Annotated in this window: 75 protein-coding genes (1 of these 75 running past the window's edge); 32 read left to right on the forward strand and 43 right to left on the reverse strand. The window is 72.1% G+C overall.

Annotated features, from left to right (window positions below; translation table 11 throughout):
• Positions 1-323, forward strand: partial view of an MFS transporter gene (locus ABZ459_RS40020; protein ID WP_357982271.1) — the 3' end only. It extends 1003 nt beyond the left edge of the window; the window shows 323 of its 1326 coding nt (coding positions 1004-1326); its start codon lies off the left edge, out of view; it ends in the stop codon at positions 321-323.
• A gap of 41 nt (positions 324-364) precedes the next feature.
• Here the strand turns inward: ABZ459_RS40020 and ABZ459_RS40025 are convergent, their stop codons facing one another.
• The 10 genes from ABZ459_RS40025 to ABZ459_RS40070 are packed head-to-tail and all read right to left on the reverse strand — an operon-like array spanning position 365 to position 11582.
• Positions 365-1519: an aminotransferase class I/II-fold pyridoxal phosphate-dependent enzyme gene (locus tag ABZ459_RS40025; RefSeq protein WP_357982274.1), complete on the reverse strand. Its 1155-nt coding sequence runs from the start codon at positions 1517-1519 to the stop codon at positions 365-367.
• Positions 1506-2261 (reverse strand): class I SAM-dependent methyltransferase, encoded by a 756-nt coding sequence (locus tag ABZ459_RS40030; protein ID WP_357982276.1) that lies wholly within the window; start codon positions 2259-2261, stop codon positions 1506-1508. The genes ABZ459_RS40025 and ABZ459_RS40030 overlap by 14 nt, the downstream gene beginning before the upstream one ends.
• A gap of 11 nt (positions 2262-2272) precedes the next feature.
• Positions 2273-3544, reverse strand: coding sequence for a class I SAM-dependent methyltransferase (locus ABZ459_RS40035; RefSeq protein WP_357982279.1), 1272 nt, complete (start codon positions 3542-3544; stop codon positions 2273-2275).
• Between the two features lie 18 nt (positions 3545-3562).
• Positions 3563-4546, reverse strand: a complete 984-nt coding sequence (gene rfbB / locus ABZ459_RS40040) for a dTDP-glucose 4,6-dehydratase (RefSeq protein WP_352327799.1) — start codon at positions 4544-4546, stop codon at positions 3563-3565.
• Positions 4547-4576: 30 nt separating this feature from the next.
• Positions 4577-5932: a nucleotide disphospho-sugar-binding domain-containing protein gene (locus tag ABZ459_RS40045; protein ID WP_357982282.1), complete on the reverse strand. Its 1356-nt coding sequence runs from the start codon at positions 5930-5932 to the stop codon at positions 4577-4579.
• Positions 5933-5937: 5 nt separating this feature from the next.
• Positions 5938-7290: a condensation domain-containing protein gene (locus tag ABZ459_RS40050; protein WP_357982285.1), complete on the reverse strand. Its 1353-nt coding sequence runs from the start codon at positions 7288-7290 to the stop codon at positions 5938-5940.
• Complete coding sequence (gene hppD, locus ABZ459_RS40055; protein WP_357982288.1) at positions 7287-8372, reverse strand: 4-hydroxyphenylpyruvate dioxygenase; 1086 nt, start codon at positions 8370-8372, stop codon at positions 7287-7289. Before hppD ends, ABZ459_RS40050 begins: the two co-directional genes overlap by 4 nt.
• A 3-nt stretch (positions 8373-8375) precedes the next feature.
• Positions 8376-8588 (reverse strand): MbtH family protein, encoded by a 213-nt coding sequence (locus ABZ459_RS40060; RefSeq protein ID WP_357982291.1) that lies wholly within the window; start codon positions 8586-8588, stop codon positions 8376-8378.
• Between the two features lie 10 nt (positions 8589-8598).
• Complete coding sequence (locus ABZ459_RS40065; RefSeq protein ID WP_357982294.1) at positions 8599-10353, reverse strand: non-ribosomal peptide synthetase; 1755 nt, start codon at positions 10351-10353, stop codon at positions 8599-8601.
• Positions 10354-10364: 11 nt separating this feature from the next.
• On the reverse strand, positions 10365-11582 hold the full coding sequence (locus ABZ459_RS40070; protein ID WP_357982296.1) for an NAD(P)/FAD-dependent oxidoreductase: 1218 nt from the start codon (positions 11580-11582) through the stop codon (positions 10365-10367).
• Positions 11583-11730: 148 nt separating this feature from the next.
• On the opposite strand from ABZ459_RS40070, the gene ABZ459_RS40075 reads away from it, so the two are divergent.
• The 4 genes from ABZ459_RS40075 (at position 11731) to ABZ459_RS40090 (ending at position 15592) form a co-directional block, all read left to right on the forward strand.
• The gene (locus ABZ459_RS40075) at positions 11731-13044 is read left to right on the forward strand and encodes an extracellular solute-binding protein (RefSeq protein WP_357982299.1); all 1314 of its coding nucleotides are present in this window, start codon (positions 11731-11733) and stop codon (positions 13042-13044) included.
• Between the two features lie 141 nt (positions 13045-13185).
• Positions 13186-14652 (forward strand): multicopper oxidase domain-containing protein, encoded by a 1467-nt coding sequence (locus tag ABZ459_RS40080; RefSeq protein WP_357982302.1) that lies wholly within the window; start codon positions 13186-13188, stop codon positions 14650-14652.
• Positions 14653-14670: 18 nt separating this feature from the next.
• Positions 14671-15078: a DoxX family protein gene (locus ABZ459_RS40085; RefSeq protein ID WP_357982305.1), complete on the forward strand. Its 408-nt coding sequence runs from the start codon at positions 14671-14673 to the stop codon at positions 15076-15078.
• Positions 15079-15139: 61 nt separating this feature from the next.
• Positions 15140-15592, forward strand: coding sequence for a DUF1579 family protein (locus ABZ459_RS40090; protein ID WP_352359900.1), 453 nt, complete (start codon positions 15140-15142; stop codon positions 15590-15592).
• Between the two features lie 45 nt (positions 15593-15637).
• Here ABZ459_RS40090 and ABZ459_RS40095 read toward each other — a convergent pair whose 3' ends face one another.
• The gene (locus ABZ459_RS40095; protein ID WP_357982307.1) at positions 15638-16621 is read right to left on the reverse strand and encodes a helix-turn-helix domain-containing protein; all 984 of its coding nucleotides are present in this window, start codon (positions 16619-16621) and stop codon (positions 15638-15640) included.
• A gap of 104 nt (positions 16622-16725) precedes the next feature.
• Here ABZ459_RS40095 and ABZ459_RS40100 point away from each other — a divergent pair, with 104 nt between their 5' ends.
• On the forward strand, positions 16726-17283 hold the full coding sequence (locus ABZ459_RS40100; RefSeq protein WP_357982310.1) for an MFS transporter: 558 nt from the start codon (positions 16726-16728) through the stop codon (positions 17281-17283).
• Entirely contained in the window at positions 17280-18032 is a 753-nt protein-coding gene (locus tag ABZ459_RS40105) for a methyltransferase domain-containing protein (RefSeq protein ID WP_357982313.1), read from the forward strand. Before ABZ459_RS40100 ends, ABZ459_RS40105 begins: the two co-directional genes overlap by 4 nt.
• 14 nt (positions 18033-18046) lie before the next feature.
• Here ABZ459_RS40105 and ABZ459_RS40110 read toward each other — a convergent pair whose 3' ends face one another.
• Complete coding sequence (locus ABZ459_RS40110) at positions 18047-18754, reverse strand: helix-turn-helix domain-containing protein (RefSeq protein WP_357982315.1); 708 nt, start codon at positions 18752-18754, stop codon at positions 18047-18049.
• A gap of 100 nt (positions 18755-18854) precedes the next feature.
• On the opposite strand from ABZ459_RS40110, the gene ABZ459_RS40115 reads away from it, so the two are divergent.
• Together ABZ459_RS40115 and ABZ459_RS40120 are read left to right on the forward strand one after the other, a co-directional pair.
• Entirely contained in the window at positions 18855-19793 is a 939-nt protein-coding gene (locus ABZ459_RS40115; RefSeq protein WP_357982317.1) for an NADP-dependent oxidoreductase, read from the forward strand.
• 99 nt (positions 19794-19892) lie between these two features.
• Positions 19893-20264 carry a DoxX family protein gene (locus ABZ459_RS40120; RefSeq protein ID WP_357982320.1) on the forward strand — a complete coding sequence of 124 codons (372 nt, stop codon included), beginning with the start codon at positions 19893-19895 and terminating at the stop codon, positions 20262-20264.
• Positions 20265-20270: 6 nt separating this feature from the next.
• Here the strand turns inward: ABZ459_RS40120 and ABZ459_RS40125 are convergent, their stop codons facing one another.
• Positions 20271-21554 (reverse strand): acyltransferase, encoded by a 1284-nt coding sequence (locus ABZ459_RS40125; protein ID WP_357982323.1) that lies wholly within the window; start codon positions 21552-21554, stop codon positions 20271-20273.
• A gap of 239 nt (positions 21555-21793) precedes the next feature.
• On the opposite strand from ABZ459_RS40125, the gene ABZ459_RS40130 reads away from it, so the two are divergent.
• Positions 21794-22579 (forward strand): tryptophan 2,3-dioxygenase family protein, encoded by a 786-nt coding sequence (locus ABZ459_RS40130; RefSeq protein WP_357982326.1) that lies wholly within the window; start codon positions 21794-21796, stop codon positions 22577-22579.
• Complete coding sequence (locus tag ABZ459_RS40135) at positions 22576-23835, forward strand: kynureninase (RefSeq protein WP_357982329.1); 1260 nt, start codon at positions 22576-22578, stop codon at positions 23833-23835. Before ABZ459_RS40130 ends, ABZ459_RS40135 begins: the two co-directional genes overlap by 4 nt.
• Positions 23836-24008: 173 nt before the next feature.
• Here ABZ459_RS40135 and ABZ459_RS40140 read toward each other — a convergent pair whose 3' ends face one another.
• The 3 genes from ABZ459_RS40140 to ABZ459_RS40150 are packed head-to-tail and all read right to left on the reverse strand — an operon-like array spanning position 24009 to position 27066.
• Positions 24009-25628: a CoA-transferase gene (locus ABZ459_RS40140; protein ID WP_357982332.1), complete on the reverse strand. Its 1620-nt coding sequence runs from the start codon at positions 25626-25628 to the stop codon at positions 24009-24011.
• Entirely contained in the window at positions 25625-26389 is a 765-nt protein-coding gene (locus ABZ459_RS40145; RefSeq protein ID WP_357982335.1) for an enoyl-CoA hydratase/isomerase family protein, read from the reverse strand. The genes ABZ459_RS40140 and ABZ459_RS40145 overlap by 4 nt, the downstream gene beginning before the upstream one ends.
• Positions 26389-27066, reverse strand: coding sequence for an FkbM family methyltransferase (locus tag ABZ459_RS40150; protein WP_357982338.1), 678 nt, complete (start codon positions 27064-27066; stop codon positions 26389-26391). Before ABZ459_RS40150 ends, ABZ459_RS40145 begins: the two co-directional genes overlap by 1 nt.
• A gap of 234 nt (positions 27067-27300) precedes the next feature.
• Here ABZ459_RS40150 and ABZ459_RS40155 point away from each other — a divergent pair, with 234 nt between their 5' ends.
• Positions 27301-28170 carry an arylamine N-acetyltransferase gene (locus ABZ459_RS40155; protein ID WP_357982341.1) on the forward strand — a complete coding sequence of 290 codons (870 nt, stop codon included), beginning with the start codon at positions 27301-27303 and terminating at the stop codon, positions 28168-28170.
• Positions 28171-28179: 9 nt separating this feature from the next.
• On the opposite strand, the gene ABZ459_RS40160 is transcribed toward ABZ459_RS40155, so the two are convergent.
• Positions 28180-28578, reverse strand: coding sequence for a VOC family protein (locus ABZ459_RS40160; protein WP_357982344.1), 399 nt, complete (start codon positions 28576-28578; stop codon positions 28180-28182).
• 95 nt (positions 28579-28673) lie between these two features.
• Between ABZ459_RS40160 and ABZ459_RS40165 the strand changes: the two genes are divergently transcribed.
• Positions 28674-29702, forward strand: coding sequence for a YafY family protein (locus ABZ459_RS40165; RefSeq protein ID WP_357982347.1), 1029 nt, complete (start codon positions 28674-28676; stop codon positions 29700-29702).
• 10 nt (positions 29703-29712) lie between these two features.
• Here the strand turns inward: ABZ459_RS40165 and ABZ459_RS40170 are convergent, their stop codons facing one another.
• The 6 genes from ABZ459_RS40170 to ABZ459_RS40195 form a co-directional block, all read right to left on the reverse strand.
• Positions 29713-30378 carry a nitroreductase gene (locus ABZ459_RS40170; RefSeq protein ID WP_357982350.1) on the reverse strand — a complete coding sequence of 222 codons (666 nt, stop codon included), beginning with the start codon at positions 30376-30378 and terminating at the stop codon, positions 29713-29715.
• An 18-nt stretch (positions 30379-30396) separates the two neighbouring features.
• Positions 30397-31572: a serine hydrolase domain-containing protein gene (locus tag ABZ459_RS40175; RefSeq protein ID WP_357982353.1), complete on the reverse strand. Its 1176-nt coding sequence runs from the start codon at positions 31570-31572 to the stop codon at positions 30397-30399.
• 14 nt (positions 31573-31586) lie between these two features.
• Positions 31587-31799 carry a hypothetical protein gene (locus ABZ459_RS40180; protein WP_357982356.1) on the reverse strand — a complete coding sequence of 71 codons (213 nt, stop codon included), beginning with the start codon at positions 31797-31799 and terminating at the stop codon, positions 31587-31589.
• Between the two features lie 151 nt (positions 31800-31950).
• Positions 31951-33222 (reverse strand): extracellular solute-binding protein, encoded by a 1272-nt coding sequence (locus ABZ459_RS40185; RefSeq protein WP_357982359.1) that lies wholly within the window; start codon positions 33220-33222, stop codon positions 31951-31953.
• Positions 33223-33244: 22 nt separating this feature from the next.
• The gene (locus ABZ459_RS40190) at positions 33245-35107 is read right to left on the reverse strand and encodes an ABC transporter permease subunit (RefSeq protein WP_357982362.1); all 1863 of its coding nucleotides are present in this window, start codon (positions 35105-35107) and stop codon (positions 33245-33247) included.
• Between the two features lie 8 nt (positions 35108-35115).
• Positions 35116-36726 (reverse strand): beta-N-acetylhexosaminidase, encoded by a 1611-nt coding sequence (locus ABZ459_RS40195; protein ID WP_357982365.1) that lies wholly within the window; start codon positions 36724-36726, stop codon positions 35116-35118.
• Between the two features lie 252 nt (positions 36727-36978).
• Here ABZ459_RS40195 and ABZ459_RS40200 point away from each other — a divergent pair, with 252 nt between their 5' ends.
• The gene (locus tag ABZ459_RS40200; RefSeq protein WP_357982368.1) at positions 36979-38133 is read left to right on the forward strand and encodes an ROK family transcriptional regulator; all 1155 of its coding nucleotides are present in this window, start codon (positions 36979-36981) and stop codon (positions 38131-38133) included.
• 93 nt (positions 38134-38226) lie between these two features.
• Positions 38227-39102: an alpha/beta hydrolase gene (locus ABZ459_RS40205; RefSeq protein ID WP_357982371.1), complete on the forward strand. Its 876-nt coding sequence runs from the start codon at positions 38227-38229 to the stop codon at positions 39100-39102.
• Between the two features lie 24 nt (positions 39103-39126).
• On the opposite strand, the gene hemC is transcribed toward ABZ459_RS40205, so the two are convergent.
• Positions 39127-40062 carry a hydroxymethylbilane synthase gene (gene hemC, locus ABZ459_RS40210; RefSeq protein ID WP_357982374.1) on the reverse strand — a complete coding sequence of 312 codons (936 nt, stop codon included), beginning with the start codon at positions 40060-40062 and terminating at the stop codon, positions 39127-39129.
• 131 nt (positions 40063-40193) lie between these two features.
• Here hemC and ABZ459_RS40215 point away from each other — a divergent pair, with 131 nt between their 5' ends.
• From ABZ459_RS40215 to ABZ459_RS40225, 3 genes are all read left to right on the forward strand, one after another.
• The gene (locus ABZ459_RS40215) at positions 40194-41426 is read left to right on the forward strand and encodes a hypothetical protein (RefSeq protein WP_357982377.1); all 1233 of its coding nucleotides are present in this window, start codon (positions 40194-40196) and stop codon (positions 41424-41426) included.
• 134 nt (positions 41427-41560) lie between these two features.
• Positions 41561-42004 (forward strand): hypothetical protein, encoded by a 444-nt coding sequence (locus tag ABZ459_RS40220; protein ID WP_357982380.1) that lies wholly within the window; start codon positions 41561-41563, stop codon positions 42002-42004.
• Positions 42001-44046, forward strand: a complete 2046-nt coding sequence (locus ABZ459_RS40225; protein WP_357982383.1) for a M48 family metalloprotease — start codon at positions 42001-42003, stop codon at positions 44044-44046. Before ABZ459_RS40220 ends, ABZ459_RS40225 begins: the two co-directional genes overlap by 4 nt.
• Before the next feature lie 19 nt (positions 44047-44065).
• Here the strand turns inward: ABZ459_RS40225 and ABZ459_RS40230 are convergent, their stop codons facing one another.
• Positions 44066-44608: an SMI1/KNR4 family protein gene (locus tag ABZ459_RS40230; RefSeq protein ID WP_357982386.1), complete on the reverse strand. Its 543-nt coding sequence runs from the start codon at positions 44606-44608 to the stop codon at positions 44066-44068.
• Between the two features lie 64 nt (positions 44609-44672).
• Between ABZ459_RS40230 and catA the strand changes: the two genes are divergently transcribed.
• The 5 genes from catA to ABZ459_RS40255 all read left to right on the forward strand — a co-directional run bounded on the left by catA (position 44673) and on the right by ABZ459_RS40255 (position 50193).
• Positions 44673-45341, forward strand: a complete 669-nt coding sequence (gene catA, locus ABZ459_RS40235) for a type A chloramphenicol O-acetyltransferase (RefSeq protein WP_357982389.1) — start codon at positions 44673-44675, stop codon at positions 45339-45341.
• 122 nt (positions 45342-45463) lie between these two features.
• A complete protein-coding gene (locus tag ABZ459_RS40240; RefSeq protein ID WP_357982392.1) occupies positions 45464-46915 on the forward strand; it encodes an NAD(P)/FAD-dependent oxidoreductase in 1452 nt (483 codons plus the stop codon).
• Entirely contained in the window at positions 46908-48092 is a 1185-nt protein-coding gene (locus tag ABZ459_RS40245) for a saccharopine dehydrogenase NADP-binding domain-containing protein (protein WP_357982395.1), read from the forward strand. Before ABZ459_RS40240 ends, ABZ459_RS40245 begins: the two co-directional genes overlap by 8 nt.
• Complete coding sequence (locus tag ABZ459_RS40250) at positions 48089-49267, forward strand: serine hydrolase domain-containing protein (RefSeq protein ID WP_357982398.1); 1179 nt, start codon at positions 48089-48091, stop codon at positions 49265-49267. The genes ABZ459_RS40245 and ABZ459_RS40250 overlap by 4 nt, the downstream gene beginning before the upstream one ends.
• A gap of 26 nt (positions 49268-49293) precedes the next feature.
• Positions 49294-50193 carry a PaaX family transcriptional regulator C-terminal domain-containing protein gene (locus ABZ459_RS40255; RefSeq protein WP_357982401.1) on the forward strand — a complete coding sequence of 300 codons (900 nt, stop codon included), beginning with the start codon at positions 49294-49296 and terminating at the stop codon, positions 50191-50193.
• Positions 50194-50216: 23 nt separating this feature from the next.
• Here the strand turns inward: ABZ459_RS40255 and ABZ459_RS40260 are convergent, their stop codons facing one another.
• A complete protein-coding gene (locus ABZ459_RS40260) occupies positions 50217-51389 on the reverse strand; it encodes a saccharopine dehydrogenase NADP-binding domain-containing protein (protein ID WP_357982404.1) in 1173 nt (390 codons plus the stop codon).
• Positions 51390-51442: 53 nt separating this feature from the next.
• On the opposite strand from ABZ459_RS40260, the gene ABZ459_RS40265 reads away from it, so the two are divergent.
• Complete coding sequence (locus ABZ459_RS40265; protein ID WP_357982407.1) at positions 51443-51880, forward strand: hypothetical protein; 438 nt, start codon at positions 51443-51445, stop codon at positions 51878-51880.
• Positions 51881-52055: 175 nt separating this feature from the next.
• Here ABZ459_RS40265 and ABZ459_RS40270 read toward each other — a convergent pair whose 3' ends face one another.
• On the reverse strand, positions 52056-53663 hold the full coding sequence (locus tag ABZ459_RS40270; RefSeq protein ID WP_357982410.1) for a helix-turn-helix domain-containing protein: 1608 nt from the start codon (positions 53661-53663) through the stop codon (positions 52056-52058).
• A gap of 215 nt (positions 53664-53878) precedes the next feature.
• Between ABZ459_RS40270 and ABZ459_RS40275 the strand changes: the two genes are divergently transcribed.
• The 5 genes from ABZ459_RS40275 (at position 53879) to ABZ459_RS40295 (ending at position 58075) form a co-directional block, all read left to right on the forward strand.
• Positions 53879-54988 carry a serine hydrolase domain-containing protein gene (locus tag ABZ459_RS40275; protein WP_357982413.1) on the forward strand — a complete coding sequence of 370 codons (1110 nt, stop codon included), beginning with the start codon at positions 53879-53881 and terminating at the stop codon, positions 54986-54988.
• Between the two features lie 126 nt (positions 54989-55114).
• Entirely contained in the window at positions 55115-55669 is a 555-nt protein-coding gene (locus ABZ459_RS40280; RefSeq protein WP_357982416.1) for a hypothetical protein, read from the forward strand.
• A gap of 128 nt (positions 55670-55797) precedes the next feature.
• Complete coding sequence (locus ABZ459_RS40285) at positions 55798-56487, forward strand: DUF4097 family beta strand repeat-containing protein (RefSeq protein ID WP_357982419.1); 690 nt, start codon at positions 55798-55800, stop codon at positions 56485-56487.
• 392 nt (positions 56488-56879) lie between these two features.
• Complete coding sequence (locus ABZ459_RS40290) at positions 56880-57701, forward strand: hypothetical protein (protein ID WP_357982422.1); 822 nt, start codon at positions 56880-56882, stop codon at positions 57699-57701.
• Positions 57698-58075, forward strand: a complete 378-nt coding sequence (locus ABZ459_RS40295; protein WP_357982425.1) for a GntR family transcriptional regulator — start codon at positions 57698-57700, stop codon at positions 58073-58075. The genes ABZ459_RS40290 and ABZ459_RS40295 overlap by 4 nt, the downstream gene beginning before the upstream one ends.
• A gap of 37 nt (positions 58076-58112) precedes the next feature.
• On the opposite strand, the gene ABZ459_RS40300 is transcribed toward ABZ459_RS40295, so the two are convergent.
• From ABZ459_RS40300 to sbnB, 16 genes are all read right to left on the reverse strand, one after another.
• Positions 58113-58724 (reverse strand): hypothetical protein, encoded by a 612-nt coding sequence (locus ABZ459_RS40300; RefSeq protein WP_357982428.1) that lies wholly within the window; start codon positions 58722-58724, stop codon positions 58113-58115.
• An 88-nt stretch (positions 58725-58812) separates the two neighbouring features.
• Entirely contained in the window at positions 58813-60141 is a 1329-nt protein-coding gene (locus tag ABZ459_RS40305) for a hypothetical protein (protein WP_357982431.1), read from the reverse strand.
• A 3-nt stretch (positions 60142-60144) separates the two neighbouring features.
• Positions 60145-61515: a hypothetical protein gene (locus ABZ459_RS40310; RefSeq protein WP_357982434.1), complete on the reverse strand. Its 1371-nt coding sequence runs from the start codon at positions 61513-61515 to the stop codon at positions 60145-60147.
• Entirely contained in the window at positions 61515-62756 is a 1242-nt protein-coding gene (locus tag ABZ459_RS40315; protein ID WP_357982437.1) for an MFS transporter, read from the reverse strand. The genes ABZ459_RS40310 and ABZ459_RS40315 overlap by 1 nt, the downstream gene beginning before the upstream one ends.
• On the reverse strand, positions 62749-64131 hold the full coding sequence (locus ABZ459_RS40320) for a hypothetical protein (RefSeq protein ID WP_357982440.1): 1383 nt from the start codon (positions 64129-64131) through the stop codon (positions 62749-62751). The genes ABZ459_RS40315 and ABZ459_RS40320 overlap by 8 nt, the downstream gene beginning before the upstream one ends.
• A complete protein-coding gene (locus ABZ459_RS40325; protein WP_357982443.1) occupies positions 64131-69047 on the reverse strand; it encodes an amino acid adenylation domain-containing protein in 4917 nt (1638 codons plus the stop codon). The genes ABZ459_RS40320 and ABZ459_RS40325 overlap by 1 nt, the downstream gene beginning before the upstream one ends.
• A complete protein-coding gene (locus ABZ459_RS40330; RefSeq protein ID WP_357982446.1) occupies positions 69044-74086 on the reverse strand; it encodes an SDR family NAD(P)-dependent oxidoreductase in 5043 nt (1680 codons plus the stop codon). Before ABZ459_RS40330 ends, ABZ459_RS40325 begins: the two co-directional genes overlap by 4 nt.
• Positions 74087-74103: 17 nt before the next feature.
• Positions 74104-74916, reverse strand: a complete 813-nt coding sequence (locus ABZ459_RS40335) for an alpha/beta fold hydrolase (protein WP_357982449.1) — start codon at positions 74914-74916, stop codon at positions 74104-74106.
• Positions 74913-77837, reverse strand: a complete 2925-nt coding sequence (locus tag ABZ459_RS40340; protein WP_357982452.1) for an AMP-binding protein — start codon at positions 77835-77837, stop codon at positions 74913-74915. Before ABZ459_RS40340 ends, ABZ459_RS40335 begins: the two co-directional genes overlap by 4 nt.
• Positions 77830-78843 carry a TauD/TfdA family dioxygenase gene (locus ABZ459_RS40345; protein ID WP_357982455.1) on the reverse strand — a complete coding sequence of 338 codons (1014 nt, stop codon included), beginning with the start codon at positions 78841-78843 and terminating at the stop codon, positions 77830-77832. Before ABZ459_RS40345 ends, ABZ459_RS40340 begins: the two co-directional genes overlap by 8 nt.
• Positions 78844-78893: 50 nt before the next feature.
• On the reverse strand, positions 78894-79151 hold the full coding sequence (locus ABZ459_RS40350; protein ID WP_357982459.1) for a phosphopantetheine-binding protein: 258 nt from the start codon (positions 79149-79151) through the stop codon (positions 78894-78896).
• A gap of 12 nt (positions 79152-79163) precedes the next feature.
• On the reverse strand, positions 79164-80027 hold the full coding sequence (locus ABZ459_RS40355) for a 3-hydroxyacyl-CoA dehydrogenase family protein (RefSeq protein WP_357982462.1): 864 nt from the start codon (positions 80025-80027) through the stop codon (positions 79164-79166).
• On the reverse strand, positions 80024-81226 hold the full coding sequence (locus tag ABZ459_RS40360; RefSeq protein ID WP_357982465.1) for a hypothetical protein: 1203 nt from the start codon (positions 81224-81226) through the stop codon (positions 80024-80026). The genes ABZ459_RS40355 and ABZ459_RS40360 overlap by 4 nt, the downstream gene beginning before the upstream one ends.
• Positions 81223-82383, reverse strand: coding sequence for an acyl-CoA dehydrogenase family protein (locus tag ABZ459_RS40365; protein ID WP_357982468.1), 1161 nt, complete (start codon positions 82381-82383; stop codon positions 81223-81225). Before ABZ459_RS40365 ends, ABZ459_RS40360 begins: the two co-directional genes overlap by 4 nt.
• 32 nt (positions 82384-82415) lie before the next feature.
• Complete coding sequence (locus tag ABZ459_RS40370) at positions 82416-83387, reverse strand: 3-oxoacyl-[acyl-carrier-protein] synthase III C-terminal domain-containing protein (protein WP_357982472.1); 972 nt, start codon at positions 83385-83387, stop codon at positions 82416-82418.
• A 63-nt stretch (positions 83388-83450) separates the two neighbouring features.
• Positions 83451-84425, reverse strand: a complete 975-nt coding sequence (gene sbnB / locus ABZ459_RS40375) for a 2,3-diaminopropionate biosynthesis protein SbnB (RefSeq protein WP_357982475.1) — start codon at positions 84423-84425, stop codon at positions 83451-83453.
• Between the two features lie 699 nt (positions 84426-85124).
• On the opposite strand from sbnB, the gene sbnA reads away from it, so the two are divergent.
• The 3 genes from sbnA (at position 85125) to ABZ459_RS40390 (ending at position 88300) form a co-directional block, all read left to right on the forward strand.
• Positions 85125-86081: a 2,3-diaminopropionate biosynthesis protein SbnA gene (sbnA, locus tag ABZ459_RS40380; RefSeq protein ID WP_357982478.1), complete on the forward strand. Its 957-nt coding sequence runs from the start codon at positions 85125-85127 to the stop codon at positions 86079-86081.
• A 102-nt stretch (positions 86082-86183) separates the two neighbouring features.
• On the forward strand, positions 86184-87029 hold the full coding sequence (locus tag ABZ459_RS40385; RefSeq protein WP_357982481.1) for a formyltransferase family protein: 846 nt from the start codon (positions 86184-86186) through the stop codon (positions 87027-87029).
• Entirely contained in the window at positions 87026-88300 is a 1275-nt protein-coding gene (locus ABZ459_RS40390; protein ID WP_357982484.1) for a Zn-dependent hydrolase, read from the forward strand. Before ABZ459_RS40385 ends, ABZ459_RS40390 begins: the two co-directional genes overlap by 4 nt.
• Positions 88301-88406 lie beyond the last annotated feature (106 nt).

Genomic DNA, 88406 nt, shown 5'->3' on the forward strand with positions numbered 1-88406 from the left:
CGCTCGGGCCGGGGATGATGCTGGTGGCGGCGGCCGTCGGGCTGGGCGAGATCGGCGTCATCACCACGGCGGGCCCGCTGCTGGCCCAGCAGGTGCCGGCCCGCTACCGGGGCTCCAGCTTCGGCGTCCAGACGCTCTGCGGCGCGATCGGCATCTTCGTCATCTCCGGCGTCGGCGGCTGGCTCTACGACCTGTGGCGGCCCGCGGCCCCCTTCGCGCTGGCGGGCGCGTGCGGCCTGCTGGTCGCCCTGTTCGGCCTGGCCGTACGCCGCCGGGTGACCCCCGTCCCCGAGGCCGTCCAGGGGACGGTGCCCGCGGCCTGACAGACGAAGGCGCCCCTTCAGGCAGGCGCCCTCGTCGCAGGTCAGGCGACCAGCCGGCGGTCGGCCGCCCGCACGGTCTCCCGCACGACGCGGCAGATGCCGGCGATGTGCCCGGCGTCCACCGTGGGCCCGGTCGGCAGGGACAGGACGCGGGCGGCCAGGCCCTCGGCCCGGGGCAGGGGCAGCGGGAAGTGCCTGCCCGGGTCCGACCGGTACGGCTCGACCTGGTGGCAGATCGGGGAGAAGTAGCGGCGCGCGTGCACGTTCTCCACCAGCAGCGCCGCCAGCACGGCGTCCCTCGACACGCCGGCGACGGCCTCGTCCACCTCGATGACCAGGTATTGGAAGTTGGCCCGTTCGCCGGGCGCCTGGCCGCGCACCACGACGCCCGGCAGCCCGGCCAGCAGTTCCTCGTAGACCCGCTGGTTGCGCCGGTTGGCCTCGACGATGGTGTCGATGGCCTCCAGCGAGGTCAGCCCCATGGCCGCGTGGAACTCGCTCATCCGGGCCACCGTGCCGGCCCCGGAGATCTGCCCGGCCGCGTCGATGCCCTGGTTGCGCAGCTCCCTGACCCGCGCGGCAAGGTCGTCGTCGTCGGTGACGATCGCGCCGCCCTCGACGCTGTTGACGAACTTGGTGGCGTGGAAGCTGAAGATCTCGGCGTCCCCGGACGTCCCGATCGGCCTGCCCCGGTAGGTGCAGCCGAGCGCGTGCGCCGCGTCGAACAGCAGGACGAGCCCGTGCTCGCGGGCCAGGCGCTCCAGCGCGTCCACGTCGCACGGGTAGCCGAAGACGTGCACGCCGAGGATGCCGCGGGTGCGCGGGCCGATCAGGCGCTCGACGTGGTCGGGGTCGGCGTTGCCGGTGATCTCGTCGGAGTCGCAGAAGACCGGGACGATGCCGATCCACTCCAGCGCGTGGGCGGTGGCCACCCACGTGAAGGAGGGGACGATCACCTCGTCGCCCGGCCGCAGCCCGGCGGCCCTGGCCGCGATCTGGATGCCGGTGGTGGCGTTGCAGGTCGCCACGGCGTGCCGGGCGCCGGTCAGGTCGGCCAGGCGCGCCTCGAACTCGCGCACCAGCGGGCCGTTGTTGGTCAGCCAGAGCCGGTCGAGCACGCCGCCGAGCCGTTCCAGCAGGCGCGCCCGCTCCCCCGCGTTCGGCCGGCCGACGACGAGGGGCTCACCGAAGGCCATCGCCGGCCCCCTCCTCGCGCACGCCGACGAACAGCCCGGGGCTGTTGGGCCGGCCGTCGGCCAGCTTGAACGCGGGCCGGAACTCGGCCCGGCAGCCCGCCTTGGCGAACGCCTCCAGGTACTGGTCGCAGGTGAACAGGCTGGAGTACAGGACCTCGGCGAACTCCTTGAAGCCCGAGGCGTCGGCGACCCTGAACCGCACCTCCAGCCGGCTCTTGCCGCCCTCCCTGCGCGAGTGCGTCATGCGAGAGATGACGAGCCCGTCCTCCACCAGCGTGTGGCCGCCGACGTGCCCGTCGAGGAAGTTCTCCGGGAAGTACCAGGGCTCGACGACGAGGACGCCGCCGGGCGCCAGGTGGGCCGCCATCCGGCCGACGGCCTCCACCAGCTCGTCGTAGGAGCCCAGCTCGCCGACGGCGTTGCCCATGCAGGTCACGGCGTCGAAGGTGCGTCCGAGGTCGAAGGTGCGCATGTCGCCGGGGTGCAGCGGCACGCCGGGCAGCCGCCGTCCGGCGACCTCCCGCATGTCGGGCGACAGCTCGACCCCTTCGACGTGGTCGAAGAGCTTGGCGAAGGTCTCCAGGTGCGCGCCGGTGCCGCAGGCGACGTCGAGCAGCGAGGCCGCGTGCGGCGACCGTTCCCTGATGATCCTGTCGAGCTCCTGGGCCTCGCCCTCGAAGCTCTTGCCGCGGCTGCGGAAGACGCGGTCGTAGTACTCGGCGTGGTCGGATCCGTATTCCATGCAGATCTCCTTCAGGCCACCGCCGGGACGGGCTCGGCCGTCACGACCCTCGGCTGCGGGATGGGGATGATGAACTTGCCGCCGCGGCGCAGGAAGTCCCGCTCCTTGGAGATGATCTCGTCGGCGTAGTTCCAGGCGAGCAGCAGGTAGTAGTCGGGCTGCTGGTCGCGGGCCTGCTCGGGCGAGCGGCACGGGATGCGGGTGCCGGGCAGCAGCCTGCCGTGCTTGAGGCTGGTGGTGTCGCTGCAGAAGCGCACCTCGGCGGGGCCGAGCTCGCAGAACTGCAGCAGGGTGGTGCCCTTGGAGGGCGCGCCGTACCCGGCGACGGTCAGGCCGCGGCCGGCCAGGTCGCGCACGAGGTCGCCGATCTCCTTGATCACCTGGTGGGCGCGCTCGGCGAAGGCCAGGTAGGCGTCGTCGGAGTCGAGGCCGCTCTGCCGCTCCAGCGACAGCAGCCGGTCGACGGAGGGGCGGGTGGGGTGGGCCGAGCCCTCCCTGGCGGCGAAGACGACGATCGAGCCGCCGTGCACGGCCGCCCGCTCGACGTCCACGATGCGCAGGCCGTGCCGCCGGAACAGGTGGCCGAGGGTGGTGACCGAGTAGTACGACAGGTGCTCGTGGTAGATCGTGTCGAACTGGTTCTCCTCCAGCAGGTCCAGCAGGTACGGGACCTCGATCGCGACCAGCCCGTCGGGGGCCAGCACGGCGGTGGCGCCGTCCAGCACGTTGTGCACGTCGTCGATGTGGGCGAAGCACTGGCGGCCGAGCACCAGCTTGGCCTCGCCCTGCTCGGCGTGGATGCGGCGGCCCTGGTCGGCGCCGAAGAACTCGGGCAGCGTGCGCACGCCGCGGGCGTTGGCGATCTCGGCCAGGTTCTCGGCCGGGTCCACGCCGACGACGCGCTGCCCCTGCTCCTGGAAGAGCGCGAGCTGCAGGCCGATGTTGCTGCCCAGCTCGACGACCAGCTCGCCCGGCGCGAGCCCGGCCCGGCGGGTGCACCAGCCGGCGATGCGCCGCATGTGGCCGGTCATCTGGTCGGACTCGGAGGTGACGTACACATAGTGCCGGAACAGCACGTCGGGCCTGATCACGTGCCGGATGGCCATCAGCCGGCAGTTGCGGCACACGATGACGTCCACGGGGTAGGCGGGCTCCTCGGCCGGAAGGTCGGCGGGGTCGAGGAAGCCGTTGGCCAGCGGCACGGACCCGAAGGAGGTGACCTCCAGCCAGTCGTCGCGCCCGCAGACCCGGCACGTGTCAAGACGTCGGACAATGTCCTGCATGGCTTCTCCTCATGATCTTCAGTGGGCGGCCACGGCGAGCTCGCGGTGCTTGAGCGGTTCCCACCAGGACCGGTTGTCCCGGTACCACGCGACGGTCGCGGCCAGCCCGGTCTCGAAGTCGACCGACGGCGCGTAGCCCAGCTCCCGCTCGATCTTGGAGATGTCGAGGGAGTAGCGCAGGTCGTGCCCCGGCCGGTCGGGGACGTGCTCGACCATGTCCCAGCCCGCGCCGCACGCCTCCAGCAGGCGGGCGGTCAGCTCCAGGTTGCTCAGCTCGCTGCCGCCGCCGATGTGGTAGACCTCGCCGGCCCGGCCGCGGTCGAGGACCATGCGGATGGCCCGGCAGTGGTCGGAGACGTGCAGCCAGTCGCGCCGGTTGCCGCCGTCGCCGTACAGGGGCACCCGGCGGCCTTCGAGCAGGTTGGTGACGAACAGCGGGATGACCTTCTCGGGGAACTGGTAGTGGCCGTAGTTGTTGGTGCAGCGGGTGATCACGACGTCCAGCCCGAGCGTGCGGTGGAAGGCCAGCGCGAGCAGGTCGGAGCCGGCCTTGGAGGCCGCGTACGGCACGTTCGGCGCGAGCGGCGTCTCCTCGGTCCACGAGCCTTCGGCGATGGAGCCGTACACCTCGTCGGTGGAGACGTGCACGAAGCGGCCGACGCCGTGCCGCAGGGCCGCCTCCAGCAGGGTCTGGGTGCCCAGCACGTTGGAGCGCACGAAGCCGGTCGCGCTGACGATCGATCGGTCGACGTGCGTCTCGGCGGCGAAGTGCACGATCGCGTCCTGCCCGGCCACCACCTCGTCGGCCACGAGCGGGTCGGCGGTGTCGCCCTGCACGAAGCGCAGCCCCGGGTGGCCGGCCACCGGGTCGAGGTTCTCCAGGTTGCCGGAATAGGTGAGCTTGTCCAGGACGGTGACCCGCGTGCCCGGCGAGTCGCGCAACGTGGCTCTGACGAACTCCGAGCCGATGAAACCGGCGCCGCCGGTGACCAGGATCCGCAACTGTCCGCCTCCTGTCTGAGGGGTCGACGGCTACCGGGCGGCGGCGGTCAGCCGCTCCAGCTCCGCGACGATGTCGGTCGGGCTCGGCGTGGCCAGCCAGTCCTCGTGGATGGCGGCCGCGCCCTTGGTGAACGAGGGGTCCTTCAGCACGCGCAGCAGCTCGTCGCGGATCTCGGCCGCGGACTGCGTCTGGTGGTTGATCCGCACGCCGGCGCCGCGCGTGGTGACGTACCGGGAGGTTCGGGTCGAGGTGAGCTGCTTCTGGCACTGGAGCTGCCAGTCGATGCCGTTCTCGACGGGGGTGCCGACGAGCCGGTTGTGCTCGTCGGTGTCGCAGACGACCTGCGGGACGTTCATGGCCGAGGCGGCCGCGAAGGTGCCGATCGAGCCGTGGTGAATGATCGCCGAGCAGGTCGGCAGGAGCTGGTCGAGCGGCACGTAGTCGAACACGCGCACGTTGGCGGGCAGCGGGCGGTCCAGGTCGAGCAGCTGGTTGGCGTCCAGGGTGGCGACGACCTCGGCGTCCAGGCCGTCCACGGCCTCCATCAGCTTGGCGGTGCGGCCCCAGTCGCCCTTGAAGAACGTGCGCATCGACACGCCCAGCGAGATCGCCACCCGCGGCCGGTCCGGCGGTCGCCGCAGCCACTCGGGGACGACGCTCGCCCCGGTGTAGGGGACGTACCGGACGGGCAGGCGGCGCACGCCCGGGGCGGGCAGGCTCATCCCGGGCGGGAACGGGTCCACCGTCCAGTCGCCGAGCAGCAGGTTGTCGTCGACGGTCACGCCGTACCTGTCGGCCAGCGGGCCGATCACCCCGGTCATGGGGTTCCGCTCGCCGCTGCCGGCGAACTTCTCCGTGGCCCAGGCGGTGTAGTCGGGGGCCAGCAGCGTACGGGCGTGGGCGGCGCCGCAGACCCGGGCCGCCACCGCGCCGCACGGGAACCACGGGTCCCACAGGACGAGGTCGGGCCGCCATTCGCGGGCGAACTCGACGACGGCCTGCACGTCCTGGCGGGGCTCCGGCGGATGGTAGTTGCGCATGGTCAGCAGCGCGAAGTGGTAGAAGACATCCCAGGGCGGGCGTTCCGCCTCGGTGATGCCGAGCGCGGCGACCAGGCGCTCCGACTCCTCGATCGTCGGGATCAGGCCGGCGAACCCGGGGTAGCCGCGGTCGTGCACCGACAGCGGCTCCGGCGCGCCGCAGGAGACCGCGGTCAGCCCGGCCGCGTTCACCGACCGGTGGAAGTCGGGCACCGAGACCCCGGTGTCGACGCCCGGCGGGGCCGCCACCACCACCTGGTGCCCGGCCGCCTGCAACGCCCACGCGTAGGGCACGATCGGCAGGAAGTGCGCCGTCGCGGGGAAGACGGTGAACATCACGCGCATGGCGATCACTCCAGAGGCGAGTCGGGGGCGGCCAGGCCGGCGCGCAGGATCTCGCCGAAGTCGGCCACCATCGTCGCGATCGTGCTCTCGGTGAACAGGTTGCTGTTGTAGGCGAAGTTGCCGAAGATCTCGCCGGAGGGCGCGATGTCGAAGGTGAGCAGCGCGCCGTCGGGGATGTCGGTGCCGTTGGGCTGGTCCAGCAGGCGTTCGCGGACCTCGGCGATCTCCAGGTCGCCGACGCGCTCGCCGTCCATCCCGGTGGCGAACTGCCAGACCTGCAGCGCGCACAGCGCCTTGCTCTCCAGCGCGGCGTCGGCCATCAGCTCGGGCGCCTCGGCGACGATCTGCAGGAACGGGATCTCGTTGGCGTAGGAGTCCATGCAGGTCCGGCGGGAGCGCTCGACGACCTGCCGGAAGGTGGCGCAGCCGTCCAGGCCGGTGCGCAGCGGCAGGAAGTTGAAGAACGGCCCCACGGTCTCCTGGAACTCCGGCTGCCCGCGTCCGGAGCTGATCACCGGGACGACCAGGTCGGTGGCCCCGGTGATCCGGCTGAGCAGCACGTTGTAGGCCGCCAGCAGCACCATGAACGGCGAGCTGCGCATCGTCCTGGCGTAGCTGATCACCCGGGTGGAGACGTCCTTGGGCAGGGAGAACCGGTGGACCGGGCAGACCTTGGCCAGCCCGGCCGACCTGGCGTGGTCGGTGGGGACGGCCAGCATGCGCGCCCCGCGCAGCCGCTCGCCCCAGAAGTCGCGGGCGGCCTGGGTCTCGGCGCTGCCGGCCTGCTCCTGCTGCTGTCCGGCGTACTCGTGGTAGGGCCGGGGCTCCGGCAGCGGCGGCACGGCGTGGCCGCGGCGCTCGGCGTAGCGGGTGACGATGTCGCGGATGAGCAGCTGCATGGACCAGCCGTCGCCCGCGGTGTGGTGCACGATCAGCGCGAGCACGGCGTCCTCGTCGTCGAACCGGCCGAGTATGCCGCGCAGGTGCGGCAGCTCCTGAAGGCTGTAGGAGCCGGCCTCGACCTCGGTGAGCAGCTCCTCGGCCCGCAGCGTGCGCTCCTCGGGGGCGGCGGCCGGCAGGTCGACCACGAGCAGCCGGGCCGGCGCGGACGGCTGCCGCACCTGGTACGCCTCCCCCTCCCCCCGGGTGATCGTCATGTTGAGCGCGTCGTGCCGGTCGGCGACGTCGTCCATGGCGAGCTGGAGGGTGTCGACGTCGATGCGGCCGCGCAGGCGCCAGCCGACCACGATGTTGTAGCGGGCGCTGAAGGGCCCCTGGGCGTCGCCCTGGTCGAACAGGCGCAGGAAGTGCTGGGTGTAGGACAGGGGGTACCGGATCGCCGGCGGGGAAATGGTCATGCTGCCGCCTCCGTGCGGGCATCGCGTCGGCCGCTGCGCTGGAGCTCCACGGCCCGGTACAGGGCGCTGATGTTGCCGCTGCCGAAGCTGCGGGCGCCCAGTCGCTCGATGAGTTCGAAGAAGAAGGTGTCGCGGGGGTGGGTGGAGCGGGCGAAGATCTGGTAGAGCTGCCCGTCGTGGTCCTCGTCGACGAGGATGTCGAGCCGGGCCAGGTCCTCCAGCCGGTACTTCACCGGCCGGACCCGTTCGGCGAGCAGGCTGTAGTAGACGTCGGGGGCGGTCAGGAACTCCACCCCGCGGGCCGCGGTGCCCTCCACCGCGGCCACGATGTCGGCGGCGGCCAGCGCCAGGTGCTGCACGCCCGCGCCGCCGTGGTCGCGCAGGAACTCGTCGATGTGGCCGGGCGTCCTGGTCACGTCCGGCTCGATCAGCGTGAACGTCACCTCGCCGCCGCGGCTGCGGACGACCTTGGTGGTCATGGCCTGTGAGCCGACGGCGATGCGCTCGGCGAAGGTGAGGTCGAAGCCGAGCACCCGCCGGTACCACTCGACGGTGGCGTCGAGCTCCCCGGCCGGGACGCACACGGCCAGGTGGTCCACCTCCTGCAGCCCGAGTGCTGAGCCGGCCGGCCGCGGCCCGGTGTCGCGGAAGCCGGGCAGCGCGCGTTCCTCCGCCCCGGCCGGGCGCTGCACGAACGTGTGCAGCACGTCGCCGAAGCCGTGGATGGCGGCCGTGACGAAGCCGTCGCGCCCGGCGGGGGCCGAGACCGGACGGGCGCCGCGCCGCACCGCCTCGTGGTAGGCGGCCGCGGCGTCGGGCACGCCCAGCGCGATGTCGGACACGCCGTCGCCGTGCCGGTCGAGGTAGCCGGCGCCGGGGTGGTCGGCGGCCAGCGGCTGGGTGAGCACGAACCTGATCCGGTTCGCGCCCAGGGCGGCCGCGCGGGCCCGGCCGTCCTGGGCCGTGGCGTAGGCCGCCAGGCCCAGGGAGCCGGTCAGCCGGGCGGTCTCGCTCTCCAGGTCGCCGACGTAGAAGCCGATGTGGTCCAGGCGCAGGTCGTCGAAGATCGTCGTGGTGGCCATGGTCTATCCGGCGTCCGTCCGGACGGCGAGCCCGCGCGGGCGCAGGTCCGTCCAGTGGGCGGTGACGTACTCGGTGCAGGCGTCGCGGACGGCGGGGCCGAAGGCGACCTCCCACCCCGCGGGCACGTCGGCGAAGGCGGGCCACAGGCAGTGCCGGCCCTCGTGGTTCACCAGCACGCGGAAGGCCGCGTCCCGGTCCTCGAATGGGTTGCTCATCTCGTCCCTCTCACTGGGTGCGTGCGCCGGCCTCTAGCCACTCGTCCAGGCCGGCCACGGTCGCCGCGTCGAACAGGTCGCCGATGGACAGGTTCACGCCCAGCGCCGCGCGGATCCGGCTGACCAGCCGCATCGCCAGCAGCGACTGGACGTCCAGGTCGAAGATGCTGTCGTCCACGCCGACCCGTTCTACGCCGAACACCTCGGCGAACACGGTGCACAGGACCTCCTGGCGGGGGTTCTGCGGCGCGCGGTAGGCCGAGCCGGGCTCGGTGTCGGGGTCGGGCAGGGCCGCGCGGTCCACCTTGCCGTTGGCGGTCAGGGGCAGCGCGTCCAGCACGACGAACGCCGTGGGCACCATGTAGTCCGGCAGCGACGTGCGCACGTGGGCGCGCAGCGCGGCGGGGTCGGGGGCCGCGGCGGCCGGCACGACGTAGGCGACCAGGCGTTTGTCGCCCTGCCGGGACTGCCCGGCCACGACGGCGACGTGCGCCAGCCCGGGATAGGCGGCCAGCACGGCCTCCACCTCGGCCAGCTCCACCCGGAAGCCCAGGATCTTGACCTGGTCGCCGGCCCGCCCGATGAACTCGATCTGCCCGTCGTCGTTGCGCCGGACCAGGTCGCCGGTGCGGTACATGCGCTCGCCCGGCCCGCCGAACGGGTCGGCGACGAAGCGCTCGGCGGTCAGGTCGGGGCGGCCGTAGTAGCCCCGGGCCACTCCCCTGCCCGCGATGTACAGCTCGCCCTCCAGGTCGCCGGGGACCGGGCTGAGGCGGTCGTCGAGCACGTAGAGCCGCACGTCCCGCATCGGCCCGCCGACCGGCACGCTCGTGCCCAGCTCGGTCCCGGCGGTCAGGGGCGCGTGGGTGGAGAACAGGGTCACCTCGGTCGCGCCGTACATGGCCCGCACGGTCGTCCCCGGGCAGGCGGCCAGCACCTGGCGGACGGCGGCCGGGACGATCACGTCGCCGCCGGTGAGCACCTCGCGCACCCCGGCCAGGCAGTCCGCCCCCTCCTCGGCCACGACGCGGAACAGCCCGGCGGTCAGGTGCAGCCCGGTGATCCGCTCCTCGCGGATCAGCCGGCGCAGGGTGTCGAGGTCCGGCTCGCCGGGCGGCGCCACGACGATCGTGCCGCCGTGCAGCAGCGGCACCCACAGCTCGTACGTCGAGACGTTGAACGCGTACGGCGCGACCATCAGGACGCGCTCGTGGGCGCCGGTGTCCCAGCAGGGGTCGAGGGCCAGGCCGAGCACGTCCCAGTGGGTGACCGCGACGCCCTTGGGGTGCCCGGTCGAGCCCGAGGTGTAGATGACGTAGGCCAGGTCGTCCGGGGCGGTGGCGACGCCGGGGTCCGTGGCCGGCTGCGCGGCGGTGGCGGGGTCGTCGTCGGCCAGCAGGGTCGCGGGGGCAGCCGGGAGGCCCGCGGCGGCCTTGGCGCGGTCGGCGACCAGGACGGGCGTCCCGGACGAGTCGACGATCCACTGCCGGCGGTCGGCCGGGTAGGCGCTGTGGACGGGCAGGTAGCAGCCGCCCGTCTTGAGGATCGCGAGGAGCGTGACGACCAGCTCGGCCGAGCGCTCCATCAGCACCGCGACCGGCGTCTCGGGGCCGGCGCCGAGCCCGCGCAGGCGGTGGGCGAGGCGGTTGGCCCGCTCGTCGAGCTCCCGGTAGGTCAGCCGCACCGGGCCCGCCGACACCGCGACCGCGTCGGGCGTGCGCCTGGCCTGCTCGGCGACGTGTCCGTGCACAGTTGTAGGCGACATCAGCGCGTTCCTCAGTCGTCGTGGAAGATGGCGTGGATGCCGGAGACGCCCGAGAGCATCGTGGCGAAGTCGATCTTGCGGGGGCGGAGCTTGCTGGGGTCGAGGGTCTTCTGCGCCCGGTCCCAGTACTCCTCCTTGTGCTTGGTGCGGTCGTAGAAGAAGCGCACGAAGTCCAGCAGGGAGTCCAGGAACTCGCGGTAGTCCTTCTCGTAGCGGGCCAGCACGGCCTCCTCCGAGGCCGGGTCGTTAAGGATCTCGTCCACCGCGCCGGCCAGCCCGTGGGCGCCGCGCAGCGCCAGGCCGACGCCGGTGGACAGCAGCGGGTCGATGAAGGCCGCCGCGTCGCCCACCAGAGCCCAGCCGGGGCCGTGGAAGCGGGTGCAGGTGTAGGACCAGTCGCGGATGCTGCGGAAGCCGCTGACCCGGGTGGCGCCCTCGGTCAGGGCCCGCACCTCCTCGGCGGCGGCCAGCTCCGAGGCGTACAGGTCCTCCAGGCTCTTGCCGGACTTCTTGTACTCGTCGATGGGGGTGACGTAGCCGACGCTCACCGTGCCGTCGTGCAGGGGGATGAACCAGAACCAGCCCGCCGGGCGATTCTCGGTGACGGTGTCGCCGAAGCGCGTGCCGCCGTAGCGCTTGCAGCCCTGCCAGTACGACCAGACCGCGATGTTGCGCAGGTCGTCGTGGTACTCGATGAGGTCGAAGCGGCGGGCCAGCAGGTGCTGCTGCCCGGTGGCGTCGATCAGCAGGCGGCAGCGGGCGGTGCGCTGCTCGGCGTCACCCTTCACCGTGTACGTCACGCCGGTGACGCGGTCGCCGTCGAACACCAGGTCCTTGACCGTGGCCTCCTCGAACACCGTCGCGCCCAGCTCCCTGGCCCTGGCCAGCAGGAGGGAGTCGAAGTCGGCGCGGCGCACCTGGTAGGCGTACTCGTAGTTGGACGCCTCGGCGAAGCGGAAGTCCCAGGTGCCCTGGTTCCTGCCCCACAACAGGGTGCCGCCGTACTTCTTGACGAACCCCATCTGGTCGAGCCTGTCCTTCAGGCCCAGCTCCTCCAACGTGGGCATGGACCCCGTGATCAGCGACTCGCCGATGTGGTAACGCGGGAACTTCTCCCGCTCCAGCACCAGAACCCGGTGCCCGCGCTGGGCCAGCAGTCCCGCCGTACCCGAGCCGCCAGGGCCTCCGCCGATCACGACAACGTCGAACTCGTCATGAGTATTGATCACCGTGCTCCTCCGTTTCGCCGCTCTGCGACTCGCAGTCAGGGTCACATTCACGTCGCGGGGCCCACATCCTTTGAATTGCTGTCTGAGCTGACGAAACACCGCATTTCACAAGATGTACGGCGGGGTGGCCGCGTTCATCATGAGGCGAATGAGAACGGTCATCAGCGTCTGGATCGCCGAGCATCCCCTGCCGGACTACCTGGGCCCGATCAGGAGGATGGCCGCCGACTTCGAGGCGGCGCACCCGGACCTCCGGATCGAGATCACCGGGCACGGCTTCCGCGAGCTGCCCGCCGAGGTGGCCCGTGCGGCCGGCCGGGGCGAGCCGCCGGACCTGGCGGAGTACTACGCCACGGCCACCAGGCTCGCGCTGGACACCCGGTCGCGCTCCGGCGCGCCGCTGTTCACGCCGATCGAGCGCGCCGTCGGGGGGCGCGCGGAGATCCTCGGCGAGCCGGTCGTGCTCGCCGACCTCGAACCGGCCGTACGCGGCCACTACACCTACCGCGGCGAGCTCGTCGCCGCGCCCGCGACGGCGACCACGGCGGTGCTGCTCACCAACGCCACCCTGCTCCGCGCGGCCGGGATCGACGCGCCGCCGCGGACCTGGGAGGAGCTGGAGAACGCCTGCGCCGCCGTACGGGCGCTGCCCGGCGGCCCGCCGCACGGCGTCTCCTGGGCCAACCACGGCTGGCTGTTCCAGCAGGCCCTGGCCGGGCAGGGCGGCCTGCTGGCCGACCACGACAACGGCCGCGCCGGCCGCGCCGGACGGGTGGACCTGGCCTCCAAGGAGCTGCTGGCCTACGCCGCCTGGTGGCGGCGCCTGCACGCCGAGGGCCACTACCTGCGCGCGGGCGAGCCCGGTGACTGGGGCCCGGCGCTGGGGGCGTTCCTGGGTCAGCGGGTGGCGTTCACGATCGCGTCCTCGGTGGTGACCGGCATGATCGCCGAGCGCGGGCGGGAGTCCGGGTTCGAGGTGACGGCGAGCCCGCTGCCGCACAACGAGAGCCTGCCGCGCGCCGGGCACCTGGTCTCCGGCCAGGCGCTCTGGCTGACCGACGGGCTGCCGCCGGAGCGGCGGGACGGCGCGCTGGCGTTCGTCCAGCACCTGCTGAGCGCGGGCAACGCGGCGCGGTGGCACCGGGAGGCCGGTTTCCTGCCGGTCACCCGGGGCGCGGCCGGCCTCCTGGAGGAGGAGGGCTGGTTCGAGCGGCACCCGGTGCACCGGGCCGCGACCGCCCAGCTCCGCGCGGCCGACGGCTCCCCCGCCGCGCTGGGCGCGGTGCTCGGGGACTTCGCCGGGATCCAGGACGTGATGACGGAGGCCATGGCCCGGGTGCTGGACGGCGCCGACCCCGACGACTGCTTCGCCGAGGCGTCGGAGCGGGCTCAGCGCCTGCTCGACGCCTACAACGCCGACTGCCTGGACGGGCGCACCCCGCGGCGCCTGTCCGTGGGCTGAACCACCGCCGCCTTCCGGGCGGCGGCACCGCTCCCACGGCATCCGCCCGTGAAGTGAGCACTTCAGAAGAAGACCGTGCCGGCTGGCGATGCCACGCTCGGACATGGCGATGGGAGTTCCCGTATGTTAAGCCGACGGCGCTTGATCGTTCTCGGTGGCCTGGCAGGAGGCGCCGCGCTGACCCCGGTGTCCCGCGGGCTGTTCGGCGAGCCGGAACAGCAGGCGCAGCAGCAGCACATGATGCGCATGCACGACCACGGGGGCCGGGTCCCCGCGGTCCGCACCGGCGCCACCGCGGCGCCCTTCAGCGTCGCGATGCCGGTGCCCCCGGTGCTGGCCCCCGTGGCCACCCTGCCGGGCATCGACTTCTACCGGCTGTCCATCCAGCAGGCGGCCACCGAGATCCTGCCGGGCGTGAGCACGCCCGTGCTGACGTACGGCGGCCAGTTCACCGCCCCCACCATCCGCGCCCGGCAGGGCCGCAGGGCGCTGGTCACCTTCGACAACAGGCTCGGCCACGAGGCGAACGTGCACCTGCACGGCGGCCGCGTGCCGGCGGCCAGCGACGGGTACCCGATGGACCTGATCGCCGACGGCAAGTCGAAGACCTACGACTACCCGAACGCCCAGGCCGGCGCCACGCTGTGGTACCACGACCACACCCACCACATGGAGGCCGAGCACGTCTACCGCGGCATGCACGGCTTCTACCTGGTCGAGGGCGCCGACGAGCAGCAGCTCGGCCTGCCGTCCGGGGCCTACGACGTGCCCATCCTGCTGCGCGACGCGCTCTTCGACGACCAGGGCGGGCTGGTCTTCGACCCGGCCGACCCCTACAACCGGCCGACGCTGATCGCCAACGGCAAGGCCCAGCCGTACTTCAGGGTCGCGGCCCGCAAGTACCGGCTGCGCCTGCTCAACGGCTCCACGCACCGGATCTTCGAGCTGTCGCTGAGCAACGGCGCCCAGATGACGCAGATCGCCACCGACTGCGGGCTGCTGGCGGCGCCGGTGCCGACGTCCAAGCTGGTGCTCTCCTCGGGCGAGCGGGCCGAGGTCGTGATCGACTTCGGCGCGTTCCCGCTGGGCACGCAGGTGACGCTGGAGGACGTGAGCGGGTCCGTGCTCCGCTTCGACGTCGTACGGCGGGCCATCGACCGCAGCCGCGTGCCCAGCCAGTTGCGCGCGATGGTCCCGCTGGCCGCGGCCACGCAGACCCGGCAGCTCACCCTCAGCCTGGACCCGGTCAACATCCAGGCGCTGATCAACAATCAGGCGTTCGACGCCAATCGGGTGGACATGCAGGTCAAGCGGGGAACCAGCGAGGTCTGGGAGGTCACCAACTCCGACACCAACGTCGGGGGCTCGGGCTTCGGCGTCCCGCACAACTTCCACACCCACCTCGCCCAGTTCCGGATCCTGGACCGCGACGGCACGCCGCCGCAGCCGGGCGAGGCGGGGTGGAAGGACACGGTGCTCATCCAGCCGGGCGAGACCGTGCGCTTCCAGGCCAGCTTCGGCGACTACCTGGGGCGATACGTCTACCACTGTCACATGTTGGAGCACTCGGCCATCGGGATGATGGGCCAGATGGAGATCGTCAACTAGTTCCTCAAGGAGGACTGCATGAGCACCACGAACAGCACGACCGCCGTCGGCCGGTCCACCGGCCGCGGCGTCAACATCGCCCTCTGGGTCGCCCAGGTCCTTCTGGCGTTCCAGGTCGGCTTGGGCGGCGTGCTCAAGCTCGCCGGCGACCCGACCATGGTCGCCATGTTCGAGGACATCGGCGCCGGCCAGTGGTTCCGCTACGCGGTCGGCGTCCTGGAGATCGCCGGCGCGATCGGGCTGCTGATCCCGCGCCTGAGCGGCGTGGCCGCGCTGGCGCTGATCGGCCTGATGATCGGCGCGGCCGGCACCAACGCGATCGTGCTGGGCGGCGTCCCCGTGATCGAGGCCGTCCTGCTGGTCGTCCTGGCACTGGTCGTCTGGGGCCGCTGGTCCCGGGTCAAGGCGTTCTTCGGCGCCAAGTGAGCTCACCCCCGCCCGGTACGCGATCGGCGTACCGGGCATCGACCTGTCCCGTGGAGGGAACATGACAGAGACAGCCAACCCGCAGAACCAGCTCCCCACCCCCGATCCCTCGCTGCAGACCCTGCAACCGCTGGTCGGCACGTGGGAGATGACGGGCAAGGACTTCGGCACCGGCGAGGCGACCGGCGGCCGGCTCGTCTTCGAGTGGATGGACGGCGGCTTCTTCCTCGTCCAGCGCGTCGAGATGAGCCACGGCGGCGGCACGATGACCGGCGTGGAGTACATCGGCCACGACCCCGAGAGCGGCGCGCTGCGCTCCCACTACTTCGACAGCACCGGCAACAACTTCGTCTACGTGTGGAAGCTCGACGGGCGCGACCTCAACATCTGGTTCGGCGCGGAGGGCTCGCCGGCCGGGTTCAGCGGCGCCTTCAGCGAGGACGGCCGGACCATCAGCGGCCGGTGGGAGTGGCCGGGCGGCGGCTACGAGGCCACCATGACCCGGGCCGGCTGACCGTACCGATCCCGTGACGGCCGGGGCCGGTCCTCGCCGGCTCGGCTACCTCGCCGGCCTGCTCCGCTCCGCCTCGGGTCGCCTGCCGAAGGCCAGGCGGTAGTCGCGGGGCGGCAGGCCGACGTGGCGGGTGAAGTGGTGGCGCAGGGTCAGCGGGGTGCTGAACCCGCAGCGGCGGGCGATGACGGCGACGGGCAGCTCGCTGACCTCCAGCAGGTGCTGGGCGGCCAGGACGCGCTGGGTCAGCAGCCACTGCAGGGGTGTGTCGCCGGTGGTCTGGACGAAGCGGCGGGCGAAGCTGCGTTCCGACATGCGGGCCAGGTTCGCCAGCTCCGGGACGGTCCACGGGTGGGCCAGGTCGTCGAGCATGCGTTCGCGCAGGCCGGTCAGGCTGTCGGACGGCCCCCCGCCGGCGGGGACGGGACGGGTGATGAACTGCGCCTGGCCGCCCGGCCGGAAGGGTGCGGTGACCATGGTGCGGGCGATCTCGGCCGCGGCGGCGGCGCCGTGGTCGCGGCGGACCAGGTGCAGGCACAGGTCGATGCCCGCGGCCACGCCCGCCGAGGTCCACACGGTGCCGTCCCCGACGAACAGGACGCCGGGGTCGACGCTCACGTCGGGGTGGCGCTGTGCGAGCTGGTCGACGTCGAGCCAGTGGGCGGTGGCCCTGCGGCCGTCCAGCAGGCCCGCGGCGGCCAGCACGAACGCCCCCGAGCACAGGGACGCGACGGTCGCGCCACGGTCGTGCGCGGCGCGAAGCGCGGTGACCACGCCCGGATGGGCGGCCCTGGCAGGGTTCTGAACGCCGGGCACGATGACCAGGTCGCACTCGTCCAGGCCGTCCAGGCCGTGATCGGGGACACAGGTCACGCCCGTGCTCATGGTCAGCGCGTGACCGCGCGGCCCACAGGTGCGCAGGTCGAACGCCGGGACGCCGCGATCGGTGCGGTCCAGGCCCCAGACCTCGCTGGCCACGGCGTAGTCGAAGACGCGGACCTGCTCGGTGACCACGATCCCCACACAGCGCATGGCGGAAATCTATCCCACGTGTGCGTTTCTGCCACTCACGGCTCCACAGGCCCGGCGGCCAGGCTCGGAGGCGATCGTCCGCGTGAGATGAGGAGCGCAATGCCATGCCGCTGGCTCTGTTGGCCCTGGCCGTCGCAGGTTTCGCCGTCGGAACCTCCGAGTTCGCCGTCATGGGCCTGCTGCCGCAGGTCGCCGAGGGGGGCGGAGTGTCGATTCCGGCCGCCGGCGCGCTGATCAGCGGGTACGCCGTCGGCGTGATCGTGGGGGCGCCGTTGCTGACCGCCGTCTCGGCCCGCCTGCCGCGCCGCACGACTCTGCTGATCGTCGCGGCGCTGCTGACGACGGGCAGCGTCCTGTCGGCGGTCGCGTCCGGCTACGGCCTGATGATGGCGGCCAGGGTGGTCGCGGGGGTGCCGCAGGGCGCGCTGTTCGGGGTCGGGTCGGTGGTGGCGGCCGAGCTCGTCCCGCCGGAACGGCGCGGACGGGCGATTTCGATCATGTTCGGCGGGTTCACCCTGGCGAACGTGGCCGGGGTGCCGCTGGTGACCTGGCTGGGGCAGGCCGCCGGCCGGCGGGCCACGTTCTGGGCCGCCGCCGGGCTCGTCCTCGCCGTCCGCTCGGGAACGATCGACGCGCGTGCCGAGAAGGCGGTCCTGCGATGACCTCCGACGTCGAGCGCTACACGCCCGGCCATGACGCCTTCGCCGTCGGCTTCATGGCCGCCAGGCGAGCCGCGACGCACGCGGGCTTCTTCCTGCCGTACCTGGCACCGGGGATGTCGGTGCTGGATCTGGGCTGCGGGCCCGGCACCATCACCACCGACCTCGCCGCCGTCGTCGCGCCGGGGCACGTGCTGGGCCTGGACCAGCACGCCGCCCAGCTCACGGCCGCCCGCGCGGCGGCCTGGCAGCGGGACCTGGCGAACGTCGAGTTCCGGCAGGGATCGTGCTACGCCATCCCGCTGGAGGACCGATCGGTGGACCGCGTCTTCTCCCACGCCCTGCTGGAACACCTGGCCCACCCGGCCCGCGCGCTGGCCGAGATCCGCCGGGTCCTGCGGCCCGGCGGGACGGTCGGCCTGTGCAGCCCCGACTGGGGCGGCTTCCTGCTGAGCCCTCCCCTGGACGACGCCCTCGGCGCCTACACCCGCCTGCAGCAGGCCAACGGCGGCGACCCGTACGCCGGCCGCAAACTCGGCCGGTACCTGCGCGCGGCGGGCTTCACCGACATCCGTCTGGACGTGCGCCACGAGCGTCATGCCGACCCGTCCCGCATCGCCGGCTACCTCGCGATCCAGCTCGACCGGGCCGAACAGCCCGCCCACGCCGGCCGGCTGCGCGCCTGGGCCACCGACCCGGACGCGCTGTTCGACCAGGCGTGGGTCTCCGCCACCGCCACCCGCCCCGGCTGACGCCGGTCGCCTGCTCACTCCGGGTCGCCGTCAGGCCCGGCGGCGGGGCGGGTGAGGCGGACCATGGCCCGGTACAGGGCGGTGGGCGCGGGGGTCGGCTCCAGCGGGGGCAGGTCGGCGCCGGGGGCGGCGTAGGCGCGCAGCATCTGGCCGACGAGGCGGCGCCAGGTGTCCGGAGCGGCGTCCCCGGTGGCGGCGATGACACCGGCGTTGGCCATCAGCAGGATGACCATGTCCTGGTCGGTGAAGTCCGCCCGGAGCCGGCCGGTGGCCTTGGCGCGGGCGATGAGGTCGAGGAAGCCGTGATAGGCCGCGGCGCGGCGCTTCTCCAGCGCCTTGGCCGCGGGGAAGGTCATGGCCAGCACGTCGGCGAAGCCGCGGTCGGCGGCCTGCATGGCGCAGACGGCCTGGACGTACCCGACGAAGCCGTGCCAGGGGTCGGGGTCGGCCAGCGCCTCGGCGACGGCGGCGGCGTAGGCGTCCATGCGGTCGGCGAAGACGGCGTTGATGAGTTCTTCGCGGGTGGCGAAGCGGCGCGACAGCGTGGCCTTGCCGACGCCGGCGGCACGGGCGATGCAGGCCATGGAGACGCCGAGGCCGTGGCTGGCGTACAGGCGGCGGGCGGTGGCCACGATGCGTTCGCGGTTGCGCTCGGCGTCGGCGCGCAGGCCCGGCCCGGGCTGCTCGCCGGAAGGTTCGGAGGCGTCGGCGGGATGATCCATGCCTCCATCCTACCCAAGTGGAACGACCTACCCATTTTTCTTGTTACGCTGGGCAGCACGAAACGGGTAGCCCGTTCCACTTTGTTGAGAGGTGCAGCTCATGCGTGCTGTCATGCTGAACTCCGTCCCCGCCGACCCCGCTCCGGCCGACCTTCCCGTCCCGCGGCCGGCGGCCGGCGAGGTGCTGGTGAAGGTCACCGGCTCCTCGGTCAACGGCTTCGACCTGGCCGTGGCCGCCGGTTACCTGCAGCAGATGATGGAGCACCGTTTCCCGCTGGTGGTGGGCAAGGACTTCGCCGGCACCGTCGAGGCGCTCGGCGAAGGCGCCGAGGGCTTCACCGTCGGGCAGCCGGTCTTCGGCGTGGTGATGAAGCCGTTCCTCGGCCCCGGCTCGATGGCCGAGTACGTGACCGTGCCCGCCGGCTACGGCATCGCCCCCCTTCCCGAGGGGCTGTCCGCGGCGGAGGCGGGCGCGCTGGGTCTGGCCGGCACCGCGGCGCTGGACAGCCTCGACGCCGTGGCCCCGGTCGAGGGCGAGACGGTGCTGATCTCCGGCGCCACCGGCGGCGTGGGCGCGCTGGCCGTGCAGCTGGCCGCCGCCCGCGGCGCCCGGGTGATCGCCACCGCCCGTCCCGGCGCCGAGGCCGACTTCGTCACCGGGCTCACCGCCACCAAGGTCGAGCTCGTCGACCACGGCGGCGACCTGCCCGCCCAGGTCCGCGCGCTGGCCCCGGCGGGCGTGGACGCCGTGCTGCACCTGGCGGGTGACGGCGCCGAGCTGGCGGGGCTGCTGCGCGGCGGCGGCCGGCTCGCCTCGACCCTCGGGCTGACCCCGGACGCCGTCCAGAACTCCACGGTCACCGTGCACACCGTCATGGCCGACCCGGACCCGCGGACCCTGAGCGAGCTGGCCGCCCGGGTCGCCACCGGTGCGTTGCGCGTCCCGGTCACCGCCACCTATCCGCTGGAGCAGGCCCCCGAGGCGTTCGCCGCCTTCCGCGCGGGCACGCTCGGCAAGATCGCCGTCACCTGCTCCTGACGTCCTCGGCCGGAAGGCCCGGGACCGTCCTCATCCGTCGACCAGCCGGTGCCGAGGCCCCTCGCCCCGGCCACACCCCCAATCCGCGAAGGAACCCTGATGAACATCGCCCTGTGGATCGTGCAGGCCGCGCTGGCCCTCCTGTTCGGCCTCGCCGGACTGGCCAAGTCCACCCAGCCCAAGGAGAGGCTGGAGCCCAGATTGCCCTGGGCCGCGGACTTCTCCGCGGGCGCCGTCCGCCTCATCGGCCTCACCGAGCTGGCCGGCGCGCTGGGGCTGATCCTGCCGGCGGTCACCGGCGTCGCGCCCGCCCTGACCCCGCTGGCCGCGGCCGGCCTGGCCGTGGTGATGGTGCTGGCCGCGCTCGCCCACGTCCGCCGGAAGGAGCCCGGCGCGATCGCCTTCAACGCGATCCTGTTCCTGCTGGCGGCGTTCGTCGCCTGGGGCCGCTTCGGCCCTCATCCTCTCTGAGCACCCCTAGACCGGGACGCGCGGGCTCTCGGCCGGCCGGCGCGGCTCGGTCTCGGCCCGCCGGGCCACCAGGCGCTCGCGCAGCCGCATCGCGGGCAGCTCGACCAGGTAGTAGCTGACCGTCGCGACGGCGACCGTGCCCACGAGCACGACCGCCAGCAGCTCCCAGAAGCCGGACTTGCCCATCACCACCGGCATCGGCACCGGAGGCGCGCCGAAGACGCTGCCGTTCTGCAACCAGAGGTACTGCAGGATGAAGTGCCACAGGTAGACGCCGTAGGAGATGCGGCCGAAGAAGCGCATCGGACGGTTGGTGAGCACGGCGTCGATGACCTTCGAGTGCACGCCGGGCACCACCACCGGGGCGATGATCAGCAGCGCGAAGATCAGGAACAGCACCATCTCGGCCATCGCCTCGGGCACCGTGGCGTAGTCCGCCATGCCGGGCTTGCCGAACGGCCGGATGCAGTTGATCACGTAGACGACCGCCGCGCCCAGCCAGAACAGCAGCGGCCGGCGGGCCACCAGGCGGTAGAAGGCGGGCGTGGTGTCCTTGGCCTCCGCGTACGCCGACAGGATCGCCAGGCCCATGCCGATGGCCAGGAAGCCGGTGAAGCCGATCACCCAGAAGTACTCGTACGGGAAGGGGCCCATCGACTCCAGGTGCGTGTACGCGGTCCAGGCCAGGCCGACGAGCACGAAGACGCCCAGCGGGACCAGCAGGCGGCGGGCCTTGGCGCCGGGGTCGGCGGCCTTCCTGGCGTACCGGTCGAAGATCCAGGCCAGGATGGGCAGCGCCAGGTAGAAGGTGACCTCGGCGGGCACGGTCCAGGTGGGCTCCAGCCCGGCGTAGCCCGCCTCGGGGCCCGGCACGTAGTAGTGCATGAGCAGCAGGGGGCTGAGCACGTACCAGAGGCCGTCGACGCTCTTGAGGTTGAGCAGCAGCAGCGCCGCCACGGCCACCAGCCAGTACGCGGGCAGGATCCGCAGCATGCGCTTGATCAGGTAGCCCTTGAGCTCAGGACGCGGCGTGCCGACGATCGTCGCCCTGGCGAACGGCCGGTACAACAGCAGGCCGGACATCACGAAGAAGGGCGGCAGCAGCACGTTGAGGCCCTGGATCAGCACGGGCCAGATGCCGACGGACGGTTTGTCGTAGAAGCCGATGACGCCGGCGGCGAAGGCGACGTGCACCACGATCACGCCCAGTGCCAGATATCCGCGCAGCCCGTCGAGCCGAGGGGCACGTTTGCCGGGGCCGCTCCTCTTGATGATCTCCGGTGAGGTCATGGCATGTTTCCTCGCAGTTCGCTCGCTGATGGGGCTCGGCGCCCCCTCGGCGCCATCGTCACGCGGGGCCGCGGGCGGCCGCATCTCGTGTCGTGCTGAATTCCCCGTGCCGCCGGACGGCCATTTCCACATCTTCCGAAATGCGTTTCCGGCGAATTGCAGGAAGCGGTCCCGGCGGGGCAGGTAGCTGCCCGGGAACGGCCTGTTCCGCGTTCCCGGTGGCGCGCATCGTTGAGGCCATGAGAGAAGACACCGTCCTGACGTACTCGTCCTACCTGGCGCTGGAGGAGATCCTCACGGCGCAGCGACCGGTTTCGGAGAGCCATGACGAGACCCTGTTCATCATCGTCCACCAGGTGTACGAGCTGTGGTTCAAACAATTGCTGCACGAATTCGCCGAGCTGCAGCTCGAACTCGCCGGCGGATTCACCGCGCACGCCATGCGGACTTTGCACCGGTCCTTGAAGCTGATGCGGCTCGCGGTCTCCCAGATGGACGTCATGGAGACGATGACGCCGTTCCAGTTCGCCGCCTTCCGCGGCAAGCTGGGCACCAGCAGCGGCTTCCAGTCGGCGCAGTTCCGCGAGATCGAGGCAGTGCTGGGCCGGCGCGACGAGCGCATGCTGCTCGGCCAGGCCGAGGGCACCCCGGCCCGCGCCCGGATCGAGGCGGCGATGGCCAGGCCGACGCTGTACGACTCGCTGCTGACGTACCTGTACCTGCGCGGCTACGAGGTGCCGCAGGACCGGCTGCACCGCGACGTACGGCTGCCGCTGGAGCCGTCGGAGTCGGTGCAGGACCTGCTGCTGCGGGTCTACCGGGACGACACCGGCGCGGCCCAGCTCTGCGAGCGGCTGGTGGACCTGGACGAATGCCTCCAGGAGTGGCGCTACCGGCATCTGAAGATGGTCGAGCGCACCATCGGCGCCCGTCCGGGCACCGGCGGCTCCAGCGGCGGGGCGTACCTGCGTGCCTCGCTGACGCCGGCGTTCCCCGACCTGTGGGCGGTCAGGAGCATGGCATGAACGACATCTCGGGACGCCTGGCGCCGCACTACTCGGCCTTCCGGGCCCCGGACCGGCTGCTCCTCACCGGCCACTCCCACCAGGCCTGGCCGGACGTGGCGCTGGCCGGGCAGATCGAGGCGTTCGACGACGCCGCCAGGGACGTGGACGACAAGTGGGCCGCCGCGTTCAAGAAGGCCGACCGGGTCAGGGAGGGGTTCCGCCTCTTCCTCGGCGACCCGTACGCCGAGCTGGCCCTCGGGTCCAGCACGCACGAGCTGGTGCTGCGCTTCCTGTCGGCGCTGGACCTGCGCGGCCGGCCCCGGCTGGTCACCTCCGGCGGCGAGTTCCACACGCTGCGGCGCCAGCTCGCCCGCCTGGCCGAGGAGGACGTGGAGGTGGTCGTCGTCCCGCCGGAGCCGGTGGGCACGCTGGCCGCGCGGCTGGCGGACGCGGCCGACGGGCGCACGGCCGCCGTCCTGGTCTCGGCGGTGCTGTTCGAGACGGCCAGGATCGTGCCGGAGCTGGACGAGCTCGCCGCCGTCTGCCGTTCTCGGGGGGCCGAGCTGCTGGTGGACGCCTACCACGCGCTGGGCGTGGTCCCGTTCTCGACGGCGGGCCTGGACTCGGCCTGGGTGGTGGCGGGCGGCTACAAGTACCTGCAGCTCGGGGAGGGCAACTGCGTGCTGCGGCTGCCGGCGCACGCCGACCGGCTGCGGCCCGTGGTGACCGGGTGGTACTCGGAGTTCGCCGAGCTGGCCGAGGACCCGCGGGCGGGCGGCCGGGTCGGCTACCCGTCGGGGGCGGCCCGGTTCGCGGGGGCGACCTACGACCCGGTGAGCCACTACCGGGCGGCCCGGGTGTTCGACTTCTTCGCCGCGCAGGGGCTGACGCCGCAGGTGCTGCGGGCGGTGTCGCTGCGGCAGCGCGGGCTGCTGGCGGCGCGCTTCGACGAGATCGGCGCGCCCGCGCACGTGGTCAGCCGGGACCTGGACGCCGCGCCCGAGGAGTTCGGCGGGTTCCTGGCGCTGCGCTCGCCGTACGCGGGGCGGCTGCGGGCGGGGCTGGCGGCGCGGGGGGTGCAGGCCGACAGCCGGGGCGAGTACCTGCGGCTCGGGCCGGCGCCGTACCTGTCGGACGCGCGGCTGCACGCGGCCATGGACCGGCTCGCCGCGGAGGTCCGCTCACTGACGTCCGGCGGAGCGACCGGCGGGGCGGCCCGCGGGGTGACCGGCGGCACGACCGGCGGAGCGGCCGGGGCGAGGCGGGCGGCGTGAACCGGAGGGGGCGGCGCGCGGCCGGGCACCCGCCCCCTGACCCGAATCCGGCCTTGGACCCGACCTTCGACCCTGCCTTCGCCCTGCCTTAGACCCGGGCCTGGTCCCGGGCTCGGTCCCGATCCCGGTCCCGGGACCGGCCGCGGTCGCCCCGTGTGCTGCCCGGGCGGCCGTCAGGGGCGGAAGAGCGCCGGGTCCATGGGGACGAGCGACGGCGAGACGCGGACCGGGAAGCCGATCTGGTCGAGCACGTCGCGGCGCAGGTCCACGCCGGCCGCGAGCTCCACGAGCTCCAGGCCGGCGGCGGTGACGTCGAAGACGGCCCGCTCGGTGACCACGCGCGCCCACTGCCCGCGCCGCACGCCCTCGCCCAGCCGGTACGTGACGTGCCCGGCCCGCGGCACCAGCTTGCGCACCCGCCCTTCGGCCTGGATCCGCAGCCCGCCGTCGGCGCAGCTCACCTGGAGGCCGTCGGTGGTCAGCGTGCCGGCGAAGACCAGCCGCGTGGCGTTGTGCGCGATGTCCACGAACCCGCCGGCGCCGGGGTTGGCCGCGCCGAACCGGCTGACGTTCACGTTGCCCTCGGCGTCGATCTGGGCGAAGGCGAGCGCGGCGAACGGGCAGCCGCCGCCGTCGATGAAGTCGAACTGCGAGGGCCCGTCGAGCAGCGCCCGCGGCGAGTAGTTCGCCGAGAACTGCCAGCCGCTCATCACGATGCCGCCGAAGGAGCCGTGCTCGGTGGTGAACAGGTGCTCGTCCAGGCGGCCGTCGTCCAGCATGCCGTCCTCGGCCATGGCCAGGACGGCGTCGGAGGAGGCGCCGAACCCGAAGATCGAGGTCTCCCCCGGCCTGACCTCCCTGGCGACCCGGCGGGCGATCACCTTGTCGGGGCCGGACGGCAGCCGCGGCACCCGCGCGACGGCGTCAGGGACGTGCCCGAGATAGCCGGGATCGTGCCGTACGCCGGTGGTCATGGGCGCGTCCGGAACCACGACGACCCGGTCGACGAGCGCCCCTGGCACGCGCATCTCCCGCGCGGGCGACGAGCCGGCGGGCACGATCCGCGACACCTGCGCGATCACGGTGCCGCCGCACGCCTTCACCGCGAGGGCGATCGCCAGCGCGCTGGAGAACAGCGGCTGGTCCTCGAAGGACAGGTTGCCGTCGGGGTCGGCGGCGCTCGCCCGGACCAGTCCGGCGTGCAGCGGCCAGGACGGGTAGAACAGGTACTCCTCGCCGCCCAGCTCGACCAGCTGCACCAGGTCCTCCTGGGCCAGGCCGGTGAACCTGCCGCCGCCGTGCCGGGGGTCGGCGTACGTGCCGAGGCCGACGCGGGTCAGGTAGCCGGGGCCGCGCCGGGCCACCTCGCGCAGCCAGTGCATGGCGGCGCCCATCGGCCAGCTGTACGCCTCGACGAGGTCGTTCTGGATCAGCTCGGTCAGGGCGGGGCGGGCGCCGGTCACCGGGTGGCGGGGGTTGATGAACGAGGCGGACACGATGCGGCGCATCAGGCCCTTCCTGGCCACGTGGTCCATGCCGCCGATGCCGACGGCGTCCCCGGTGGCGCAGGGGAAGTAGAAGGTCAGCTCGCGCGGGGCGCCGGTGGTGGCGAAGCGCTCGCCGAGCGCGGCCAGCAGGGCGTCGGGGGTGAGCCAGCCGATGACGCCGGTGCTGGCGACGGCCTGGTGGTCCTCGATGAGCGCGACGGCCTCGGCCACCCCGCACACCTTGCCCGTCCGGCCGCCCGCGACCGCCCCCGGGGCCTGGTCCGGGACCTGGTCCGGGGCGGTCATGGGCGGGCTCCGAAGCGGGCCAGGCTCTCGCGGGCCGCGGCGGAGGCGCAGTCGGCGCCGAACATCCAGGCCGTACGCGCGTCGAGCGTCTCGGCGGGCCCGCTCACCGCGTCGGTCAGCGCCCGCTTGGCGGAGGCGACCGCGTGCGGGGGCAGCGCGGCGAGCCCCGCCGCCACCTCCAGCGCGCACGCCAGGGCCTGGCCCGGCGCGGTCAGCTCGTCGGCGCCGCCGAGCCCGTGCAGCTCGCGCCCGGTCAGCGGGCGGTCGCCCCAGACCAGCCGCCGCGCGGCGACGGGCCCGACCCGGGCGGCCAGGCTCTGGATGCCCCAGGGCGGCACCCAGCCGAGCCGCACCTCCGGCAGGTGCCAGCGGGCGTCCTCGGCGGTGACCACCACGTCGCAGCCGGTGGCCAGCAGGAAGCCGCCGCCGAGCGCGAAGCCCTCGACGGCGGCCACCACGGGGATGCCGAGATGCTGTACGGCCCTGGCCACGCGCCCGGTGTCGGCCTCGTGCCGCACCATGCCCTCACGCGTCATCCCGGACAGCTCCTTCAGGTCCGAACCCGCGCAGAACCCCGGCGGCGCGCCCGTCAGCACGGCGGCGCGCACCCCGGGATCGTCGTCCAGCTCGGCCAGCGCGGAGCCGAGCGCCGCGACCAGCCCGGACCCGAGCGCGTTGCGCACGCGGGGCCGGTCGAGCCGCAGGACGGCCACCGCCCCGCGGCGCTCGCAGGCCAGGCCCCCGTCCGACGGCCGGTCCATCAGAACGGCGTGGGCCAGGGGGCCAGCCAGGCGACGTCCACGACGCCGGGACGCAGGTGCGGCCAGGCGGCCACCTCCCGCCAGCCGTGCGCCGTCATGTGCTCGGCGATGCTGTCGAGGGTCGAGCCGCCGCTGTAGCGGGCCGTCACGCTGCCCTCGACGACGGCGAGCCGCAGCCGGCTCAGGTCGGTCCCGGCCAGCACCTCCAGCTCGGCGCCCTGGGCGTCCACCACCAGCACGTTGCAGCCGTGCTGCACCTCGCTGACGGGGATCACCGGGACGACGTCCTGCCGGACGACGGCCATGGGCAGCAGCGGCGGCAGCATGCTCGACTGCTTGTCGTAGGGGGTGACGTTGAGGGTGGCCTGGCCGCGTTCCCGGCCGGCGCACGCCGCCACGACCTCGCGGGCCGGGTGGCCGTGCTCGGGCTCGGGCAGCCCGGCGGCCAGGTGGTGCAGCCGGAGCTGCTCGCGCAGCGCGGGCAGGTGGTCGCCGTTGGGCTCCATCATGACCAGGCGGCGGAACCCGCACCTGGTGAGTGCCTCCACCTCCTGGCCCCGGTGCGCGCCCACCTGGATCGCCCCTTCGGCCGGCAATCCCAGCTTGTCCAGCAGGTCGGGCAGGTGATCCTCCCATCGGGTGCTCACCCGCTCCGGTGCGACAGTCTGGTTGCGCATCTGGTCGTCTCCTCCCGGTGAACCGCTCAGGGCAGCGTCATCGTGGTCATCGTCGGTCGCGGCCGCGCGCCACCGCATCTCGTGGATTGCGCGGTACGGCCACCCGCCGCCCCGCTTCGTCGCCCGCATCGCCGCCCGCTTCGCCGCCCGCATCGCCGCCGGGCGAGCAATCCGCGAGGTGCGGGCCGGCCGCGTGGCGGACCACGATGGACGCGGCGACCGAAGGGAGGGCCCATGCGGCGAACTCGTGACCGTGACCTGAACGCCTACCTCGACCGGCTGGACGTCGGCGACCCCGGCGAGCCGTCGCTCCCGGCGCTGCGCGCGCTGCACCGCGCGCACGTGGAGCGGGTGCCGTACGAGACCTTGGAGGTCCAGCTGGGCCGGCGGATCACCGTGGACCCGCGCGAGTCGGTCGAGCGGGTGCTGCGTGGGCGCGGCGGCTACTGCGTGCAGCTCAACGGGGCGTTCGCCACGCTGCTGACCGCGCTCGGCTATGACGTCACCTGGCATCGGGCCGGGGTGCAGGCCGCCGTCCGGGCGCCCGCCTCGCCGGCGTCGTTCGCGCCGCACCTCGCGCTCACCGTCGCCCTCGACGGGCAGGACTGGCTGGTGGACATCGGGCTCGGCGACGGGCTGCACGAGCCGCTGCCGCTGCGGGCGGGGACGTACCGGCAGGGGCCGTTCGAGTTCCGGCTGTCGGCCTCGGACGTGGAGCCCGGCGGCTGGCGGTTCGACCACGACCCGCGCGGGTCCATCGCCGGGCTGGACGTCGAGCGGGCGCCCGCCGAGCCGGGGGACTTCGTGGAGTGGCATCCGTACCTGTGCACGTCCCCCGAGTCCCGCCTGGTGCGGGCCGCCGTCGTGCTGCGGCGCGACGCGACGGGGGCCGACTGCCTGGTGGGCTGCATGCTGCGCCGGATCGGCGCGGACGGCAGGACCGAGCGGGAGCTGTCCACCCGGCGGGAGTGGTTCGGGGCCCTGGAGGAGGTGTTCGGGCTGCGCCTCGACGACGTCAACGGCGCCGAACGCGAGGCCCTGTGGACCAAGGTGCACGACGCCCACCTGTCCTGGCAGTCCCGCCGCCGCACCCCCGCCGCCTGACCCCGCTGATCAGCGGGCGGACCTGGCCGCGGCGGCCGGGGTGACCGGGGTGAAGAAGTTGACGAGATTGCCGTCGGGGTCGCGGAACAGCAGCGACCGGTTGCCCCAGGGCATCGTGGTGGGCTCGTTGACGAAGTCGGTGACGAGGCCGGTCAGGTTCTCGTACACGCGGTCCACGTCGTCCACCAGGAACTCGACGATCACGCTGTGGTTGTCGGCCGGGCGAGCGGATCCCGGGGCGAACAGCGGGACGGTGCGGGTGCTCGCGATCGCCAGGGTGGCGGTACCGGTCCTGATCTCGGCGAAGTCCTCGGTGGACCAGACCGCGGGCGTCCCGGTGGCCTTCTCGTAGAACCCGGCGAGGCGGGCGACGTCACCGGTGATGATGCGGATCGATACGAAGTTCATGACGTTCCTCCAGTGTTCGTGCAGCTCTTGGCACCCCGCACGTTACGACGAATACTGGACAGATTCGGTCCACTATTCGCCATAGGCTTGACCTCATGTCGCAACCCACCGGTCGTGTGCTCACGCTCCTGGAGTTGCTGCAGTCGGGCGGCGTCCGGACGATGGCCGAGCTGGCCGACCGGCTCGGCGTCGACGGCCGTACCGTGCGGCGGTACGTCGGTCAGCTCATCGATCTCGGCCTGCCGGTCGAGTCGGTGCGCGGCCGCTACGGCGGCTATCGCCTGGCCCGCGGCTACCGCCTGCCGCCGCTCATGCTCGACGACGACGAGGCGCTGGCCGTGCTGCTCGGCCTGGTCGCCAATCGGCGTCCGGCCGGCGACGCGGGCGACACGGCGAGCGTGACGGCGGCCGCGAAGATCCGCCGGGTGCTGCCCGAACGGCTCGTCCGCAGGCTCGACGCGCTCCTGGAATCCCTCGCCTTCACCAGCCCGCCCGGCGGGCCCGCCGGCCCGGACGCCGCCACCCTGCTCACGATCGCCGACGCCGTACGCCACCGCCGGCCCGTCTCGATCCGGTACGCCGACCGCGCCGGCCGGCGCAGTGACCGCACGCTGCACCCGTACGGGATCGTCAGCCACGCGGGCCGCTGGTACGTCACCGGCGAGGACCCCGGCCTCGCCGAGAACCGGACCTTCCGCCTCGACCGCGTCGCGGACGCCCGGGCCCTGCCCGGCTCGTTCGAGGCGCCGGCCGGGCCGGATCCGGCGCAGCGCGTCCTGTCGGGGTTCGCCACCGCGCCCTACCGGCACGAGGTGACCCTGCGGATCCACGGGACGGCCGAGCAGATCCGCACCCGCCTGCCCGCCGCCGTCGCCACCGTGGAGGAGATCACCGAAGATCCCGCTGACGAGCCCGCCGTCGAGCCCGCCGTCGAGCCCGCCGGGGAGGCGGGGCCGGCGGGCGAGCGCTGGTTCCGCGTCGAGCTGCGGGCCGAACGGCTCGACTGGCTGCCCGCCGTGCTCGCCGCGCTCGACCGGCCGTTCGTCATCGAGCGTCCCGACGAACTGCGTGACCTCGTCCTCGCCGTCGCCGACCGCCTCGCGTCGCGCGCCCGCCGAGCCTGACCGCCCGGCGTCACACCCCGACGAAGCTCACCGTCTCCGCCAGGTCCGCCCGTCCGGTACGCAGCCGCGGCACGCCCTCCCTCTCGAAGCCCACCGCGACACCACAGAACAGGACAAGCCCGTCATGGGCGCCGACGGTCCGGCTGACGGTCTCGCGGTACATCGTCCACATCACCTGGGGGCAGCTGTGCAGCCCTTCCGCCCTCAGCAACAACATGACCGTCTGCAGGTACATCCCCGCGTCCCCCCACTGCCCGGGGCCCATGGCCTGGTCGAGGTAGCAGAACAGGACGACCGGCGCCCCGAACGCCGCCGAGTTCAGGGCGGCGATCTTCCTGGGCCGGTCGGGGTCGTCACGCTCGATGCCCAGCGCCTGGTACCGCTGGGCGGCCGCGGCGGCGAAACGGTCCAGGTACGGCGAGGTCAGCTCGGCCGGGTACATCGGATACTCCCGCTCGTCACCCGGGTCTCCCGCCCGCGCCCTGGCCGTCGCCCGCCGTTTCAGCTCGGCCAGCGGCTCCCCGGCCACGACGTACAGCCGCCACGGCTGGAGGTTCCCGCTCGACGGAGCCCGCGTCGCGGCGGTCAGCACACGTTCGAGCACCTCTTTGGGGACCGGCTCGTCGCTGAACGTTCGCACCGCCCGGCGGCTGTCCACGGCTTCGTACACGTCCATGCCTTCTCGCCCTTCCACTCAGCGGCCCGTGCGGGCCGCGGCGTAGAGCCGTGCGGCCGTCACCGCCGCGCCCGCGACCGCGGCCGTCACCAAGCAGATCATGAACGTCGGATAGAGATAGACCACCTGGATCCACATGATGTCGCCACCCCGGAGGAGCACCCGCATGATCGGGACGATCGTGACGCACAGCGCGAGCGGGGCCAGATACGGCAGCAGCGGCCACCGCCGCCACCCCCGGCGCACGACGGCCCAGCGCCGGGAGCGGGCCACGCCCCGTACGGCCAGCCCGGCGGTCGCCAGGGTCAGCAGGACGAACAGGATGTCGGTGACGAGGTAGGGCGGCGCGGAGGGGATCTCGGGTGTGCCGCCCTCGATCAGGGCGACCAGGCCGTCCATGAGGGCGCCGGCGTCGCCGAAGGCCGTCCCGGTGTTCGCCATGACCGCGACGCCGTACCCCGACTCCGGCATCAGCAGCTGGGCGGCCGTGGAGGTGAACAGGTCGCCGTCGTGCCGGACGACGGGGGTGCCGCGGGCGGTTTCGCCGATCTCCCAGCCGAGGGCGTACTCCCCGTCCTGCTCGGACGGCGTGCGCATCTCCTTGACACTGTGAGGGGAGAGGATGCCGTTGTTCTGCGCGATCAGCCACCGGCCCATGTCGCCGGCGGTGCTGAGGATCCCGCCCGAGCCGTTGCCGAACCCGGACGGCTCCGGCACGGCCACGGCCCGGCCGAGGACGACCAGATGGCCGCGGGCACTGCCGGGCAGGTCGCGGTCGGTGTCGACCGTCCTGCTGTCGCGCATGCCGAGGGGCGTGAAGACGTGCGCGTGCAGGTACGCCGCGAACGGCTGCCCGCTCACCACCTCGACCAGCCGCGCGGCGACCTGGTAGTTGGTGTTGTGGTAGCTGAAGGCGGTGCCGGGTTCCGTGGCGAGCCTCGCCGTCCTCAGCCGTGCCACGGCGCCTTCGAGCGTGCGGGGCTGGGGCAGGCTCTTCTCGTGGAAGGCCGAGTCGGCCATGCCGGACGTCTGGTTGAGCAACTGCCGCACCGTGATCCGGGCGGCCCTGGGATCGGCCATGGTGAACTCGGGCAGGTAGCCGCGCACCGGCTTGTCCAGCTCGACCTGGCCCTTCTCCACCAGTTGCAGGACGGCGAGCGAGGTGAAGGACTTGCTGACCGATGCCACGGCCATGGGCGTGTCGGTCGTCACCGGCTCGCCGGAGGCGGTCCGGCCGTACCCGCGGCGTGCACGACCCGCCCGCCCTTGGTGATCGCGACCGCGACCCCGGGGAGCCCGGTCGCCTCGCGGTAGCCGGTGACGAAGGCGTCCACCGACGAGGGGGTGAGGTCCTGGGGCGGCGCCGGGCCGGACGCGAGGGGCAGGGCGAGGCAGAGCACGGCGACGATGTTTCTGAGCACCCGCCCAACGCTATGGATCACCCGCGTTCCGCGACCATGGCGAAGTCCCTCCGCTTTTCCTACGGAAAACCGCTATTCCCTCGCGGAAGCCGTGCGGGCCCGTAGGGCCGTCGTCCCGTCGCGCGGCGGGATGACGGCCCGGGTGCGGCGGTCAGGAGTGGTCGGTGATCTGCTGGAACTTGGTCAGCACGGCGCGCGGGTCGCTGCCGGGCGCCAGCGCGCCGCCCAGCTCGGCGGCCAGCGTGCCGCGCAGCTCCGCCCAGACCGGCTCGGACGTCGGGTCGAAGCGGGCCTTGGCCACCATGTCCACGATGGGGCTCACCTTCGGGTCCTGCCGCATGAGCGCCGAGGCGGACGCGGTCGTCGGCAGCAGGCCCTCCACCTTGAGGTACTTGGTGTAGTTGTCGGCCTGGTAGAAGTAGTCGAGGAACTCGCGGACGAGCTGCTGGTTGCCGTCCTTCTTGAAGGCCATCAGGTAGTCCTGGATGCCGTGCGTGGCCGGTTCGGCGCCGTGGTTGGTGGGGAACGGCGCGGTGCCGTACTCGATGCCCGCCTTGTCCACCTGCTCCAGGAAGGCCCGGGTGCCGAAGGACGCGTACACCATGGCGGCCTTGCCCTGGGCGAACAGCGGCCAGGTGCCGTCGGGGCGGTTGGTCTGGCCCGGGTTCGGCTGGGTGTACCCGTCCGCGGCCAGCGACTTGAGGAACTGCAGCGTCTCGACGGCGCGCTCGCCGTTGACGGTCCACTTGCCGTCGGTACGCCAGTCGGCGCCGTCGGCCCGCAGCCAGGCGCCGAACTCGTAGCCGCCGGCCTCGGCGCCGAGTGCCAGCGCGTACGGCACGTACCCGCCGGGCAGCGCCTTGATCGCCTTGGCCGCCGCGCGCAGCTCGTCCCAGGTGGCCGGCGGCTTGTCGAGGCCGGCCTCCTTGAGAATCTTCTTGTTGTAGTACATGCCGTTGACGGTGGCGACGAACGGCAGCCCGTACTGGACGCGATCGTAGGAGGCGTTCTCGGCGAAGGACGGCAGGAAGTCCGACAGCACCTCTTTCGACACCACCTCCTCGGCCCGGTACAGCAGGCCGGCCTCGGCGTAGTCGGCGAAGACGTTGCCGTTCAGGATGTCGGGGAACTGCTTGGTCTGGACCATGGTGTTGACCTGGCTCTGCAGGTTGCCCCAGTCGATGACCTGCAGCTCGACGTTCTTGCCGGGGTGCCCGGCCTCGAAGGAGGCGATCAGCTCGTCCCAGTAGGGCCGGGTGCCCTCGGTGTACTGGGCCACGACCAGCTTGATCGAGTTCTGGCCGGCACCGTCCGAGCCGCCGCCCGAGCCGCCGTCCGAGCCGCCGCCGCACGCGGTCAGCGCGAGCACGAGACCGGTGAACGCGGCCAGGCCGCCGAGCCGTCGTCGTCTTGTGGGGGTCATCTCACACCGATCTTTCTCGTGGTCACTTGGTGCTGCCCGCGGTGAGGCCGCTCACCAGGTGCTTCTCGATGAGCGCGAACAGGATCACCGCGGGCACGATCGCCATGAGCGCCGCGGCGAACAGGTACTGGTAGTTGGTCTCGTACAGGCCGACGAACTGCTGGACGCCGACCGTGAGCGGCACGCGGCCGCCCGCCGGGTCGTTGAAGAGCGTCAGCGCGATGACGAACTCGTTCCACACCTGGATGAAGGTGAAGATCATCACGGTGACGAGGCCGGGGGCGGCCAGCGGCAGGATCATGCGCAGCATGATCCGGAACCTGCCGAGACCGTCCATCATGGCGGCCTCGTCGATCTCCACCGGGATCGCGCCGAAGTGGGCGTGCAGGATCCAGACGGCGAAGGCGAGGTTGAAAGCGGAGTTGATGGCGATGATCACGAAGTAGCTGTTCACGCCGTCCACGAACACCGCCTGCCGGTACAGGCCGATGAGCAGCGCGACGGCGGGGAACATCTGGGTCACCAGGATCACGCTGAGGAACGCCGTACGCCCCCTGAACCTGGAGCGGGCCAGCACGTAGGCCGCGGGCGCGGCGACGAGCAGCACCAGCGCCGTCGAGGCGAGCGCGACGGTCAGGCTGACCCGGAAGTAGTCGGCCAGCGGGATGCGCCGCCACACGTCGGCGTAGTTGGACCACGCCCAGCTCCTGGGCAGGTAGTCGGCCGGGACGGCGAACAGCTCGGCGTCGGTCTTGAGCGATCCCAGCAACATCGCGGCGTACGGGGCGAGGAAGAACAGCGCCACCGCGAACCCGATGACCGGCAGCGCGACGGGACGGATCCGCGCCCACCCCCGGCCCGCCCGCACCAGCACCGGCCTGCTGCGCCGGACGGGAACCGGACCGCGCGGCGCCGCCACGGGCGCCCCGGAGGCCCCGGGAGCCTCCTCGGCGGGACGTTCCGCCGCCGGCGCGGGAGTCGCCTCGCTCGCCGACGGGTTGCGGTGGGGCCGCAGGACCAGCACGAAGGCCAGGATGAGCAGCAGCAGGAAGGCCACGTTGAGCACGCCGAGCGCGGCCGCCTCCCCCGAGTCGAGCTGCGCGGTGAAAGCGATCTTGTACAGCCAGGTCACGGTCGTGTCGGCGTGGGTGCCCGCCGTCTTGCCCATGATCACCCAGATGACCGTGAACGCGTTGAAGACGTGCAACATGTTGAGCACGAACGCGATCATGAGCGACGGCCGCAGGATCGGCAGCGTCACCCGCCGCCAGGTCGCCCACGCGCTCGCGCCGTCCATCCGGGCGGCCTCCAGCACGTCGTGCGGCACCGTCTGCAGCCCGGACAGCAGCACGTAGGTGGTGAACGGCATCGAGGTGATGATCCCGACCGCCATGATCGAGTACAGCGCGGTGGCCGGGTCCTTGTACCAGTCGACCGGCGCGGAGATGATCGACAGGTCCATCAGCAGCCGGTTGAGCAGCCCGTTGCCGCCCTCGTAGATGAAGCGCCACACGGTGGCGGTCATCACCAGCGAGGTCGCCCACGGCACCACCAGCGCGAGCCGGACGAACTTGCGGCCGTAGAACGGCTTGGACAGGAACTGCGCCAGCGCCAGCGAGAGCAGCATGGTCAGGCCGACGACGATCACCAGCCACAGCAGCGTGTTGCCGACCACCGGGCCGAGCGCGTCCTCCTTGAGCAGCCGGGCGTAGTTGTCCAGCCCCGCCATGCCCCTGACCAGCCCGATCCTGCTGATGTCGAGGAAGGACATGTAGACCATGTACAGCGCGGGGAAGCCGACGACACCGGCGATGAGCAGCGTGCTCGGCGTCAGCCAGCGCCAGGGCACGGTGCGCTCCCACAGGTCGGCGAGCCGGCCTGTCATGGACGTCCTCACGGCGCGTCCCTGAGGTTGGCGGTCCAGGAGTCGAGCGTCGCCTGCCACTCGTCGCGCTCCTCCGGCATGCCGGGCACCCCCGGCCGTCTCTGCCAGGGCAGCGGGCCGGACTCGCGCCGGTACTCGACGCCGATCGCGTCCAGGCGCGGCAGGTGGGCGGCCAGGCGGCGACGGAAGTCGGCCAGGTCCCGCTCGGGGCCCGACCAGACGGTCTCGGCGAAAGCCGCCAGCCGGGGGAAGGCCATGTAGTCGACGTGCCGGGTGGAGTCGATCAGCTCCGTCCAGACCCCGCACTGGGCGCCGAGCACCCGTTCGGCGGCCGGTTCGCCGCGCAGCTCCGGCGGGACGGGTTCGAAGGCGTAGACGTCCTCAAGGGTGAGCACGGTCCGGAACGGCATCGGCTCGTCGTCGCGCTCGCTCTGCCGGTAGTCCAGGTAGACGGCGGTGTTGGAGCAGTTGACGACGTCGTGCCCGGCGCGCGCGGCGGCCACGGCGCCCAGGTCGGCCCGCCAGGAGGCGACCACCGCGCCGGGGGCGAGGCCGCCCTCCAGGATCTCGTCCCAGCCGACCAGGCGCCGCCCCCGCTCGGTCAGGTAGTCGTCGAACTGGCGGATGAACCAGCTCTGCAGCTCCTCCTCGTCGCGCAGGCCCAGTTCCCTGATCCGGCGCTGGGCCGACGGGCTGCGCCGCCACTGCTCCTTGGGGCACTCGTCGCCGCCGACGCACACGTACGGGCCGGGGAACAGCTCCAGCACCTCGTCCAGCACGTTCTTGAAGAAGGCGATCGTGGCGTCCTCGACGTTGAGCACGTTGTGCCCGACGCCCCAGGTCGTGCCCACGCCGAGCGGGGTGTCGAGGTTGCCCAGCTCGGGGTAGGCGGCGATGGCCGACTGGGTGTGGCCGGGCAGGTCGATCTCCGGCACGACCGAGATGTGACGGCGGGCGGCGTAGGCGACGATCTCGCGGAGGTCGTCCTGGGTGTAGAAGCCGCCGTGCGGCCGGCCGTCCATCTCCCCCAGCCAGCCGACCTGGCTCTCCTTGCGCCAGGAGCCGATCTCGGTCAGGCGCGGGTAACGCTTGATCTCGATGCGCCAGCCCTGGTCGTCGGTGAGGTGCAGGTGCAGGACGTTCAGCTTGTGCAGGGCCATCAGGTCGATGAAGCGCAGCACGTCCGCCTTGGTCATGAAGTGCCGGGCCACGTCGAGGATCGCGCCGCGCCAGGCGAAGCGGGGACGGTCCGCCACGTGGACGGCGGGCAGTTCCAGCGGCCCGCGCGTGCCCGCCCGGCGGAAGGCGGCGGGCGGCAGCAGCTGACGCAGCGTCTGCGCGCCGTGGAAGGCGCCGGTCGCCGATCCGGCGTCGAGCGTGACCTCGCCGGGGGTGACGGTCAGCCGGTAGGCGTCGGGAGGCAGGTCGTCCAGGCCGAGCCTGATCGTCGCCGGTCCCGGGCTGCCGGGCAGCAGCTCGCCGCCGGTGACCTGGCTGAGCTCGCCGCGCAGCCACGCGGCGACCTCGCCGAGCGCGGGATCGGCGGTGAGCGCGGTGCTCCGGTCGATGACGAAGCGGCCCGGTCCGGCCTCGTAGGTCAGGGGCTTGGGGACGATCATTAAGCGGCCTCTCGGAGCTGACGGGGGGAGACTCTTCGCCCTGGGCGCGTTCCCGGGCATGACCGACGGTGCCCGTCGGCGGGAGGTCCGTGCCGACCTCCTTTACGAAGGAGCGCTTCATTACTAGCACCGGCCCGAAGCAGGGGTCAATGCTCATTTCTGCGCGAATCAGCCTCCCTTGCTCACCTTTGAGCCTCCGCGGGCTGGCATACTGGAGCCCGAGTTATTGAGGAGACCTGCGTTAGGAGGACGATGGCCCCGACACTTCGCGGCGGCGACCTGTCACGACTCAGGCAGCTCAACACCCTGACCGCGATCGCGGCACTGCGCGCCGCCGGGCCTCTGACGCTGACGACCCTGGCCGAGCGGACCGGCCTGTCGCGCCCCTCGACCAAGGAGGTCGTGGACGAGCTGATGACGCTCGGCTGGGTGGAGGAGACCCCGCCCGCACAGGGCACGGTCGGCCGGCCGGCCCGCCGCTACCGGTTCCGCGCCGGGAGCGGCCATCTGGTCGGGCTGGACATAGGCGGCCACAACATCCGGGCCGCCCTGGCGGACCTCAACGGCGTGATCCTCTCCGAGACCCGCCAGCCCGTGGAGCCGGACACCCCCCTTCCCGAGCGGCTGGCCGCGATCGAACGGGCGGTCGCGGGCTGCCTGGCGCTGGGCGGCAAGACCATCGAGGACGTGTGGATCCTCGCTGCGGGCACGATCGGCGTGATCACCCCCGAGGGGCGCATCCTGTACTGCGCCGCCATTCCCGCCTGGACCGGCTTCGACCTGGCCGGGCACCTGCGCCGGTTGTTCCCCTGCGAGGTGCTCGTCGAGAACGACAGCCGTCTGGCCGCCCGGGCCGAGGCGGCGCGCGGGGCCGCGCGCGACGTCGATCACGCGGTGTTCCTGCACGTCGGCCGCCGGATGGGCGCGGCGATCATCATCGACGGCAAGGTGCACCGCGGGTTCGGCGCGGCGTCCGGCGAGATCGCCATGCTGCCGCAGGCGCGCTGGTTCGACGCGTCCGAGCACCTGCAGCGCTGCGCGATCATCCCCGAGGGCGTCCCACCCGCGGACGCCGCCGGCTACACCCTGGCCGCCGCCCGCGCGGGCGACCCGGTGGCGCTGGCGGCGGTCGACCGGTACGTCGACGACCTGGCCGTCGGCACCAGCGCGATGGTGCTCCTGCTCGACCCGCAGGTCGTCGTGCTGGGCGGCGGGTTCTCGCGGTCGGCCGACGTGCTGCTGCCGCCGCTGCGCGACCGCCTGGCACGCGCCTGCATGCGCCTGCCCGACCTGCGCGCCTCTGCCCTGGGTGACGAATGCGTGGTCACCGGCGCCATCGACCATGCCGTCGCACGCCTCGACGACCAGCACTTCACCCCGGACGCCCCCTTGCCCGCCCCCCGCTGACCCGGGATGTTTCCGCCCCGGCTGGCGATTGGTCTGTTTCGCCGGGAATGAAACCACTGATACCCGGGTGTCGCTGATGGCTACCGTGGCGGAGTGCACACAGTGATCACGCGAGACGGCCGCGCCCTTGCCGTGGAGCAGTGGGGCGTCCCCGACGGGACGCCCGTCTTCTACCTGCACGGCAGCCCCATGGGACGCCTGGCCCGCCACCCCGACGACTCCTTGTTCACCAGGCTCGGCATCCGATTGATCACCTTCGACCGCCCCGGTTTCGGGAGCTCGACGCCGCTGCCGGGACGGCGCGTGGTGGACGGCGCGGACGACGTCGCCGCCGTGGCCGACGCGCTCGGCCTCGACGAGGTCGCCGTCTACGGGGTCTCCGGCGGCGGGCCGCACGCGCTGGCGTTCGCCGCCCGCCACCCCGGCCGGGCCGTCCGGGTCGCCTCGCTGGCGGCGCTGGCCCCGCGCGACGCCGAAGGGCTGGACTGGACGGCCGGGATGATGGAGGGCAACCGGCGCAGCGCCGCGGTCGCCCTCCAGGATCGCGAGGCCATGATCGCCCACCTGGGGGCGGACTCGTCCGGGCCGCCGCAGTTGCCGCCGTTCGAGGCCGCCGTCCTGACGCGTCCCGAGGTCAGCGCCATGTTGTCGGCCGCGTACGCCGAGGCGGTCCGTCCCGGCCTCGGCGGCTGGGCCGACGACGTCATCGCCCTCTTCGGCAGCCCCTGGGGGCTGGACCCCGCCGCCATCACCGTCCCGGTCCGGCTGTGGCACGGCGAGCTGGACGGGGTCGTGCCGGTCGCGCACGCCCGCTGGCTCGCCGCCCGCATCCCCACCGCCACGCTCACCGTCCAGCCCGACGCCGGGCACGCCGGGCACTTCGACGCCACCCCCGCCACGCTGGAGTGGCTGCTGCACGGCGACGAACCCCTCGGCGACAAGGAGGCGGCGGCGGCCGTCACGACCTAGGCGGCACGCCGGCCGGCCTGCCGTTCAGTGGGGGATGGTGTCGATCAGTTCGCGGGCGCCCTGGCGGAGCAGCGCGACCGCGACGGAGGTGCCGAGCGTCGCCGGGTCGAGCGGGCCGGCCCACTCGTGCGCGTCGAGCACCCGCTTGCCGTCGGGGGAGAAGACCCGGGCGCGCAACGACAACCGGCCGTCGCGCTCGGCGCGGGCGTGACCGGCGATGGGCGAGTTGCAGTGGCCCTGGAGCACGTGCAGCAGCATGCGCTCCGCCGTGATCTCCCGCCACGTGTCGGCATGTCCCAGACCGGCGACCGCGTCGACGGTCGCCGTGTCGTCCTCCCGGCACTGCAGGGCCAGCACGCCCGCGCCGATCGGCGGGCACATCGTCTCCAGCGACAGCGCCTCGGTGATGCGGTCCGGCCGGCCGATGCGCTCCAGCCCGGCCACCGCCAGCAGCAGCGCGTCGGCCTCGCCCGCGTCCAGCTTGTCCAGGCGCCGGTTGGCGTTGCCGCGCATCGGCACGCACCGCAGATGCGGGTGGGACGCGGCCAGCTGGGCCACGCGCCGGACCGACGACGTGCCGATCCGGGTGCCCTCGGGCAGCGCGTCCAGCTTCAGGCCGCCGGGGTGCACGAGCGCGTCGCGCAGGTCGTCACGCTTGAGGAAGGCCGCGAACACCGTGCCGGCCGGCAGCGGGCGGTCGGCGGGCACGTCCTTCATGCAGTGGACCGCCAGGTCGGCCTGACCGGCCAGGAGCGCCTCGTCGACCTCCTTGGTGAAGGCGCCCTTGCCGCCCAGCGCCGACAGGGCCCCCTGCCACCGGTCGCCGGACGTGGTGACCGGGACGACCCCGGTGCGGATGCCGGGATGCCGGTCGGCCAGCTCCCGCCGGACGCGCTCGACCTGGGCGAGCGCCATCGGAGAGGAACGCGTCACGATGCGGATCAGCTCGGGGACGGCCATCCCCCGATCGTAGGGCGTCACCTTCGTGCCGCGCGGGCCAATCCCGGAGCTCGCCATGGATGGCCCGCCGAGGGGACGGCGGCTTAGGGTACGGATCATCAATCGCCACGGGGAAGAGGACGGGGACGTACATGATGGCCAATGATCCGGCGCGGCCGACGCTGATGACGCGGATGGTCGCGGCGTACAAGGGCGAGGTGCGCGCGGACGAGCTGGAGGCGTACCGGCGGGCCGGGGGGCTGGTCTACACCGAGCTGGAGCGCGCCGAGGAGCTGCGGTTACGCCTGGTCCAGGAAGGCGTCAACCTCTGGCACGACCCGCGGTCCGCCTCAGGGCAGCTGCTGTGCACCTGGAACGCGTTCGTGCTGCAGACCATCGGCGAGCAGCTGCTCGACTCCGACTACAGCGCCGACCCGCGCACCGCGGGCTACGTGCCGCCGGTCACCAGCCGGCAGGTGGCCGCCTGCTTCGCCCAGGTGGAAGGCTGGGTGTCGCGCGCGAGGCAGGCGGCCGGCAACACCCGCTATCTGGTCGAGACAGAGCTCCAGCTGCCCGCCGACCTGCCCGAATGGGCCGAGGCGGACCCGTGCCCGCTGCCGCATCTGCACGGCATGCTGGCCGCCACCCGCGCGATCCGTCGGCACGCCGAGGTGGCCTTCGGCGTGTTCGAGCAGACCGTCGCCGACGACCACGACCACCAGGCCGACCTGCAGCGGCTGCGCCAGCTCGTGGCCGAGGCCGCCACCGCCGCCGACTACGCCGAGGGGCTGCTCAAGGCCGATCCGCAGCCGAGCCTGCACGAGGCGATCGAGCAACGGCTCCAGCGGTCGCTGGAGCTCTACTACCACGTGGGCCAGCTCATCGCGATGCCCAGGCACATCGCCACCTACCAGAGCACCGCCACCAGGCCCGCGGCGACGTACCAGTCCCTCGACGCGAGCCTGCGCGACCTCGACCCCTGGTGCCTGACCGACCCGCAACGGCGGGACTACTGGCAGGCCGACCCCAAGGCCCGGCAGGCCGTCAAGGAGATGTGGGAGTACGACCCCGACCCGGCCGCCACCCTCCACATCCAGGCGCAGATCGACGCCGCCTTCCGGGACGGCGCCATCGCCTACGCCGTCGACGCCGCGGGCAAGCCGCTCGGGAGCTACTACTGCTGCCCGTTCCCCGCCATCTATTCGGTGCGCAGGCCGGTGGTCATCTCCGGCAGGCTGCTGCGCCCCATGCAGCGGTTCACCTTCGAGGCGTCGGCCGAGGAGATGGAGAGCGGCGGCCCGTTCCGGCGCGAGATCATCGTGGCCGACTTCAAGCCGACGAACGAGATCGACTACTGCGACCCCGACGGGCTGCACGGCGACTAGGACGGCGTCCGGTCATCGGGCGGGCCACGGAAGGAAATGCGGCGCGAGACGGGCCGGACCGTGATTATCCACGGACATCCGGCCTCGGGGCTGCCTATATTTCAGGCAACGGAATCTCCCTGTTGGAGGGCCAGGTGTCCGATGTGTTCGCCAAGGATCTCAGCCGCCGGGTCGTGACCAGGATCGCTCCCGCCGAACTCCCGCTGTTCGACCAGACCTGGGACGCGCTCGGCGGCAGGACCAGGTCGAGGTCCCATCGGGATCCGCTCGGATTCGGGCTGCCGGGAGTGGACGAGCTGCTGGTGACGGCGATCGTCTCCGGCGTCGTGACCACGGTGCTCGCGGACGTGGGAAAGGACGTCGGCTCGTGGACCGGCCGGCTGATCGGCCGGTTGCGCCGTCGTCCGCGGGAGCTGCCCGAGGCGCAGCCGGCGGGCCCGCCGCCGTTGCCGCCGGCCCGGCTGACCGAGATCCGTAAGGTCGCCTACCAGAAGGCGCGCCGGATGGGCATGTCGCAGGCGCAGGCCGACGCGCTGGCCGACGCGGTGGTGAGCGAGCTGGCCCGCAACCCGTCATGAGAGGCCGTCTGCCGTCGGCCACCACGTCCGCGTTCGTCCTGCTGATCAGCCTGGCGTTCGCGACGACCGCGATCTACCGGCCGGGGATCTTCGACCTGCTGTCGACGCAGGGGGCGGAGGTCCCGGCGAAGGTCAGGGAGGCGTGTCAGCTGGCGGCGCTGAAGGGCCTGGACGATCCCGCCTGCGACGTGATGAGCCGCGGGACTCACCAGGATCTCCGGCTCGGCGTGTTGCTCTGTTTCGCGACGCTCATCCTGCTCACCGGGCTGCAGTACTGGTTCGGCCCGGCCTGGCGGATCCGCCGCCGGCGGCTGCGTCCGGTCACCGGCGAGGTCGGTGAGGAGTTGGGGCGGATGGCGGCGGAGGTGCTCGGCGGCCGCCGGGTCGTCTTCCTGCTCGACGTGCTCAACCCCGCGGTGGCCGGGCTGGCCTTCGGCCGGGCCGGGCGCAGGTACGTGGTGATCAGCCGGGGCACCTGGCTGTCGTTCGAGCGCGACCGGCCGCTGTTCCGGGCGGTGGTGCTGCACGAGCTGGCGCACGTGCGCAACAGGGACCTGAACATCACGGCGGTTACGCTGGCGATGTGGCGGTCCTACGCCGCGGTGATCCTGGTGCCGGGCCTGCTCGCCGCCGTGAACGGGGTGGTGTCGGGGCAGGCGCCGTTCCTGCGGTCCGAGCAGATGCCGTTCGGGGCGCGCGCGGCGCTGTCGTGGTTGTTCGCCGCCCAGATCGCCGGGCTGGCGGTGTTGTCGTGGCTGACCCGTTCGGTGGTGCTGCAGTCGCGTGAGCTGCTGGCCGACGCCCGCGTCCTGTCGTGGGAGCGGGACGCGACGCCGCTGCGCCGCGTGTTCGAGGAGGCGCCGGCGCCGCGCCGGTGGCCGGTGTCGCTGCGGGTGCGCACCCACCCGCATCTCGCCGTCCGCCGGGCCGCGCTGGAGGACCAGGAGCCGCTGGTACGCCAGGGTTTCGTCTTCCCGCTGGCCCTGGGCGGCTGTTTCTCCCTGACCATGGATCCGGCCACGTCGCTGACCGCGCAGGGACGCACCAACACCTTGCCGTGGCCGGCGGAGGTGTTCGCCCTGCTGCTGGCCGTCGCGCTGGGGCTGCGGGCGTTGCGTGCCGTGGAGGCGCGTAGCGACGCCGTGCACGTGCCGCTGGGCCTGGCCGTGGGGCTGGCGGGCGGCTGGGTCCTGGCCCCGAGCAGGATGACCGACCACGCGCTGGCGCCGTTCCCCGTGTCGGTGCAGCTCGCCGGGCTGGTGGTGCTGGCGGTGGCGGGCCTGCTGCTGGGGATGTGGGTGCGGTGGGTGGCGCGGGTGTGGGCGCCGCGGGTGCACGGGCTGCGGTCGGCGCTCGGGCCGCTGGTGCTGATCGCGGTGGTCGTGACGCTGGGCGCGCGGGCGTTCTACGACCTCCAGGCCGACATCATCATCGCCCACGTCCAGAAATATCCCGCTGTTTCCGATCCGCTGGCGCAGGTCCTGATCAGCGCGCAGATCATGCTGGACACCCGCCTGTCGGCGGGCATCCTCCTGCTGCTCGCCGTCGCCCTGCTCATGCTGACCCCGATGGCGGTACGTTTCGTCACCCTCGGCGAACGCCGCCCGCCCGCGCCCCGGCGCACCGGCCGCATCGCCCTGGCGGTGGGCTGCGCGGCCGCCGCGGCGCTGGTCACGGCGATGGTGTCGGGCACGGTCAACGGCTACGTCTTCCAGAGCTCCGGCACCGCGTTGTCGGGCGTCATCGCGACCGGAGCCGCCGCCGGCGCCGCCCTCGCGGCCTGCGTGGCCGGGTTGTCCGGGACGTCGCCGGTCGCGAAGGGCATGGTGACGGGGCTGGCCGCGGCGGTGCTCTACGCCCTCGCGCTGGAGCTGGTGTGGCTGCCCCTGCGGACGGCGCTGCCGTGGCTGATCCACATGATCATCCTGGAGCGCATGCTGGCGGCCGCGCTGATCGCCGCGCTGGCCACGGCCCTGCTGGCCCGCCTGCTGCCCGTCCGCCGGGAGCCGGCCCCGGTCGCCGGCGTGCCCGCGCAGGGGTGAGGCGGGGGCGCATCGGAAGCTACTGGGCTCTCATCAGGTCCCAGAAGGATCTGTGACGGTCGGCGCCCGGCAGCCAGGGCGCGAGGAACCAGGCCTCCCACTCGCCGTCGGCGGTCCTGACGTGGGGGTTGAGGAGGAACTCGCCGTCGTCCCCGTAGCCGACCAGCAGGGTGTCGCGCACGTACTCCTCCCTCAGGTTGATGCAGTCCTGCTCGGCCCCGTAGACGAAGTAGAGCTCGTCGGGGACGCTCCATGAGACCGGTTCGCCGGGCGACGGCCACAGCCCGGCGACCTCGGGCTCGAGGTCACGGAACCAGCCGACCCTCGCGGCCGGCAGCACGGTGTGGCCGAGCTCGTCGTCGCCCCAGCCGTCGGCGAACAGCAGGAACTGCCGGTAGCTCGGCGGCAGGGCCGTACCCAGCCGGTCTTCGAGCCGGCCGACCTCCGCCTCACTGGCCGGGGGGTGCAGGCCGTTGCCCGGCGCGGGCGGCGGGCCGTCGGGGGCCTGAGGGGTCAGGCCCTTCACCGCGAAGAGGCCGGACCAGCCGTACTGGGTGCTCATGGCAGGTGACCGTATCCGTCGCGGCCGACATTCCGTCCGGCCCGGCGGTTGGGATGATGTACGCATGGACACCCCCACCCCGATCGACATCGATGCCTGGCCGCGCCGGCAGCACTTCGAGCACTACCGCCGGGCCGTCCCGTGCACGTACTCGATGACGGTGGAGATCGACGTCACCGCGTTCGCCGCGGCGCTCAGCCGGTCGCGGCGCAAGTCCTACCTGGCGCAGGTCTGGGCGATCGCCACGGTCGTCAACCGGCACGACGAGTTCAGGATGTGCCTCACCGCCTCGGGCGAGCCGGCCGTCTGGCCCGTCGTGCACCCGGCCTTCACGGTCTTCAACCCCGAACGCGAGACGTTCGCGTGCGTGTGGGCGCCCTACGACCCCGACTTCGGCGCCTTCCACGACGTCGCCGCTCCCCTGCTCGCCGAGCACGCCCGCGCCACCGAGTTCTTCCCGCAGGGGTCGCCGCCGTCCAACGCGTTCGACGTGTCGAGCCTGCCGTGGACGTCCTTCACCGGGTTCAACCTCAACATCGGCAGCGACCGGGACCACCTCGCCCCCATCTTCACCCTCGGCCGGTACACCGAGCGCGACGGCCGGGTGCTGCTCCCCCTCGCACTCCAGGTGCACCACGCCGCCGCGGACGGGTTCCACTCCGCCCGGCTCGTGAACGAGCTCCAGACCCTCGTCGCGGACCCGTCCTGGGTCGACCGGAGCCCGGCCTCCTGAACCCGCGCTGACCTCCGTCGCCGCCCGGGCCCCTGCGGGCACGAGCGGGGCCGGGCTCCGCCATGCCACGAATCAATCGTTCGTAATTGCAACGCTCGTTTTAAATGCGATAGTTTTGATTCATGACGAGCGAAGCCGACACGGCGGATTCCCGGCGTCACGTCGACGTACTGATCATCGGTGCCGGCCTGTCCGGCATCGGTGCCGCATGGCATCTCCAGCGGCGACCCGGCAGGACCTACGCGGTACTGGAGGCCAGAGAGCGCCTGGGCGGCACCTGGGACCTGTTCCGCTATCCGGGCGTGCGCTCGGACTCCGACATCTTCACCCTCAGCTACGCCTTCCAGCCCTGGCGCGGCCGCAAGTCCCTGGCCGACGGCGACACCATCCGCCGCTACATCGAGGACACCGCCCGCGACCACGGCATCGACCGGCACGTCCACCACCGGGCCAAGGCCCTGTCCGCCGACTGGTCCTGGGAGCGGTGCCGGTGGACGGTGCGCACCACCCGCGGGACATGGACGTGCTCGTTCCTGTACGTCTGCGCCGGCTACTACGACTACGACCACGGCCACCAGCCGGAGTTCGAGGGCGCCGAGGTCTTCGGCGGCCGGTTCGTGCACCCGCAGTTCTGGCCGGACGACCTCGACGTGGCCGGCACGAAGACCGTGGTGATCGGCAGCGGGGCCACCGCGGTCACCCTGGTGCCGGCGCTGGCGAAGCGGGCCGGGCACGTCACCATGTTGCAGCGCTCCCCGACCTACCTGACCTCCCTGCCCGGCGTGGACCCGGCGGCCGACACGCTGCGCCGCCTGCTTCCCGCACATACGGCCCACCGGCTCATCCGCACCAAGAACGTCCTGAGCAGCCAGCTCACCTACTGGCTGAGCCGGCGCTACCCGGAGCAGACCAAGCGGCACCTGCGCAAGGGCATCCTGCGGTACCTGCCCGACCCCGCCCTGCTCGACCGGCACTTCACCCCCCGGTACCAGCCGTGGGACCAGCGGCTGTGCGTCGTCCCCGACGGCGACCTGTTCCGCGAGGTGGCCGCCGGGCGCGTGTCGGTGGTCACCGACCGGATCGCCCGTCTCACCGGGCACGGGATCGAGCTGGCGTCCGGGCGCACGCTGGAGGCGGACGTGATCGTCTCCGCGACGGGCCTGTCGCTCATCCCCCTCGGCGGGATCGCCGTATCGGTGCAGGGTCGCCCGGTCGACCTGGCCGGGACCACCGCCTACCGCGGGCTGATGCTGAGCGGCGTGCCCAACCTGGCCTTCTGCGTCGGGTACACCAACGCGTCGTGGACGCTGCGGGCGGAGCTGTCCTCCCGCTACGTCGTCCGGCTGCTGGACCACATGAGGCGGCACGGCCTGACCACCGCGATGCCCGCGCTCCCGCGCGGCGTCGCCCGCCGTCCGCTGCTCGGCCTGACCTCCGCCTATGTCCAGCGCGCGGCACATCTGTTCCCGCAGCAGGGTGACCGCGCGCCGTGGACGGTCGGCCAGAACTACCTGACCGACCGGCTGAGGTCGGCGTTCCTCGACGTCCGCAAGGGGATGATCTTCGATGGGTGAGCAGTACCGGGTGGTGGCACTGGGCGGCGCCGGCGCGATGGGCAGGCCCGTCGTCGAGGCGCTGGCCGGGCGGCCGGACATCGCCGAACTGGTGATCGCCGATCGCGACACCGCCGCCGCCGCACGACTGTCCGTCAAGTACGCCAACGCCTCGGCCGCGACGGTGGACGCCGCCGACCCGGTACGGCTGCGCGAGCTCTTCCGCGACGCCGACCTGGTCGTCAACACCACCGGCCCGTTCTTCCGGCTCGGCGTGCCGATCCTGCGGGCGGCGATCGAGAGCCGTACCCACTACGCCGACATCTGCGACGACTGGGAACCGACACTGGACATGCTCGCCATGGACGCCCAGGCGCGGGACGCGGGCGTGACCGCCGTGATCGGAGCCGGGGCGAGCCCGGGCACCAGCAACATGCTGGCCGCCCTGGCGACCCGCGAGCTGGACACCGTCGAGAGCGTCCACACCGCCTGGCCGGTGGACGTCCCGTTCGTCGGCGACGACCCCGCCGACGCCTCGGCGGGCGGGGAGTCGGCCGCCGTCGTCCACTGGATGCAGCAGTTGTCCGGCACGATCCGCGTCTGGGCCGGCGGCGCGCCCGCCGAACGGCCGCCGCTCGAACCGGTCCGGCTCGACTACCCGGGGCTGGGCGCCGGCACCGCCTACACCCTCGGCCATCCCGAGCCGCTGACCCTCCCGGCGACCTGCTCGATCACCCGCGAGTCCGCCTGCGTGATGGTGGTCAGGCCGGAGACGGCCGCGTACCTGATGACCCTGCGCGAGGAGATCGACCGGGGCGGCCTCTCCCTGGAACAGGCCGCGGCCGCGATCGAGCACCCGACCGCCGGCCGTTTCGCCCGCTCCGCCCTGCGCCGGCTCTCGCTGCGCGGCCCCGGCTCGCTGCCGCCCTTCTTCGCCCTGGCCACCGGCGTCCGGGACGGCCGGCCGTGCCGGATCGGCGCGCGGCTGATCGGCTCGCCGCGCGGGATGGCCAGGGCGACCGGGATCCCGCTGTCGCTGGCGGCGGCGCAGATCCTCGACGGCTCGGTGCGCGCCGCCGGAGTCCACCCCCCGGACGCCGTGCTCGACCCGGAGAGGTACTTCGCGGAGCTGGCCGTCCACTGCGACCCGCCGTGCACCGGCCGCGACGAGGTGGTCAGAGTGGACCGGACCCCGTGACCGGCGCCGATCGCCCGCATCCCGGGGTCCGCGGCGAGGTCGGCCCCGGGTGGGAGCCGGTCCGCCGCGCGTTCGCCGCGATCATGAGCGGGCCGGGCGAGCGCGGCGCGGGGCTGCACGTCATCCACCGCGGCAGGGCCGTCGTCGATCTGTACGCCGGGAGCGACGCCTCGGGCCCTTACGGTCCGGACACCCGGCAGGTGGTCTTCTCCGCCTCCAAGGGCATCGCGGCCGCCTGCCTGGCGGTGCTCGCCGACCGCGGTGACCTCGACTTCGACGCGCCCGTGGCCAGGTACTGGCCCGAGTTCGCCCGTCGCGGCAAGTCCGGGACCACGGTCGCGCAGCTGCTCAGCCATCAGGCCGGGCTCGTCGCCCCGGCAGGCGGCGCCACCCTCGCCGAGGTGCTGGAGGGGCGTCCGCTGGCCGACGTCCTCGCCGCCGAGCCGCCGCGCTGGCCGCCGGGAAGGCCCGGCTATCACGCGGTCACCTGGGGGGCGCTCGCCGACGAGCTCGTCCGCCGCATCACCGGCGGACGGCTCGGCGAGGTGCTCGAGGAGTCGGTGTGCCGGCCGCGCGGCCTGGTGATCGGCATCGGCGGCGCGCAGCCGGGCCCGCCGCCCGCGCCCGTGCACGCCGCCACGCGCGTGCCGGTCCTGGTCCGGATGACCACCGCCGTCCTCGCCCGGCCCGGGACGCCGTTGTGGGCGGCGATGACGGTGGGGGGTGCGCTCACCGACCCGCCGGACCGGTGGGTGGCCCGCCCGGAGACCCTCGCGGCCCACCTGCCGGCCGCCAACGCCGTCGCCACGGCCCGCTCCCTGGCCCGGCTCTACGCCCTGCTCCTGCCCGGCGCCGGATGCCGGCCCGGCGACGAGCCGCCGCTCGTCCGCGAGCGGACCTGGCGCGCGGCCGTCCGGCCGCGCGCCGCCGGACGCGACCGGGTGCTCGGCGTGCCGTCGGCCTTCGGGTGCGGGTTCGCGCTGCCCAGCCGCGCCTGGCGCCTGGGGTCGCCCACGGCCTTCGGCCATCCGGGCATCGGCGGCGCCCTCGGCCTCGGCGATCCGCGCCGGGGTCTCGCCCTGGCCTTCCTGCCACGCACGATGCCCGCCGACGCCTTGGCCGACGCCCGTCACCGCACCCTGCTGGACGCGGTGGGCCAGGTCATCGGCGCGTAACGATCGGACTGGATACGATAGTCGGCATGGACGTCCATGTCCCCACCCGGATGCTCGTAGAGGCGCTCGTCCGCACCGATCTCACGGTCGACGCCGGCGAGCTCTACGCCACCGCCAACCTGCTGGACATGAACGACCAGCAGGTTCGCCTGTGCATCAAACGGCTGGTCGCCGAGGGGCGGTTCGTCCAGGAGGGGCGGGGGCGCAAGGCGATCCTGCGCGCCACCGGCAGCGCCGAACGCGCGATGGGCCTCGACGTCGAGTTCGTCACCCACGCCTACCGCCAGGACGCCGGGCTCGCCCCCTGGGACGGCGCCTGGCACCTCGTCGCCTTCACCGTCCCGGAGAGCGCCCGGCCCGCGCGCGACGCGCTGCGCGCCGCGCTCACCCTCCTGGGCGGCGCCCCCGTCCACGGCGGCCTGTACGTCAGCGCCAATCCGTGGGAGCCCTACGTCGAGGAGCACGCCCGCCGCCTGGACGTCCTGGACCATGTCACCTTTCTGACCACCCGGGACCTGCGCCGGGGCGAGGAGACCGATCCCGTCGCGCTCGCCCGGGCCATGTGGCCGCTGGGCGAGATCGCCGAACGTTACGACCGGCTCGCCGCGGTGGCCGAGCCCCGGCTCCGGTTCCTCCAGGAGCACGCCGAGCCGTCCGGACAGTGCGAGCCGTCCGGGTCGTCCGGGTCGTCCGAGCCGCGGCGGCTGACCGTCGCGGTGGAGCTGGCCGCGGAGTTCACCCGCGCGATGGAGGCCGACCCGTTGCTTCCTCCCGAGCTGCTCCCCCGGCCCTGGCCCGGCGCCCGGGCCCGTGAGCTGACCGCGCGTTGCTGGTCGCTGCTGGAGGAGCAGACCGGCAAGGACGCCGGCGCCGTCCGCCTGTTCGGTCTCTACGGCGGCCTGAGCCGTCTGGCCACGGGCGCCTGACGGGCCGTCACGCCGTCACGCCGTCACGCCGTCTCCATGGCCACCTGCACCGAGCCCGTCCGCCGGGCCAGGTCGGCGAAGAACCGCTCCGGGTCGATCGCCACCTCCGGCGGGTGCACGCCGGGTCGCGCCCCGGGCTCGTCGATCAGCTGCGCGAGGCCCAGCGCGGCAGGCACGCCCGTGGCCTCGGCCATGCTCCGCAGCAGCGGCGACGTGCCCGTCAGGTGGGCCAGGACGGTCGCCGGCCGCCCGTCCGCCTCCCCTCTGGCGACGGCGAAGAACGCGGGCAGCGAGCCGGGCCCCCTGAAGCCGAAGGCCCGCACGGCGGCGCGCAGGGCCCGCCACGTGGTGGGCCCGGTCACCTCGGCGGCGGCCGTCACGGGCGTGAGCCTGCCCCGGTCGATGTCGCGGCGCAGCACGTCCAGATAGGCCGCGGTGCCGGGGGTGACGACCATGAGACTGGCCGACTCCCCCGCCACCCGGTAACTGCGCGCCAAGGTCACCGGCTCGGGATGGCCCACGGTGTACGCGGTGCCCCCGCGGCCGCCCGGAAGCGCGAGCACGACCGGCCGCAGGGGTGGCCGGCGTACCGGCCGGCCGCCGCCGATCTCCGCGATCATGCCGCTGACGTGCCGCATCCAGTGCACCACGGCGGGGATCGGACGGCCGTCGGGCCCGCTCAGGCCGGCCCGGCCGGCGCCGGGGCCCGGCACGTCGACGGGCCAGGCGGTGTAGAGGTCCGTCACGGTGTCCAGGCAGGCCGCCGCCCTGGCCGCGAGCAGGTTGCTGACCCCCGGGCTGGCGCCCATGCCGATCACCGCGCGCACGCCCGCCGCGCGGGCTTCGGCGTCGAGGCCGAGCATCTCCGAAGTGGCCGCCCAGTCGTCGCAGACGTCCAGGTAGTGGGTACGGGCGGCGATCGCGGCCCGCAGCACCGCCGGCCCCGCCCGGTGGTACGTCCCGAGCGTGTTGAGGACGACGTCGGCCTCGGCCAGCGCGGCCGACAGGGCACGTCCGCCGGTGACGTCGCGGGCGCTGAGCCGGGCCGGGACGCCCTTCAGCTCCTCGACCAGGGCACGGGCCGCGCCGAGGTCGCGGTCGGCGACGACGATCTCCCGGACCCCGCGCAGACCGGCCGCCACACGCACCGCGGCCCGCGTCACCGCTCCGGGTCCGCCGAGGGCGAGCACTCTCATGGACTTCCCAAAGGATCGTGACCAAATCTATCGAATGATTTACGATAGTTAATATGATGAACATAACAGCCTCTCCGCTGTTCCGCGAGCGGCCGGCGACCCGGGTGATCGCAGTCGAGGCGCTCAGCACGGTGCCGTTCATCTCGACCGCCCTGCTGTACGGCTCGCCGGCCGGCCCCGACGCGCTCGATTGGGCGCAGCTGGCGGGGCTCGCGATGGTCGTCGCGCTCCATGTCACCGCGCTGCGCGCCTGGCGCCTGGCGATCGTCAGCGGCCTGCGCCCGGCGGCGGCGCCCGGCCACCGGCTCAAGGACGAGCGCCGGCTGCGCATGCTGGTGCTCGGCCTGCCGATCCTGGTCGCGGCGCTCCTGCCGGTCCCGGCCGCCTGGCGCTCCTTCTGGTTCTGGTTCACCCTGCTCAGCGCCGCCACCGGGGCCGTCTCGGCCGTCCGGTTGCTCGTCATGCTGCTCAGACGGTCGGAGCCGGGCTAGATCCAGCCGCGTTCCCGGGCCTCCAGACCTGCCTGGAAGCGGGTCACGGCGTTCAGGTGGCGCATGACGGCGTGGATGCGGCGCTGCACGGTGCGCGGCCCGAGCACGTTCCGCCCCCGCTGGCCGCGTTCCCGCTCACCGAGCCGGCGTCCGTCGGCTCAGAGCGCGACGGGCGTCACCAGCCGACCTGGGCTCCCAGGCGGAGGCGCAGCCACAGCACCAGGCGTTCGTCCGGGTCGGCGAGGTCGAAGCCGAAGATCTCCTCCGCGCGCGCGAGCCGGTACCGGATCCTGTTCGGGTGCACGGACAGGCGATGGGAGGCGGCCGCGATGTCGCTGTTGGCGTCGAGGTAGGCGAGGATCGTGGAGGCGTACGTGGTGCCGTGGTCGAGGTCGTGGGCCCGCACCGCCGGCCCGAGCGCGCGCGGCAGCGCCTCGTGCGAGGCCAGGATCCGGGCCAGCGCCGACAGCGTCGCCCCCGCCCACACCTCGTCGATCGTGGCCACCTGGCACGGCCCCGGAGCGCCCGGCCGGTCGGCGAGCGCGCGGAGCACGAGGTCGGCGTCGGCGCGCGAGCTCGCCACCGACCGCAACCCCTGGACGAGCGAGCCCACCCCGGCCTGGACGGGCACGCGCAGCGCGCCGTGGGCCCGGCGGGCGATGTCGGCGACCAGTTCGCGGTGGGCGTTCGGCGAAGGGCCGCTCGGGAGCAGGGCGTAGACCGTCCCGTCGATCAGCGCGCAGCCGTGCCGGCCGTAGTGGGTCTCGCAGTGCAGGCTCACCAGGTCGGCGAGCCGGGTGGCCGCGTGCGCGGCGAGCACCTCCTCGGCCTCGTCCGGGACGACGGCGAACGCGGCCACCGCGACGGGCAGGCCCGGATCGAGCCCGAGCTGGGGGGCCACCGCGGTGACGCTGCTCGGGTCGGCGAGCAGCCGCCGCAACAGGTCGGCCCGCCTGCGCCGCACGGCGTCGTCCGCGGTGCGGGCCGCGAGCAGGTGCAGCGAGACGATGTCGGCCACGTCGGAGAGCGCCTGCTCGGCGGCGGAGTCGAGGGAGTCGCCGGCGTCGACGACCCAGATCGAGCCCAGCTCCTCGCTCCCCGCGCGGACCGCGACGCCGAGCCGCGGCAGCCCGCCGGGGATGGCCGGGAACCGGCAGGTCCGCACCACCTGGGCGATCGTGCGGTACTGCGCGTCGTAGTCGGGGCCGTCCGGCACCTGGAGGCCGAGGATGCCCTGGCGGCGGCCCTCGTCGATGGCCTGGCCGGGCAGCGTCGAGTAGGCGAGGATGCGCCGGTTCCGGTCTTCGATCACGGTGGCGCCGCCCGCCATCGCGGCGATGGCGTTGGCCAGGGCGAACAGGTCGCCGAGCGCGGGGGCGCCGGTGGCGTGCGCGAACCGGGTGGTGGAGGCGAGGGCCGAGGAGATCATGGCGTCGAGGTGGTGCCAGGCGACGGCCTCGTCGGCGGCCAGCAGCACGACGCCCGACCGCTGGGCGGCCGCCGCCAGCTCGGCCACGGGCTCGCCGAAGCTCTTGACCACCAGGCAGGCGTACCCTGCCTCGGCCGCCGCGCCGACCAGCTCCCGCGCCCGCGGCTCGGACGTGCCCAGCCCGACGGCGAGCAGGACGGCGCCCCTGACGGGCGAGAGCGGGGCGCGCCGCTCGAAGACGAGCACCCCCGAGACCGGCACCGGCCGCTCCGGCAGCGGGGTCAGCGGCCGCAGCAGCGACGGCCCCAGGGCGTCGAGGACCTGTCCGAGCTCGGATACGCCGGTTTCGAGCATCCTCACCTCTTTGGCCAGACGCACAAGACATTCGCGAAATCCCTGGAGGGAGACCGCATGCACCCGCTCGGCACGGACGCGACGCTGTCTGCATGCGCACACCGGCAGGCGCGCCGCGGTCGGCCCCAGCGACTGTACCGGTCCTCGCCGGGGCGGGCGCAACCGCTGTTCACGTCCGGTCGGACCGTGGGCGAGACGAGTGTGAAGGGGAGATCATGCGAGCTGGGACGAGTGCCGTCGCGGCCCTGGCGGTCACCGCCGCCCTGGTGACCGCGCCCGCGGCGGCGGCCGCGCCGCAGTGTGACACCGGACCCATCCGGACGGCCCTGGAGTCGCTGAAGGACGTCGGCGCGCCGGGGATCGTCGTGACGGTCAAGAGCCCGGGCTGCGGCCTCTGGAGCGGAGGCGTCGGCGTGGCCGACCGCAGGACGGGCCGCAAGGTCACCGGCGACGAGCACAGCCGGATCGGCAGCGACACCAAGGCGTGGACCGCCACCGTCGTGCTCCAGCTCGTCGGCGAGGGCCGGATCAGGCTGGACGACACCGTCGACCGCTACCTGCCGGGCCTCGTCCGCACCAGACGCTACGACGGGCGCAGGATCACGATCAGACAGCTCCTGCAGCACACCAGCGGCCTGCCCGAGTACCTGGAGGCGCCGTTCTGGGCCGACGAGGAGGCGCACCGCTGGGACCACATCGAGCCCCTGCGCACGGTCCGGCAGGCGCTCGCCCTGCCGCCGCCCGACAGGACCCCCGACGGCTTCGCCTACGCCAACACCAACTACAACCTGGCCGGGCTGATCGTCGCCAAGGTCACCGGCCGCGACATCGGCACCGAGATCAACCGGCGGATCATCAAACGCCTCGGGCTGCGCGGCACCTCCTGGCCCGGCGACCGCACCACGATCGCCAAGCCCGACCTGCGCAGCTACGTCAAGCGCGGCGGGTCCCTGGTGGACCGGACCGAATGGAACACCACCGAGGCCGACGCCTCCGGCGAGCTGATCTCCACTGGCGCCGACGCGACCGCCTTCTGGACCGCGCTGGTGACCGGCAGGCTGCTGGCCCCGGCCCAGCTCGCCGAGATGAAGCGGACCATTCCCGACGACGCCGGCCAGGGCTACGGCCTGGGCGTCGAGCGCTACCAGCTCATTCCGGGACAGGACGCCTGGGGGCACGCGGGCAGCATGGCGGGCGGCCACACGTTCAGGAACGCCGTCACCGACGACGGCGAGCGCGCCGTGACCCTCCTGATCGGCACGGACGACTTCGACTCCGACCGCGTCGACGCCGTCATCGGCACCCTCATCCGCGACCTTCGCTGACCTCTCCCGGACGGCCGGTCACGTTGACCGGATGACCGGTGCGGTGGACCGGTCTCCCCCGGTGGGGGGAGACCGCTCGCCCGCTCAGGTGATCCTCCGGGAGCACGGCCCGGACACAGTGGAAGCATGCCGATCAAACTCCTGCGCACGGCTCCCGCCACGAGCGACACCGAGCGGCATGTCCCGCGCTGGGCGCTACGTGCCGCCTACGCGCTTCCGCTGCTGGTGCTGCCCTCCTGCCTGTGGCGGCTGCCGTTCGTGCTCGATTTCGAGATGGGCCAGATCCACGCCACGGACATGCCGGCGCTGTGGATCAGAATTCCGTACATCCTCGGGCTCAGTACGCTGTCGGAGCTGGCGGCGTTGCTGAGCATCGGCCTGGTACGCCGGTGGGGGGAGGTCGTCCCGGCCTGGGTCCCTCTTCTCGGGGGCCGGCTCATCCCGCCGATGGCCGCGCTGGTTCCCGCGACGGCCGGGGGTGTGATCCTGTCGGTGCTGCCGGTGCAGACGGTGCTCCAATGGATGGGGGCCGTTGACGAGATCGCCTACGAGAACGTCTGGTGGGAGATTCTGGCCAAGGTGTGCATCAGCCCGCTCAACCTGTGGGGGCCGACGGTGCTCGCCCTGACCTTCGCGTATTACCTGCGCCGGTGCCGTCCTGGCCTGAAGGTGGCCGCCTGACGGCGTGGCGGCGACTGCCTCACGACTCCCGCGGACGGACGGTGTCGTCCGCGGTGAGGGTTCTCCCGGGGACCTGTCGGGGGCATCCCTGATGCAGGGCGAGGGGATGGCCGGACAGGATTGACGGCATGAAGATCACTGCGATCGCGGGCGGCCTGCTGGCCTCCGCGGTGCTCCTGACCGGGTGCGGCCTGGACGCCATCGGCAAACCGAAGAACGAGGAGACCAGCACGTACCAGGTCAAGGAGAAGGTGCAGCGGCTTCACCTCAGAAGCGGCAGCGGGAACGTGACCGTCACCGAGTCAGACGCGCCGTCCGTCCGCGTGACCGAGAGGCTCTACTGGAGCAACGACAAGCCGCGGGCCGCACACAAGGTGGAGGGCGGCACGCTGTCCGTCTCCTACGACTGCGAGAAGTCGTGGGGCACCTGCGGGGTCGAGTACCAGGTGGAGATCCCCAAGGGGATGCCGGTCAACCTGGACACCGGCTCGGGCGATCTGACGCTGAGGTCGCTCACCGGCCCTCTGGACCTGGAGGCCGGCTCCGGCGACATCAAGGGTGAGGGCCTGGGCGGCAAGAAGCTCCTGGTCAAGGGGGGATCCGGCAAGGTCACCCTGAAGTACGCGGCCGCGCCGGAAAACGTCGAGCTGTCGGTCGGCTCGGGCGACGTCGCGCTCACCGTCCCCGACGAGACCTTCGACGTGAAGGCCCGCACGACCTCCGGTGACGCCAACGTCTCGGTCAAGAAGGACAGCTCCTCGCCGCGCAAGATGTCGCTGACCACGGGGTCCGGAGACGTCACCGTCTCCGCCGGGTGACCGGCTCCCCCGCGCACGTCCCGGCCGCCCGCCGCGCGGGCGTTCCCGTGTTCCGGCCCTCAGGACGGGACGCGCCCGTCGCCGTCCCCGTCGGCCGGTGCCGGGGGGCGGACGCCGGGCGCGAAACGGCGGATCGCGGCGGCCGCCCAGGCTGCCAGATCTGCGACGTCCGGGAGTGTCCTGAACGCGGCCCGATGGCAGCGACGTAGCTACCAGGAGTGCTGATGGCGCTCCCACGGGCTGCACTCCCTTGGCGAACTCGGGCCCACCTCCTGAGGCGGTCGCCGCAGAGCCGGGCTTGCAGCCGCGGCCAACGAGCGTCCCGGGCGTTGACTTTGTCGCAAGATATGACGCACCATATTGCTACAAAGCTTGCGACAAAAGGAGGAGGCATGACGAACGCTTCCATGTCCGACGCCGGACCGCCGTCGGCCGACATCCGGTGCGCCGAGACCTGGCTGCGGCGGCACGGCCTGGGCGACGGCCCGCCGACGCCACTGCTGGCCACGCGCCTGGCGGTGCGGCGGCGAGTGCGGCTGCTGGGCAGCGTCCTTCTGGCCGTGCTGATCGTCGCGGCCTCCCTGGCGCAGGTCGCCGCCCTGCCAGGAGCCTCCGGCGGGTCCGGGTCGAACCGGCTGGTGCCGATGCTGGCGCTGAGCGGGTCGATCGCCGCGCTGCTGCTGACCCAGGTGCTGCTGGACGCCTGGGTGCGGCGCGTCGACCGGCGCGCCGGGGCGGCACTGCCGCGACGGGTGACCCATCCGGTACAGCTCGGCTGGGCCGCCCTGCTCGGACGGCCCTACGCCGTCATGGCGGGCGCCGCCTTCGCCTGCGCGTTCGCGCTGGGGGCGAGCGCGCTGGTCGTCACCGAGGGCACCGCACGGCACGCCGCCGTCGTGCTGCTGGTCGCCGTGACCGGAGTCGCCCTCGGCGCCGTCCTGCAACTGCGGGAGATGCTGGCCCGGCCCGTCGTGGCCGAGGACGAGGTCTCGCTGACGGCCGATGTCGTCATGCGCATCGAGGACGCGCGCGAGAGCTCCGCGCCGGCTGTTCTGTGGTCGCTGCCGGTGGTGCTGCTGTCCGGGTTCGCGCCCGGGTGGTGGAGCGCCGCCTCGGTGGGTTTCCTGGTGCTGGGGATGCTCGCCCTGGTCGCCGTCCATGTCAGAGCGCCGTCGTACGCGGCCACGGCGCGGCGCGCGGTGGGCCTGCGATGATCGTCATCGATGCGGGCTCACCGGTCCCGCCGTTCGAGCAGTTGCGGGCCCAGCTCGCCCGGCAGATCCAGAACCGCACGCTGGCCGTGGGCGCCCGGCTGCCGACCATCCGCCACATGGCGGCCGACCTCGGCCTGGCCGTCAACACGGTCGGCCGGGCCTACCGGGAGCTGGAGGAGGCGGGGCTGATCGAGACGCGCGGGCGGGCGGGCTCGTTCGTGTCGGCCGCCGGCGAGGAAGGCCGGGAACGGGCCCGCCGGGCCGCCGCCGACTACGCCGCCGTGATCGCCAGCGTCGGCCTCGACGCCACCGAAGCGCTCCGCATCGTACAGGCGGCTCTGACCTCCGGCGCGGTGGCGCCGGCCTCGTCATGACCGCGATCCGCCGCCGCCCCGACGCCTCCTGGCGGACCTAGCCGAAGTCGACCTCCTTGTAGTTGCCCGCCTTGCGCTTGGTGAACAGGTAGGTGCCGCCGGCGGGCACGTTGCGCTCCTCGACGACCCCGGCGTCGTTGAGCTCGGCCAGCGCCTGCAGCTGCTTGGCGGTGTCGCCGCTCTGGGTGCCGAACCCGACAGGCAGGAACGGATGGCGCCAGCCCTGCTGGGAGGCGGCGTCGGTCACGGTCTCGCCCTCGCGCTGCGCGGGCCGGAAGCTGTAGGGGATCTTGTGGTGGTCGAGGACCACCTTGCAGAAGTCGCAGACGGGCGCGCAGCACTTCAGGTACTTGATGGACGACAGGTTCTTCTCGCCCACCGCGGCCAGGATGCACATCTCGGCGTGGTTGCTGACGTTGTCGCAGAACGCGCCGGCGATGCACACCAGCCGGCCGGTGTTGAGACCCCGGGACTCGATCTCGCCGACGATGGCGGCCGGGCCCTCCCCCGTGACGCCGCCGAGGCCGTTGGACTTGGTGAACCACAGGTTGTCGTCGACGATGGCGAGCGTGTAGTTGGTGGCCTTGCCGAACTTCTTGCCGGCGATCCAGTCGACCAGGGAGTCGATGTCGGACTTCTGCAGCGTCATGAGGCCCCTCCTCGTCGTGGCTGTCCACCCGGGTCGGAGGACGTACGGGCGCGGAAAATACCCCCGGATCCGCGACGGTCTCCCCCAGTCAGAGCGTCAGGTTGATCGCGGCTCCCCGAGCGTGATTCACGACCCCGTCCTCGGACGAGATGGCGTGCCGGACGGAGCAGCCCGCGCTCATGCCGTCCACGACGTAGGGGCCGAGCACGTACGAGATCGGCCTGCGGATGACAGCCCCGGTCGAGGCGTCGTAGAAGTCCATCTCCAAGTCATCCGCCTGCACATGTTCCTGGACGATGTGCGTCCCGTCCGACATGACCCGTCTTACTGCGTCCGTCCACACGTCCGCGGGCGTGGCTCTGCCCACGAGCACCCCCTGACCCGCGCACGACGTCGCGGGCTTGACCACCAGATGGGCCTGGAAGCGGGTGAGGAGTTCCTCGGGTCCGGCCTTGGTGCCCATGAATTCGAGCGGAGTCCCGTCCAGCACCCGTGTCCACGGGATGTGCTCACGCACGAAGGCCCTGTCGTCCACGTCGAGCTGGTCGCAGTTGGCGCTCAGCCAGGCCAGCACCAGCTTGCTCGACAGCGAGAGCCCGGAGTCGGGGACGAGCCAGACCATGTTCCGGTGGGCCTCCCTGAGGTCCTTCCACGCGATGTCGAAGCCGAGGTCCAGCCATTCCTCGGGCAGGAAGTGCTTCAGGACGATGCCGCCGCTCCTGGCCACCTCGCGGCCGCGCGCCGCGCTGAAGAACTCGGGCTCCACGTACTCGCTCTCGAAACCGGCAGAAGCCATGAAATCCGCTTCGGACTGCAGGTACCTCACTGACCCCACGTCCGGCTCGCGTACCGTCCCGACGATGAGAATGCGCTGTTCGAGCCGCAGTTCGGCACACAGGCGCCCATACAGCCGCGCGCGAGCGGCGAACGGCTCGCGCAGCTCGGAGTCGCCGACCTTCGGCACGCACCCGTAGAGCTCCTCGTAGACGGGGAGAAGCGCGTTCGTGGTGATGGGGCTGCTGTTGGCGGCGCCGAAGTTGGCCTCCAGGAAGACGGGGGTGCCGTTGCGGAGCAGCGCGTCCGGGCGGGCGTTGCAGCTGGACAGGGCCCTCTCGAGTGCGGGGTCCAGGGCGCCGAGGAAGGGCTGCTGGCGTGGCTCCATCCCGCAGAGCTTCGCCAGTTCCCGCGGGTTCCCGGTCAGGGCCCAGCAGTAGCGGTGGATCACGTTCACCAGGCGGCGGGCCGCCCAGGCCAGCCGCTCGCGCACCTCGGGCGCCAACTCGACGGGCCGCAGGGCGGTCAGGCCGTCCGACGAGGCGAACCTGAGCCCGGCGAGCCTGGTGTTGATCAGGTCGGCGGCCGCTGCGGCCGCGGCCGGCGGCAGGGCCTGATGGGTTGCGTCCCAGACGTCGAGCATCGCTCAGCTCTCCTCTGCGGCCCAGACGGAGTTCATCAGACCCCCCGAGACCGCGTTGACGATTGATCTGTCCCTGTCCGGCACGATCCGGGCCAGCATGCCGCCCAGCCGCAGGCCGAAGAGCATCGGGCTGAACACCGCCGTCCCGTGGAGCATGGTCGGCGTGGCGTCGGCTTCGTACAGGACGGGCAGTTCCACCGGGTCGGGGCGGCAGAACTCCTGCGCCACATAGGTCTTCGACCGTTCGGCGTGTGACAGCGCACGTTCCCACTCCTCCGGAGTGACATCGCGGCCCATCACGACGCCGGCGGCCCCGTACCTGTTCGACGGCTTGAGCACGAACCGGTGCTGTTCCTGCCGCAACAGCGTCAGCAGGTCGTGCGAACGGCCTGCCCAGCGGACGGAGGAGTCGCGGACCTCACGGGTCCACGGCAGGTGGCGCGCCACGAACTCACCGTCCCGCGCGGACAGGCGCTGCTCGTCGGCGTCCGTGCTCAGCCAGGCCAGCGCGAGCTTGGACGCGAAGAGCGACCCTGCCTCGGGCGACAGGACGAGGACGCGGTCGGCGGCCAGGGCCTCGCGCACCGGCGACAGGTCCAGGCCCTCTTCCTCCGCGTCCGCGGTGACGAACATACGCAGCACCGTGCCGACGGGACCGCGGTGGGAGTGCAGCCGGCCGGCATGGGCCGCGAACTGTCCCGGGAGCGCGAAATACGCGTCCAGCCCTGCTCTGTTCAGGTCGTCGAGGACGTCGGCGAAGTACTCCTCCGCCCCGAACCCCTTCTCGGCCCAGCCCATGACCGCGACCGGCCCTGGATCGCCGTGGAAGGCCGCGGACGCCGCCGCCACCGCCCGGCTGCGCGGCGGCAACGGCTCCAGCACCTCGGCGCGCGGCAGGAGTCCGGCGGTCTCGGCGTTGCCGAGCAGGTGCCGCCGGTAGAGCCGGTTGAGCGCCGCCACCTGTTCCGGCCCCGCGATGGCGGAGTTGATGTTGAACTCCACGAATCTGGGTGTGCCCGAACTGATCACGATGTCGGGACGTACCGAGTCTGCCGCGAACCTGTTCTGCCACTCGCTCTCCGTGAGCAGGGACTCCGCGGGACGCTCATAGCGCAGCAGCCTCTCCAGTTCGGCGACGCCGCCGGCTCTGGCCTCGCACGTCCTGATGAGCAGCCGTACGAACCGCGCGGTGATCTGCGCCAGGTGCGTGACCTCCGCCGCGGGCAGGTACAGGGGGCGAAGGGGGATCGGCGCGGCAGGGTGCCGATACGGACCGATCTTCATGACCTCCTCGACGCGGTCGGCGAGCCACCGCCCCCAGGAGCCGCCGTCCCGGCTGTCCAGCAGGTACGCGTCCAGTTTCGCTGCGACCATCACACCTTCTCCGGCTGTTGGGCGTCGAGCATGGCCCGACGGGCGAGGACTGCGGGAAGCAGCACCAGAGCCACGGCGCTCAGCCCGCCCATGGACAACAGGCCGATCGCCGGACCCCCGGCCTGGCTGACCAGTCCGGCGACGGCCGGGCCCAGCGGCAGCAGCCCCCACGCCACAGTGCGGTAGGCGGCGTTGCTGCGTCCGAGGACCGAGGACGGCAGGCTGCGCTGCCGGTAGGAGACCGTCACCACGTTCCACACGATGACGGCGATGCTGTAACCGGTGATCGCCACGGAACAACCGAGAAACGTGCGGAAGAAGAAGGGCAGCACCAGGCTGACCGACGCGAGCACACGGGCGAAGACGATCAGCGCGGCGCGCGACACCCGCGACACGAGGGCCGGCATGCAGGCGGCGGCCAGCACGCCGCCGACGGAGCCGATCGAGTAGACGAGGCCGAACTCGAAGCTGGTGAGGTGCACCGGTCCTGGACCGAGCGCGAAGAGGCTGAGCATGGCCTGCCAGCCGGCGAAGGAGACCGCACCGAACCCCGTCATGACCAGGAAGACCCGCAACAGCGGCTCGGACCAGACCGTGCGCACGCCTTTGAGGAACTCTGCCCGCAGCCGGCCGTGCGATGTGGTGTCGGGACGGAGGGGTGGCAACCGCAGGCCGAGCAGGCCCGCGACGAGATAGCACGCGGCGGCTCCGGTCAGCGCGACAGCCGGGCCGACACCCGCGATCAGACCGCCGAGAGCCGGACCGGCCATGCCGTGCAGGGACTCCGCGAGCAGCGTCTGGCGCGAGTTCGCCTTCTCCAGCGCTTCGCGCTGCACCAGCCTCGGCAGGGCGGTCTGCGCGGCGATGTCGTAGTACACCTCGCAGACGCCGATCAGCCCGGCGGCGACGATGACCAAGGCGAGCGGCAGGTGATCCAGGACGAGCAGGCCGGCGAGCACAACCATGATCGCGCAGCGGACGGCGTTGGCGCTGATCATCAGCACCCGTAACGGACTCCGGTCGGCGTGCACGCCGACCGGGGTCGCGAGCAGGGACCATGGCAGGGTCCTGGCCAGCGCCACGGCGCCCAGGGCGATCGGCGAGTGCGTCAGCGAGACCGTGACGATGGGCAGCAGGACGAGGCTGACGCCGTCGGCGACATTCGCGAACCCGAACGCGACCAGCAGCCGGGACAGCCAGGAGCCGCCGGCCCGCGACGGCTCCACGGCCGTGTCACTCACCGGCCGCCACGACGCATCCGAATGACAACCCGTCCCGGCTCCTGACCAGCCGGCCCGCGTCGTTGACCCCAGGCTGCTTGGTGTAGCAGCCGCCGCTGCGCTCCATGACCTGGAAGGGGCCGAGGAGCACAGGCGCGAGAACGTCGCGGATCTCCTCGCGCTCCAGGTCCCAGTAGGTCAGCGGCCAAGGGTCGGGATCGACGGCCTCCTGCACGACGTAGTCGCCCGCCCGTACGGCCTCCTTCACCACGCGCTCCCATTCGCCTGCCGGAGTACGGTCTCCGAGGACCACTCCGCGCGAGCCGAAGGCGTTGCTCGGCTTGAGCACGGCCCGCTCCCGATGGTTGGCGGTCCATTCGGCGACGTCCACGACCTCTCCGCCGCGGCGGGCGGGCTCCTCCGCGAGCCTCGCCGTCCAGGGCACGAAGTCGAGGAGACGCTCCTGGTCCGGCGGCAGGTCGGTCCGCTGGAACAGGTCGGCGACGAGAACCTTGCTGGTGAACAGCGCGGCGGGCTGGCCTCCGAAGAGGGCCACGCCGCTGCGTTCGAGCGCGGCCAGCTTGTCGGCGTGCTCGAGGACCACCCGCTCGGAGGCCATGAAGTACTTGACGGCGGCAGGGTAGGTGTTGCCCCGCCAGTGCAGGGCGTCGTCGCCGACCTCTGCCTCGTCGAAGGGGACGAAGTCGCAGCTCAGCCCGTTCGCCGAGTGGTGGGCCGCCTCCAGCTCGAAGGCCCGCAGCGAGCCCTCGTCCCCGTCCCGCGCGAACCCCAGCAGGGCCAGCCTGGCCGTGCCGGGCGGCAGGTGGTCCTTGACCCAGGCCAGCCGCGCGGCGAACACCGACTGCGTCGTGATGCCGTGCGCGCGGCGCGTGTCGATCCCCGGAGCCGATTCCATCAGGGCGCGGGTCAGGACCGGCGTGGACGTGGCGCCGTTGAGGCACGCCCCGAAGTTGAACTCCAGAAACCGCGGACGGCCGTCCTCGACCAGCACGTCCGCGCGCGAGCAGCCGAGCACCCGGTTCAGCGGCTGGCGGCCGGGCAGGAACCAGCGCGCCTCCGGGGGCACCCCGACGTGATCGGCGAGCCGGTTCAGGTCTTCCCCCGCGACATGCGTGGCCTGCGCCACCACCAGCTGTTCCAACTGGCCCGTCAGCGTGTCCAGCAGCCGCCCGGCGGCGGCCTCGATCACGAACGGCTGCAGGGGGACCAGGCCGGTGTGCTGCCAGATGCCCAGCTCGCGGCAGGACTCCTCGATGTCCCGCGCGAGCTTGCGCAGGTCGTCGGCGGGCAGGGCGTGGATCCGCCGTCTCCAGTCGTCGTGCGCCTGGCAGGGGCGCAGCGGAGAGGGCGAGGGGTGAGGTGGTGAATGTTCCATCAAGGTCGCCGATCGATGCTCGAGTGGTTGTTGTTTCCTTGTTCCACGCGCAGGCGGGCCGTGCGGGCCACGCGTTGCCGCACGCGAGTGTGATCGTAGGACGGCACGCCCTCGCGCTGCGCGTCGAAACCGGCAGCCAGGGCCCGCACCGTGCGTGTCTCGTAGACCAGGTGCGCCGGGAGCGGGGCCGCGAGCATCTGGGACGCCCGCGCCGAGACGGTCAGGATGGACAGGGAATGCGCCCCGAGTTCGAACAGGTCCGCCTCGACGTCCAGACTCTCCAGGGCCAGGACGTCCTGCCACAGTTCGAGCAGAACGTCCTCGGTACGCGTCGTCGGCCCGCCGCGCGCGCTGTGCATGGCGGCGGCCATGCTCCTGAGCGCCTCGAAGTCCGTCTTCCCCTGGGGCGTCGCCGGCACCGCGGCCACCGAGAGGATGCGTGCGGGCACCATGTAGTCGGGAACCCTGCCGGCCACGAACTGGCGCAGCGCGGCACCGTCGAGGCCGGCGGGTTCGACCGCCGCGCAGAGCAGCGGGCCGTTCGCGGTCCTGACGTCGAAGGCGACCGCCTGCCGTACGTCCGGATGCTGGCGGAGCACGCTCTCCACGTCGCTCGGTTCGAGCCTGAAGCCCCTGACCTTGAGCTGGCGGTCGAGCCTGCCCAGGTAGTCGAAGTCGCCCGACGGCAGCAGCCGGGCCCCGTCACCCGTGCGATATCCACGGCGGCCGTACTCCTGGGGCAGCGAGATGAAACGCGCAGAGGTCAGTGTCTCGTCCCCGACATACCCGTCGGCGAGCCCGCTCCCCGTGACGATGAGCTCGCCGGGCATCCCCGGCGCCACCGGGTGCAGCCCGTCGGCCAGGACCACCGCACCTGAGCCGTCACGAGGCGGGCCGATGGGCAGCTTCCGCTCGTACCCGTGGGCCGGGTCGTACCGGTAGCAGCACGAGTAGACCGTGTTCTCGGTCGGACCATAGCCGTTGACCAGGCTCTCCGGCGGCACGGACGCCGCCGCCCGCCTGAAGTGCTGAGCCGGCACGGCCTCACCGCCGACGACGAGATGCCGCATGAGCTTCAGCTTGGGCAGACCCGCGGAGAGCAACTGGGCGAACAACGTCGTGGCGATGAAGCCCACGGTGATCTCGTGGTCGAGCAGCGCGCGGCCCAGCGCCTCCGGGGTGGCGAGCTCCTGCTCGGTGGGAGCGACGAGGGTGGCGCCGTTCGCCAGCGCGCCCCACAGCTCCCACGCGGCGGGGTCGAAGGACGAGTTGGTCACCAGCATCAGACGGTCGTGCTCGTCGATGGGCAACGTACGTCGTCCCAGCACGAGAGCGCAGATGGCGGCCTGCGACACCTGCACGAGCTTGGCCGGACCGGTGCTGCCCGACGTCGGCATGATGTACGCCGGCGCGTCGTCGGAGCGTGCGCGGCCGGGATCGGCGGCTCCGGCGGGAGAACCCGGCGCGATGTCGTCGACGATGACGACCTCACAACCGTCGAGATCCAGGTCGCGCGCCAGCGCGGCGGACGTGACGCACATCCGGATCCCGTTGTTGCGGACCAGCGCGGGCAGCCGCGTCGTCGCGTGCTCCGGCGTCAACGGCAGGTACGCGTGCCCGGCCAGGAGACAGGCGAGAAACGTCGCGACCAGGTCCGGGCTCTTGGCGAGCACCACGGCGATCCCCGGAGTCGGCGGGACCGGCTGCAGCGTCACGGCGATGTCCTGCGCTCGCTGCCAGAGTTCGGCGTAGGTCGTCGCCCGGCCGTCATGTTCGACCGCCGTCTTCCCGGGCCGCCGGCCGACCCAGCCTGCGACCGCCTCGACCAGGCTCCGCGTGCCCGTCGGCTCGGCGCTCTGTGCCGATGCGAGCACCAGGGCGCGTTCCGCCGGGGTCAGGTAGGGCAGGGCGTCGATGGGCTCGTCGGGCTCTTCCAGGGCCGATCGCAGGAACGCGGACAAGGCGTCGGCGAAGGTCCTCACCGCACCGTCCAGGCAGGCACTGGAGTCGCCCACCACCGTGACCTCCCAGCCGGCCGCCGTACCGGGCGCACGGCGCACGAACACGGTCAGGTCGTACATCGTGTTCGTGGGATACCGCTCGGCACAAGGGAGGAATCGGATCTCGCCGGTGTCGACCGGCTCCGGCGTCACCTCTTCCACCAGGACGATCCCGGGCGATCCATTCTGGGTGCGGCCCGGCAGCGTATGCAGGATCTCCTCGTAGCCGAGCGTGGCGTGATCAAGCGCTTCGGCGGTCGTCGCCGCCACCTGCTCCACGTAGGACCTGAACGTCAGCTGTTTCAGGCCGGACAGGGGAAGCTCGTCGTTGATCGGCAGCAGGGTCACGTACAGTCCCATCCCGTCCACCGCGCCTGCTTCCTCGCGCCGTGACCGGGCGAGGCACACGGTGTTGGCCGGGGTGCCGGCCCGCAGCCGGGACAGGGCCTTGAGCCCCGACAGGAACACGGTCATCGGTGTCGCGCCCGTCGTGCGCGACAGCTCCCTGAGGCCGGTGAGCGCCTCGGCCGCGATGGTGAAGGAGAAGGACTCCTGGCGTACGGGCCGGCTCTGCGTGACGTCGGCGTCGAATCGGCCGGGAAGCGCGGAACGCGTCAGGTCGGCGGCCGACAGCCGCTCCCGCCAATACGCCTCCGTCTCGGCCCGCGCCTGCCCGCCGCCGTCCCGGCCGGGTCGCAGGACCGCCGGACCTGGCACCTCTTCGCGCGGCAGGCTGCCGTCGTAGGCGCGGGCCAGCTCTGACTGGAGGATGGCCGCCGACTCGCCGTCGAAGACGGTGTGATCGGCGGCGAACGCGAAGACGGCCGTGTCGGGGCCCTGGAGCAGTTCCGCCGCCCAGCACTCCGTCCTGAGGTCGAAGCGACGCTCGCCGAGCCGCGCGACCCGCAGGCTCGCCGACTCGCGGCTCTCGACCCGGCGAAGCGAGAGAGCGCCGCACGCCGCCTCGGCGACCCGCTGCCCGAGCCGACCGGTGTCGTCCATGAAGAACGTGGTGCGCAGGGACGCGTGACGTGCCACCACCACCGAGAGGGCCTCCGCGAAGCGAGCGCCGTCGACCGGGCCCTCGATCTCCATGGTGAAGAGCACGGCGGTCAGCGACGACGACGGATGCAGCTCACGCCAGGCCCACACACCCGCCTGCTCCATCGTGGCCGGGTGCTCGCCCGAGACGCGTTCGGACGGTGTGCCGGCCGAGGCCCGCACGGGCTCGGCCAGGAGTGCGCGGATAGTCCTGCGTCGCAGGATCGCCCCGCCGGTGACGGGAACGCCCATGCTCCGCAGCCGCGTGGCCAGCTGCACCGCGTCGGTGGACGTGCCGCCGAGCCGCTGGAACTCGTCGTCGACGCCGATCCGGTCCACGTCGAGCTGTTCGGCCCACACCGCGGCCACCTGCCTGGCCTCCGGTGTCTCCGGCGGCGTGTACGGCAGATCGGCGGGACGGGTTCCGACCAGCGAAGAGAGCGCCGCGACATCGACCTTGCCGTTCGCGGACAGCGGCCATGCGGAGACGACGAGCACCCGGCTGGGCGACAGATGCCGCGGCAGCCGCTCGCTGACGAATGCGAGCAGCGCGGCCTCGTCGACGGGTCCCGAGGCTTCCACGGCGCAGACCAGCCTGTGCTTGCCGCCGGCGGTCTCCGTCGTGAAGGCCACGGCACGCCGGACGAGCGGGTGCTCCGTCATCGCGAGTTCGGTCTCGGCAGGCTCGACGCGGAACCCGTCGATCTTGACCTGCTGATCACGGCGGCCCACGAACTCCAGCAGGCCCTGCTCGGCCAGCCTGCCGTAGTCGCCCGTCCGATACGTTCTCATCCCGTGCAGCACGGTGAAGCCGCCTTGGTCGGCTCCCAGGTAGCCCCGGGCGACCGCGGCTCCTGACACGACGATCTCGCCGATCTCCCCCGGGGCGACCTCCGCCCCGCTCTCGTCGAGCAGCCGGACGACGGTGCCGGCGACCGGCCGTCCGATGGGCACGCGCCGGTGGGAGCCGGACCGCTCGACCAGGTGGAGCGTCGCCGTGACGGTCGTCTCCGTGGGGCCGTAGCCGTTCACGATCCGCAGCCGGGGCTGGGTGTCGAGCAGGCGGCCCAGCAGCCGCCGGGGAATCGGCTCCACACCCACCAGCATTCTCTCCAGCGCCGCCGGCTGCCGCTCGGCCTCCGCGACCAGGCCGGTCAACAGGGCCGGTGGCACATAGGCGCTGTGCACGCGTTCGCGGACCAGGAATCTCCACAGTTCCCCCGCGTCGAGGACGGCCGTCTCGGGCGGCACCACGAGGGTGCCCCCGTAGGCAAGGGCCGAGAAGACCTCCCACATGGACACGTCGAAACTCAGCGGAGCCAGCAGTGAGCCTCTGAAGCCTTCGTCGCACGGAGCCAGGTCGTGGAAGGAGGCCAGCATGTTGAGCAGGCTGTCCTCGTCGACGAGTACGCCCTTGGGCCGGCCCGTGGATCCCGAGGTGAACATCGCGTACACGAGTGCGGCGCCGGAGTCGGCGTCCGGTGCGGCGGCGCGGGGCTTGGGGGCCACCTGAGGGCAGGGGATCAACCGACCCTGATCCGCGTCCAGGACCACTGGGCTGCCGAGTTCTTGCAGCATGAGATCGCGCCGGCGGGCGGACAGCGAAGGGTCGATCCTGCAGAAACCGGCGCCCGCCGCCAGAACCCCGATCATGGAGACGACCGTGGTGCCGTGCTGTCCGCCGAGGATGCCCAGCAGATCGCCGGGGCGGATCCCCGCGGTCGCGAGCCGGTCCGCCAGAGCGTGGGCATCGCGTTCGAGTTCGCGGTACGTCCAGGAGCGGGCCGGCGTGACCAGCGCCTGCGCGGCCGGCCGGGTTCGCGAGTGGTCGAGGATCGTTTCCAGCAGCCTCTGCCGCCTACGGGGAGTGTTCACAGGGGATCCCTCGCTGTCTGCTCGCCTTCGTCGCCGACGGGGGAGGTCAGCCGTGCTGCGAGACGTTCACCGGTGGACGCGACGTTGCGGGGAACCGTTCCGCCGGGCCCCGCCGCCGCGAAAGTGTTGAGATATCGCGTCATGTCCTCCAGGACGGTCACGATGGTCGTCTCCCGATACGACCCGCGGTCGAAGAGGGCCCGGATCCGGAGTTCGCCGTCTGCCACCTGGAACTCCACGGCGAGGGGAAACTTCGCCGTGGCAGGCGGCCGGAGGTCGAGCGGCTCCAGCAGCGCGTCACCGTCCTGGCCGTCGAACATGGTCGCGATGACGCTGAAGGCCGCGGAACGCGCGTCCGGGTGGCGTTGCACGACCGGAAGTACGTCCAGGAACGGGATGTCGGCGTTGCCCATCGCGTCCACCAGCCGTTGCCGCGTCTCCGCCAGGTTCTCCCCGAACGAGATCCGCTGCCGCGACCTCAGCCGGAGCAGCACCGGGTCCACCAGCAGCCCGACGATGCTCTCATGCTGCGGAAGCGGGCGCTTGGAGACGTTGGTGGCGATCACCACCTCGTCGGTGCGGCACCAGCGGCACAGTGCGGCGGCGAGTGCGGACAGGGCGGCGGCGAACAGCGTCGCCCCTTCGATCGCGAGAATCTCCTGAAGGCCGACCAGGGCGGCCGGCCGCACGGAACGGGTGACCTGGCCGACGCCGTCCCGTGTGTCGTCGTCCCCCTCGTCGGCGGGCGGCAGGGTGGGGACGGCCGCACGAAGGGTCTCGCGCCAGAAGCCCAGCTGCCGCGCATGGTCACCGCTGCGGCGGAACGCCTGTTCCCAGGCGACGTAGTCACCGTAGTCGCCCGCGGCGGGGGTGCCGTGCCCGCCTGAGAGCCGCGCCGAGAGTGATCCGGCGATGAGATCGGTGGACCATGCGTCGACGGAGATGTGGTGGCAGACGAAGACGACTCGCCAGCGTTCGCCGTCGCCCCGGAGCAGGACCCGGGTCGAGGCCGCCGCCAGGTCGAACGGCCGGGAGACGAACTCCTGGACGAGATCGCCCGGCTCGCCGTCCGCCACGTGCACGGTGACGGGCACGGCGGACACCGGGATCGTGGTTCGCCGGGTGATGCCCGCCCGGTCGGTGCGGAAGGCCGCGCGAAGCGAGGCATGCTCGTCCAGGACGGCCTCCACGGCCGCCCGCAGGTCCTGCTCCGAGACCGTCCGGTGCACCGTCCAGCCGAACGGCACGTTGTAGGCGTCGGTGCCGCCGCCGAGCTGGTTCTCGTAGAACAGGCGCTCCTGCATCGTGGACAGAGCGCCGCGGTCGAGGTCGGCGCCCGACGGCCCGCCGGAGCCCGGCGTGGGCTGCGCGGCCGTCAGCAGGGCGCTGGCCTGCCGGGGCGTACGGCAGGCCACGAGCTGCGCCAGCGTGACCTCCTCCCGCAGACGCGGACGCAGCCGGGCCGCGAGCCGCATCATCTGCAAAGAGTCCATCCCGATGGCGAGGAAGGTCTCATCGGCCGTCACGCCGGCGTGCCCGGTGACAGCCCGGGTCGCGGCCAGCGTCGCCTCGAGCGCATCAGAGTGGTCCGGGCCGCCGTCGTGCTCGACGAGACTGCTCGCCACGGCGAGCAGGTCCCGGCGGATGGTCCGGAGACGGTCCTCGACCCGCTCGGTGGCCGGCGCGACCACGCTCGACCGCGTGCACAGGCTGGCCTGCAGCAGCCGCGCTCCTTCCTCCCTGCTCAGCCCGCGAGCGCTCGGCCGGCCGTCGTGCGACCAGCCATCCCACTGGATCGAGATCCACGGGCGGGCCGTCCGGGCGGTCTCCACCTGGGCCAGCGCGTCCAGGAAGGCGTTCGCGCTGACGTACGGGGCGAAGGCGCGAGCGCCGGTGACCACGGACAGGGACGAGTACATGGCCACGAAGTCGTGGTCGACGTGCACGAGTTCATCGGCGAGGTACCGGGCGCCGAGCACCTTCGCCTCGACGGTGGCCAGGGCGGCCTCGGCGGACACCGTGGCCAGGTCCTGGAAACTCTCCCTGTGCGTGTCCCCCGCCAGGTGGAAGATGCCGTCGATGCGGCCTTCGCCGTCGGCGACCTCCTTGAGCAGCCGCTTGAGGTCCTCTCGGTCCGTGCAGTCCGCCGTGACCCACTCGACGCGTGAGCCGGACTCCTGGATGCGCCGTTCGGCGGCCACCACGGCCGGCGCCTTGGGCGCGCGCGCACTCCGCCCCGCCAGCACGACACGCGCCCGGGTCTGCTCGCAGATCGCCTCGGCGAGGCCGATCCCGAGGTTTCCCGTGCCGCCGAGCACGAGATACGTGCCGCCACGGCGCAGCAGACTCGGATTCACGGCCTGCACGGACCGGAAGGTGCGTTGATACGCCGATCTCCCGCGCCAGGCCCGGTCCTCCTGGTGGCGAGCCGCCAGGTGCCGGAGGATCCGGTCGGCCTCGGCCTGGACGCTCGCCCCGCCGTGCGGGTCCAGGTCGAGAATCGACGACTGGAGGCCGAGGATCTCATGAGGGGCGCATCTGGCCACTCCGAGCAGGCCGCAGGCGTACGGATCGGGCAGTTCGCCGGGCAGCACCGCGAAGGCGCCCCGGGTGACCAGCACGAGGGCAGAGGTGTCGGCGCGTAGCGCTCGCGCGGGGTCGAGCAGCGTGTCCCGCAGCCACGAGGACAAGGCGAAGTCCTCCCGCTCCGCGGGATCCGCCTGCACCACGACCACCGCGTTTCCCGACGTGTCCCGTCCGGTGACGTCGATCGCGGCGACGTGGTCCCGCAGGGCCCGCGCGAGCGGGCCGTCGCCGACCACCCGCACCTCCGCCGGTATGAGGGGGCGGTCCGCTCGGGTCTCCGGTCTCGGCACCCAATGCGCCTCCTCCAGGACACAGCGGCCGAACCTGGCACGGGGCGCGTCGTCCTCGTCGAGGTCGTGCACCCAGTACGACTGCCGTTCGAAGGGGTAGGCGGGCAGGACGGCGATCGCCCCTTTTGCCGACCCGTTCACCGCGTCCCAGTCGACGTCGTGCCCGGCGACCCACAAGGTCGCGACGTCCGCGAGCAACCCCGGCAGGCAGCCGCCGGGATGCGACATGGTGGCCGTCAGCGCGAGTTCCCCGGTCGTCTCCGCACCGCTGCCGAGGTCGAGGACGTAGCCCTCGCCGTAGGGCTGATCCGCGACGCGGGCGGCGGCCGTGCCCGGCGTGCCGAGGACGGCGTCCACGCATCGATCGAGGTCGATGTCACCGCGAAGCAGCAGCGGCAGCGGGTCACCCGGCAGACCGCGGAAGGAGGTGACGTGGATGCCGAACGACTCCAGCAGCCTGGCGAAGGCGAGGACGATCCCGAGGCGTGCGACGGCCCGCAGCCGGGGGGTGTCCGCGTCGCGTGTCATGGCGTCCGGGGCGACCCGCGCGGCCTCGGCGACCTTCTCCCAGGCCGCGCGGGCGACCGGGTAGCGGTCGAGGAGCTCGCCGAAGTCCCGTCGCAGAGGTTCTCCCATCGCCGGAAGGGCCACGGTGAGCTCTCCGCGCACCTGGTCAGGTGCGCCGGACACACGCAGGTTCACGCCACCGTCCTGGACGATCACCGACCGCCAGGGGTGGTGACGCCTCCCCCGAGCGAGCGTGTGCAGCACGTCGAGGTCGGGACCGGCGGCGCCGATGTGATCGAGAACGCGTCTCTCCAGCGGCGGGAGTGCCGACGCCTTGGGTGCTGACAGGGGAAGAGCCGCCGGTGCACCGGCGGCCGGCCGCCGCACCGGCCTCGTGGCGGGCGCCTGCTCGACGACGACGTGGGCGTTCGTCCCGCCGACACCGAACGAGCTGACGCCCGCGCGGCGAACGGCGGCGGTCCACGGCCGGGCGTTGACCGGGAACGTGAAGGCGGACGTGTGCGCGGGAAAGTCGGGGGGCGGCGCGACGAAGTTCCGTAGCGGCGGCTGGACCCCTCGCTGCACGCACAACGCGGCCTTGATCAGGCCGACGATGCCTGCCGCCCGGTCGAGGTGACCGAAGTTGGCCTTCAGCGACCCGATCGCGCAGAACCCGGTCGCGCGGGTGAGCGCGCCGAAGGCGTCCTGAGCCGCGGCCAGCTCGATGGCGTCGCCCAGCCGGGTGCCGGTGCCATGGGTCTCCAGATAGCCGATGCTCTCGGCCGGCACCTGTGCTCGCGCCATGGCCGTGAGCAGGGCGTCGGCCTGTCCCCGGCGGCTGGGGGCGAGAAAGCTGGACTTGCCGGCTCCGTCGTTGTTGACCGCCGACGCGCGGATGACGGCGTGGATGATCCGGCGCTGCTCCCAGGCGTCCTGGAGCCGCTGCAGGACGACGACACCCGCGCCGTTGCCGGGAACCGCGCCGTTGGCGGCAACGTCGAAGGGCCGGCAGACGCCGTCGGGTGCGGAGATCATTCCTTCTTCGAAGACGTACCCGTTCTCCAGGTCCAGGTTGACCGTCACGCCGCCGGCGAGGGCGACGTCGACGTTGCCCGCCAGCAGGCTCTCGACGGCGAGGTGCACGGCGACGAGCGAAGAGGAACAGCCGGTCTGCACGTTGATCGCTTCGCCCTGCAGGTTCAGCAGGTAACTGACGCGAGTGGCCAGGAAGTCGGGCTCGTTGCTGGTCAGCACCTGGTAGCGGGCGGCCTCGGACCCGGCGGGCCGCACCCGGTAGCTGCTGGGCGCCGCGGCGGCGTACACGCCGGCCAGCAGGTCGGGGTCGGGTGCCACTCCGGCCTGGTCGAGCGCCTGCCAGCACAGTTCGAGGAAGACGCGGTGCTGGGGATCGAGGATCTCCGCCTCCGCGGGGCTCAGTCCGAACGCCGCGGCGTCGAAGAGGTCGACGTCGGGAAGCAGTCCGGCTGTGGTGACCCGCGACGGTTGCCCCGCCGCGGGCGCCCATGACGTCGTCGCCTCCCCACCGGCCTCACAGACGGCCCAGAAGGACTCGAGATCCGGCGCCGACGGGGCTCTCACCGCCATGCCGACGATGGCCACACTGTTCGGAGGAAAGCTGGAAAGAATGGGATCCATGATGTCGTCCTCGGGGCTCACTTCGGCCAATCCAGACGTTTCAGGCAGGTCATCAACACGCGTGCGAAGAAGGGGACGTTCTCCGCGCTGAGCAGGTTGTAGTGATCGCCCGGAGTCCCGGCGACGTGAACCGTGCCGTTCAGCGTCTCCGCCCACCCCAGGTCTCCCGGCAGGTTCCCCCAGCCGGTCTCGTCCTCCGCCCGTATCTGGACGACCGGGCACCCCAGCCGGGCAGGCGGCGTCCAAGGAGCCCGGATCGCTGCCAGATGCCAGGAGTAGGCGGAAAGGAACGGCTGGAGATCGTCCATGGTCAGCGACGGGAGCCGATGCCGCTCGCGCAGGACGCGCAGCACCAGGTCCCACGACTCCTCAGGAGAGGAAGCCGACGCGATGGCCCGCTCGTCCTCCGCCGAGAGCTCGAAGAGCCCTGCCAGCTCCTTGCTCCGCGTCCGCTCCGTACGCGCCAGCACCTCGGGAGGAGCGGAGTCGATCAGGATGACCCCTGACACGGTGCGGCCCGCCGCCTCCAGCCGCACGGCCAGCTCCACCGCGACGGTGCCGCCGAAGGACCACCCGGCCAGGACGACGTCGCCGAACGGCTGCCGCAGCAACTGATCGGCGTACACCTCCGACAGGGCCGCCACCGAACAGGGCGTGTCGTCGTCCGGCTGGGCGTTCTCGAAGGCCAGCAGGGAAAAGCCGCCCGGCAGGTACGGCGGCAGCCGCCGGAACGCCGAGGCCATTCCGCTCGCGGGGTGGACCAACGCCAGCGCCGCAGGGCCGTCGCAGACCAGGGTGTGGAGGTTCCCCTCCTGCTCGCCGAAGGTCATGACCCGGGCGTGTCGAGGAGCCGGGCCATCGCCTTGATGGTGGGATCGCGCACGGCGGCCTTGAGCGTGAGCCGGTCATGACCCTCCGCGCGCAGAATGCTCACCACCCGCGCCAGCGCCAGCGAGTGACCCCCCACGGTGAAGAAGTCGGCCTCCGGGCTGGGCCAGTCCGTTCCCAGCAGTTCCAGCCAGACGCGTGCCACCACGCGCTCTGCCGGCGAATAGTCCCGCTCAGGGTCGACCTGGGCGGCGTGCTCCATCATGGTCAGCAGCCGCTGCTCGTCGAGCTTGCCCGTGGGCGTATGGGGGAAGGCCGCCACCCGCGTCACCGTCGGCATGAAGGCCGCCGGCAGTTCTCGCCGCAGATGGGCGGTCATCTCCTCGCTCGCGATCGCGCCGGTGTAGAACAGGTGCAGCGCCGCCTCACCGCGGTCGCTCACCAGCACCGTGGCACGGGTGCCGGTGAGCCTCTCGGCGACCATCTCGAGCTCCTGCGGGTCCACCCGCCACCCGCGGATCTTGACCTGCCGGTCCTTCCTGCCGCTGAGACGAAGGCGTCCACCGGAAAGCAATCCCAGGTCACCCGTACGATAGGCGGGAATCTCCCGGCCGCCCACGCTCATGGTCCCGAACGGGACGACGACGCCGTCCTCCAGGTAGCCCCGGGCGACACCGGGCCCTGCCAGCCACACTTCACCGGGAAACCCCTCGGGCAACGGGGACGCCCACCGATCCGCGACGACCACGTGGGCGCCCGCCACGCCCGCCCCGACGTCGATCGCGCGGTCCGGAGCCACCCGGCCCGCGGTGGCGGTGGCGGTGGCCTCCGTCGGCCCGTACAGGTTCCACACCTCGGTGTGGGGGAACCGCTCGGCGGTCCGCTCGAGGAGCCGCGGCGAGACCGGCTCGCCGCCGAGCAGCAGCCGGGCGAGGGGCGGCTCCGCCTCTGCCGCGAATTCGTCGAGCAGGGCGGACCAGTAGCTCGGCACGCAGTTGAGATCGAAGGCCGTCTCGTAGGCGGCGAGTTCCTCGGCGACGCCGCCCAGATCCGTACGCTGCACGTCCAGGAGCGTTGTCGTGCCGCCGGCGTACTGGGGGCCGAGGAACTGCTTGAGCCCGGCGTCGAAGATGGGGGCCGCCACCCAGGGCATGACCCGCTCGCCGATGTGCAGGTCCCGGGCGATCCCGTCAAGGTAGTTGTCGAGATTGCCGCGGGTGACCGCGACGATCTTCGGCGTGCCCGTCGAGCCCGACGTACGCATGAGGTACGCCAGGTCGTCCGGCCGGCAGCGCTCCGGCGGCCTCGCGGAACCGTCCGGCCCCTGCGAGAGGTCGATCGCACGGGGGTGGAGCGCCGCGGCGATCTCGGCGAGGCCACCCTGGTGCAGGAGGATTGCCGCCTTCGTGTTCTCCAGGGCGTCCTTGAGTCTCTTCCGCGGTTCCTCGGGCGACAACGGCAGGACCGTCGCGTTGAGCCACAACACCGACAACCAGCCCACGAGCAGGTCCAGGCTGTTGTCCGCGAGCACGCCGACGACCGATCCGGGCGGTGTGTCGCCCAGTGCCGTGACGGTGCGCGCGATGCGCTGCCGGAGCTCCCGCCGGGTGACGCGCCGGGTCCCGGCGGCGAACGCGACCTTCTCCGGCCCCTGCGCGGCGTGCTCGTGCACCAGTGCGCAGAGGTCGCCGGGCTTGCCGCTCACGGGAACGTCGAGCGTCTCTCGCAGCACGGCGGTCCGCGCGGGAGAGAGCAGGGTGGTCTGGCCGCACGTGCCGTCCGGGTCGGCGAGGATCGCCGTCAGAGCGTTGTGCCAGGCCTCGAGGAGTGCTTGGAGTCGCTCCCCCGTCCGGGCGTGCAGGGATCCGGCTTCCAGGACGGGGCGGCCGTCGCGGGATGCGAGCCGCAGCGTGACCGCCTGATGAACGCCCAGGCACCACTCCTCCGAGCGCCATCCCGGAGGGAGCCGCCAGCCGTCACCGGGCTCGAAGACGAGCGCCGGGCGCGGGCCCGCGGAGTGCAGGGCGGCGCCTCCGGCCATCGCCACGTGTCCGGCCAGCCGTTCGGACTGGCTGCGGATGGCATCCCGCAGCGGCTGCTCGGGGGCGAGCTCGGGCACGTCCGGCAGGATCTGGCTGAACGCGCCGATGTGACCTTCCAGGCCGAGGGTCGGCCGCGCGTCGCACACGCGGCCGAGCAGCGGTTCCGCGGAGAGCCGGCAGAGCACCGCCGACAGCGCGAGATAGGCGACGTCGTCCGCGGCGACCTCCCACTTCTGGGCGACCGAGCACAGACTCGACCCGATGTCCGAATCGAGTTCCAGGACGGCGATGCGCGGTCGGGACGCACCGTCCGCAGCCTCGGCCAGGTGGAGCGGGTCGTGTCCGGAACGGCTGGGCACCCGCCGCCAGTAGGCGTCCTCCTCCGTGAGTTCACCCTCCTTGGCCATCTGCGCGTAGGCGGTGACGATGGCGGCGAACCGCTCGGATTGATCGGCGTCCGGTGCCTGCCCACCGGCCGCCGCCGCGACGAGCGCCCGCAGGGAGATCGGGTCGACCATCCCCCAGTCTCCGGTCAGGCGCAGCCGGGAGCCGGAGCTCGACGGCTCCAGCCTGAGCGTGAGCGCGCCCGAGGCGATCTCGACGACGTCCTGGGGACCGTTGTGCATGCGGACCGTGTCCGGCGCCTGCCGCGGCGCGCGCATCCCTGGCACCTCGCGCAGCCTCATGCGCAGGGCGGGCACGTCCTCCAGAACACGTCGCAGCCGGTCCGCGATGGCCGATGGGCGCTCTGGGGCCTCCAGAGTGAGCAGGAACGGCCGCTCGGCGTAGTGCAGGAGGGATTGCTGCGTGGGCACGAGCGGAAGCAGCGTGGCTGTTCCGTCCCGGTCGTCCGCCTCTGGCCGGTCCTGGTCCTCACGCATCGGCCGTCCTCCCCTGCAGGAACGAGTCCGCCATCTTGAGCAGGATCCTGCGCTCACCGGAGTACGGGCGCCGCCCGTGGCCACAGATCATGTTGTCGACCACGAGAAGATCCCCCTCCTGCCAGTCGAACTGCACGGCCTGCTCCTCGACGATCTCGTTGACCGTGGCGATCACGTCTCCGTCGATCTCCTCGCCGTCGCCCCAGTAGACGTTGTTCGGCCACAGCGCCTCGTCCGAGTCGTCGTCCGAGGTGGACAGCGCGGCGCGGATGTCGTCGTCCATGCGGGAGATGTGAAAGCCGTGCGCGAAGTTGAACCACACCTCCTCGCCCGTGCCGGGGTGTCGCGCGACGGCCTCCCGGCGCTCGAAGGTGCGCAGTTGGTCGTTCTCCCGCCACTCGCAGCGCCGGCCCTCGCGGGCACAGATCTCCTCCACCTCGGCCCTGCTGTCGGTCTCGTAGGAGCGCTGCCAGGTGCGGTTGTAGCCGTACCCGCGCATGTAGAGGAGCCCGCGCTCGCGGAACTGGCGGACGACGTCGTCCGGCAGCAGCCGCATGACCTTCCGGTTGTCGACGATGGGCGTCTGACCACGGTCACGGGGAGCGATGTCGCAGAAGAAGAACAGCAACATCGGCCAGTCGTTGGAGTAGCAGAACTCGCTGTGCAGGCGAATGTCCAGGGATTCCGGATATTCGCTCGCCGTGTAGGTTCCCGAGTCGACCCGGCTCCGGATCGCGGCGCCACCGCGATAGTCCACCGCCTGATCCGCGAGCCCGGTGAAGACCTTCTCGAACGACGACCGCTTCAGGCCGCGGAACAGGAGCGCGCCGTACTCGGACAGTTGCCGCCTGAGACGCGGTTTGTGCTGGGTCACCCAGTGGCCCAGATCCAGGTCTGGATCCACTTCCACGACCAGTGGCAGCCTCGCGTCGTTCAGGAAGAACTCGCGGTGCTCGGCTGCCTGAACAACGGCCTGGGCCTGTGACAAGCGGTCGAATTTGCTCACGTGTGTTCACCTCCTGGTGGCCATGAATGCTGGTCTTCGCGCCGGCGGCCTTACTCGGCCTCGCCGCCCGTGCCGCTCAGGGACGGTGTGTGCCGCTCGATGTAGGAGCAGATGGCGTCGATGGTGCGGAAATTGCCCAGATGGAGATCTGCTGCCTTGATCACGATGTCGAAGGTGTCCTCGATCCATGCCACGATCTGCAGTGCCGCCATCGAGCTCAGCCCGCCGACGTCGAACAGGTCGTCGTCGTCCCGTAGCTCGGGCGCCGCGCCGCGTTCGCGCAGGAAGCTCTTCACGGTGTCCCTCATGGCCGCCCCTTTCTAGGAGGTGTAGGAGTAGAAGCCTTCTCCGGACTTGCGTCCGAGCCGTCCGGACGCCACGTATTCGCGCAGCAGCCGGGCCGGCGCGAATTTGTCTTCGTCGCGATGGGCCGACAGCACCTCGAGGGAATACAGCACCGTGTCCAGGCCGATGAGATCCGCGGTTTCAAGAGGGCCCATCTGGTGGCCCAGGCAGCCCCGCATGAGCCTGTCGATGCTCGCGGGGTCGGCGACGCCCTCGGCCAGCAAGTGCACCGCTTCGTTCACCATCAGCATCGCGATGCGGTTCGTCACGAAGCCGGGCGAGTCGTTGACCGTCACGGTCGTCTTGCCCGCCCGGCCCAGGCACTCCCTCATGAGGGTGAGCGTCGCCGCCGAGGTGTGGACGCTCGGGATGACCTCCACGACGTTCTTGAGCGGCACCGGGTTCATCAGGTGCACCCCGATGACGCGCTCCGGGTGCTCGGTGTACGAGGCCAGCACGCCGATGGGGATCGCCGACGTGTTGGCGCCGATGGGCACCCCGGGTCTGCAGACGCCGTCGAGGAGACCCAGAACCTCCCTCTTGACATCGTGGTTCTCGGTGACGTTCTCGATCAGCCAGTCGCTGTCGCGTGCCTCGGCGAGATCGGTGCCGACCCTGACGCGGTCCAGCACCTCCGCGCCGGCGCTGAGCCGCGGGTCGATCAACCCGTACAGGCGCACGTTGGTGTTGATCTGGCGGAGCGCCGTGTCGAGTGCCTGCGTGCTCTTGTCCAGAAGAAGAACGTCCATCCCGGCGAGGGCGAAGGCGTGCGCGGCCCCTATTCCCATGGTCCCGGCACCGACGACAGCCACCCGATGACCGGTCGACGTGCTCGTCATACGTGTTCCCTTCCGGCGGCCCGGAGGGGGCCGGGCCACCTTCGCTCATCCGGTCCGTACTGGCTCAGCACGGCATAGACCAGCCGTTCCAGGCCGACGCCCACGCAGGCGGAGTGCACGGGCTCGTCGAGGCCGTGACCGCGGATCCCGAACGCGTCCGTGAAGTGGGTCTTGTGCACGTTGAAGGACGCGACGGCCAGCGAGTCCGTCGCGGTGACGTTGACCCTGAGCTCGTGCTTCAGGTCGAGCATGAGCTGCGTGTCAGCACGATTCGCGTCGGCCCCCGAGGCGAAGAAGGGGTCGTGGGCCTGCTCGCACCAGCCTGCGAGCCCGAGCTCTTCGGCCAGCGCCAGCAGGTCGGCACGCAGGACGGCCAGCGCCTGTTCGACCCGCTCCGGCGCGCCCAGGAAGACGGTCTCCCTGATGGTGAAGTCGCTCAGCCGCTCGGCCGTGCGGTGGTAGCGGGATTCGTGGCGGAAGGCCGAGCCCCGGCTGGTGACACACGTCAGTGTGCTCGGAACGCTGGAGTCGGCGAACCTGGCGAAGGTGTGGTAGCACATCGTGGGCGGCAGCACCTTCTCGACGGTGGCGGCGCTGCCGAGCAGCAACCGGCCGAGGTCGGGGCTTCCGCTCGCACGTGCCAGGCCCTCGTAGACAGGCAGCTCGCCCTTCAGCCGGGAGGCGAAGTAGACGTGCTGCGGAAACGACCCGAAGTACCCGCTGCGCTGCAGCACGGTGAGCGGCAAGGTCACCGGATACTGGTGCTCCACCGCCTCGAACGACGATGTGACCCGCGACACCACGGCCTCGTCCAGAGCGCGGTACAGGCGGATCGCGCCGTCGGCGAGGACGACCTGGCCGGGCTGCACCTCCGTGATCAGACCAGCGCGGGCGAGCGCGTCGAACCGGTGGTAGCGCAGGGTGGCCGGATCCCGGGGGGAGACCCAGAGCCGGTTCTTCGGCAGTCCCCGGAGGGGCCGGATCTCCCGGTCCACGAATGCGTCGACGAGCCCCTGGAGCCGGACCGGGTCGCATTCCTCCGGCGTCTCGACGGTCAGTGCGACAGCGGCGTGTCCGTCCTCGTACCGGATGGTGAAATCGTGGATCTGCTCGGAGATGAAGAACGTCTGCCGCCGTAGTTCCTCGATCTGCGCCTGCTCGGTGAGCGGGGGTTCGAGGCGCAGCTCGTGCGCCGTCATGAGAGGGTCCCGTCCAGGACGAGCCCGGACATCGCGGCGATCGCCGATCGCTGGATCTCCGAGGTTCCCGCGTAGATGCTGGTCGCCAGGCTGTCGCGGACCTGCCGCTCCGCCGCCGACCCCGCGAGGAAACCGGCCGCTCCCTGAAACTGCAGCAGGTCGAGTGAGGCACTCTTCAGCGCCTCGCTCACCAGGAGTTTGAGCATGCACGCCTCTTTGATCGGCACGTGTTCCTCCTTGACGCGCCAGGCCAGCTTGTACAGCAGCAGACGGGCGAGTTCCGCGTGGAGCTGGGCATCGGCGATCCGGTGACTCACCGCCTGGTTGGCAGCGATCGGCCGGCCGAACTGGCGGCGCCGGTTGCAGTGCGACACTGTCTGATCGAGCAGCCGGCGCAGCGCGCCCACCTGGGTGGCGAACATGAATCCGCGCTCCCAGACAAGCCCGGTCTGGAAGATCTGGTACGCCTTGCCGAGAGGGCCGAGCAGCGCACTGCCGGGCAGGACACAGCCGGAGAAGGTCACTTCGCCCATCGGCGTACCACCGAGCCCCATTTTCGCCAGCGGGCGCACCGACAGCCCCGGCTGGTCTTCCGGGACCAGGAAGGCGCTGATGCCGTCCGAGGCGCCCGCCTCGCCGTCCGTGCGGGCGAAGACGACGAACAGATCGGCGATGGGGGCGTTGCTGATGTAGGTCTTGCGGCCGTCGAGGACGAAGTGGTCGTCCTCGCGGCGCGCTCGTGTGGTCAGCGCGAGAATGTCCGAGCCGGCCTCTGTCTCGGTGAGGGCGTGGGCTCCGATGGCCGTGCCCTTCGCCAGGCGCGGCAGCCACTCGGCCCGCTGCTGCGCCGAGCCGTGGTCGATGACGTACGTGGTGCAGGAGAACAGGTGGTTGTTGACCGCGAACAGCAGCCCGCTGTCCGAGCAGCCCAGCCCCAGAGCCTCCAGCATCAGGGCCACGGAGACCGGATCGTGCCCGGCGCCGCCGTGGTCGGTGGGGGTCAGCCAGCCCAGCACGCCGTGAGCCGCGCACGTCTCCCACGCCGCCTTGTTGAAGACTCCCTCATCGCGAGCGTCCGAGAGCTCCTCCAACCTGTCGGCGAAGGAGCGGGTCTCCCCTACCAGGCGTCGCTGTTCTGGAGTGACAGAGAAGTCCAAGACAACCTCATTGCTCGATGTCGGAACGGGGTTCAGACGCGCCAGAGGGAGACGGACCAGGCCGCCGAAGCGCTGTTGTTCAGCACGAGTACCCGGTCGCCCGTGCTGACGTCGGGCGACTTGAGCAGGGCATCCAGGTTGGCCACCACGTCCATCGCGCCCAGGTGGCCGTATCGCTCGAACATCGCCCGACATACCGGGTGAACGGGAACACCGAGCAGATCGCTGTAGAAGTCGAAGGCCCGCACGGAGACGTTCTGCATGAGGACCGCCTTGACGTCCTGAAGGGTGACGGACGCCGCCTGAAGCACCCTTTCCGTCAAGCCGGACAGGCGCCTTCTGCTCTCCAGCGCGAGTTCGAAGGTGTACCGGGCCGGATCCGCGCATTCCTCGACCCAGCCGTGCCAGGCCACTCGTTTGTAGTCCACCCTGAACAGATCGTGGTAGCTGCCGTCGGTCTCCAGGGCATGCGACTCGAGGTACGGCCGGCCACCCCGGACCAGAGTCATGGCGAAGGCACCGTCTCCCACCACGGTCACCGGCGGCCTCACCCGGAGCCGGCCCGTCGGCTTGCTGCCGTGCGTGACCAGGATGCGCTCGCGCCCCGGGTCCGCGAGCAGCAGGTCACGGGCGAGCCCCCAGGCCGCGCTCGATCCGACACAGCCGAGCCCGTCCACCGTCAGCGCCATCCGGGCCGGCATCTTGGCTTCATGCTGGATCTTCGTCGCGTCGCTGCCGAGCAGCGTGTCGGGTGCCCGGCCCGCGACATGGAGCAGCACGTCGATCGGCCGGTCGTCGGCTGACAGCAGTCGCCTGCAGCTTTCGGCAGCCAGGTCGCCCTGCGAGAGACCAGGGATGACGCCCACCGTCTGCGCACCGCACGCCCGCAGGAAATCCTCGTCCGCCTCCGGGTCGACCTCGCCGACCGGCAACAACCGCTCCGGGAACAGGCAGTGGAGCGCGCCCAGGCCGATGTGTCCGGCGGCCGGCCGGTGTTCGTCCAACGTTACGACCCCTTCCTCATGCCTCAGCGTCCGTTCAGGACGCATAGGGCGCTCCGCGTGCTGCTAGCTGGGCGGCGCGTAGAAATCGTGCACCTCGATCGCCGTTCCCGCGCGTACCGCGTGGTCGTACACGAACCCCGCGACGGCGAGGTCGAGCACGCCGAGCCCGAACGGCGAGAAGATGCGGGGGCGGTGTGGATCGGCCGGGACCTCGGCGCTGATGACCTGCGCCAGAGTGCCGGCGATGAGCTCAGCGCCGTACCGTTCGACCGCCAGGCCGAGCGACGTGCTCTCCCGGATGGCGTGTGCCGGGTCGTCGACGATGTTCTGGGCCCGGTGCAGGACGCCGACTCCCAGGTCACGCAGTGACAGATGGAGAATCGTGTGCCTCGGGTGAACCCCGTCGGCGTCCAGGAAATGCGGCTCGGCGGCGGTGGTGGCGAACAGCATGAGGTCAGCGGCGTCGAGCGCGTCCTGGACGCTCGGCACGATCCGAACGTCCTCCTCCAGGCCGGCGCGGAAGGCCTCCGCCCGGGCCGGCACGAGATCGACGAGCACGATCTCCCGAAAGGACCAGCCGTCCGCCCGGAGATGCTGGTGGACGGCCCTCGCGATGGGTCCGCAGCCCACGATCCCGAGCACCTGTCCCTCCGTGGTCGGGTGCAGCACCCGTGCCGCGAGGGCGGCGGAGGCCGCGGTGCGCGCCGCGGAAATGGCTGACGCCTCGAGGCACGCGATGGGGAATCCGGTCCCCATGTCGTTCAGGATGATGACGGCGGAGGCACGCGGGAGTCCTGCCTCGACATTCCCGGGAAAGCTCGATATCCATTTGATCCCGGCCCGGTCCGCGCGCTCGTTCCGATCTCTGGCGGGCAACGCGATGATGCGATCTCGCGGATGATCGGGAAATCTCAGGAAGTGACTGGCCGGATTGACCGAGAAGCCGGCGGCGTACCGCAGGTAGGCAGCACGCACCACTTGCTGAACATCAGCCAGATGCGCGTCGAATACTTCCTGGACGGAGGCGCTGTGCAACACCCGAAATACGGGTGGATGACCGTTCGTACTGACTTCGGGCAGCGGACTAAGCATTGGTGGCTCGAGATGCAAATGGTGCCTCCGAAATGGGACGCAAACGTCAAGGACGGTAACTCGGCTGCTGAGAGACCGTCAAGGCTGACGCGAAGTTCCTGTTGAGCGGTCCACGTCCGCACTTACCGGGCACTGTGCGATCACATACAGTAATCTTGACTCCTTGTAATGGAGAAGCGCCTTGCCGTACCCGGCAAGGCCGGTCATGAACACGACAGTGACCATTCAGAATTGGCCGTTGACTCGCGTGGCCGTCTCGGCGATCCTGGCTGAGGCTGTGCCGGGGCCGCGCCGCCATGACATGTGGTAACCCTTGAGGGGAGGGGTTCCATCGGTTCATCGAGTAATTGAGCCGCTCGGCCGGTACGACGAGAACCTGTTCACGGGAAACCGTCGGTGCTGCGCCGTCTCCATACCCCTTCGGCAAAGCAGCCATTGGCCAAAGGAGACCTGCGTTCCGTGCTGGACATTCTGAATGACAATGTGAATCGGCTGTCATCGCGCGCGGCGGCGCACGATGCGCGGGCCTGACTCCCCTGGCCCGCCCGGCGATCCCGACGACGACAAGGGTGAGGCGGTGCCGGCCCTCGAACGCCCTGCGTCCACCGCAACCGGCCTTGGGAAGGGTCAGCGTCAGGAGCAGCAATGACCATTGTGCGCCACCCATTCGAAATCACCTCTCCTGACCTTTTCCTCGACCTGAAGGGGCTGTTCGGACGCGCGCTCTACCTGAAGATGGAGGGGCACAACGCCGCCGGCTCGATCAAGCTGCGGACGGCGCTCGCCCTGGTACAGCACGCCGAACGATCAGGACGGCTCGTCCCGGGCTCCACGATCATCGAGTCGTCCTCGGGAAACCTCGGCGTCGCGCTGGGGGTCATCGCGGCCGGCAAGGGCTACCGCTTCGTCTGCGTCACCGACGTACGCTGCAACCGCTCCACGCTCAACCTCCTGCGGGCCCTCGGGGCCGAGGTGATCCTCATCAAGGACCCCGACCCCGTCCAGGGATACCTGCTCGCACGTCTTGACTACGTGCGCTCCCGATGCGCGGCCGATCCCCGGCTCGTCTGGCTCAACCAGTACGAGAACGCCGCGAACCGCCTGGCCCACTACGAGGGCACCGCTCCGGCGATCGCGAAGGCCGTACCCGACCTCGACGTGCTGTTCGTCGGCGTGGGCACCGGCGGCACCGCGATGGGCTGCGCCCAGTACTTCAGGGAGCACCAGCCCTGGGTGCGCGTCGTCGCCGTCGACGCGGAAGGCTCCGTGACGTTCGGCGGCCCTCCCGGCTCCCGGTTCATCCCCGGTCTGGGGGCCGGCCTCACACCGCCCTTGGTGGATCGCGCGATGTTCGACGACATCGTGCACGTCTCCGAACGCGACAGCGTCGGCTGCTGCCGCCGCCTGGCCGCCAGGGGACTGCTGACAGGCGGTTCCACGGGCACGGTGGTCAGCGGGGCGCTCTCCTGGCTGGAGAACGCGGACCCCGACCGTGAGCTCGTCTCCGTGACCATCTCCCCGGATCTGGCCGACCGCTACGCCGACACGGTGTACGACGACGCCTGGGTCGAGCAGCTGCCCGACCTGAAAGCACCCTTGTGAGACGTACGTGGCTTGGAGCGTAAGGAAAGGGGCGGTGTGCGGCATGACCGACTACGACAAGGTCGACGAGAACCGCCCGCGATTTCGACGAGAGGATCCACGGTGACACGGCCCCTGCTGACCGAGGCCACCCTTCATGCTTCGTTCCTCATCGACGCGTGGGACGCCGTTCCCGAGCGCGGGGCGCCCAACGCCGTCTACGTTCGGGAGCCGGCCGACGAGACCCTCCTGGACGAGCGGCTGCGCGTCCATGCCGACCTGCACGGGAGCCGCATCGACAACAGCCGCGACCGGGCCCGGCTGGAGAAGGTCTACGGGGAGCTGAGCCGTACGGACCTGGCCATGGTCCGCATGTACGGCCTTCCCGCGCTGTCGGCCCACCGCGAGACACCGTACAGGCAGGTCGGGGCCACGTTCAACGACCCCAAGGTGCGGCATCTGGTCCAGACCGAGTGGCCGGCCGGCGGCCAGATCCTCGTCTTCCTCGACGAACTGCTCGGCAAGGACTGGCTCGAGCCGCACGAGGCCGACATCATCAACGGGCACTCCGCCGTGCTGCCGCACGCGCGCGGCATGCACGCGCTCGAACAGGTGGCGGCGGCCGGCGACCGCGCGCGGTTCCTGCGCGCGGTCGGCGGCACGGTGCACTACATCGACGGCGGAGTCGACACCGGACCGGTCATCTATGCCGAGCGGCTGCCCCGGCCGCTCGCGTTCGAGTCGTTGTGGGCGTGCAAGGCGGCGTCGTTCAAGCTGACCTTCGACCTGCTGGTCCGCCTGTGCGAACGGCTCGGCGAGGCGGACGCAGGCACGCCGGCCGGAGCCGTACAGGCCCCGCCCGCCGAACCGGCGTTCCGGCGCAGGACGTTCGACGAGGAGACCGCACGCCGTGCCGCCGCGCAGTTCCTGGAGTGGCGTGCCGAGGAGAATCTGGACCAGGTGCCATGAGGCCAGCGCCCGCCCACGTACATCAGGACAGGCTGTGGTCCTCGCTGACCGAGCTCGCAGGCTTCGGGCGATTCCACGATTCCGCCTCAGATCTGTACGGGGTGTCCAGACCGGCGCTCACGCCGCCCGACGTCGAGGCGCGGCAATGGCTGCTGCGGCAGATGACCGACGTCGGTCTCGACGTGTGGACGGACGCCGTCGGCAACCTCTTCGGACGGTACGACGGCACCGACCCTGGGATTCCCCCGCTGATGATCGGGTCTCACGTGGACAGCGTTCCGCAGGGCGGCATGTTCGACGGAGCGCTGGGTGTTCTCGCGGCGATGGAGGTCATCAGGGCCCTGCGTGAGGCCGGGCACTCCCTTCGGCGGTCCGTCGTCGTCGCCGTCTTCACCGAAGAGGAGGGCTCACGCTTCGGCACGGACATGCTCGGCAGCGCGGTGGCGGCCGGACGCATACCGCTGGAGCAGGCGCTGGCCCTGCGCGACGCCGACGGAGTGACGCTGGGCGAAGCGCTGGAGAAGACGGGCTTCGCCGGACACGGCTCGGTTCTCGCACCGCCGTACGCCTATCTGGAGGTCCACATCGAGCAGGGCCCCATCCTGAGTTCGGCGGGCGTGGACATCGGCCTGCCCACAGGCGTCCAGGCCATCTCGTGGCACGAACTGACCGTCACCGGCAAGGCCGCCCACGCCGGGGCAACGCCGGCACATCTGCGGGTGGACGCCGCGAAGACAGCCACCCGGCTGATGGCCGCGCTGTTCGAGTACGCCGCCGCCCGGCAGGACGGCGGGCTCATGATGACCGTGGGACGCATGCGCCTCGAACCCGGTGTGACGAACATCGTGCCGCGGCTGGCCAGTTTCACGGTGGACCTGCGGGCGCCGGACGACGGGCTGGTCACCGACGCGGAGGCTCACCTGTCCGGACTCGTCGAGCGGGAGGGACAGGACGGGCCCGCGGCCGCTCTGCGGCGGCTCGCGCGTACACAGCCGGTCCCGTTCTCCGAGCCCCTGCGGCGTCTGGTCGCCGACGTCGCCGGCACCCTCGGGTACTCCCGTCGTTCCCTGATCTCCGGGGCGGGTCACGACGCTCAGGAGATGGCCGCACTCTGCCCGTCCGCCATGATCTTCGTGCCTGGTCTGTACGACGGGATCAGCCACACCCCGCGGGAGTACTCCGATCCGGCCGCCTGCCACAAGGCCACGAACCTGCTGGCGCACGTCGTGACCGCCCTGTGCGGCGACGACGATCGCAGCGCTCTCGCCTGACCACGAGACATCGCGGATGTGTGCCGGCGGCGGGCCAGATCCGAGAAGGGACACGCAACAATGAAGTTATCGCGGAGCGGCCAGAAGATGTCCGACATGTCGGGCC

Source organism: Nonomuraea sp. NPDC005692 (assembly GCF_040631115.1).
Classification (GTDB): domain Bacteria; phylum Actinomycetota; class Actinomycetes; order Streptosporangiales; family Streptosporangiaceae; genus Nonomuraea.

Excerpts from the sequence above, each read along its gene's own strand:
- ABZ459_RS40105 (WP_357982313.1), top strand. The coding sequence starts at position 17,280 with ATGACCTCCGACGTCGAGCGCTACACGCCCGGCCATGACGCCTTCGCC.
- ABZ459_RS40090 (WP_352359900.1), top strand. The coding sequence starts at position 15,140 with ATGACAGAGACAGCCAACCCGCAGAACCAGCTCCCCACCCCCGATCCC.
- ABZ459_RS40360 (WP_357982465.1), bottom strand. The coding sequence starts at position 81,226 with ATGACGGCGCACGAGCTGCGCCTCGAACCCCCGCTCACCGAGCAGGCG.
- ABZ459_RS40035 (WP_357982279.1), bottom strand. The coding sequence starts at position 3,544 with ATGCAGGACATTGTCCGACGTCTTGACACGTGCCGGGTCTGCGGGCGC.
- ABZ459_RS40125 (WP_357982323.1), bottom strand. The coding sequence starts at position 21,554 with ATGACCTCACCGGAGATCATCAAGAGGAGCGGCCCCGGCAAACGTGCC.
- ABZ459_RS40240 (WP_357982392.1), top strand. The coding sequence starts at position 45,464 with ATGACGAGCGAAGCCGACACGGCGGATTCCCGGCGTCACGTCGACGTA.
- ABZ459_RS40085 (WP_357982305.1), top strand. The coding sequence starts at position 14,671 with ATGAGCACCACGAACAGCACGACCGCCGTCGGCCGGTCCACCGGCCGC.
- ABZ459_RS40275 (WP_357982413.1), top strand. The coding sequence starts at position 53,879 with ATGCGAGCTGGGACGAGTGCCGTCGCGGCCCTGGCGGTCACCGCCGCC.
- sbnA (WP_357982478.1), top strand. The coding sequence starts at position 85,125 with ATGACCATTGTGCGCCACCCATTCGAAATCACCTCTCCTGACCTTTTC.
- ABZ459_RS40160 (WP_357982344.1), bottom strand. The coding sequence starts at position 28,578 with ATGAACTTCGTATCGATCCGCATCATCACCGGTGACGTCGCCCGCCTC.
- ABZ459_RS40195 (WP_357982365.1), bottom strand. The coding sequence starts at position 36,726 with ATGATCGTCCCCAAGCCCCTGACCTACGAGGCCGGACCGGGCCGCTTC.
- ABZ459_RS40130 (WP_357982326.1), top strand. The coding sequence starts at position 21,794 with ATGAGAGAAGACACCGTCCTGACGTACTCGTCCTACCTGGCGCTGGAG.
- ABZ459_RS40295 (WP_357982425.1), top strand. The coding sequence starts at position 57,698 with ATGATCGTCATCGATGCGGGCTCACCGGTCCCGCCGTTCGAGCAGTTG.
- hppD (WP_357982288.1), bottom strand. The coding sequence starts at position 8,372 with ATGGCCACCACGACGATCTTCGACGACCTGCGCCTGGACCACATCGGC.
- ABZ459_RS40330 (WP_357982446.1), bottom strand. The coding sequence starts at position 74,086 with ATGGATCCCATTCTTTCCAGCTTTCCTCCGAACAGTGTGGCCATCGTC.
- ABZ459_RS40175 (WP_357982353.1), bottom strand. The coding sequence starts at position 31,572 with ATGGCCGTGGCATCGGTCAGCAAGTCCTTCACCTCGCTCGCCGTCCTG.
- ABZ459_RS40200 (WP_357982368.1), top strand. The coding sequence starts at position 36,979 with ATGGCCCCGACACTTCGCGGCGGCGACCTGTCACGACTCAGGCAGCTC.
- ABZ459_RS40140 (WP_357982332.1), bottom strand. The coding sequence starts at position 25,628 with ATGACCGCCCCGGACCAGGTCCCGGACCAGGCCCCGGGGGCGGTCGCG.
- ABZ459_RS40355 (WP_357982462.1), bottom strand. The coding sequence starts at position 80,027 with ATGACGAGCACGTCGACCGGTCATCGGGTGGCTGTCGTCGGTGCCGGG.
- ABZ459_RS40155 (WP_357982341.1), top strand. The coding sequence starts at position 27,301 with ATGCGGCGAACTCGTGACCGTGACCTGAACGCCTACCTCGACCGGCTG.
- ABZ459_RS40050 (WP_357982285.1), bottom strand. The coding sequence starts at position 7,290 with ATGACCATTTCCCCGCCGGCGATCCGGTACCCCCTGTCCTACACCCAG.
- ABZ459_RS40115 (WP_357982317.1), top strand. The coding sequence starts at position 18,855 with ATGCGTGCTGTCATGCTGAACTCCGTCCCCGCCGACCCCGCTCCGGCC.
- hemC (WP_357982374.1), bottom strand. The coding sequence starts at position 40,062 with ATGGCCGTCCCCGAGCTGATCCGCATCGTGACGCGTTCCTCTCCGATG.
- ABZ459_RS40145 (WP_357982335.1), bottom strand. The coding sequence starts at position 26,389 with ATGGACCGGCCGTCGGACGGGGGCCTGGCCTGCGAGCGCCGCGGGGCG.
- ABZ459_RS40110 (WP_357982315.1), bottom strand. The coding sequence starts at position 18,754 with ATGGATCATCCCGCCGACGCCTCCGAACCTTCCGGCGAGCAGCCCGGG.
- ABZ459_RS40285 (WP_357982419.1), top strand. The coding sequence starts at position 55,798 with ATGAAGATCACTGCGATCGCGGGCGGCCTGCTGGCCTCCGCGGTGCTC.
- ABZ459_RS40305 (WP_357982431.1), bottom strand. The coding sequence starts at position 60,141 with ATGCTCGACGTCTGGGACGCAACCCATCAGGCCCTGCCGCCGGCCGCG.
- ABZ459_RS40230 (WP_357982386.1), bottom strand. The coding sequence starts at position 44,608 with ATGAGCACCCAGTACGGCTGGTCCGGCCTCTTCGCGGTGAAGGGCCTG.
- ABZ459_RS40185 (WP_357982359.1), bottom strand. The coding sequence starts at position 33,222 with ATGACCCCCACAAGACGACGACGGCTCGGCGGCCTGGCCGCGTTCACC.
- ABZ459_RS40120 (WP_357982320.1), top strand. The coding sequence starts at position 19,893 with ATGAACATCGCCCTGTGGATCGTGCAGGCCGCGCTGGCCCTCCTGTTC.
- catA (WP_357982389.1), top strand. The coding sequence starts at position 44,673 with ATGGACACCCCCACCCCGATCGACATCGATGCCTGGCCGCGCCGGCAG.
- ABZ459_RS40245 (WP_357982395.1), top strand. The coding sequence starts at position 46,908 with ATGGGTGAGCAGTACCGGGTGGTGGCACTGGGCGGCGCCGGCGCGATG.
- ABZ459_RS40060 (WP_357982291.1), bottom strand. The coding sequence starts at position 8,588 with ATGAGCAACCCATTCGAGGACCGGGACGCGGCCTTCCGCGTGCTGGTG.
- ABZ459_RS40045 (WP_357982282.1), bottom strand. The coding sequence starts at position 5,932 with ATGCGCGTGATGTTCACCGTCTTCCCCGCGACGGCGCACTTCCTGCCG.
- ABZ459_RS40190 (WP_357982362.1), bottom strand. The coding sequence starts at position 35,107 with ATGACAGGCCGGCTCGCCGACCTGTGGGAGCGCACCGTGCCCTGGCGC.
- ABZ459_RS40270 (WP_357982410.1), bottom strand. The coding sequence starts at position 53,663 with ATGCTCGAAACCGGCGTATCCGAGCTCGGACAGGTCCTCGACGCCCTG.
- ABZ459_RS40320 (WP_357982440.1), bottom strand. The coding sequence starts at position 64,131 with ATGGAACATTCACCACCTCACCCCTCGCCCTCTCCGCTGCGCCCCTGC.
- ABZ459_RS40065 (WP_357982294.1), bottom strand. The coding sequence starts at position 10,353 with ATGTCGCCTACAACTGTGCACGGACACGTCGCCGAGCAGGCCAGGCGC.
- ABZ459_RS40075 (WP_357982299.1), top strand. The coding sequence starts at position 11,731 with ATGAGAACGGTCATCAGCGTCTGGATCGCCGAGCATCCCCTGCCGGAC.
- ABZ459_RS40260 (WP_357982404.1), bottom strand. The coding sequence starts at position 51,389 with ATGAGAGTGCTCGCCCTCGGCGGACCCGGAGCGGTGACGCGGGCCGCG.
- ABZ459_RS40165 (WP_357982347.1), top strand. The coding sequence starts at position 28,674 with ATGTCGCAACCCACCGGTCGTGTGCTCACGCTCCTGGAGTTGCTGCAG.
- ABZ459_RS40255 (WP_357982401.1), top strand. The coding sequence starts at position 49,294 with ATGGACGTCCATGTCCCCACCCGGATGCTCGTAGAGGCGCTCGTCCGC.
- ABZ459_RS40310 (WP_357982434.1), bottom strand. The coding sequence starts at position 61,515 with ATGGTCGCAGCGAAACTGGACGCGTACCTGCTGGACAGCCGGGACGGC.
- ABZ459_RS40300 (WP_357982428.1), bottom strand. The coding sequence starts at position 58,724 with ATGACGCTGCAGAAGTCCGACATCGACTCCCTGGTCGACTGGATCGCC.
- ABZ459_RS40030 (WP_357982276.1), bottom strand. The coding sequence starts at position 2,261 with ATGGAATACGGATCCGACCACGCCGAGTACTACGACCGCGTCTTCCGC.
- ABZ459_RS40150 (WP_357982338.1), bottom strand. The coding sequence starts at position 27,066 with ATGCGCAACCAGACTGTCGCACCGGAGCGGGTGAGCACCCGATGGGAG.
- ABZ459_RS40135 (WP_357982329.1), top strand. The coding sequence starts at position 22,576 with ATGAACGACATCTCGGGACGCCTGGCGCCGCACTACTCGGCCTTCCGG.
- ABZ459_RS40170 (WP_357982350.1), bottom strand. The coding sequence starts at position 30,378 with ATGGACGTGTACGAAGCCGTGGACAGCCGCCGGGCGGTGCGAACGTTC.
- ABZ459_RS40225 (WP_357982383.1), top strand. The coding sequence starts at position 42,001 with ATGAGAGGCCGTCTGCCGTCGGCCACCACGTCCGCGTTCGTCCTGCTG.
- ABZ459_RS40095 (WP_357982307.1), bottom strand. The coding sequence starts at position 16,621 with ATGCGCTGTGTGGGGATCGTGGTCACCGAGCAGGTCCGCGTCTTCGAC.
- ABZ459_RS40335 (WP_357982449.1), bottom strand. The coding sequence starts at position 74,916 with ATGACCTTCGGCGAGCAGGAGGGGAACCTCCACACCCTGGTCTGCGAC.
- ABZ459_RS40390 (WP_357982484.1), top strand. The coding sequence starts at position 87,026 with ATGAGGCCAGCGCCCGCCCACGTACATCAGGACAGGCTGTGGTCCTCG.
- ABZ459_RS40265 (WP_357982407.1), top strand. The coding sequence starts at position 51,443 with ATGATGAACATAACAGCCTCTCCGCTGTTCCGCGAGCGGCCGGCGACC.
- ABZ459_RS40350 (WP_357982459.1), bottom strand. The coding sequence starts at position 79,151 with ATGAGGGACACCGTGAAGAGCTTCCTGCGCGAACGCGGCGCGGCGCCC.
- ABZ459_RS40290 (WP_357982422.1), top strand. The coding sequence starts at position 56,880 with ATGACGAACGCTTCCATGTCCGACGCCGGACCGCCGTCGGCCGACATC.
- ABZ459_RS40025 (WP_357982274.1), bottom strand. The coding sequence starts at position 1,519 with ATGGCCTTCGGTGAGCCCCTCGTCGTCGGCCGGCCGAACGCGGGGGAG.
- ABZ459_RS40280 (WP_357982416.1), top strand. The coding sequence starts at position 55,115 with ATGCCGATCAAACTCCTGCGCACGGCTCCCGCCACGAGCGACACCGAG.
- ABZ459_RS40215 (WP_357982377.1), top strand. The coding sequence starts at position 40,194 with ATGATGGCCAATGATCCGGCGCGGCCGACGCTGATGACGCGGATGGTC.
- ABZ459_RS40340 (WP_357982452.1), bottom strand. The coding sequence starts at position 77,837 with ATGCGTGAGGACCAGGACCGGCCAGAGGCGGACGACCGGGACGGAACA.
- ABZ459_RS40100 (WP_357982310.1), top strand. The coding sequence starts at position 16,726 with ATGCCGCTGGCTCTGTTGGCCCTGGCCGTCGCAGGTTTCGCCGTCGGA.